The organism is Rhodococcus sp. T9N (assembly GCF_024436645.1).
GTDB lineage: Bacteria > Actinomycetota > Actinomycetes > Mycobacteriales > Mycobacteriaceae > Rhodococcus_F > Rhodococcus_F qingshengii.
In genome coordinates this window covers 55903-168544 of record NZ_JAMSKS010000006.1, presented here as the reverse complement: position 1 = coordinate 168544, position 112642 = coordinate 55903, and the positions used below count along the sequence as shown (strand labels likewise).

The window sequence follows — 112642 nt, the reverse complement described above, 5'->3', positions numbered from 1 at the left end:
GCCTGCTCGATGTCATTGGCATTGAGGTCTTCAGCCTTGGTCTTCGCGATTTCGCGCACCTGATCCATGGTCACCGAGGCAACCTTGGTCTTGTGCGGTTCGCCGGAGCCCTTGGCGACGCCGGCTGCCTTGAGGAGCAGCTTGGCGGCGGGAGGGGTCTTCAGCTTGAAATCGAAGGTCCGGTCTTCGTAGACCGAGATCTCGACCGGCACAACGTTGCCGCGCTGGGACTCAGTCGCCGCGTTGTAGGCCTTGCAGAACTCCATGATGTTCACGCCGTGCTGACCGAGTGCGGGACCCACGGGAGGTGCAGGGTTAGCCTGACCTGCCTGGATCTGCAGCTTGATGAGCCCGGCGAGCTTCTTCTTCTTTGGGGGCATCTCTAGTTCCTAGTTTCTAGCTTGGGTGTGTGTCTTGCGTCGAACAAATTGCAAGTTTTGGGGTGGTCAGATCTTCGCGACCTGGTTGAAGTTGAGCTCAACCGGGGTTTCACGACCGAAGATCGACACGAGAACCTTGAGCTTCTGCTGCTCGCCGTTGACCTCGCTGATGCTGGCCGGAAGGGTTGCGAACGGGCCGTCCATGACGGTGACCGACTCGCCGACCTCGAAGTCGACCTCGATGAGGGGCTTGCCGAAGGACTCGGACGGTGCCTCGCCTGCTGCGACGGCGGCCGCTGCAGCCTGCTGCTTCTTCTGCTCCTGCTGCGGGAGCAGGAACTTGACGACCTCGTTGAGGGTCAGCGGCGAGGGACGCGACGTGGCACCGACAAAACCGGTGACACCAGGCGTGTTGCGCACGGCGCCCCACGACTCGTCGTTGAGCTCCATGCGAACGAGGATGTATCCGGGCAGAACCTTGCGGTTGACCTGCTTGCGCTGGCCGTTCTTGATCTCGGTGACCTCTTCGGTGGGAACTTCCACCTGGAAGATGTAGTCGCCGACATCGAGGTTCTGAACGCGAGTCTCGAGGTTGGTCTTGACCTTGTTCTCGTAACCGGCGTACGAGTGGATGACGTACCAGTCACCCGGGGCGCGGCGCAGCGCAGCCTTGAGTTCGGCAACGGGATCCTCGACCTCGAGCTCGGCGGCGGGAGCGGCCTCGTCGGAGTTCTCGGCATCGTCGGAGATGACGTCCTCGGTCGCTGCAGCGTCTGCATCAGTGCCTTCGGCAACGTCTGCATCGGTGCCTTCGGCAACCACGACGTCTACTTCGGCTGCCGCCTCGGCAGAAACACGCTCTTCGGCCAAAGCCTCATTCGTGTCGTTCTCGGGGGTGCTCACTGGGGCACTCGCTTCCTCTCGTTACTCGGACCCGGGTCGGGTCTTGTCGCGCTCGCAGGCAAAGACGCCCGACTGCTACGGCGATCAGCCGAACAGCCAGGTGACACCCTTGATCACAGCGATATCGACGCCGCTGATGAAAGCGACCATGAAGACCACGAACGTCAGCACGACGCTGGTGTAGGTGATCATCTGCTTGCGGTTCGGCCAGATGACCTTACGGAGTTCTGCGATGACCTCGCGGAAGAATTTGCGCAGGCGCTTGAAGATGTTGTCCTTCTTCGCCTTGGGCTTCTTGCCGGGGTTCGTTGCAGTCGGCTTGGCCGAAGATGTCCGGGATGCCGTCCGGGCCGGAGTCTTCACGGTGGACGCGCTGACCGAGGCGCCGCGTGCAGCGCGCTTGCCGGTCGGCTTGTTGGAAACCCCACTGGATGCGGAGGGAGCCTTCTCGGCACCGTCCTTGTCCAACGAAAGATCGGAACGCGTAGTCGCGTCAGCTGCAGTGTCGTCGACACCGGTCGAATCGGCAGACGGTGAAGTCTCCGCATCCGAAGTGTCGGCGTCGCGCTTGGCGCGCTCCTCGCTCACGTCGTTCCTCTCAGTCGCTGGCATCCGGGGGCAGGGGCGACAGGACTTGAACCTGCAACCTGCGGTTTTGGAGACCGCTGCTCTGCCAGTTGAGCTACGCCCCTTTGGTTGACCTCGACAGGTAGACCCTGCCTGAATCAACCGTTCTGCGATCACACAACATACGCGCTACCCGAGGTGAATGTCTTGCAACATTCAGGGCAGCGCGCAGCGCTGAGGAATCCCAGAAATCTCAGTGTACTTCAAAGCCCCGGAACAAACACAATCCGCCCTGCGATCAGGCTAGACGGACCGTGGCAGTGGCACGACCGAAGATCTTCTTACCTTCGGACTTGGCCACAATTGCCAGTACTGCGGTCTTGCTTTCTTCGTCGATCGACTTCACCTTGGCGGTGAACTCGATCTCGGCAGCCTTGTCGGCTGCCACGATCACCGGGCTCGTGAACCGTACGTTGTACTCGGTCACTGCGCCCGGATCTCCCAGCCATTCGGTAACGTAGCCGGCACCGATGCCCATGGAGAGCATGCCGTGCGCGACGACGTCCGGCAAGCCGGCAAGTCGTGCGACCTCGTCACTGAAGTGAATCGGATTGGGATCTCCCGAAACACCCGCGTAGTTGGCGAGGTTTCCACGCGTCAGGGTGACGGACTTCTCGGGGAGAAGTTCGCCGACACTCACGTCGGAAAATTTACGAAGCGACATGCATCATCACGTCCTTGACTGCGTGGGCGATGTTCTCGTCCACTTCCCCACCCGTTCGAGCAACAAGCGTCGTCCACGTGGTGACAACTGCTTCGTCGTTCTGATCGGTGATGATGTTCTTGGTCACGATGATGTCGCTACCTGCGGCCTGCCTGAACGAATCCAGGAAGACGTCGCAGAAGAGTCGGTCACCGACCTGCATGGGCTTGTGCAGCACCAAGCGCTGATCGGTCTGAAGAATCTGACTCAGGTCGTAGCCTGTGACGATCTCTTCGAACAGACGCCGCTGAGCAATGGCACCCACGATGGCGACGAACGTGATGGGAGCGATCAGGCCGTCGTATCCGAGGCCCTTGGCTGCCGACTCGTCGTAGTGCGCGGGATGGGCGTCCTGGACGGCGCGAGCGAACTCGCGCACCTTCTCGCGTCCGACCTCGTAGAAGTCTTCGACACGATAGTGGTGACCGACCATCTGGACGGCATGAGCGGCCGGGTCCGTAGGGACCTCGGCCGCTGCCTGGTTCTCTTGCAAATCTGTCACGCGGTGAGACTCTCTTCTAGCTAGGACCCGAAGACGCAGGCCCAGAGAGGGTCTTCCGCGAAAATCGTCGTCCTGTTAAGGACTTACTACTTCGACTCGCGATGCGACTGGTGGGTTCCGCAGTTGGGGCAGAACTTCTTGAGCTCCAGGCGATCGGGGTCGTTGCGCCGATTCTTCTTGGTGATGTAGTTGCGGTGCTTGCATACCTCGCAGGCCAAGGTGATCTTGGGCCGAACGTCGGTCGAGGAGGCCACGGGATGCCTTCTTTCGGGTGTATCTGATTACGAGCAATCAGGGTGGATCATGCATATTGTGTAGCGGTGACCGGACTTGAACCGGCGACGCAACGATTATGAGTCGTTTGCTCTACCAACTGAGCTACACCGCCTCGGTGTCGAGTGTCGCGCGGAAAGCACGGCACCACAATCCAGCGAGCCCCCTAACGGAATCGAACCGTTGACCTTTTCCTTACCATGGAAACGCTCTACCGACTGAGCTAAGGGGGCGTGGCTCAGGAGCGCGTTGCCGCTCTCTTGAAGCCTCCGAAAGATTACACACGAACGAGCGCCAGCACCAAATCCGCTGGTCATCGGGGCAAAAATGGTGCCGGAGCCCATTGTTGCACCGATCGGGGCCGCTGGCGAGGGCTTTGCGGGAACCAGCTCGACCCTGCACTCCCCTGAAACCATCCCCCGGTGCCCATCCCGAGGCCCTGAGCCCCCGACACCCCTGAGCCGAAGCCGGCGCCTGCGTCGCCAACGCGCGCTCGACCTCGGTACACGCACAAAAAAGTCAGCCCCGACTCTCGCGAAAAGAATCGGGGCTGACTTGGTGTGGCAGATGTAGGATTCGAACCTACGTAGGCATAAGCCGACGGATTTACAGTCCGCTCCCATTGGCCGCTCGGGCAATCTGCCGTGCTTGCACCAGGCTTCGATCCGGCGCATTCGCAAGTATATCGCGACGTGCGGCGGCCGAAAACGGCTTCCTCGGTGCGGTGAGAAGAATACAACGAACACACCCCCATTTTGCAAACCGGGTGGTAACGGGCGGTGCCGACCCGATAACGTCGAGGTGTCCACCGGTATGGAAGGTGGGCGGAACTCGATGTTCGTGAACTACCGGAAAGCGGGAGTGTGAAGTGGCTGATTCGTCCTTCGACGTGGTGAGCAAGGTTGACCGTCAAGAGGTGGACAACGCCCTGCATCAGGCTGCCAAGGAGTTGACCACGCGTTTCGACTTCCGAAACACGGGAGCGTCGATCGAGTGGTCTGGTGAAGAGACGATCACGTTGAACGCCGACACCGAGGAGCGACTGCTGGCCGCCCTCGACGTGTTCAAGGAGAAGTTGATCCGTCGCGACATCTCGCTGAAGGCATTCGATGCCGGCGAGCCGGCGCAGTCCGGAAAGATCTACAAGTTGTCCGGAACCTTGGTCCAGGGCATCAGCAGCGAGAACGCGAAGAAGATCACCAAGAAGATTCGCGACGAGGGCCCCAAGGGCGTCAAGGCGCAGATCCAGGGTGAGGAACTTCGTGTGAGCAGCAAGAAGCGCGACGACCTCCAGGGCGTCATCTCCCTGCTCAAGGGTGAGGACTTCGGGATCGCCCTGCAGTTCGTGAACTACCGGTAGTAGGGGCTGCGCCCCTGTGCGCCTTTTTGGTAGTTCCGACGAACAGAAAGGCTCACAGGGGCCGAAGGCCCCTACATCCCCGCCATCTTCTCCAAACGCTCGATCCGGTCCGCCATGGGCGGATGCGTCGAGAACAGCTTGCTGACCTTGTCCCCCGCCCTGAAGGGGTTGGCGATCATCAGGTGGGACTGCGCCGCGAGCTTGGGCTCAGGCGGCAACGGCGCGGCTGCGACGCCAGACTCGAGCTTGCGCAGCGCCGACGCCAACGCGAGCGGGTCACCGGTGAGCTCGGCTCCTGATTGATCCGCCTGGTACTCGCGAGAGCGCGAGACGGCCAGCTTGACCACGGTTGCCGCGATCGGTCCCAGTAGGGAGACGAGCAGCAGCGCGATCGGATTGCTTCCCTGCCCGTTCCCTCGGCCGCCGAAGATGCTCGCGTACATCGCGAAGTTGGCCAGGCCAGAGATGACGCTGGCCATCGCGCCGGCCACGGACGAGATCAAAATGTCCCGGTTGTAGACGTGGGAGAGTTCGTGCCCGAGCACGGCACGCAGTTCGCGTTCGTTCAGGATCTGCATGATGCCGCTGGTCACGCACACCGCGGCATGCCGAGGGCTACGACCGGTGGCAAACGCGTTCGGGGCGTTCGTGGGGCTGACGTACAGCCTGGGCATCGGTTGGTGCGCCGTCGTGGCGAGTTCGCGCACGATCCGGTAGATCGCCGGTGCCTCGACCTCGGTGATGGGCTGGGCGCGCATCGATCGAAGCGCCAGCTTGTCGCTGTTGAAGTACACGTAGGCATTCATGCCGACGGCAAACAGAACGGATCCCCACAGAAGGAACGGGCTGTTGAACAGCGAGCCGATGAAGACGATCAGCGCCGACATCCCCACCAACAAGCCGAATGTCTTCGCACCGTTCGCGTAGCCGTGCAAACCGCTCACCTCTTGCCTCGCTGGAGCCGAAGGCTCACCCGAACTCCCCGGTGTATGCACCGGTTCTGTTCAGTCAACGAAGGACAGGGTCATCAGGGTTCCCACCCAGTGACTGTCGGGGTTTCCACCCGGTAGCCCCGATTCGCCGAGGTGTCAGCCGACTCGTTCGATCGTGTAATCGACGAGACGCACGAGCGCTTCGTTGGCCGGTCCCTGCGGGAGCTCAGCCAACTGAGCTTTCGCCGCGACGGCATACTCGCCCAGCTTTGCCTTCGCCTTGACCATGCCCGGCGAACGCTCGAGCAGTTCGAGAGCTTCTTCTACCAGGGCATCTTCGGTAACCGGGCCCGCGAGCAGCTCCCGCAGGCGATCTGCGTCGGCCCCTTCTTCGCGGAACGCGTACAGGACGGGCAGGGTGTGGACACCCTCGCGCAGGTCGGTGCCCGGAGTCTTGCCGGACTGCGCCGAGACGGACGAGATGTCGATGATGTCGTCGGAGATCTGGAACGCGGTGCCGACGGCGTCACCCAGGCGCTCGAGGCGCTCGATGTGAGCTGCGTCGGCGCCGGAGAAGGTGCCGCCGAAGCGTCCCGAAGCAGCGATCAGCGAACCGGTCTTCTCCCACACGACCTTGAGGTAGTGCTCGACCGGATCCTGCTCCTTCTTGACACCGATCGTCTCGCGCATCTGGCCGGTGACCAGTTCGGCGAATGTTTCGGCGATGATCCGAACGGCCTCGGGTCCGAGCGTCGACACCAGGCGTGATGCGTGCGCGAACAGATAGTCGCCGGCCAGGATCGCGACGCTGTTTCCCCAGCGGGCGTTGGCGCTGGGTGCTCCGCGCCGCATGGACGCCTCGTCCATGACGTCGTCGTGATAGAGCGTCGCCAGGTGAACGAGTTCGGTGACAGTCGCTGCGGTGATGATCGACGGATCGTTCGGCACCGGTCCGAGTTGCGCGGTCAGGATCGTGAACAACGGACGGAAGCGCTTTCCCCCGGCTCGCGCGAGATGCAGCGCGGCCTCGGTGAGGAAGTCTTCGCCGTCGGACAGCTCGCTGACCAACAACTCCTCGACATCGGAGAGTCCACCACGCACTACTGCGGCGAGCTGTTCGTCGCCCAGGTCGATGCCTGCAACGACGGTGCTCGATGCGGTTGCGTCGGCAGCAGTCTTTTCGGTGCTCACGATGTCAGTACCCATTCCTGTCGTCAGTGACGGCTCGGTTCCCACGGTAGTGAACCTAGCGGTTCGCACTCGGGACGGCCTCGCCACGGTGGCGATCGCGAGCCTGGGAAGATGTGAGTGTGTCCGTAGAAGAGCAGTCCCCCGTCGTCGATACGCTTCCGACCGAAACCGACATTGTGGTCATCGGCGCAGGTCCCGCGGGTTCTTCGGCCGCGGCATGGGCCGCCCGCAGCGGCCGAGACGTCGTGCTGGTGGACGCTGCCGTGTTCCCGCGAGACAAGACTTGTGGTGATGGACTCACTCCGCGCGCCGTAGCCGAACTGGATCTCCTCGGCCTCGGCGAGTGGGTTCGGTCACACACGACGAACAAGGGACTACGGTTATCCGGCTTCGGACAAGAACTCGAACTCGAGTGGCCAGGGACGTCGTTCCCGCCGATCGGCAGTGCGATCCCCCGCACCGAACTCGACGACGCCATTCGCCGGTGCGCCGTCGAATCGGGCGCGGTCATGGTCGAGGGCACCAAGGCCGTCGACGTCGAACTCGACGGTGATCGAGTAGCCGCCGTCGTACTCGCCGGCCCCTCGGGACGAAGCACTCTTCGTTGCCGGACGCTGATCATCGCCGACGGCGTTCGCTCGACGCTCGGCAAGAAGCTGGGACGGCAGTGGCACCGGGACACCGCGTACGGCGTCGCGGCACGCGCGTACGTCGCTACGCCGCGCAGCGCCGACCCGTGGATCACCTCGCATCTGGAACTGCGGGACGCGGAGGGCACGTTGCAGGCGGGGTACGGCTGGATCTTCCCGCTCGGTACCGGCGAGGTGAACATCGGCGTCGGGACACTGGCGACGTCCAGGCGCCCGGCACCAGGTGCCCTGCGACCCTTGCTGGACCTCTACACCGATCAGCGCCGAAGCGAGTGGCAGTGGAGCAGCGAAATACATTCCGTCGCTTCGGCTTTGCTACCCATGGGTGGAGCCGTTTCCAACATCGCCGGACGCAACTGGGCCGTGATCGGCGACGCCGCAGCGTGTGTGAACCCGCTCAACGGTGAGGGCATCGACTACGGCCTCGAAGGCGGACGTCTGGTGGTCGAACAGCTCGGCGCCGACGATCTGACGGAGCTGTGGCCGACCGTGCTTCGGGAGCACTACGGGCAGGCGTTCTCGGTCGCGCGCCGGCTCGCAGGCCTGCTGACGGTTCCGCAGTTCCTGCCCGCGTCGGGTCCGATCGCGATGCGCTCACGGGCACTGATGACGGTCGCCGTTCGGGTGATGGGGAACCTCGTCACCGACGCCGACGCCGATCTGACGGCGAAGGCCTGGCGGGCGTCGGGGGCCGCGTCGAGGAGGATCGACTCCCGACCGCTGTTCGGTTGAGCAAGTGCTGTGCGCCTTTATTAACCGCCGGGGGTTGATAAAGGCGCACAGCAGTTCAGGCAGTGGCGTAATGCAGCGCCACGATGCCGCCGGTGAGGTTGCGCCACTTGACGTTCTTCCAGCCGGCAGCCTCGATCTTGCGGGCCAACTCTTCCTGGGTCGGCCAGGCACGGATCGATTCGGCGAGGTAGACGTAGGCGTCGGGGTTGCTGCTGACGGTGCGTGCGACCTGCGGGAGCGCCTTCATGAGGTATTCCATGTAGACCGTGCGGAAGGGCCCGAAGACGGGCGTCGAGAACTCGCTGACGACGAGACGTCCGCCCGGCTTGGTGACGCGGGCGATCTCACGCAGTCCGGCTTCGAAGTCGGAGACGTTGCGCAGACCGAAGGAAATCGTCGCGGCGTCGAACACGTTGTCGGCGTAGGGCAGGTACATCGCGTCACCTGCGACCATCGGAACTTTGCGCGAGATTCCGGCCTTGAGCATGCCCTTGGAGAAGTCGGTGGCGACGCACCAGGCACCGGAGCGCCCCAGTTCGACGGTCGAGACTCCGGTTCCGGCGGCGAGGTCGAGCACCTTCTCGCCCGGCTTCAGATCGAGGGCTTCGCGGGTGGCCTTGCGCCAACCCTTGTCCTGGCCGAAGGACAGCACGGTGTTGGTGAGGTCGTATCGCTCCGCGACGTCGTCGAACATCGACGCGACTTCGTGCGGTTGCTTCTCGAGAGTTGCTCGGGTTCCGTGTGTAGTGGCCACACCCGAAACGCTACCAACCCTCGGGCAGCGAGGGCGTTCAGGCTGCTCTGGCACCCGTTCGCCGCCCGAGGCCCTGCACGTCCTCGTAGTGACGGAGCAACTCTTCGCAGATTGCCGGCCAGGTCCGGTGCAGCACCGAGCGCCTCGCCGCGGAGCCGAACTGCACCCGCAGATCACGCTGACGAAGTGCGTCGACGGCGCTTGGCAGGAGTTCGGTGAACCTGTCCGTCGGCAGGAGGTAGCCGTTGCGGCAATGCGAGATCAGGTCACGTGGTCCGCCGGCGTCCGGTCCGACGACAGGCACACCGCTCGCGAGGGCTTCCTGGACCGCCTGGCAGAAGGTCTCGTGCTCGCCGGGGTGAACGAATACGTCCAGGCTCGCATAGGCGTCGGCCAGCGCGGTACCGCCGAGTTGTCCGGTGAAGATCGCGTCCGGCATCAGTCGTCGTAGGTTCTCGCGGTCCGGGCCGTCTCCGACGACGACGATCTGCACACTGGGATCGCCGGCCAGGGCCGCCAATCGTTCGACGTGCTTTTCGGGCGCGAGGCGACCGACGAAGCCGACCACCAACCGGTCGCTGTCGCCGATCCAGGACTGCCGCAACACCGAGCTACGACGCGAAGGCGCGAATCGTTGTGCGTCGACGCCGCGGGCCCATCGGTGCACGCGCGGAATGCCGTGCTCTTCGAGGGCGTCGACTGCCGACGTGGAGGGCGCGAGTGTCCTGTTGCAGCTCTTGTGGATTCGACGGGTCCACGCCCACGCGGCGCGGCTGGTGACGCCGAGACCGTAGCTTTCGGCAAATCCGGCGACGTCGGTCTGGTAGACCGCGACGGTCGGGATCCCGAGCCGCTTCGCGACGGCCACTCCCCCGGCGCCGAGCAGGAACGGTGACGCCAGATGGACGACGTCGGGCGCGAAGGTCCGCACGGCCGTGGTCAATCGTGGTTGCGGCAGGCCGACGGGAAGTGAACTGACTTTGGGCACCATGACGGCTGGCACCCGAACCACCTGAACGCCTTCGTGTTCGGTGGCGGCAGAGGTGTCGGATCCGACGGTGTCCGGCGCAATGACCATGGCGTCGTGGCCAGTGCGATCGAGGTGTTCGAGCACGCGTAGTACCGAGTTGGTGACGCCGTTCATGTTGGGCAGGAATGACTCCGCAACGATGGCTACTCTCACACCGAGAACGGTGACAGGGCCAGGAAAAGTCCACGTCATGTTCGTGTGAAGTTCGGGCGAAGCGCGAACTAACTCGAGGCGACCGGCGCCGAACTTGCCGCCTGCGCTTCCCGCTTGCGCAGGTACCAGATCGACGGTCCAGCCAGGAGCCACGTCACGACGATCACCGATCCTGCCGGGATCAGCGCCACCGTCGCGTTGCGTCCCGCTACCCGGACCAAATCAGGGTCGGCTTTGGAGTACTCCACCTCGATGCGTTGTCCCACAGTCAGATTGGTGGGGTAGAGCACGCCGAGTTCAGGGTTGTGGTTGGCGCCGTCCGGTGTCACGAAGCTGATCGCCGAACGTAGCGAGCCTGCCGAGAGCACCTCGGCAGTTGCGGTCCCCATGTTCGATTCGATGGTCCGATCGTTGCGCCAGGCACCGAGAACCAGGATCACCGCGAGCACGGAAATGCCGACCGCAACCACCAGTACGCCGATGCGGAGACGACGCAGAACCGTTTGCGTCACAGCTGTGCCCGCACGGAAGCGTGGAGTTCGCGCAGCCCACTGCGATCCGTCGCGACCTCGAGCACACGAATGCCGTTGGCCGGTTGCGCCAGCGTCGTTGCCAGGGCGTCGACGGTGACCGCTGCGTGGGGCACGCGGTAGGCCGCGCACAGCGCAGCGAGGTCCATGCCGTGTGGTGTTCCGAACACTCGCTCGAAGACGCCGGCGTACTGCGGGTCGCCTTGTTCGAGGAGCTCGAAGATACCGCCGCCGTCGTCGTTGGCGACGACGATGGTGAGGTCGCTCGGCCTCGGCTCACCGGTCCCGATCAGCAGCCCGGAAGCGTCGTGCAGGAATGTCAGGTCGCCCATGAGAGCGACGGTCCGGCCGCCCTCGTACGCCAACGCGGCGCCCACCGCCGCCGAGACGGTGCCGTCGATACCTGCGACGCCGCGATTCGACAGCACCCGTACGGCGGGCTTGGGGTAGCTCACGAGTGCCGCGTCGCGAACAGGGTTGGATGCGCCGAGCAGAAGCTGGTCGCCGTCCGCGAGAGCATCCATCACAGCAGCTGCCACGTGCAGGCCGGTGGCCTTGGGGTGGGCGTCGAGTTGCTTGCGGACGGCAGTTTCGGCGTGTTCGGTCAGCGCGGCGCATCGAGCGATCCAGGCGGGATCGGGAGTCCCGGTGACCACTGCTCTGGTTCCGGTGGCGAGTACGTTGCCGGATACGTCCGGCCAGCGCGGCCCGGTAGTCAGCGCGTAGACGTCGACGCCTGGGTCGGCCAGCACCTTCGAGACCTGACGATGCAACGTCGGGCGGCCGGTGATGATCGCCTGCTTGGGCTTGAGTTGCGAGAGCGCGAGTGGATGCAGTGCTATCCCGTGCATCGGAGCCGTCGGTTCGGCCACCGTCGGCAGGCCGGCCAGCTCAGGCCGAAGTGCGCTGCCGTGTCCGGAAATGACCACCGTATCTGCGGTGAGGTCCAGATCGACCGGAACATCGAGCGTCGCGTTCTGGGTGGTGGTCCAGGCCGCACCGCCGGGACGGCCCTCCGGGACCGGTCCCTGCACGTGCACGTCCGGCACCAGCGGCTCACGAAGTGGAATGTCGAAGTGCACCGGACCCGCGTTTCCGGATCGGGTTCCGCGGGCAGCGGCGAGGACCCGGCAGACCGCCGAGCGCCACTGGCTGTTCTGCGTCGAATCGTCCTCCGCCAGGCCCAGGCTGATGGTTGCGCGGACTTGACTGCCGAAGAGCCCGAGCTGCTCGACGGTCTGGTTGGCGCCGGTGCCGAGCATCTCGTACGGCCGGTTGGCGCTCAGGACCACCAGCGGCACTCGCGCGTAGTTGGCCTCGAGGACAGCGGGTCCGAGATTCGCGACGGCGGTCCCGGAAGTCATCACGATGGGGACCGGTCGTTTCCCGGCGATTGCCAGTCCGAGTGCCAGAAAGCCTGCTGTCCGCTCGTCGATCCGCATGTGCAGACGCAACCGGCCGTCGAGATCGGCAGCCTGGAGGGCAAATGCGAGGGGCGCGTTGCGAGAGCCTGGACACAGCACGACTTCACGCACGCCACCACGAACCAGTTCGTCGACGACGGCTGTGGCTTGTGCAGTGGACGGATTCACGCCTTCAAGAGTGTCAGATGTTCGGGCGCAAGCATGCCCAGGGGCGGGGACAGCGGCATTATGTGTGGGTGCGCACACTCTTCGATCCAGCCGAGCTCGAACCCCGTCGGTTCTATCAGTTACTCACCGCTTCGGTGGTCCCCCGGCCGATTGCCTGGGTGTCCACCCTGTCGGCGGACGGCGTCGGCAATCTGGCTCCGTACAGCTTTTTCACCGTGGCAAGTTCGGCGCCGCCGATCGTGCAGTTCACGTCGGTCGGACGCAAGGACAGTCTGCGCAACATCGAAGCGACCGGCGAATTCGTGATCAACCTGGCGACTGCCAGGCTTGCCGACGTGGTGAACCAGAGTTCCGCCTTCTACGACGCCGAGGCCGACGAGTTTCTCGAGTTGAACATCCGTAGCGAGCCGAGCGAGCGGGTTCGCCCCGTCCGGGTCGCCGACTCCCCGATCGCCATCGAATGCACGCTCCACCAGGTCGTCGAGGTCGGCAATTCATTTGTCGTGATGGGAAATGTGGTGGCGGTCGCAGTACGTCCCGAGGCTGTCGCCGACGACGGCCTGCCGGACTTCGCGGCAATCGCACCGATGAGCCGACTTGGCCGAGCGCAGTGGGGTCTTCCTCCCGAAGTCGTCGAAAAGGACAGACCCACCACTCCACAGCGACCATAAATCAGGTTAGGGTTACCTGATTAGGTACGAGTAACAGATAATCAGGGAGCAACCAGTCATGGCCAAGCGCGCCAAGTTCGTGAAACCGGCCTCACGCAGCATCGTGTCGGCGCAGGTCGTGGCGAACAAACGAATCAGCCCCAGCTTCATCCGGGTGACCATTGCCGGCGAAGAGCTGTCCACCATCGCTCCGATGGGTGCCGATCAGTGGTTCCGCATGTTCATCCCGCAGGTCGGCCAGAGTGAACTCCGGTTGCCGAGCGCGGCCAGCAATCTCTGGTATGCGCAGTACCTGTTGATGTCCAAGGACACGCGACCCGTCGTGCGCAACTACACGATTCGCGCCTACCGTGCTGCCGGATCCGGTCTCTTCGGCGAGACCACGGAGATCGACATCGACTTCGCTTATCACGGCGACATCGGCCCGGCATCCGCGTGGGCGGACACCGCGTCGGCCGGCGACGAGGTCGCCCTCTTGGACGAAGGCTGCATCTACAACCCCACACCCGAGGCCAAGTGGCAACTGCTCGTCGGCGACGAGAGTGCACTTCCCGCGATCATCGGCATTCTGGAATCCGCGCCCGCAGACCTGCGTGCCGAGGTCTTCGTCGAGATTCCGAACATCGAAGACAAGCAAGACATTCCGGAGTTGGCGAACGTCAACGTGCATTGGCTCGTTCGCGAGGACGAACACGCGACGCCGGGTGTTCTGACCCTCGAGACCGTCCGCGCCGCCGAACTGCCCGAGGGGCCGTCGTACACCTTTGTCGCCGGCGAACAGGCACTCACCACCGGGCTGCGTCGGCACCTCGTGAACGACCGGAAGTTCGCCAAAACCGACATCACCTTCACCGGCTTCTGGCGCCACGGACATTCGGCTCACTGACAAACACACCGAAAACGACGAGTGGCCCGAGAGAAACTCCCGGGCCACTCGTCGTTTTACGTTCGCTTATGCAGCGTGCTTCTGGATCACATCGCCCAGACGCGGCAGAGCTGCAGTCACATGCTTCTTCGCCGAACCGCGCAGCTTCGAGTACATCGACTTGACGACGGCCTTGTCGCTGCCCTCGATACGCTCGTCCGTCACCTCGAGGAGGGAATCGGCAACCGCGTCACCGCGGGCGCTGATGAAATCGGCGAAGCTGCCTTCACCGGAAGCCGAGAATTCCTGCCAGTACGGCTCGAGCTTTGCCACGAAAGCCGGCAGAAGCGCGGTGACGGCGTCCGGCACGATGGACGGGCTCACCTTCTTGACCGCGCCGTAGCCACCCTTGAGAGCCAGCCCTGAGGCCCCCGACTTATCCGAAACCTCTGCGTCGATCAAGGTCTGCACGTCCGCGACGACCGCGGGAACCCGTGATTCCTCGAGCAGGGTTTCGTTCAGAGCTGCAACCACTTTCGATCCCTTCATTCTTCACTGATGTTCATCAGGTCGCGCCCGAGACTATACGAAATTCGGCTGGTCCCTACTGCCGAGTATCCGATGGCAGCGCCGAGCCCGCTCCAGCCACCAGTCGCGCCGGTCCGCGGGCGCGGCCAGCGTCTCGAGCAGAACCGGATCAGGCTCGACGGCACCCACCGACAAAGCACCGTCGACAGCTGCCCCGGTGACCGCGACATCCCGGACGAACAGGCCGCCGGTACCGAGTCCGCAGGCAAACGGAAGGGTGGGCAACGCTGCCGCGGCCGCCAGTCCCGCGGACATCCCCACAGCCGTGTCCAGAGCACTAGAGACCACCACCGGCACCCCGTAGTCCGCCAGCTGCGCCGACAGCGCCACCACAGCACGCATTCCGCCCAGCGGCGGCACCTTCACGACGGCGACGTCCGCTCCCCCCGCTCGTACGACGCGCAGCGGGTCCTCGGCACGGCGAATGCTCTCGTCGGCAGCGATCCGCACACCGGTCCCCGCGGCGCGGACCCTGACCAGTTCCTCGACGCTTGCACACGGCTGCTCGGCGTATTCGAGTTCACCGTCATCGGTGATCGCTCGCAAGGCCGTGATCGCCTCGTCCACGCTCCACCCGCCGTTGGCGTCGACGCGCACGTTCGGGATGTGCCGACGCACCTCGTTCACCCGGGCGACGTCCTGCGCCAGCGACTGTCCCTTCTCGGCGACCTTGACCTTGGCTGTCCGGGCGCCGGGGAAGCGCTCCAGCAATTCCGGAACGGCAGACGCGTCGATCGCCGGCACGGTCGCGTTGACGGGAACTGCGTCACGAAGCGCAGGCGGCGGACCCAGCCACGCCGCTTCGATACCCGCGAGCAGCCACTGCGACGCCTCGTCGTCGTCGTACTCGACGAAGGGTGCGAATTCTCCCCACCCGGCCGGGCCGCGAACGAGCAGGGCCTCACGAGTCGTGATGCCGCGAAAGCGAACTCGCATCGGTAGTGCGAGCACCACGGCGTCCGCGATCAGATCGTCGAACGAGGGGAACATGTCAGGGCTGTCCCGGAAGCAGTTCGATCATGAGCGCCTCACCGTCGGCGAGGAGCTTGCCGTCGAGATCGGTCAGGCGCGCGCTGACAAAAGTCTTGCGACCCTCGACCCGATCCACCTGCCCCTCGATCACCAGTTGTTGATTGAGCGGAGTGATCGCGCGGTAATTGATGTGGAGGTAGCCGGTGCGGGAGATCGGACGGCCACCCGCGTGGACCGTCATCCCGAAGACGTCGTCGAACAGCAAGGGCAGGACACCGCCGTGAGCGGCGCCGTTGCCGCCCAGGTGGTAGCGACGGAAGACGCCGGTACTGCGGACTCCTTCGGTGTCGAACTTCTCGACCATCCACGGGAGCATGAGGAGGCTGCCGCGTCCGGGCAGTTGGATGTTCGAGCCTGCGGGCGACTTGCCTTCCGGGACCTCGTACGGAGTCAACCGATCGGCAAGCTCTTCGGCTTGCGTAGCGATGTCTGCGAGTACGTCGTCGGGAACATTGGTCGAGACGGCAAGGTCCTGCAACCTGCGCATCGCTTCGACGAAGCGGCCGAAGTCCGGACCTGCGGGAGTGTGCCGGAACCGTGGAAATCCGCCCCGCTTCTCACCGTCTGTGACGATCTCCGTGCCGTCTGCGGTTTGTTCGCTCATGACCTGCACGTTAGCGCGCCCGGGAACGTGTTCTACCTCAGGTATCCGTTAGACGCGCGAGCCGTGCCTCTATCGTGGCTGAGGTGACCTTCAACCCGCAGCTCTGGCGCCCTGTCCCCGGATTCGAGAACCTCACCGACATCACGTACCACCGGCACGTCAGTCAAGGCACCGTTCGCGTCGCCTTCGACCGACCGGAAGTGCGTAATGCGTTCCGCCCGCACACCGTCGACGAGTTGTACCGCGCGCTCGATCACGCCCGGATGACCTCCGACGTGGGAGCGGTGCTCCTGACCGGCAACGGACCGAGCGAGAAGGACGGCGGTTGGGCGTTCTGCTCCGGCGGAGACCAGCGCATCCGTGGTCGCAGCGGCTACCAGTACGCCGAAGGTGAAACGGCGGACACCGTCGACAAAGCACGCGCCGGGCGCCTGCACATCCTCGAGGTCCAGCGCTTGATCCGCTTCATGCCGAAGGTCGTGATCTGCCTGGTCAACGGCTGGGCTGCGGGCGGCGGCCACAGCCTGCACGTGGTGTGCGACCTGACGCTCGCCAGCCGCGAGCACGCACGGTTCAAGCAGACCGACGCCGACGTCGGAAGCTTCGACGGCGGCTACGGCAGCGCCTATCTGGCAAAGATGGTGGGCCAGAAGTTCGCTCGCGAGATCTTCTTCCTGGGTGAGACGTACACCGCCGAGGAAATGCATCAGATGGGCGCGGTCAACAAGGTTGTCGACCACGCTGAACTCGAAAACGTCGCGATCGACTGGGCCGGCAAGATCAACGGCAAGTCGCCGCAGGCACAGCGGATGCTCAAGTACGCGTTCAACCTGCAGGACGACGGGTTGGTCGGCCAGCAGCTGTTCGCCGGTGAGGCAACACGTTTGGCGTACATGACCGACGAGGCCGTCGAGGGTCGTGACTCGTTCCTCGAAAAGCGTGATCCCGACTGGTCACCATATCCCTGGTATTTCTGACACAGTAGGTGCGAGAGGGAGGTCGGACGTGGAGATTCTGAGCAGTCGGACGATATTGCGCCCGAGCGAGTACGAACGAACGCTGAGCTTCTACCGAGACACCCTCGGTCTGGCGATCGCTCGTGAATATCCCGGCGGCACAGTCTTCTTCGCCGGCCAAGGGCTGATCGAAGTCGCTGCGCACGGCGGCACCGGCGAGGGCGGCTTTCGCGGCGCGATCTGGCTGCAGGTCCGGGACCTCACTGCCGTTCAGACCGAACTGGTTCTCGCCGGGGTCAAGATCGCGCGCGAGGCAAGACAGGAACCGTGGGGTCTACACGAGATGTGGATCGCCGACCCGGACGGGACACCGATCGTGATGGTGCAGATCCCGGAGGACCATCCCATCCGACGCGATTCCCGGCCACCGTCCGCGTAGTCGAGACACCGCGGTAGTCGAGACACCGCTGTAGCCGAGCAGTGACAGATGCCCGCCACGACTTTCGTGGCGGGCATCTGTCGGTTCTTCGCAGAGATCAGTTGCGCGTGCTCAGCGCCTGAGAGATCTGATCTGTCTGTGCCTGGCCCTCGAGCAGTTGGCGAACCAACCACAGCCGCAGCACCTTTGCCACCGATGCGGCCAGGAAGAGTGCGGCACCGACCACTGTCAGGGCGAGGAAAACCACGGTGAGGATCTGGTACGACACCAGATCCCGCAGGTCCGAGAGCGTCAGCGAAGAGATGTAGACGACGAAGGCGCCGACCACTCCGACGACCATGAGCACCAGGCCCGCGATGCGCGTCGCCGCGTCGCCGCCTGCCTGCTTCTTGTCCAGCTTCAACTCTGCGATGTTCTTCTTGAATTCCTCACGGCGATCTTCGGCGAGAGTAGTCATCGTCATCCTCCTAGATAACTGGTAGAAAGTTCGTTTTCGATGTCGTGTGGATCGCCGGTCTTGACGACGCGTCCCTGCAACATCAGTGCGGCCGAGGTCGCGATGGGCAGCACCGCTCGTGCGAACTGCTCGGCGACGAGAATGGAAATGCCTTCGGCTGCAAGCGAGCCGACGACGTCGTACATCTGCGAGACGATTCGAGGTGCGAGACCCATCGACAGCTCGTCGAGCAGGAGCACCGTCGGGTGAGTGCCGAGTGCCCGTGACAGCGCCAGCATCTGCTGCTCACCACCGGACATCGATCCGGCCAACTGTCCGCGCCGCTCCCCCAGGATCGGGAACCTGCCGTACGCAACCTCTTCGAGTTCGGCCAGCCCGACGCCCGTTCCGGTGGCGATCCACAGGTTTTCCCGCACAGTGAGGTTGGCGAAGATCCCGCGTCCTTCGGGGATGGAGCAGACCCCCAGCCGAGCCAACTCCGAAGGCTCGACTCCGTTCACGACCTGGCCCGCGAGCCGGAACTCGCCGCGGGTGACCGGAAGGACGCCCGAGCAGATCTTGAGCGTCGACGTCTTGCCGCCGCCGTTGGGTCCGAGTAGCGCCACCACGGCGCCCGGTTCGAGTACCAGATCCACCCCGTGCAGAACTTCGATGGATCCGTAACCGGCGCGGACACCGGACAGTTCGAGCAACGGTTCGGCGCGGTCGGGGCTGCGTATACCCTCGTCGATTTTCGCCTCGCCAATTTTCGCTGAAGTCATACCGCCTCCTCCTCGGTCCCGATGTAGGCCGCGATCACTTCCGGATCCGTCCGGATCTTCTCCGGATCACCCGAGGCGAGGACTGCGCCGTAGTCGAGCACGTGGATGGTCGAGCACACTTTCATCACCAGCGGAATGTCGTGCTCCACCAGACAGATTCCGAGTCCACCCGCAGCAAGTTCGGTGAGCATCTCGGCAAAGACCTCGGTTTCCTGCTCCGTCTGACCCGAGGCCGGTTCGTCGAGCAGAAGCACTCGCGGGTCGGTCATGAGGGCTCGTGCAACTTCGACGACGCGAGCCCGTCCGGTGGGGATGTCCGCGACGTCCTTGTCCGCGACATCCGTGAGCCCGGTCAGCTCCAGCAGGCGATCGGTCTCGCCGTCCACGTCGATCTTGTTGCGGCCGTTCGCCTTGTGGATGTCTCCCGCGACGCGCAGGTTGTCACGCACCGACAGCGAGACGAACAGTTCGAGCCGCTGGAAGGTACGTGCCAGCCCGCGCCCCGCCCGCTTGTGCGGCGGCAGCTTCGTCACGTCGACGCCACCGAGGAACACCTGACCGGAGGTGGGTTTCTGCAGCCCGGTGATGGTGTTGAAGAGCGTCGTCTTGCCGGCACCGTTCGGTCCGATGAGTCCTGTCACGGTGCCGGGTTGCACGGTGAGCGAAACGTCCTTGACCGCGACGTGTCCACCGAAACGAACGCTCACACCGCGCGTTTCGAGAAGTGGTGTATCAGACATGGACGGTCAACTCCTTCGGCGAGCCACCCTGGTACTGAGTAATCCCCAGTTCGCGGTCGATCTCGTCACGGATCTCGGGGCTGTACGGGACATCGATCCCGATGTCCTCGGGAACGACTGTCGCTTTGGCGGCCAGTTCCTCCGGAGTGAGAACCGCGCTGGGCATGACCATCTCACCGATCACCGGCAGCATGAACACCACCGCGATCGTGATGGACGCGAACCACCAGTTGCCGAGTACACCGGTCAGAGCAAGGACGTAGGTCAGCAGAACGACTGCGGCGCCGCCGATCAGAACAGGCTTGGCACCGGCGAGCCGTCGGTAGCCCTCGATCACGCTGTGGACCGTTCCGCTGGGGTTCGCGCCGACGCCGATGCCGATCAGTGCCGGGCTGACTGCCGCGATGTTGCCGAAGAGCAGCCACATTTCCTCCAACTCCGGTTGCGCCGAAGCCAGATTGGTGAACGAGACCATGATGACCGCAAACCCGATTCCGGCCATCAGTCCACCGAACAGGGCGCCGGTGACGTATCCGATACCCGCGACGACGGTCAGCATGAGCAGCGAGAGGCTGACCATGATGGCAAAGCTCTCGCCCGAGACGGACCCCATGGCGCTCGACATCAGAATGCCGCCGAGACCGGCGATCCCCGAAGAGATCATGAAGACGCTCAGCTTGAGCCGAACCAGGCTCTGTCCGAGCATGGCCGAACCGGCCGGGCTGTCCTTCATCGCAGCGAGTCGGCGCCCGTAGCCGCTGTTACGCAACGCGATGACGCCGACGCCGAGTATCGAGAACAGCGCGGTCACGGTCATCAGGAACACCGTCTCGTTGCTCAGATCGAGCGGACCGATCTTCAGCGGAGGGAGGGCGATGTTCCCGTCCTTGAACAGCGAGTACTTCATGCCGAACATCTCGTGTTCGGTGGTGTCACGAAGAACCATGTTGGAGAGGAACACTCCGAAGGCCATGGTTGCCAGCGCGAGATACAGCCCTCTCAGCCGCAGCGCCGGTAGGGCGACGAGGCCACCGATGACTGCGGTGACGAGGACTCCGACGACGATGCCCCACAGGTTGAGGTGCGCAGCCAACCCGGAACCGGAGATCCCGAAGTGGAAGGCCACGATGGTCGCGATGGCGCCGAAAGACACCGGCGCCAAGTTCAATTCACCCGCGTAGCCGGTGAGGAGTGTGAGCGAGAGCGCGATGATCGCGAACGTCATTCCGATGGTCAGTGTGGTGACGGCGGAGGTCACCATCAGCAGACGGATCAGGTAGACGATGACGATCAGGGCCACGCCCCAGACGACGGCCTTGCGCACGCTCGGCACGTGGTAACGCTCGCGAGTACGGGTGACCGCGCCACGCAAGCGGTCCTGTGGGAGCACGATCAGCACCACGAACAGCGCGATCATCGGTAGGGAGACACGGAAATTCGATGTCCAACTCCAACTCGTCGGGAAGTATGCCAATACGTACGTACCGGCAAGCCCGAGGACCACGGCGCCGACGAACGTGCGCGGAATGCTGCGCAACCGGCCGAACATGGCCGCGGCAAACGCGTCGATCACCAAGAGTGTCAACATGTTCGCCTCGAGTGTGCCGCCACTGATCGGGGTGATCAGGATGCCGGCCAGGACTGCGAGCGTCGAACCCATCGCCCAGGACAGTGCCGCAAGACGCTCCGGATTGTGGCCGTTGAGGCGCAACAGTTCCGGATCGTCGACGACGCCGCGCATCGCGACACCGGCGCGGGTGCGCGTGAACAGGATGCGCAGGCCGACGGCGATGGCGATCGCAACGAGGATGCAGATCAACTCGTGGTAGCGGATGCTCGCGCCGAACACCGTGATCTTGGACTGGTCGCCGAAGAACATCTGCATCGTCCGAGCGGTCTCGGGGTGCCAGAACCAGTGCGAGATCGAGAGCATTCCGAGCAGGATCGAGACCGTCACAACGATTTTGGTGACCTCGGCGGTATCGCGCAGACCCTTCATGATCAGGACGTAGAGGCCGAGGCCCATCAGTGGCCCGACCAGGACGAGTGAAATCAGCAAAGCGACGACGGTGGGAAGTTCCCAGCCGTAGCGCAACTGCCAGTAGATGAACGCACCGAGCATTGCCTGTGCACCGTGCGCGAAGTTGAAGATGCCTGACGTGTTGTACGTGAGTACCAGCCCGGAGGCGGCGATCGCGTACACCGACCCCAGGACCAGGCCCAGGATCGTGAAAGTGACAAAAGTGTTCATGGCTGAACCCTCGTTAGGGACTCGGGCGGCGGTTGGCGCTCGCCGCCCGAGTCGGAAGAATCAGGACTGCGGCTTGATGACGTTGGCGTTCTGGTACTTCGTCGACACGCGGTCAGCGCCGAGTTCGGTTCCCCAGGTGCTCTTGTCGGTCGCGACGAGGTACTTGGGGTCACACTTGAATTCGCCCGCGGTGGACGGGAACGCCTGCGCGTAGGTACTGCCCTTCAGAGAGGTCATGAGTCCGCAGGTGGCCGGCATGTTCTTGCCGGGATCGGTGACGGCGTGCAATCCGCCGCCGTCCCACTCGTGAATGTTCGAGAGTTCGTTCACCATGCACTGACGCGTCAGATCGCTACCGCACTCGTCCGCGGCGGCCGCCCACAGCAGGAACGACGACGCCGCCTGCATACCGAGGAGCGCGGTCTTGCCACCCTGCTCGGAGACCAGATCCACGTACTTCTTCACTGCGGGCACCTTGTCCGCGTTCTCGAGCATCTGGAAGGTCATGCCCGCGTTGAGGTTGTCGAGCAGTCCGGTGTCCTTGTTCCAATCGGAGACGGTCGCGCCGTACCAGGTGGCTTCACCGAAGAAGATGGGATCGATCCCGACCTGATCGAGCGCCTTCACGAAGTTCAGCTCCGACGGGCTCGCCGATCGTGACGTCCAGATCCCCTTCGCGCCGCACTCCTTGTACTTCTCGGCGAACGGCACATAGCTCGATTCCCCCTCGTAGTTGAGGGTGACGCCGCAATCCTTGAGCTTGAAACCCGCAGCCTCGGCGATCGAGCGAATCTTCGTGGTGGAGCTGATGATCGTGGGCATCGTGCTGTTGACGACGTCGAAGTCGTTTACCAGATCGGGGTGCATCTCGGCCATCTGGAACCACTGCGAACCGTTCGCGTAGTCGACCGGGAACGGGACACCCTGGAATGTCATCGGTCCGTTGGCTGCGTCGGGTGACACGGTGAAGCCTGGCACGGACACCAGGTTGCACGCGACACGCGTCTGCTCGGCGGTCTGATCCATCGCGAAGCCGTAGCCGACCATCATGAACTGGCTCGCGCACGCTTCCTGCATGACCGAGTTGGCCTGCGTCATCGCGGCGTCGTAGTCGGTACCGACAACCTTGCGGCCGTTGATGCCGCCCTGATCGTTGCACCAAGAGATGAGCGCGTTCACCGCATCGCTCATTTCCTTGTTCAGCCCAGGAGACTTCACATAACCGCGGTCGTCACCGAACCCGATCTTGATCTCGGTGTCGCTGACGCCTTGATCGGTTGCGCCGGTGGCGTCGCCTTCACCACAGGGCGAATCGAGGGTGCCGAACTTCGCGTCGGATGTGCTCGACGCAAGGTCTGCGCTGACGCCGGGTCCGCCGACAGCGACGGCGTAGGGATCGTCACCACGATTCGATGCGCAGGCTGACGCCAGAACGGCGGTCGCGGCGAGTGCCACGATCAGCTTCGTGGACTTGTTGGGCTTCACGGTCGGAGCTCTCCTTCTCACTGACAGACACCGAGAAACAGGGGTGAAACCCCTGTTCCGGTGCGCTCGGTGCCCGTAGGTAATCAGCGTTTAAAACGGTCCGAATGTGCCTTCCCGGTGAGTGAGACCAAAAAGTGAGGTCCCACACAGGGTTCCGATTTCGTGGCGCTGAACACATCGCGAACGGCAGCGCCGCAGCCCACGCGCGGGGACGTACTCCGCGGAGCCCCTGTTCGCATCCCGTTCGCTGTACTTTTACGCGTTCGATACGCACAATTCACGTTGTGACCGCAGAGCTCGTAATCCTCCTGGTGGTAGTTGTCACCGCCCTCGCGTTCGATTTCACGAATGGTTTTCACGACACCGGTAACGCAATGGCCACCTCCATCGCGACCGGAGCACTCAAGCCCAAAGTTGCGGTCACACTTTCCGCGATCCTGAACCTGGTCGGTGCGTTCCTGTCCGTCGAGGTCGCTGCGACCGTGGCCAAAGGCGTCGTCAACCTCGGCGCGGTCAGTGGGCAGGATCTGCTGCTGATCGTCTTCGCCGGTCTCGTCGGCGGAATCATCTGGAATCTGGCGACCTGGCTGCTCGGATTGCCGTCGAGCTCCTCACACGCACTGTTCGGCGGATTGATCGGCGCCGCAATCGCCTCCATCGGTATGGGCGGCGTCGAGTGGGGTGGAGTTCTGACCAAGGTCGTCGTCCCCGCGATCCTCGCGCCGGTCGTCGCGGCCCTGGTCGCAGGCGTCGGTACCAAGCTCGTGTACCGAATCACCGCATCCGTCAAGGAAGACGAGCGTGAGCGCGGTTTCCGTTTCGGCCAGATCGGCACCGCCTCATTGATCTCACTTGCGCACGGCACCAATGACGCCCAGAAGACTATGGGCGTCATCTTTTTGGCCCTGGTCGCTCACGGCACCATCACCGCCGAGACCGAGATGCCGTTCTGGGTGAAGTTCACCTGTGCCGTCGCGATCGCTCTCGGCACCTACCTGGGCGGTTGGCGCATCATCCGCACCCTGGGCAAGGGCCTTGTCGAGATCGCAGCGCCGCAGGGTCTGGCAGCCGAAGCGTCGTCCGCAGCCATCATTCTCACGTCGAGCCACCTCGGACTCCCCCTCTCGACCACCCACGTCGCCACCGGATCGATCCTCGGTACCGGCATCGGGCGCAAGGGCGCCGAGGTCCGCTGGGGCGTCGCAGGCCGGATGGCCGCCGCCTGGTTGATCACCTTGCCGTCGGCCGCAGTGGTCGGCGCCATCTGCTGGGCACTCGCGCATCTGATCGGCGGCCTGGCCGGCGTGCTCGTCGTCTTCGCTGCCCTCATCGCGTTCGCGATCTTCATGTACCTGCGTTCGCGTAAGGAACCCGTAGACGCCGCCAACGTGACCGCCGAATGGGACGAGAATCCGGATGCGACGGCTCGCGAGATTCCGACTGCTGATCCCACTCCGTCCACCGAACCCACTCGCAACTCCTGAAAGGGGCGCAAGAGAATGCATCTACTCACCGATACCCTCGATTCGCTCTGGCAGGTAGTGGCAGTCGGACTGCTCTTCGGAGCCGGACTGCCGGCGATCTTCGCCTTCGGCCTCAAGTCGCTGAGTCTGCCGAACGCCGACGGCACCGAAGGACCGTCCACCCTGGGTAAAATGGGTGCGTACCTCTGTTTTGCGGTCGTGCTCGTCACGATCTTCGCCGGAATACTGTTGTTGATGAAGAACTTCTTGGCCAGCACGTTCGGAATCCACGTCTTCTGAGTGGTCGTCGCGGCACACCACTGAAACCACCGAAACGAAAATGAGGCCGAGGATTTGAGCAAGTATTCATTGCGCAGCGTGCTCGACTGGCTGCGTGCCGGGTATCCCGAGGGCATCCCGGACAAGGATCATTTTGCGCTGCTCGCCGTTCTCCGTCGTCGTCTGACGGACGAGGAGATCGAGCAGGTCGTTTCGATGTCCATCGAGTCGGCACACGAAGTTCCGGACCGCCATGTCGACTACGACACCATCCGCGCCATCATCGAGGGAATCCTCAACGAGGAGCCGTCCGAGGACGACGTCGATCGTGTCACCGAAAGGCTGCGCGCAGGTGGGTGGCCGGTCATCGAAGACGTGGACACCGACAACGAAGTTCGAGACGTGAGCTGACGTCATGGCCCTTCCGCCCTTCCTCACGTCGATAGTCGGCTGGTTGCGGGCCGGCTATCCCAATGGCGTCCCCGAGCAGGACTACATCCCACTTTTCGCGCTCCTCACTCGCAGACTCTCCGAAACCGAGGTCGACGCCGTCGCCGACGCGTTGATCGAGGACGGCGATCTGCCCATCGAGAAGACCGACATCCAGGTCCTCATCACGAAGATCACCAACGAGATGCCACTCGAAACCGACGTCGACCGCGTACGAAGCCATCTGGCTGCCGGTGGTTGGCCGCTGGCTGGACCGGACGTCCGGTGAACGTTCTTCGCACACTGGCCGTTCCACAGGGTGAGGCGGTCTTCGAGGTACTGCCTGCCATCGCGCAGATCCTGGACGGCGTGCACGACGCCGTGCTTCCCGTCCCGGCGGCCGACGCACGCGAGACGGCCCGACTGAGCGACGCTCTGCACCCCGATCAGCCCATCGACGACGGCATCTCGCTGGTGGTCGCCACGTCGGGGACCACCGGAACCCCGAAGGGCGCGATGCTCACCGCGAGCGCACTGCGAGCCAGCGGCGACGCGACCCACGAACGCCTCGGCGGCACCGGATCCTGGTTACTGGTTCTCCCCCCGCACCACATCGCCGGGATGCAAGTTCTGTTGCGCAGTGTCCTCGCCGGAACACAACCGGTGATCGTCGACGTCAGTGCGGGTTTCGACCCTGCCGCATTGCCGGGCGCTGTCGCCGCGATGAGCGGACCGCGCCGCTACACCTCGTTGGTGCCGACGCAGTTGGTCAAGGCACTCGGTGATCGCGCCGCGGTCGAGGCTCTGGCTTCGCTCGACGCGGTTCTGCTCGGCGGCGCTGCTACTCCCGCACCGGTACTCGCGCAGGCCACCGAAGCGGGCATCACCGTCGTCCGCACCTACGGGATGAGCGAAACGTCCGGCGGTTGCGTCTACGACGGAATCCCGTTGTCCGGAGCGCAGATTCGTATCGACGACGGGCGAGTACTGCTAGGCGGTCCGATGCTCGCGTCCGGGTACCGCGGGCTTCCCGACCACCCTGCCTTCGCCGAACCCGGATGGTTCCGGACCGACGACGCCGGAGCTGTGGTCGACGGGGTCCTGCGCATCAGCGGCCGGTTGGACGAGGCAATCTCCACCGGTGGGCTGACCGTCGTACCGCAGGTGGTCGAGGCCGCGCTGGCCGATCACCCCGCCGTGCGCGAGTGCGCGGTGATCGGCATCAAGGACCCGCGGCTGGGGCAGCGGGTGGTGGCCGTCGTCGTACCCGAGGGCGAAGCTCCGACGCTCGACGAACTACGCGCACATGCTCAGCGGACACTCGACGTCACCGCGGCGCCGCGGGAACTCTTCGTCCTGGACGCGCTCCCCCTGCGCGGACCGGGCAAGCTCGACCGCGCCGCCCTGGTAGCGCGGTTCAGCTAGCAGCCGCAGCACCGACCTCGCGCGCTGTGCAAGTAACCGCAAGTTCCACGCAAGGTCCATGCAAGATCGGTCTGCCAAGCTTCATCCCATGAACCACACAGCTTCGCCTCTTGCCATCGAGGCCGACGGACTCGTCAAGAAGTTCGGCGAGCACCGCGCGGTCGACGGCGTCAGCCTCACCGTCCCCACCGGCTCGGTGTTCGGCGTCCTCGGGCCGAACGGCGCCGGCAAGACCACCACCGTCCGCATGCTCGCCACTCTCCTTCGCCCCGACGGCGGTGAGGCGCGCATCTTCGGCCACGACGTCAGCCGTGAACCCACCGCGGTCCGATCCCTGATCGGCGTCACCGGTCAGTACGCCTCCGTCGACGAGGATCTGACGGCGACCGAGAACCTCGTGATCTTCTCGCGGTTGCTCGGCCTGAGCCGCCGCGATGCGCGCACCAAGTCCCTGGAACTCCTCGAGGAGTTCGATCTGGTCGAGGCCGCGACCAAACCGCTGAAGAACTTCTCCGGCGGCATGCGTCGACGCCTGGATCTGGCGGCAAGCCTGATCGCGCGCCCGCCGCTGCTGTTTCTCGACGAGCCCACCACCGGCCTCGATCCGCGCACCCGCGCCCAGATGTGGGTGACCATCCGGCGACTCGTCGCCGAGGGTTCGACGGTGTTGCTCACCACGCAGTACCTCGACGAAGCCGATCAACTGGCCGATCGCATCGCGGTGATCGACCGCGGCCGCGTGATCGCCAACGGCACCGCCGACGAACTCAAGGCTTCGGTCGGGATCTCCTCGCTCCAACTCAAGCTGGTCGATCGTGATCGCACCGAGGAGGCTCGCTCGCTCATCGCCGCTGCGCTGAGCGTCGAGGTGGGTGTCACTCCCGAGGTCGGGCGGATCACCGCACCACTGAGCGACCCGTCGATCACGGCGGACCTGTTGATCCGTCTGCGTGAGCAAGGTATCGCCGTCGACGAGATCAACGTACAGAAACCCAGCCTGGACGAAGTGTTCCTGACCATCACCGGGCACCAGCCCGAAGACGGTGGTCGCAACGATGCCCAGTCCGACAACGACTCCGATCGGAGCGTCGCATGACAACCACCCTCACCAAACCCCGGTCGCCGATAGCCCAGCCGGATGCCGCACCCCGCCGCATCAGCCTGCAGCAGAGCTTCGCGAACACGTTCACGATGGCGTACCGCGGAATTCTCAAGATCAAGCACAACCCCGAGCAACTGTTCGACGTCGTCATCCAGCCGATCATCTTCACGTTGATGTTCACCTACATCTTCGGCGGCGCGATCGCCGGTGACGTGACGGCATATCTGCCGACGATCATCCCCGGCATCCTCGTCCAAACCGTCATCACCGGTTCCATCGTCACGGGCACGCAGCTTCGTGAGGACATGGACAAGGGCGTGTTCGACCGCTTCAAGTCCCTTCCCATCGCTCGTATCGCCCCGCTGTCCGGTGCATTGCTCGCCGACGTCGTGCGCTACGGCATCGCCACGACCATCACGTTCATCGTCGGTTTCGCGATGGGTTACCGCCCCGCAGGCGGCGTGGTCGGCATTCTGTCTGCCGCGATCCTGGTCATGGTGTGCGCCTTCTCCATCAGCTGGATCTTCGCTCTCATGGGCGTGCTGATGAACAAAGCGTCCACGGTGCAGGGTGTTTCGATGCTCGTGCTGTTCCCGCTGACGTTCCTGTCGAATGCGTTCGTCGATCCTGCCACCATGCCGAGTTGGCTTCAGAAGTTCGTGAACGTCAATCCGGTCTCACACCTGGTGACCGCGGTTCGCGAGCTGGCCAACGACGGCCACTTCGGTATCCACGTCGTGTGGTCGCTGGTGGGCGCCGCGGTGATCGTTGCCGTCATGGCACCTTTGACCGTGCGGATGTACATGCGCAAGACATAAGTCCCGCACCATCGTCCAGACCTAGTCCAGCACCGGTCCGCGAAGCGCAGCCAACACTGCTTCGCGGACCGCTCTGCGTGAGTAACCCGATACCTTCTCGGTTTCCACAGACCACCTGTCGGCTCCGACCAGACCAACCGCGAAGTCGGAGAGGCGCGCGTGATGGAGCGAGACGAAGTCTTGTCTCCCCGGCATTTTCAACGACAAAGCCATCAGTTCGACTCCGCGTTCGATGTTGCCCGTGACAAGATCGAACGACCCGATCGCCGACGCCAACGAACCCGCGAGCGGCAGGTCCGCGTAACCGTTGGGATCGAGCTTGAGAGCACTCGACTCCTTCATCTGCAGAACGCGGCCCGCCACCAGTTCGTGCCGGCCGTGAACTGCGTGAGCGCACACAGCCGCGGCACCGAGCAGAACGACGAAGGGATCACCGAAGATGTTCTCGATCGCAGAACCCAACAGCTCCAGCGCTTCTCGATACCGAGCCAAGCCCTCGTCGATACGGCCGTCCGCGAGATCCGCCTCGGCGATACTCGCTATGAGCGCCGCGCGCCGTTGATCGGTTTCGATGGCCCCGGTCCCACCCGAATGCGCCAATGCCGGACGTGCACGATCGAGAAGCACCCGACCACCAGCGGTGTCACCGGCCGCGATCATTGCTCCGGCTTGAAAGCAGATGAGCTGCATCGCCTCGTCACGCGCACCGAGGCGTTCCATCGACGCCGCCGCGATCGCGTAGAACTCGATGGCCTCGCCATAGCGGGCGGATTGGCTGTGAACCGACCCGACATGTTGGGCCGCCATCGCCAGACCCCACTCGTCACCGATGCTGGTGGCGTAGTCGAACAGAGTCTCCCCGTCCAGCAACGCACCGCGCAGATCTCCGATGTTCTCCCGCATGTTCGAACGCGCGGACAGCGCCGCCATTCGGGTCTCGGGATCGGAACTGCGAACGCCTTCGGCCACCAACCGCGCAAGTTTGTGGTTGGCGATCCCACTCGTGGTCAGCTTGATCAGAAATGCGAACAACGGACCGAGATCATCGCGCTCACGCAACAGCTTTCGAAGTCGGATCCGCGCACGGGCATGGTTTCGATCGGCCTCTCCGAAGAAGAGATGCATCGCCACCAGGATGAACGTAGCGCCCACCAGTTCTGCATTCACGTCGCGCAGATCGTTGTCCGCGGTCGCCCCGACGATCTTCGACGCCCAGTTCGAGATTTCCGAGTTCGATCCTCGTACGGCCCACAGAATCGCGAGGACGGGAAAGACGTTGGCTACGGTCACCGCGTCGCCGCGTTCCACGGCCCAGCGAAGTACAGCCAGAAGGTTGTCGTGCTCGGCATCGAGGTCGGCAATCAGACGGAGCTGATCCGTCCGTGCACGCACGACGGCATCCTCGGCGATCGCAATCGCCCAGTCGTCGAGGCGCCGAATCACTTCCGGTCCCTCCCCGGACGCGGCGAGTTGCTCCTCGCCGTATTCACGGACAGTCTCGAGCATGTAGTACCGAAGATCTCCCTGCCCGTCGCTGACGGAAAGAAGTGACTGATTCACCAGCGCTTCGACGGCACTTGCCACATCGGTCAACTCGCCCCACCCGGCAACGGCCTGCGCCGAAGAAAGGGTGAAGCCGGCCGGGAATCGGCACAATCGACGCAACGCAATCTGATCCCCGCTGCCCAACAGATTCCAGCTCCAGTCGATCACCGCGTGCAGGGTGCGATGCCGATCCGGAGACGTCGGATCATCGGAGCGCAACAACGCGAACCTGTCTCGCAGTCTCGAACCGATTTCGTCGACGCTCATGGTGCGGACCCGCGCGGCAGCGAGCTCGATCGCCAGCGGGAGTCCGTCGAGCGTCGTACACAGCTTGACTACCGCGTCGACGTCCAGATGAACGGAGGGCCGCACCGCACGGGCTCTCGCCGAGAAGAGTTCGACTGCCGAGCCGCTTCCGTCGTCGATCGCCAACGGCGGCAACGGGTACACCGCCTCGGCACTGATCATGAGCGGAGAACGACTGGTGGTCAGAACCGTCAGCTGACGACCGGCCGCGATCATCTCGGCCACGATCTCCGAACACGCGCCGATCACGTGCTCACAATTGTCGAGGATGAGCAACATCGGACCGGCGGACAGCGCCTCTTTGAGTCGCTCTCTCGCCGAATGCGTTCGGCCGACGGTCAATTTGCCTGGCGCCAGATCGGATTCGCTGATTCCGAGGGTGCCTCCGATGGCCGCGATGACATCTTCGCTGCTACGCAACGACGCCAACTCCACGAGGACCACCGAGACGCCCGGCTGGTTCACGGATCCGCGCAGGCCCAATTCGTGTGCGAGACGGGTCTTTCCGGCGCCACCAGGTCCGAGAATGGTGACGACGCGGGAGCGGGCGAGCAAGGATTCGATCTGGTCGATGTCGTTGTCGCGACCGAGCAAGGTGTTGGGGGCAGCGCGCAGACCGATCGCACGGGCGGCCCGCGGTGTAGCCGCAGGTGCCCCGAGAAGTTCCGCGTTGAGAGTCACCAGTGCGGGTGACGGATCAGCGCCCAGGCGATTGGCGAGGTGGTTGCGGAACTCCGCGAACACTTCGAGTGCCTCGTTGACTCGGCCTGCTCCGGCGAGCGCACGCATCAACGCCTCGGCCGCTGTGTCGTCGAATGGGCTCGCCAGATGGCGTCCGCGCACCAGGGGAATGGCTGCCGCGTACTCCCCCAATGTGAGCAACGCGTCGATCTGCGCCGTCTCCAGTTCGTCGTACACCCGGCCTGCGTCGAGCGCCAGACGATCTGCAACGTCGCCGACGACGTCACTCCCGGGGGTACCGCGCCACAGGCGCAATGACGCGGTCGTGACTGCGAGCGCTTCGGACGCGTCGGCGCCGACGGTGCGCAGACCACGGGCGGCGTCCGCTGCCCTGGCCAGGTCGACACGCTCCCGAGCGAGAGTGAGCCGGTATCCGGCCGCCGTGACTTCGAGGGCCCCGTCCGGGAGTGCAGATCGCAGGCGCGAGACCTGAGTGTGGAGGGCGTTCATCGGTGAGCGCGGCGGCTCCAGCCCCCAGACGTCGTCGATCAGGCTCTGCGCGGTACGTGGCTCACCCGGATTGCGAGCCAGCGCAACCAGCAGAGTTCGAGCTCGCGGACCCGGCAACGGAACCAGACGATCGCCCACTTTGGTCGAAACGGGTCCGAGCAAGGCAATGTCTGCCAGGTCTTCGCCCGACTGCGCGTACCTGGCGCGCTCACTCACGTCTCGAGTCATGTGCTGATCCACCGCGTTCGATCGTATTGCACAGTGCAAAGATCGTTGTATGGCAACAGCTGCTCAATGGATCGAAGGCGCGAGGCCGCGCACACTCCCGAACGCGATTGCGCCCGTGCTGGTCGGCACCGGAGCCGCGGCGTCCCTGGACCTCGCAGTGTGGTGGAAGGCGCTCCTGGCACTGATCGTCTCCTTGGCCTTGATCGTCGGGGTGAATTTCGCGAACGACTACTCCGACGGAATCCGCGGAACGGACGACGACCGCGTCGGGCCACTGCGCTTGGTCGGATCGAAGTTGGTCAGTCCCGGAGCCGTGAAGGCCGCGGCGATCAGCTGCTTCACCGTTGCCGCGGTAGCCGGGTTCGTTCTGGCGGCGACCACAGCCTGGTGGCTGGTTGCGGTCGGCGTGTTCTGCATCATCGGTGCCTGGTTCTACACCGGCGGCAAGAAGCCTTACGGATACAGCGGGTTCGGCGAGATCGCCGTGTTCATCTTCTTCGGACTGATTGCAGTGCTGGGAACTCAGTTCGTACAGGCCGAGCGGGTGGATCTGGCCGGGCTGGCCGGCGCGATCGCCATCGGCTCGTTCTCGAGCGCGGTGCTCGTTGCCAACAATCTTCGAGACATCCCGACCGACACCGAGTCCGGAAAGATCACTCTCGCAGTCCGGCTCGGCGACGCCAGGACACGCACGCTGCACGTGATCCTGCTGGCCGTCCCGTTCGTCGCGACCCTGCTGCTGATCCTGCGTACTCCGTGGGCATTGCTCGGATTGCTGGCGTTGCCACTGGCAATCCGAGCCAACGCCCCACTGCGTTCGGGCGGGCAGGGTATGGCCCTGATCCCCGCGTTGCGCGACACCGGACTCGCCATGCTCGTCTGGGGTGCCGCGACCGCAGTTGCGCTCAGTCTCGCCTGAAAGTCGACGGACTCAACGGTTGTCCGGGACGAACGCGCTGAGCAGGAAGTTCACGATCGAGATGATCAGCGCGCCCCAGACTGCCGTCCAGAAGCCGTCGACCGTCAAGCCGTAGGACGTTCCGGACGAGATCCACGCCGTCAGCATCAGCATGAGGGCGTTGATCACGAGCGTGAACAATCCGAGAGTCAGGATGAGCAGCGGTAGCGAGAGAAGCTGCACTACCGGCTTGATGAACGCGTTGACCACCGTGAAGATCAAAGCGATCACCGCGATCACGAGAACCGTGCCCCAGGTGCCGTTGTCGTGGTTGGCGATCGTGATGCCGGTGACCCACGCCGACGCCAGCCAGATGGCTATGCCGTTGATGATGAGACGTGCCAGAAATGTCATGTCTGAATGCTGGCACATCCCTCCCGTGCATGCGGAACCGTGCCGAATCTAGGCCGCGCGATTCATCTTCGCTTCCAACCGCTCACGGATCACCGACATCGTGACCTGCGTTTCGAGGGCCTGACGGGTAGGCCCGTCGGCGACACGCAGGATGCCGAGCAGGATGTGTTCGGCGCCGATGCGATTGTCCTTGTGCGCGAGCGCTTCACGGAGCGAGAGTTCCAACACCTTCTTGGAGTCCTTCTCGAATCGTGAACGAGGGAACCCGAATCGGCTCTTGCGAGAAGTGTCGACGCCGTCCGGCACAGGAGTCTCGTCCAGCACACCTTCGCCGAAGGACTGCTCGAGACTCTCCCGAACCGCATCGAGATCGATGCCGATCGACTTGAGTATCTCGGCGTCGTCGTCGAGATTGTTCGAGCTACCTTCGTTCGAGCCGGCGCCGGCACGGTGGATCACGTCGAGCGTGACACCAGACTCGGTGAGCACCTCGGTGGCGATGCCCCGATCAGAGGTGAGCAGCGCGGTCAGAAGTTCCATCGGCGTGACCGGACCGGATCCGGCGACAGCATCGACAACGACGCCGCGAGCCTGTGCGGAGAACCTTTCGAACATGGCAATTACCTGCCCTTCTCGCGCAGTGAACGCAGCATCGATTCCGACTGCGCGGACGCGTATTTCTTGTGGACGGCTTGACGGCTGACCTCGAGAGCTTCCGCGATCGCCTGCCAGGACCATCCGTGACGGCGCGCATTGGCGACCTGAATGGCCTCGAGTTTTTCGAGTAGACGACGCAGCGCTCGAACAGCACGCAATCCCTCGGTGGGATCCGGGCTACCAGCGGCAGCAGCGAGAGAGGTTGCTTCGGTCATGATGTCAATTTAGGTTGACAACCGGAATCTGTCAACCAAAATTGACAGGCGCGCCTAGTATCCGGCGACGGCCCCGTTCACTGCCACCTGCAAATCCGCCTGCACAGTTCGGGCGATATCCATCGGCTTGTCCGGAAGTTCGGTCACCGGCATTCCGACAAAGACACTCGCAGCCTTGACGTCGCCGGCCACCGGACCGTAGTTGATGCCGATCGACACCAGAGCCGGTGAGCATCCCAACTTCTCGGCGCGCGCGACGATGTGGCCGATTCCGCTGTTGACGTGCTGCAGCCGCGTCGGATCTTCGGTGTTGCACGTCCCTTCCGGGAAAATCGCCAGACAGTCCCCGTTGCCCAGCCGCTCGGCCGCGACGTCCATCATCACTCGGCCGGCATCCGAAACAGCCCGGAGGCCGTAGTTCTTGCTGCGAAAAACCGGGATGCTGCCCATCATGTCGACCTTCTTGCGCTGTGAAGGATCAACGAAGAGTTCGTCTTTGGCGAGGACCCGGGTCCGTCCGATCACTCGACGCAACGGAGTACGCCACGCGGTCGCGGCGAGCGTGAACTGGTCGCTCTCGGTCAGATGATTGACTGCCACGACCAACTGCGTCTTACGTTCCAGCAGAGTCTTCAGCGCAGCTTCCGCACCCGGCGCGTACCTCACTCGCGGGCGGTACTTCAGCGCCAATGCGGCATAAGCGAGCTTCGCCACAAATCGGTTCTGCTGATGACTGCGGTAGTACTCGTACACAGCCTCGTAATTGTCGAGTGAAACTTCAGGATTGCCCATGATCCGCCCTCGCTGGAGAAGTGCCCCTTGACCAAACGATACACAACCTACGGTTGCGTAGGTTTGCGTTACAGAAGGCGTAGCGCTGGGAGAAACTCCACTCTCGAGGTAAAACGGTTTCTGTGATCCGCTCGGCCATATCCACCGACCTACCCGCACTGCAACAGATCGAGATCGCCGCGGGCGAACCGTTCCGAGACATCGGGATGGACGCCATCGCAGACGATCCACCGCCGACGCTCGACGAGTTGAACGATTTTCTCGCAGCCGAGCACATCTGGGTTCAGACCGACGCGAACGACGTGCCCGTTGCGTACGCACTCGTCGAGATCGTGGACGGCGGCGCGCATATCGAACAGGTCTCCGTTCACCCCGATCATGCCCGGAAAGGCCTCGGAGCCCAGCTGATCGACGCCGTCACCGAATGGGCGGCGGACCATCACCACGATCTCGTGACTCTGACGACGTTCGTCGACGTTCCGTGGAACGCGCCGTACTACGAGCGCCTCGGGTTCGTGCGCCTGGCCGAGAACACGCTCTCCCCCGGCCTGATACGCATCAGAACGGACGAGCAGTCGTCCGGGTTGGACGCCTGGCCGCGCGTGACGATGAGCCGCCCGTCACACGGTCCGGCGCCGGCGATTCAGGAACTGGCCGTCCACGCACCCGAACGGACGAACTCGTCCAGCACTGTCGTCGGGCCGAGCAGGTCGATCCCTTCCGAAGCCACCCATTCGTCGTTGTAATACGTGCCTGAGTAACGCTCTCCGCCGTCGCACAGGAGGGTGACGACGCTGCCGCTGCGCCCGGCCGCCATCATTTCGGCAATCAACGCAAAAGCTCCCCACAGGTTCGTCCCCGTCGAGCCGCCCACTTTGCGCCCCAGGGCTGCGCTGGCATGCCGGGCAGCCGCGATCGAGCCTGCGTCCGGCACCTTGATCATTCGGTCGACCACCTGACCGACAAAAGACGGTTCGACGCGCGGACGGCCGATGCCCTCGATCCGGGAACCTCGCGTACCGACGATCGACGGATCGCTCGCTCGCCACGCGTCGAAAAACACGGAGTGCTCCGGGTCCACCACGCACAGCCCCGTGTCGAATTTCCGGTAACGAAGAAAGCGGCCGATCGTGGCACCGGTTCCGCCCGTCCCGGCTCCGACGACCACCCAGTCGGGAATCGGATGTTCCTCGTGTTCGAGCTGAGTGAAGATCGATTCGGCGATGTTGTTGTTTCCGCGCCAATCCGTCGCGCGCTCGGCGTGGGTGAACTGGTCCATGTAGTGACCGTTCAACTCACTCGCGAGCCGATGCGATTCCGAGTAGATCGACGACGGATCGCTCACGAAATGACAACGTCCCCCCTGCGCCTCGATCAACGCGATCTTGGCGGGACTCGTGCTCGCGGGCATCACCGCGACAAAATCCAGGCCCAGCAACTTCGCGAAATACGCCTCGCTGACAGCCGTCGATCCGGACGACGCTTCGATGACAGTGGTCTCTTCGGTAACCCAGCCGTTGCAGATCGCGTAGAGGAAAAGCGACCGTGCGAGTCGATGCTTGAGACTCCCCGTGATGTGGGTCGACTCGTCCTTCAGATAAAGCTGGACGGTCCAGTTACTCGGCAGCGGATAGCGCAGCAGGTGAGTGTCCGCGCTGCGTTGCGCGTCGGCTTCGATCAACCGCACCGCGTTGTCGACCCACTGGCGTGAGGTCCGACGGTCGACGTCGAGCGACCCCGTGGTCACCGCCCGTCTCCGCGCAGCTTGGAGCGAAGATCGTCACGATCGGACCGACGCTGGGCGTCGACCGCCGCAATGCCCGCATTGACACGCTTGCGCAGTTTCGCGAAGAGCAGCAACGACAGCGGCAGCGCGATCAGAACTGCGAACAGCGCCGCGACGATCAAGGGAACGTCCGTGCCGGCGAGCTTTCCGCCACCGATGATGACGGCACCGATCACGACGACAAGCAGCAGCCGAGCGACCGAGTACAGCACCACGTCGCGGGCTAGTTGACCCTTGGTCACCGGCCCGGAAGGCGACATTGCTTGCCCAGAGTTTGCGGAAGGTTTACTGGCCTTGACCGGCTCAGAAGGAACATTTTCGGGGTTTTCAGACAACTGACTCACCCTCTCAGGTTACCCATTCCGAATACAGGTGGGACCGAGCCCGCTATATCCATTTTGTCCTTTACTTAAACATTACTTTTTCTTGAAAGATCGACTACCCGGCTATATCTGTGCAAACATTGCGCTACCACTCAGAAAACGGTCGAATGTGAGCGAAGGACTTCGAAACAAACTCGACGCAGGTTTTTGGCAACTGGTCGACACACCGGTTCGGAACCAAAGTTCGGAATCACTGCTCGGTTCGGAATCACTGTTCGTCAAACGTTCGACATCAACATGGAGGACCTCACAATGAGCGCACCAACCTTCAATACCGCCGCAGACGCACTCATGACGCCCGGACAGGTAGCGGCATTGTTTCATGTCGATCCCAAGACCGTGACCCGCTGGGCACACGCAGGACGACTGGGCTCGCTTCGCACGCCAGGAGGACATCGTCGATTCCGTGAGACCGAGGTCATGCAGCTTCTGCGCTCGCTGACCACCGAAGCAGACAACAACTGAGCAACTTCAGCTCACTTCGAAGCACTTTGCGGTACCCGAGAGATCTTGCAGTACCCGACAGATACAGCACTAGCGCACTGAGCCGAAACGCTTGTCCGCACCACTTCTGGTGAAGCGGGGCGGAGACTGAGTAGGCTCGACTTCAGTTCCCTGAGGAGGTGCGCCGTGTTGTATCTGTTGGCGTTGGTGGGTTTGGTGACATTGATCGTTCTGATGTGGAAGGCATTTGGGCCCGATCCGTCGACGCGCACCCCGGTGAGCGGTGTACGCGGGCCGGATGACGATCCCGAATTCCTGTGGAATGTGAACCAGCAAACACGACGCAAGCGCACGGAAGGTCCGGACGTACCGCCGACTGACGCGTCGACGTAGCGTCCGGGCTCGCCCGGCTATCCGATTACCGCCCCGTCAACGCGAACGGGGAGGCCGGAAAGTCCTGCGCAACCACCGCAGCCAACTCCAGCACCGCTTCCCGAGTACCTGGACGCAGCCGGTCCAGATCGATTTCGGCGCCCTCTTCCAAATGCGGATCGAACGGAATCAGTTTCACCGCTCGACAGCGCTGCTCGAAGTGCTCGACGACCCGCGGCAGATCAACCTTGCCCGAGCGAGGCCGTACCGCGTTGATGACAGCTACGGACGTGGCGACCAGCCTGCTGTAACCGTGAGCGTCGAGCCAATCAAGGGTTGCGGAGGCGCTACGTGCACCGTCGACGGAACCGGAACTGACGACGATCAACGAATCTGCACCTTCGAGAATGGCCTGCATCGCCGAGTGCATCAATCCGGTGCCGCAGTCGGTCAGAACTATGCTGTAGAACTTCTCGAGCATGTCGACCGTGCGCGTGTAGTCCCCACCGCTGAAGGCCTCTGAAACTGCTGGATCGCTGTCGGAGGCAAGCACTTCGAGCCGGTGTCGATTTTGCGATGTGTAGCCACGGACGTCGCTGTACTTCTCGATGCTGTTCTCGTCGCGCAGCAGGTTTCGCACTGTTGCCGGAGTTTCGAGCGGGATCTTCTGGCTCAGCGTTCCCCGGTCGGGGTTTGCATCGACAGCGACGACGCGATCGCCGCGGATCGAGCCGAACATCGACCCCAGTGTCGCTGTGGTCGTGGTCTTTCCGACGCCGCCTTTGAGACTGAGCACCGCAACCTTGTAGCAGCCCTGCAGCGGCTGGTTGATCTGGCGCGTCAACTCGACGAGGTGCTGCTCTTTTGCACCGTTTCCGAGGTTCACCGATCGGCCGGACAACGTGTACAGCGCCTTGCGCCAGCCGCCCACCGGGGCAGGCCGGACAGGCCGCTTGACGAGGAGCGCAGCCGAGAGATCTTGCGCAGTCATCGGGAGAGCGGACTCGAAGCGACTGTCCGGAGCCGAGGTGAGTCCGGACTGCGGCATCGGAGCGCGAGTAGGTGGCGCCGTCGGCGGGGCCATCGGCACGGCCTGACCATTCTGGAGGGCGTGGCCGTTCTGCACCGGCGCAGCGCCGGGATGACCGAACTGCCGAATCGCGGGATTGGGCGGATGGACGCCGGGCGAAAAAGGTGCCTGCGGTTGCTGGAGCGGTCTCGCGGATGAATGCGCCGTCGGGCCGGGCTGCGAATTCTGGACAGGCTGCAGGTTCCGAACAGGCTGCGAATTCTGAACAGGCTGCGGAACGCCAGTTCGTGAATCCGGAAGCGACCCTCCACGATTCGTAGGTTCGTAGGTCTGCATCGGCATCGCAGGCGAGGTCGAGAACTGGCCGTTGATCGGGCCTGGCTGCGCTGCCGGATACTGGATGACCGGAGTCTTGGGACCTGTCACCGGAGCCGCTGGGGTCGTCGTCGGCGGCGGAGCGGCGGGTGCACTGGGCGCCTGGCCGGCGACTTGCTGGAGCGGCCCGGAGTCGACCGGGGCCACGAAGAGACTACGAACGTCGCTGGGAACCGAGTCCGATGACGGCTCGGGCGCGGATGCGCGCGGCTCGCGCCGCGTCGGCTCGGCAGGGCGCACCGGCTCCCACAATCCTGCTCCGGCGTCTTCAATCTTGTCGGCCATCTCGCCGCTCCCCCTCGTCGATCCCACAGCTACCAGACAGCTAGTAATTCGCCAAGCTGCATCGTAACTGTTGCCCGCCCCTGACGTACCTACCGGTAATACCTACAGACCGGTCGGCAGCCACCCACGGTACCTCGAGAGGATCAGGTGAGTCCCGCGTAGGAGTGCAAGCCGGAGACGACCATGTTGATGATGAAGAGATTGAACAGCATCGCAACAAAACCGGCGATGTTGATCCAGGCGGCCTTCGTCTCCCGCCACCCGGACGTTGCCCTCGCATGCAGGTAGGCCGCGTAGATCACCCAGGCGATGAAGGACATCGTCTCCTTCGGATCCCAACCCCAGAAGCGTCCCCACGCAGCTTCCGCCCAGATGGCACCGAGGATGACGCCGGCGCCGAACAGCGGAAACGCGATGATCGTGCTCTTGTACGCCAAGCGGTCGAGAGTCTGGGCATCCGGCAGTCGCTCTGCGATCCGGCCACCGATGCTCGTGCCTTCGTCACCGGGCGGGAACTTCAGTCGCAGCAGGAACAGAAGGCTCGCGATACCGCCGATCATGAAGATTCCGGAACCGACGCTGACGATCGTCACGTGAATCGGAAGCCAGTACGAGCGCAGCGCCGGAACCACGGGAGCCGCGTCGGCGTAAAGGACCGTGCCGGCGAGGAACATCAAGATCAGAACCGGCACCAGCAAGAAGACCCACATCGGACGGTACGCCGGCTTGATCAACAGGACGTGCCCGACCAGCAACGACGCCGCACACGCCATCGCCACGAATTCGTACATGTTGCCGAGCGGGAATCGTTCCGTCGCAAATCCGCGGAGCACGATCGACGCGATGATCAGCACCGTTCCGACGACCAGGACAGCTCGGCCCATTCCGCCGAATCGTTCCGAGAGCGACTTGCTCGGAGTCTCCGCGACCCTGCCAGGCACGGATGCGTCGACACCGCCGGCGGAGACCAGTTCCTTGTCCTGAACCGCCTTTGCTCTGGCCGACGCGTACTGCACGATGAGCAGCACAAACGCCAGCACGAGCACGGTGAAGGCGGACTTGAAGGCCCAGTCGCTGTACTGCGCGAGTGTCTCGTTCGTTGTCATCGGGCGTTCTCCTGCGCGTGCGGTTGGTTCACCGCGGTGGTCGGATTGCTTTTCAGCAAGCGGTCGGCGAGGCGGTCGAACTCGTCGCCCCAGCCTGCGTGGTCGGTGCGGGCAAGCCCACCAAGTTCTACTACAGTACGTCGTTCGTCATCTGGATAGATACGTGCCCAGACGCGGCGACGCTTGATCACGAGCGAGACGAGTAGGCCCGCCATCATGGTCAACGCCGAAACCAACACCCACACCTGAGCGGGATCGTGGGAGACCTGCAGGTTCACGAAGTCGACGGCACCATCGAATCGCACCTGGGTTCCGTCGGCAAGCGTCGCGCTCTCCCCCGGAAACAGATTGACTCGATCCTGCTTGACCAGTCGGCCCTGATTGATCAGTTCGGTGTTGAGTTCGAACAGCGATTGCGGGTTACCGGTATCGAGTCCGGTGTCGCCCTTGTAGATGTCGATGGCGACTGCCGGATCGTTCATCGCCGGGTAACTCGACGACAGCAGGTTGCCGTGGAACAGCGCGGTGGGCGCGAACAATCCTTCGATGGCAATCTGATTCTTCCGACGCTCGTCCGCATCGGGATACATGCCGCCCGGCGGGTCGAAGCGCATCGCGCCACTGCTCAGGAACGTCGTGGCGTCGTCCGGACGCCACTGGAGCGTCTCGGTGCGGGTCTCACCGTTCGGGAACGTGACGGTGAACGTCGGCGCGTATCCGTGTCCCTGCAGGTACACACGATCGCCGGCGATCCGCAGCGGGTGGTTCACCTGGATGGTCGTGTCCCGCCAGGTATCGGACTCGAGGTCGTCGCCTGCCTGGTACGAGATGTCCGAGGTGAACATCTCGGCCTGACCGGTCTCGAGGTAGTCGGCCTGGAAATTCTTCACACGTACACACAGCGGGGTCATGCCGGTGCCGTCGAGGCTCAGACCGGCGACGAAGGAGTCGAACACTGCCGGCGAGGTCGTGCAGAACCCGGGGCCGTCGTTGGCGATGACGATGCGATTGCCCTCGTAGCCGAACAACTTGCCCGCGGCGATCGCGATCAACAATCCGACCAGCGAGAGGTGGAACACGAGGTTGCCGAACTCGCGGAGGTATCCCTTCTCCGCCGAGATGGTGATCTCGCCTTCGCGTCGTGATTTCGAATCGCCGCGACGCGTTTCGACGCGCCACCCGCGCAGTTCTTTCGACACCCGGGCAGCAAGTTCGTCGGGAGTCTCGCCGTCCACGACGCTCGTGGTGTGGTGCGGCAGGCGAGCAAGATTGCGCGGCGCATTCACCGGACGGGTGCGCAGCGCCTTCGCGTGCTCCACGCAACGCGGCAGGATGCAGCCGACCAGCGAGATGAAGAGCAATGCATAGATCGCGGTGAACCAGAAACTGCTGAACACGTCGAACAATTCGAGGCGGTCCATCCACGGACCGAGCGTCGGACGCGCGGCGATGTAGTCGGTGACCTTGCCCTCGTTGAGGGTTCGCTGTGGCAGCAGGGCGCCGGGGATCGCAGCGAGCGCGAGGAGGAACAGCAGTACCAGCGCGGTCCGCATCGAGGTGAGCCCGCGCCAGGTGTTGCGCCCGAGTGCAACGACTCGACCGATCACCGACTGCTTCGGCAGCACGGGTTTCGGGTGGTCGTTATTGTCGTCAGCTGTCATATCGGCAGCGTCACCTCCGAGATAAATGCGTCGCGAACCCAGCCGACGAACTGGTCCCACGCGCCGGTGACGAGGGCGATTCCCACTGCCACCAACATGATTCCGCCGAAAATTTGAATGGTGCGTGCATTACGACGCAACCAGCCGACGCCGGTCAGCGCGCGCGCCGATCCCAGCGCCAATATGATGAACGGCAGGCCGAGTCCGATGCAGTACGCGACGATCAACGTGACACCACGCGCGGCGGTCATCCCGTCGGTTCCCGCCGCTACGGACATCACGCCTGCCAATGTCGGACCGAGGCACGGCGTCCAGCCCAGAGCGAACACTCCCCCGAGCAGCGGCGCACCCACCAGTGACGACACGCGACGCGGTTCGAAACGAACGTCCTTCTGCAGCGCCGGAATCAGCCCGATGAAGACGAGACCCATTGCGATGGTGACGACACCGCCCACTCGCATCAGGACCTCGCGGTTGACGAGCAGCGTGGAGATCACGCCGAATACCGACGCGGTCGCGAGGACGAACACAACGGTGAAGCCCGCGACGAACAGTCCGGCCGCACCGGCCACCCTCAGTCGACTGCTCCGGGTGATCGTCCGCGTCTTCGCCTCTTCGGCGGTGATCGCGGGAGCGTCGGCACCGACGACGCCGGCCAGGTAGGACAGGTAGCCGGGAACGAGCGGCACGACGCACGGTGAAGCGAACGACACCAGACCGGCGAGCACACAGGCGCCGAGGGCGAGCAGAAGCGGACCGGACGACGCCGCGTTCTGAAACGCTTCGCCCACACCGGCACTCAATGTGTCGCTGCCGGCCAGCAGCGTAGTGGTCGTGGTTGTCATCTTTACTGCGCGTCTTCCTGAGCTACTCGCTGGACGACGGGCAGTAAATCCTCGGCGAGAAGTTCTTGGAGGAACACCGCGGCGACGCGATGCTGGCGGTCCAGGACGATCGTCGTCGGAATGACCGACGTGGGGTAGCCGTCACCGAGGGCGATCAGCGAACGCATCGACGGGTCGTAGATCGACGGGTACGAGACCTTGTTGTCGACCACGAAGTCCTGCGCTTTGTTCTTGGTGTCGTCGCGGACGTTGATGCCGAGGAACTGCACGCCCGAATCCTTGGTCTGCTCGTAGACCTGTTCCAGGTCGTCGGCTTCGGCGCGGCACGGTCCGCACCACTGACCCCAGACGTTGAGAACGACGACCTTGCCCTCGAAGTCCTCGACACCGACCTTCTGACCTTCGTTCATCAGGTCGGGCCCGGAGAGCTTGCCGATGGTGCCTCGGTCGGACGGCGGATCGTAGAAGATCTTGGTTTGTCCGCCCGGTGAGACGAAGTCGAAAGTTCCGCCCTGTGCGACGGCGTCATCGCCGGTCGCGCAGGACGAGAGAAGAAGCATCGCCGACGCAGCGGCTGCGAATGCTGCGGCGATGCGGCGCGAAATCATGCTCCTGTCACTCTCGGGTCGGAGGCGCCGGCAGGTTCGGAGTAGACGATGTCGACCAGGGTGTCGCCTTCGTAGACCAGTGACGTCAACGACGCCAGTCCACACTGACGGTGACGGGGATCGTGCCACAGACGCTCACCCTGCAGGAATCGACGCAGAGTCCAGACCGGAAGCTGATGGCTGACGACGACGGCTTCGTGTCCGACTGCCGCGACGCGTGCGGCATTGACGGCTGCGAGCATGCGATGGGCGATCTGCAGGTAGGGCTCGCCCCAGGACGGGGTGAACGGGTCACGCAGTTTCCACCAGTGACGCGGACGCGAGAGCGCACCGTCCCCGACGGCAACCTTGAGACCCTCGAACTCGTTGCCTGCCTCGATCAGGTTTTCGTCCGTGACGATGTCGAGCTTGTGTGCCTCGGCGATCGGAGTCGCGGTCTCTTGTGCCCGCTGCAGCGGCGACGCGACCACGTGGGTGATGTCGTGATCGGCGAGCACCGACGCGACCGCACGAGCCTGAGCTTCGCCCGCCACCGACAACCGGAAACCCGGGAGCCGTCCGTAGAGGATCCCGCGCGGGTTGTGTACTTCGCCGTGGCGCAGGACGTGGACGATGGTGCGGGTGGACGTGTGGTCGGGGTGATCGGCGTCGGTCACAGTCGAGGGTCCTCGCTGAAGATGATGGATGTCGGAAGCGTGCGGGTGTTCTGGAACTGGAACTGCTCAGGGCTTGACGGCAGCAGCTGCGGCCTTGGCTGCGTGAGGCATGGCGTCGGCGATGATCGAGAAGGCTCGATCGTCGAGGGCTGCGGAGACGAACCACGCTTCGAACGCGCTCGGCGGCGGGTACACGCCGCGGGAGAGCAGTGCGTGGAAGAAGGCGGGGAATCGCCAGGTCTGCGCGGCTTTGGCTTCGTCGTAGTTGGTCACCGTGTTCTCGGTGAAGAACACGCTCACCAAGGTGCCTGCGTACTGCACTCGGTGTTCGACGCCTTCGGCGGTGAGTGCTTGGGTCATGAGGTCGCCGAGGGCGGTCGCGTTCCGGCCGAGCTTGGCGTACACCTCGGCGTCGGCGGCGCGCAGGCTCGCGAGTCCGGCGGCGACGGCTACGGGGTTACCCGAGAGGGTGCCTGCCTGGTAGACGGGACCGTCCGGTGCGAGGTGGCCCATGATGTCGGCGCGGCCGCCGAATGCTGCGGCGGGCAGGCCGCCGCTCATGACCTTGCCGAAGGTGTAGAGGTCGCCTGCGACGTTGTCGATGCCGTACCAACCCGAGGCACTGACGCGGAATCCGGTCATCACCTCGTCCATGATCAGGAGTGCGCCGTGCTCACGGGTGAGACGACGCAGTCCCTCGTTGAAACCGGGAAGCGGTGCGACGGCGCCCATGTTTCCGGCGGCAGCTTCGGTGATGACGCACGCGATGGCGCCGGGATTGGCCGCGAAGGCCGCGGCCACCGCGTCGAGATCGTTGTAGCGCACGACGATGGTGTCTTCGGCTTGAGCGCCGGTAACGCCGGGAGAGGTCGGCAGCCCGAACGTCGCGAGGCCGGATCCGGCGTCGGCGAGAAGGGCGTCGACGTGGCCGTGGTAGCAACCGGAGAACTTGACGATCTTGGTCCGCCCGGTGAATCCGCGGGCGAGGCGGACTGCGCTCATCGTGGCTTCGGTTCCGGAGTTGACCAGGCGAACCTTTTCCACGGGCGCGACGCGGGCGACGATTTCCTCGGCGAGGGCAACTTCGCCTTCGGTCGGCGCACCGAAGGAGAGACCTCCGAGGGCTGCTTCGCGAACGGCTTCGACGACTGCCGGGTGAGCGTGCCCGAGAATCATCGGACCCCAGGACGACACCAGGTCGACGTAATTGTTTCCGTCGACGTCGGTGAGGGTGTAGCCGGATGCTTCGCGAATGAATCGCGGTGTTCCGCCGACCGAACCGAACGCGCGGACGGGCGAGTTGACGCCACCCGGAATCACGTTGCCGGCACGTTCGAAGAGCCGAGCGGAGTTCGTTGCATGCACGTCGGGATCACCGGAAGACACAGTCACGGCTTCCAGTGTCCCAGTTCTGTCGAATCTGACAACGACAGGGTGTAGGACTTCGGTGCTCGAGGCGAGTTTTCCGGTCGAACCGGGCCCCGCGTGAGACGATTCCGGGCATGAAGCGACTGTTGACGACGCTGATGGTCTCGGCTGCGATTCTTCTCACATCGTGTGGTTCGGACGCTTCGAACGACGACAAGGCGACAGTTTCGTCGCCGCCGAGCGCCACCGACTCGGCTCGAACCACCGCAGCGACGAGCACCGACCCCGCGTTTCTCGGCGGGTGTTCGGCGGTGTCCGTCTACGTTCAGCAGCGTGTTCAGAGCGGCGACACGTCGACCCAGACGGCAGGCGCCGACTTCCTGAAGATCGTCGAGAACGACCCTTCGTACCAGGCTATGTCCGAGAGCGAGAAGGAACTCTTCCGCCAAGGAATCGAAGCGGGTGCCGCAGGCTCCTGCTGAATGTGAGGTTGGGATCGAACCGGGTTGCCCGCGGTGCGCTACGCGCTATCGTCGGTTCCATGGCCACCACAGCGGACCACCTCAGGACAACACTCGACGGACGCTGGCGGGAGGTGCGTGAGCGCGTTCGCGGCGAATTGAACGACGAACGTTTTGCTCCGCACTACACACCCAACACCGCCATTGCGCGCTCCAAGGCTCTCGAACAGATGCGGGTCCTCGCCGATCTCGGGTACGCCGCAAACGGTTTCGCCGTCTCTCACGGCGGAACGGGCGACGCGGGTGGCGCCGTCACCAGCATCGAGATGCTCGCGATGTCCGACCTCTCCCTGATGGTCAAGGCCGGCGTCCAGTGGGGTCTGTTCGGCGGCGCCATCGAAAACCTCGGCACCGAGCGTCACCACCAGGCGTACGTCAAGCCGCTGATCGATCTGGACCTGCTCGGTTGCTTTGCGATGACCGAGACCGGTCACGGCAGCGACGTCCAGGAACTCGAAACCACGGCGACCTACGACGTCGAGACGGGCGAGTTCGTCGTCAACTCCCCCACTCCGTCCTCTCGCAAGGACTACATCGGCGGCGCTGCCCAGCACGCCACCGTCGCAGCGGTGTTCGCGCAGCTGATCACCGGAGGCGAAAGTCAGGGCGTCCACTGCTTTGTCGTGCCGATTCGTGACGACGCCGGCAACGACCTCCCCGGCGTCACGACGTCCGACTGCGGGCTCAAGGGTGGACTGCCCGGAGTCGACAACGGCCGCATCGTCTTCGACCAGGTCCGCATCCCGCGTGAGAATCTACTCAACCGTTACGCCGACGTCGCCGAGGACGGCACGTACAGTTCGGCGATCGAGAACCCGAACCGTCGTTTCTTCACGATGGTCGGCACACTGGTTCGTGGACGTGTCACCGTCGGTGGTTCCGCGGCAGCGGCCGCCCGCGTCGGATTGGCCATCGCCGGTCGATACGCCCTGCAGCGCAGGCAGTTCAGTGCTCCGAAGAGTGACGACGAAGTCCTGATCATGGACTACCTCGTCCACCAGAAGCGTCTGCTGCCGTTGATCGCCCGCTCGTACGCTCTGCAGTTCGCACAGAACGAACTCGTCGCCGCGATGCACGACATCCAGAGCAGCGACGACCCGGATCCGCAGGAGCAGCGCGAACTCGAAGGTCGCGCCGCCGGACTCAAGGCCGCCAACACCTGGCATGCCACTCGGGCCATCCAGGAAGCACGCGAAGCCTGCGGCGGCGCAGGCTATCTCGCCGAGAACCGCCTCACCGCACTCAAGGCGGACACCGACGTCTTCACCACGTTCGAGGGTGACAACCACGTTCTGACGCAGTTGGTCGCAAAAGAACTCCTCACCTCCTACGCCGACGAAGTCCGCGGCATGAGCCCGGTCGACTGGATGCGCTTCGCCGCTACGACGGTCTCCGACGTGGTCAAGAAACGCACGGCAGCGCAGCAGATCCTGCAGACGATCGTCGACACTCGCCAGGACAACGAAGAGGACGGCAGCCTCTTCAATCGCGGCACCCAGATGAAGATGTTCGAAGACCGCGAAGAGTACCTACTCGCCACTGCGGCAAGGCGATTGCAGGCAGCGCAGAAGCGCGAGGAGAACCCGTTCGACGCGTTCAACTTCGTGCAGGACCACGTACTCAAAGCCGCTCAGGCGCACATCGAGCGCGTCATCCTGGAAGCATTCGTCGCCGGCATCGACTCGTGTGAGGACGAGACCGCGAAGGAACTCTTCGGCGAGGTGTGCGATCTCTACGCACTGTCCGTGATCGAAGAGGACAAGGCCTGGTTCATGGAGCACCGGCATCTGTCGGTGGAGCGTTCGAAGGCCGTGACGCGCGGAATCAACGAGCGTTGCCGCACCCTGCGCCCCCACGTCGAGACACTGATCGACGGGTTCGGCATTCCGGACATCCTGCTGGGGTCCGCGATGCTCGACGGACCGGGCACCGACGCGGTACGGCTGAAGTAAAGGGTTCGGGTGGGGTCGGCAATCGCCGGCCCCACCACACTCAGTGCGCTGCTGCCTTTTTCGACTGGCGAGAGGCGAGCAGTCCGGTCAGGCCGAGTGCCGCGACCAGCCAGATCCCCAGAACGAGCAGGTGCGGTCCGGCGCCGTTGCCACTGAAGTAGATGACGGAGCGGATGGGCTCCATGGCTGCCGATCCGAGCCAGAACGAATGGATGTGCTGCCAGAATCCGGGCAGGAACGACACCGGAATGGCACCACCCGAACTCGGGAAGTTGATGAAAACGAGCACCGTCAGCACCGCGAAGATCGCGGCTTGGCCGAGCAGTCGATTGAGCAGGATGCTCACCGTACCGACGGTGAACGTGTAAACCATCGAGATTCCCAGCAGTTGCAGGATCTGGCCGAACGACGCCCCGAAGGCGTGCATGAAGATGCTGGTGATGCCGAAGGCTATGAGCGGGGTGAGTATCGCCGCACCGGCCAGGATCGAATACTGCTCTCGCAACCGCATTCTCGGCGCAACCTGACTGAGCACCGTGATGGTCAGGTAGCCACCGAGGGTGCAGACGATCAGGAAGTAGAAGAGTCCGACGGTCGAGGAGTCTCGCGCCGTGACAGGCGCCGAGTCGATCACCGTGACCTGCTGCCCCGTCTGCTCCGCAACCGAATGCGCCAAGCTGCTCACCACGGAAACCGTCGAGGCGCCCGCGCCGGTGGCGATATGTGCGGTCACGGTGTCACCGATCTCGATGGCGCCGATCGCATCGCGGTTGTCGATCCGAGAGAGTGCGTCGGCGGCGTTGGCTGTGGCAACGATGTCGAACTTGTCACCCGACGAAGCCTGGATTCCGTCGATCAGCGGGGCCGTGACGGACGGCGACCCGACCACCACGATCGGTGCCTGATTCGGCGTCGGCGAATGGAAGGCGCTGACGTAGCACAGGCAGAACATGATGACGAAGAACAACGGAAATGCGAGTCCACTGCCCACCATCTTCCAATTGGTCGGCGGATCGACAACTTCTTCGCTGGGTACTCGGACGTCGGTATCTGTCATATTCCACGCTCTCTTCACTAACCGCATCTAGCTGTCAACACCGTTGACAGACTCAACAGTCAACACCGTTGACACGTTATAGTCAACGCCGTTGACAACGCGGTCGGCGAGCGAGCACAGAGGTCGATGTCGTGACACCCACGAGGCACACGCCAGAGCAGGAGCAACCCTCGACATCCGAGGCGATTCGCGCGGCGGCGTTCCAACTGTTCGGCGAGCACGGGTTCGGCGGCACGTCAGTTCGCGCCATCGCCAAAGTTGCCGGAATCGATCCGGCCCTGGTCATCCGGCATTTCGGGTCCAAAGAAGCACTGTTCCTGGAAACCACGCCGGTTGCGGACTACTTCGAAGGCCAGTTCGACGGCCCACTCGACACCCTCGGTGAGCGAATCGCCGCCTTCGTCCTGGGCAAGGCCGACGCCCGGATGCTGTCGGTGTACACAGCGCTCATGCGAGCGTCGGACAGTGCACGCATCCGGGAGCGACTCCGAGACATGACCGGAGTATTCGCCACCAATCTCGCCGCTCGTCTAGACGGCGAAGACGCGTACACCCGCGCACTCCTGGTCTCCGCCCAGGTGTCCGGGCTGTTGAGCGTCCTCAGCGACGAAAGTATCCCCCAGTCCGCAGATCGCGACGAGTTGGCAAAACTCTACGGCCGGGCGATGCAGACGCTGATCGATCAGTACTGAGCGATGACCTCCTCGGCAAACCGCCGAACGGAGTCGAGTCGTCCCTGACGATCACCGGCGTCAACTCCGTAGCGATACCAGGGCAACACTCTGATTTCCGTGACTCCGAGAGTCTCGAGTTCGCGATATCCGTCCAGATCACGAACATCCGTCGGCGAGACGTTGACGCCGAAAGGAACATCGGCACGACCGTACTCGACCCGCAATTCCGTGAGACGATCGATGGCGCAGGCTAATTCGGCTTTGGTCGTGTTCACCGACATCCAACCGTCAGCCAGCCTGGCTGCACGGCGCAACCCCGGTTCGCTGTGCCCACCGATGTAGATCGGAACCGGAATCTCCGGAACAGGACTGATCATCAGAGCGTCGAAATCGTAGTGCTTGCCGTGGTATTCGACCCATTCCGGCCCACGTCCCGCACACACCGCCTTGATGATCTCGATGGCTTCGTCGGTACGCGCGCCGCGGGTGCGCATCTCGGTACCGGTGAAGGTGAATTCCTCGGGAATCCAGGACAAACCGACGCCGAGAGCGACGCGGTTCCTCGACATCACGGCCATGGTCGCGACCTGCTTGGCAGTCAACAGCGGATCGCGCAGTGGAAGTTTGAACACGTTGGTGTAGAACTGAATTCGCGATGTGACGGCCGCCATCGCCGCCATGGCAATGAACGGATCAGGCATCGGCGTCTCGGGCGCCCACATCCGCTTCCCGTCTGCAGTGTACGGGTACGGCGCCGACACCTGCTCCGGATAGAACACGGAATCCGGCATCGCGATTCCGTCGAACCCCACCTCTTCGGCGACCTGCGCCAACTCGCACAGTTCCAGGGCGTCGATCATCGCACCCGCCAAGGACCACTTCATCGTTCCACCGTTTCGCCGTTGGGCGAGATCCAAGCGCCGCCCAAGAACATGATGTCGGTGATGTTGCGAACGACGCCGTGAACGTTGCCGTCCCATGCGGTCAACACCGACGCCGGCCCCCAGATCACGTAAGGCACAGTCGCGTTGGCGTACTCCTGCACCTTGCTGATCGCCTCACGGACAGCATCGTCCGTCGATGCCGTCTGCACAGCTGTGATCATCGCGTCCATCTCCGGGTCCGCGAAGCCGGACGGGTTGTTCTTCGAATCACTGGCCATACTGTTGTACAAATTGAGGTACGGCGCTTCTTCTCCGACCGGAGCGCCACCTCTGGTCATGTCGAAATCGTGGTCCTTGTATACCCGTCGAACCAGATCGGTCACATCGGTCGCGTAGTCGATGGTGACGTCGAAACCGATCGCGTTCAGCGACGCCTGAACCGTCAGTGCCGTCGCCTGTTGGCTCGGCTCCGAGGTGGTGAGGTAGCGGAGTTTCCCGTCGTACCCGTCGGACTTCGCTTGATCGAGCAGCGCCTTTGCCTTCACCTGATCGAACGGAATGCCTGCTGTGTTGTCGTACCAACGTGACGTCTGCGGGACCAGTTCGGAACTGGCGGTGCCCAATCCGTTGTTCGCCCGGGTATTGACCGCCGCCGGATCCACCCCGTAGGCGATCGCCTGACGGACGCGAACATCGGCCCCGGGCTTGCCCTCACGGTTGTTGATCGTGCCGATCCCGTTCTGTCCGGTCGGACTGAGGTAACCCGAGTATCCGTCGTCGAGAGCTTGTTCGATCACGGCCTCGTCGCGGAGAATGTACGTCATGTCGATCTGGCCGCTCTTCAACGATTCGTACTGAGACTGCGCACCCGACGTGGGAACAAACCGCACTGTGTCCAGTGGAGGTTTACCGCCCTGATAATCCGTGCGTGCGGCGAGTACCAGTTCTTCGTGCGGGGCGAACTTGGCCAAGGTGAACGGACCCGCCCCGATCGGTGTGAACGCTCCCTCCCCGGTTCCTGGAACCGACCCTGCCTCTCCCCCGGAACTTCGCGCAACGATCATTCCGGGCCCGAGCGACAACAGCGCCGGGAATTGACGCCAGGGCCGCTCGAGCACGAATTCGACTGTGGTGGCGTCGGGCGTCTCGATCCGATCCACGATGTTGAGCCAGGTCTGCGATACATCACCCTTGCCTGCCACGAATCGATCGATACTCCACTTCACCGCTTCCGCGTCGAGCGGACTTCCGTCGCTGAAGGTGAGGCCGTCAGCCAAAGTGACGGTGTACGAGGTGAAGTCGCTGTTGTTCGACAGTGTCTTCGCGAGTTGTGGCACGAAGCTCCCGTTTGTGGAGTCGCTGCGTACCAGCGTGTCGTAAATCGCGGCCATTTCGGTTCCGCCGGTCGAACCGGCGGCTTGCGTTCTCGTGGGGTCCAACGAGGAAGGGAACGAATAGGACCCGAAGGTGAGAACACCGCCGTCGATCCGCTCCCCCACATCTGGGGCGCCCACAAAACCAGCTGCGCCACTACTGCTCGGTGAAGCCGATCCCGAGTTGTCCCCACTGCTCGACGCGCAACCGGCCAACATCAATGCACCGGCAAGCCCGAGCGCGACAAAGCGAGGGCCGAACCTAATCTTCCTGGTGTACATACGTTCCCAATCTCCGTCAGCGTGTCAGATCTTGACTACCTTCGACGTCGGGATCGGGTGCGAGTCCGCCTTGATCCAGCGCAGCGCCCATGTCCCCTCGGCATGCGAATCGGTGTCGATCCAGTTGCCATAACCCGGATCCTTCGCCGCCACGACGATTGTCATGGTGCCGTCGTCGTTGAGCTTCGCGGTGTGATTGTTGATGTAGATGTTCGTGCGGTTGTAGTCGAGGGACTCGACCCAGAAGTTCTGCAGCACGAAGTTGAAGTACTCGCAGTTCGGAACCTCGGTCTCGATGACCCACGCCTCGTCCTCGGCGAGCTTCCAGTAACCGTGGAAGTAGAAGATCGTCGGATCGCCGCCGGCGTCCTGGAAGTAGTCCTGTCCCCAGTCGAAGATCTCGTTGGTGTGCGGCTGGAATTTGCGCGACCATTCCAGGAAGGTCTCCGCCATCCCCTTCACGATCCCGACGGACTTGGTGAGGCGCTCGCCGATCTCTTCCGGAGTCAACGGGACGAACTCCCCGTCCGGGTTCAGGCATTCGATGGTCAGATCACCGATGACCTCGTTGCGCCGATCCTGGTGAGTTTGCCGAACGGAGATGAGGTTGCTGTCGGGCGCCAAAGGCAGCCAAGCGCCCTCATCGGGCTTGTCGACGCTCGCGATGAACTCGAAACGGCCGTTCTCGTCGACCTCGAGGTCGTGGATATGCAGATCGCCGGTCTGCAGCATGGTGCCGTCGATGTGGTACCGATTTACGCGCGAGCCGAAGGTGATCAGCGGGACGGTGCCTCGGGTGCCGATGATCCGGTAGTTGTACTTCCCGGAAATGTTGGCGCGCATGTAGACGTTGTCCGGGTTGTCGGCACCGATCTTCGTCATCATGTTCGGGTTCGGAGCCGACGAGAACTGCGGCCACCGCGGATCGGTGTACTCGACACAGTTGATCGTGCCGTACCGAAGCAACCGACTCAGGTAGCGGACGCCCTCGGCTTGAGTCAGCGGATCCTGAGGGACGATCTCGTCTTCCAGGACCTTTCCGACCTCGAGCAGATCTGCGCAGAACTTTTCCCAAACAGCATTCATGTGAATCTCCTTGTTTCGGTTGGGGCTTCGCCCTGTGCGCCTTTTTGGTAGTCGGCACTACCAAAAAGGCGCACAGGGCCGGAGGGCTTCAGGGTGTGGTGGCGAACTTCGCTTCGACGTCGGCAGCGCTCACGCCGAAATCCTCGAGCGAATAGCGATGCGACGGACGACGGTGCTCGGCAAGGCTGGCCTGATGCGACGCCTCCACCGCGGCGCGGGCGTCGTCTGTGAAGGGCAGGGCGAACTGTGCATAGATCTTCTCGACGGTGCCGACCGCATCGGCGATGAAGTCCTTGTAGTCGACGTCGATGAACTGATCGGGGTTGTAACGGCTACGGGCATTGTTGAAGTTCGCATTCCCTCGCGCCCACAACTCCAGTTGCGTGCGCCCGATGGCCGGACGATCGAAGGCCCTCGACATGTCGTGTCCGCCCTGCTCTACGAGGCTGAAGGTGGACGCCATCGATGTCAACGGGTCTCGGAAGGTCCGAACGAACAGTGCATCCGGATAGACCGACATGATCTCGTCGATCGCGAAGACATGGCTCGGGCTTTTGAGCACCCACCGTCTGTCCTGGTCGTGCAGCCCGATCAACTGCAGGTTCTTCTTGTGCCGCGCATATGTTTCGGTCCAGTCCTGCTCCGCCAGCCACCGGGTGTAACTCGGCACGTACGCCACCGTCTCGAACGCGGTCGAGAGCATCGTCTGCTGCAGCAGCCGCCAGCATTCCTCGACCTCTTCCGCCCCCATGAAATGAACCTTCATCAGGTCTGCCTCGTTACGCTGGCGAGCACGGTAGAAGGCGTCGGAGCGAACGTAATCTTCGTTCTCCGACCACGTGTCGCGCTCGGGGCGCGGCTGCGGCGTCTCGGCGAGCCACATCTCGGCGCCCTGATGCGCCGGGTCGGCACCGAGCAAACGGTGCAGCGCGGTGCTGCCGGTGCGGGTCAACCCGACCACGAAGATCGGGCGTTCGATCGGAACATCTACGTGCTCTGGATATTTCGCGAATCCGGCCTCACTGGTCAGGCGACCCGCGAGCGCTCCGACGATCATCTTGCGAGCGATCACCTTGCCGTGAGGAGTGAGGTCGGCCTCGTTCTGGAACGACTCGAGGAGAACTCGAAGTCCTTCGAGATAGCTTTCGCTGCCGAAGTTTTCGTACCCGGCCGCCTCGCGCGCAGCCTGGTGCAGGTCATCGATGGAACCGATGCCGTCGTAATCCTGTGTCATGGCTAGTCCTTGTATGAGTTGATCAGTGGTGCGTGTGACCGCAGTTGACGTCGAGACATTGCCCTGTGATGGCCCTCGCTGAATCGGACAGGAGGAAGACGACAGCGTTTGCGATGTCATCTGGCTCCGGCAATCGGCGCAGATCGGCGCCCGCTGCGATCTCGTCGTAGATCATCTTGGGGTCGACTCCTGCCGCCGCCGCCTTCTTCTCGAACATGTTCTTGACCGAGTCCGCCCAGATATAGCCGGGAGCAACCGAATTGACTCGAACGCCCTTGGGACCGAGATCGATCGACAAACTGCGTGCCATTGCCAGGAGCCCGGATTTCATGATGCGGTAGGCCCCGAACCCGGGAAGCTGGTTGCGCAACACCATGGACGTGACCATCACGACGGACCCGTGCGACTCGATCAATGCCGGAGCAAATTCTCTGGTGACGTTCAACGCCGCGAGCAAGTTGATGTCGATGCCCGACTGGATGGACACCACGTCGGCGTCCAGGAGCGGGACCTGCGCGGGTTGAACAAATGCGTTGTTCACCAAGCAATGCACCGCACCGAACTCAGCGACAGTTGTCTCCGCCAACGAAGCGATCGAATCGACGTCGGTGAGGTTCGTCGGGACGGCCAACGCGATTCCGCCGCGGTCTCGAATCTCCCTTGCCACCGATTCCAAGCGCTCGGGTGTGCGGGCAGCCAGAACAACCTTCGCTCCGGCCGCCGCACTCTGCAGCGCAATCGAACGACCCAGCGCCGGGCCCACTCCCGAGACGACGACAACCTTGCCTGCCAGCAGGCCCTGATGGGTCAGCACAGCGCCTGCGGATCGAGAACAACACTCAGGGAGATGATCTTGCCGTTCTCGTCGAACTCGAACACATCGGTGGCAGCGAAGTCAGGGATACCGGCGCGCTGCACCCGAAGCTGCATGGCTGCGTACTTTCCCGTCACCGAAATCGGACCGAGCAGGCTGACTGTGAAATCGACCTGCGCGTTCGCGGTATCGAATTCGCGAATCTCGTCGATTCCGCGGTAGGTCTGGACCCCCAGCGGTTCGTGTTGAACTGCGTCGAGCGCAAACAGCGCAACCAGTCCGTCGACGTCGTGACGTCCGAGACACTTGACGTAATCTTCTACGGCAGAAACTATTTCAGCCCTGTCAGGCATGGATGCTCCTCGTGTTCAGGCGGATCAAGAAATGGTTCCGCGGGCGCGGAGATGGTCGACGATCGCGATCGCAGCGTCCTCGGTCGTCGTGACACTGGTGTCGATGTGAATGTCAGGGTTCTGCGGCGGTTCGTACGGCGAATCGATTCCGGTGAAGTTCACCAACTCGCCCCGTCGAGCCTTCTTGTACAGCCCCTTGGGATCTCGCTCCTCTGCGACGGCAAGAGCGGTGTCGACGAAGATTTCGACGAACTGTTCGTCGCCGATCAATTCGCGGGCGGCATGACGCTCGGCCTCGAACGGTGAAATGAAGGACGCGAGCACGATCAGACCGGCGTCCGCCATCAGTCGGGTGACCTCGGTGACGCGACGGATGTTCTCGACGCGGTCGGCTTCGGTGAATCCGAGGTCTCGATTCAGCCCGTGACGGACGTTGTCTCCGTCGAGGAGGTAGGTGTGCGCGCCGAGTGCGTGTAGTTGACGCTCGACATCGTTCGCGATGGTCGACTTTCCCGAACCGGAGAGACCGGTGAACCACAGAACTGCGGGTTGGTGTCCCTTGAGCCTGGTGTGCGCGGCCTCGTCGACGTCCACGGATTGCCAGTGAATGTTGTCCGATCGACGCAGCGAGTGCGTGATCATGCCCGCACCGACAGTGCCGTTGGTAAGGCGGTCGATGAGGATGAAGCTACCGGTGTCACGGTTGCCGACGTACGGGTCGAACGGGACCGGTCGATCGAAACTGAGGTTGCAGACACCGATTTCGTTGAGCGCGAGAGTAGTCGTTGCGGTCTTCTCGAGAGTGTTGACGTTGATCTTGTGTTTCGGTTTGGTGATGCGCGCAGTGACTGTGACGGTACCGATCTGGCACAGGAACGGCCGTTCGGGCAGCATGGGAGCCTCACCCATCCAGACGATGCAGGCCTCGAACTGATCGGCTACGGCCGGCGGATTGTCGCCGATGGACAGCACATCACCGCGACTGATGTCGATCTCGTGGGCGAGCGTGATGGTGACCGAGCGGCCCGCACCGGCAACGTCGAGGTCGCCACCCATGGTCACGATGCGCTCGACTGTGGACGTCTTTCCACTGGGGAGCACGCGGATGGGATCTCCGGGAGATACGGTGCCGGAAACGATCTGGCCGGAGAATCCGCGGAAGTCGAGGTCCGGCCGGTTGACCCACTGCACCGGCATCCGGAACGGAGCCGCGGCGGCAGCATCGTCGATGTCCACGCTTTCGAGATGCTCGATCAGGCTTGGTCCGGAGTACCACGGGGTATTCGCACTGCGCTCGGTGAGATTGTCACCCATGTATGCCGACATCGGGATGGCGACGAACCCGTCCAGACCGATCTCGTGAGCGAACTCTGCATAATCCGCGGTAATGGCATCGAAGACCTCTTGCGAGTAGTCGACGAGGTCGAGTTTGTTCACGGCAAGCACCACGTGCTTGATCCCCAGCAACGACACCAGATACGAGTGCCGGCGGGTCTGGGTCAGTATCCCCTTGCGGGAATCGACAAGGATCACAGCAAGATCGGCGGTCGACGCGCCCGTCACCATGTTTCGGGTGTACTGCTCGTGCCCCGGAGTATCGGCGACGACGAACTTGCGTCGCTCGGTCGTGAAGTAGCGATAGGCGACGTCGATCGTGATGCCCTGCTCACGTTCGGCGGCGAGACCGTCGACCAGGAGCGCGAAATCGAGCCCCTCCCCCTGGGTTCCGCTCTTGCGCGAATCGGCTTCGAGCGCCGTCAACTGGTCGTCGAAGACGAGTTTCGATTCGTAGAGCAGACGGCCGATCAAGGTGCTCTTGCCGTCGTCGACGCTGCCGCACGTGATGAATCGCAGCATGCTCTTGTTTGCATGACGTTCGAGGTACGCCTCGATGTCGTCAGCGATCAGATCCGAGGAAACAGTCATCAGAAGTACCCCTCTTGCTTCTTCTTTTCCATCGACGCGCTGGAGTCGTGGTCGATGACCCGTCCCTGGCGTTCGGAAGTGGTGGTGAGCAACATTTCCGAGATGATCTCGGTCAGGCTCGTTGCGGTCGATTCGACGGCTCCGGTCAGCGGGTAGCAGCCGAGGGTGCGGAAACGAACGCTCTTGAGTTCCGGGGTCTCTCCCGGCAGTAACGGCATCCGGTCGTCGTCGACCATGATCAGCGCACCGTCCCGCTCGACGACGGGCCGCTTGTCGGCAAAATACAGCGGAACGATCGGAATCTCCTCCTGGCGTATGTATTCCCACACATCCAGCTCGGTCCAGTTCGAGAGAGGGAAGACGCGCAGGCTCTCGCCCGGCGCTTTGCGGACGTTGTACATCCGCCACAGTTCCGGTCGCTGCTGCTTGGGATCCCAACGGTGCGCAGCTGATCGGATCGAGAAGATGCGTTCCTTGGCGCGGGATTTTTCTTCGTCACGTCGGGCGCCGCCGAATGCAGCGTCGAACTTGTAGTGATCGAGGGCTTGTTTGAGGCCTTCGGTCTTCCACATATCGGTATGGACAGCGCTGCCGTGAGTGAACGGGTTGATCCCCTGCTTCACGCAGTCCGGGTTGGTATGGACGATCAGATCGAGATCGCCTGCAGCAGCGGTACTGTCACGAAGTTTGTACATTTCACGGAACTTCCACGTGGTATCGACGTGCAGAAGCGGAAACGGCAGCTTCGACGGATAGAAGGCCTTGCGCGCCAGATGCAGCATCACGGCGGAGTCCTTGCCCACCGAGTACAACATCACCGGGTTCTCGCTCTGGGCAACAGCTTCACGCATGATGTGAATGCTCTCGGCTTCGAGTCGTTCGAGGTGCGTCAGTGTCGCGGTCATCGGCCCAGTTCCTCCAGTGCTTTCGGGGCGAGTTCGGGTCGGCAGATCAGCAGATCCGGCAACCACGGGTTTTCCTGGTTGTAGCGCAGTTCGCTGCCATCGATACGCGAAACATGCAGTCCCGCAGCATGTGCGACAGCAACGGGCGCCGCCGAATCCCACTCGTACTGTCCGCCCGCATGTGCATAGATGTCTGCCTCACCCGAGACGACAGCCATTGCTTTGGCTCCGGCGGATCCCATTTCGATCAACTCCGCGCCCATCGAGTCGGCCATGCGCATGACCGGTTCCGGACGACGCGTCCGCGATACGACGACTCGAACCGGCGTCGCGGCATCCCGTTCGGTCCGATCATCGCTGCTCGAATAGGTGACGCCAAGGGCAGGCATTGCGACCGCACCGGTTGTGAGGACACCGTTTTCGGTCAGCGCAACATGAACGGCCCAGTCCGATCGTCCGGCCTCGCCGTACTCACGGGTGCCGTCGAGAGGGTCGACGATCCACACCCGATCCGCAGCCAGCCTCGCGAGGTCGTCAGCCCCTTCCTCCGACAGCACTGCATCCGCAGGAAAGCGTCGGGCAAGTTCGGCGACGATGAATTCGTGACTTAGCCGATCGGCCGCGTTCTTGAAAGTCGCGACATCACCGTCGTTTTCGCCGAGGGATTTCCGATGGTCGAGCAGAAGTTCTCCAGCTGCAGCGGCGATGTCGATCGCCGCGCGTTCATCGTTAGTGCGTGTCATAGGTACTCCACAACTGTGTAGACCTCCCGATCGATACGGGAAGAAAGGTCAGGCCGACCGCAGAGTGTCCAGCACTTTGCACTGGCCTCGATGTGGTCTGCGCCATACCGTAACACCAGAATGAACGATGTTCATTCTATTTCGAACAATGTTCATTCTATGATCTGAGTCACATCCAATTCTGGGCGGCGTTCGACAACGAACAGTGTTCGATGTGAATTGAGGATGCCGACCACCGCGACTACGGTGATCAAATGAGCAGTACCAGCAGCAAGTCGATCTACGGCGACGCCGAAGTGCGTCGACGCCGAACTCTCGACGCGGCGATCTCGCTTCTGGACGAAGGAGGCTACTCCGCGCTCACGATCCGCGCTGTCGCCAAACGAGCCGGCACCAGCACTGGCCTGATCTACCAGTACTTCGTCGACAAGCAGGACATCTTCGCCGCCCTCCTCAGCGAAAGTCAGCTGGAAATGGCGGACTTCGTGAACTCGCTCCCCCGCGAGCAGGGACTGAGCGCCTTACTCGAGTCCATGATTTCCGAGTTTGCTCGGCACTGGGCACGGGTGGGTCGACTCACCACCACTTGGCGCGACATCGAAGGCATGGCCGGGTCCGACCGAGAAAGCATGCGGGAACTTCACGCATCCGTAGCGGTCTACAACTCGGCATTGATTCGAGCGCTCACCGAATCTGCTGCAGCCGAAGGGAGCAGGTTGATCGACGACCCCGCGTTGATCCATCTCGTGCTCTCCGGACTCAAAGGCCTGTCGGACACCATCGTCATCAACATCGCCAAAGAAGTCACACCCGAGTACTTCGTGAGCTTCTCCGCCCGGGCGCTCGCGCGGTCCATCACGGAGTGACGGACCGACACCTTACGAACGAACGAGGCGAGCGATGGCCGCCTGAGCTTCCTTGATCTTGACGTCCGCTTCCGGACCACCCTGCTTGGCAGCTTCGACGACGCAACCCGCAAGGTGGGCGTCGAGAAGCTTCAGGGACACGGACTGCAACGCGCTCGTCGCGGCGGATACCTGGGTGAGCACGTCGATGCAGTACCGGTCGTCTGCGACCATGCGTGAAATTCCGGCTACCTGACCTTCGATACGACGAAGGCGCTTGAGCAGATCGTCCTGCTCGGGGCTGTAACTACTCATACCGCAACTATACCCCCTACCCGTATGAGGGCTACTGCGATGCGACGAAGCCCACCCGGACGCGGCGCACGACATCGATGGCCATCAGCCCCGCAACCAGAATCGACAACCCGGCGCCCGAGATCCAGAGACCGTCGTAGTGCGTGCTCTCGAACGGTGGAGCGCCCTCCAGTATCGGTCCGAAGTCGGACGTCGTCGTACCCGCTCGCCAGCACACGACCGCCAGAATCGTTGCGGCGACGATACCGAGTACACCGATCCACGTCTTCACGTCGACACGCGGGGATGGCTGTGGCTCAGTCATCGGCAGACCCGTCCGGTTCGACACCAACCACAACGACCTGACTCAACGCCTCGCGCAGTGCCTGATCGTCCTTTGCCCACGCCCGCACCAATCCCCCGGTGGTCAAACGTAAGCCGATACCGTGCCGACGCCTGGGCACTCCGGACAGCTCACCGAGCGCGCGTGCCGTTTCCCACGGTTCCATTTCGTCCTCGTAGGCAGCGTCGTCGGACTCCGGGAACACCTCGGCGATCTCGGTGATCGGCACCTCTTCGGTTCCCTGACGCAACGTGGTCGCGGTCAGAAGTACGCTCGCGTGCCGCCGTGCTGCGATCACCTGCACGTAGACCAATCCGGTGAGGATCACGGCGAACATCGCCAGACCGAACCAATGCACCACCGGGCCCGTGAACAGTTCGATGACCAAGGCGATCAGGCAGAAGATCGGACCGAACGCGATGGCCCACCACCGAGAACCCGGTTCGTAGTACAGAACGTCCGGGCCGATTTCCGGCGCGCGATCAGCCACGGGCAAACCAACTTCGGGTGGTGTCGCGGTAGATCGCGACGCAGGCAAAGATCAGCATGACGGGAACAACCAGCGCGAGCACGGTACTGATCCCGGCGACGACCAGCGCGATCTGCAGCACCGCGAACACTCCGGACACGATCACCAGGATCCGTCGGCACAACGCCCTTCCGGCGCGAGTGGGACCGGCGAGGCCGCCGATCGCGAGGCCGGTCAACAGCAGAACCAGCCCTGACACCCGCACGAAGGTGACGTAGATGTCGATGTTTCCGGCAGAAACGCCTTGATCGGTGAACTGCTCACGCAACGAATACGAAGCGCTGGTGACATTGATCAGGCCGAAGAGTATGAGCAGGAACGCGCTGGCGATCCACAGCCAGAATGCTGCCTCGACAGCCGTCGGGCGCCTGACCTTCGTAGAGATACTCACGGGTTCAAGTGTGCGCTATCCGCTGACGATGCCCGGAATCATGAGCATCAGGAGTGTCACCAGAACAGAGGCTCCGAGGATCGCGAACAAGATCACTTCGGTGCGTGAACCACGTTGGCGCAGTGGCGCGTCGTGGGTGCTTTCCGTACGCAGGGCTTCCTGAGAACTCATCGCGTCCGACCTCTCCCCTACTACTTCAGTGACCCGTTTCACAGTACCCCGAGCTACCTACCGGTTCCCCGCCGGGGGGAAACGAAGAAAGTACGGATTGGACTCTTTTCGGTGCATCATCACGATCGCCCCGACAGCAGCAACTGCCTGCAGGATTTCCGCTCCGCCGAACAGCAGAGTGGCCGCGCCGCCGTCTCCGCCGAGCCCGAAGATCACCGGGATCGCGGAGACCAGCATGAAGACGCCACAGAACGTCAGCAACATTCGAGCCCAGTTCCTGCCGCGACTCATCGCGCGCACGAACAGAAGGAACACCGCGGTGACGATCACGACCAAAACCGCAGAGAACACGATGACCAGTGGGAACATGCCCTCCACGTCGGAACGCGTCAGACCGGCGTCGACAGCTGCCTGATTTCTGAGCATCTCGTCGACGAACATCGACTTCTGCCCGAGCAGCATCCAGATCATCGCGCCGCCCTGGACCAACCCCAGCGCCGTCACAGCCCACCACAACTGAATCGCAGTCACGACGTCCGTCGGCGGCTCGGGTTTCGGCGCAGGTCCCGGGTATCCGTTGTAACCGGGGCCGTATCCCGGGATCTGACCCGTCGGCATCGGTCCGAGTTCGCGGTACGGCTGATTCTCGAACGGCTGGTTCTCGTAGGGAGGTTCCCGGCGGGGCGGTTCCTGGCGCGACGGCGGCCACTGCTCGGTCATGACACCAGCGTATCGGTCGATACCGGCGCAGCCACCATGCGTGACTCCGTCACAGCCATCCGGCAACTTCCGACGCCCAGTACGTGAGGACCACGTCGGCACCGGCGCGGCGAATGCTGATGAGCGATTCGAGAATCGCCGCGTCCCGATCGATCCACCCGTTCTGCGCGGCCGCAGTGATCATCGAGTACTCCCCCGAGATCTGGTACGCAGCGACCGGAACCGGGGACCGGTCGGCGGTCTCACGCAGAATGTCCAGGTAGGACATTGCAGGCTTGACCATCACCATGTCGGCGCCCTCGGCGACGTCGAGGTCTACCTCGCGCATCGACTCGCGGCGATTGGCGCCGTCCTGCTGATACGTACGACGGTCGCCTTGCAGTGAGGATCCGACGGCTTCACGGAACGGCCCGTAGAACGCTGACGCATATTTCGCGGCATAGGCGAGCTGGCCGACATCGACATACCCCGAAGCATCGAGTGCACCACGGATCGCAGCCACCTGACCGTCCATCATGCCGCTGGGGCCGAGCAGGTGCGCACCCGATTCAGCTTGCGCGAGAGCCATTTCTACGTATCGGATCAAGGTCGCGTCGTTGTCGACAGCGCCGCCGGCAGTCAACACGCCGCAGTGGCCGTGATCGGTGAACTCGTCGAGGCAGGTATCGGCCATGATGACCGTCGAATCGCCGAGTTCGTCTGCCAGAGCGCGCAATCCGACGTTGAGGATGCCGTCGGGATCGGAGGCACCGGACCCCTGGGGATCCTTGTCCTCCGCCTTCGGGACACCGAACAGCATCAGGCCACCGACGCCGGCTTCCACCGCTTCCACCGCTGCGGACCGCAGCGAATCGAGGGTGTGCTGGAAAACGCCTGGCATGGAACTGATCTCACGCGGTGCGTCGATGCCGTCGGCGACGAACATCGGCAAAACGAGGTGCCGGGGTTCGAGCGAGGTCTCTGCCACGAGTCGCCGGAGCGCAGGAGTGCGCCGGAGCCGGCGAGGGCGATGAGTAGGAAACACGAGAAGTAGCCCTCCTTCGTCGGAACCTGTGAGCGGTTGAGGAGTCCACAGACTCCTCAACCCCTCACGGGTGCGCTAGCGCCTTCGAGACTTCTTGCGCGGGGGCGGCAAAGCACCTTCGGCGCGCAGACGAGCAGCATGCTCGGCGAGAGCCTCCACCAGCGGTCCCACCTGCGAGGTCTCGGGCTGCACGTCGACGCGCAGACCGAACTCGATAGCGGTTTCGGCCGTCTTCGGGCCGATGCACGCGACCAACGTGCGGGCGTGCGGCTTGCCGGCGATGCCGACGAGGTTGCGCACGGTCGAGGACGAGGTGAAGCAGACGGCGTCGAATCCACCGGTCTTGATCATCTCGCGGGTCTCGGCCGGCGGCGGCGCTGCCCGGACGGTGCGGTAGGCGGTGACGTCGTCGATCTCCCAACCGCGTTCGCGCAGGCCCTCTGCGAGGGTTTCGGTCGCAATGTCCGCCCGCGGCAACAGAACCCGGTTGACCGGATCGAAAACGTCGTCGTACGGGGCGAATTCGGCCAACAGGCCTTCGCTGGACTGCTCACCGGTCGGGATCAGCTCGGGGTTGATGCCGAACGAGCGCACCTTGGCTGCGGTTGCTTCACCGATGCAGGCGATCTTCACACCGGAGAAGGCGCGAGCGTCGAGGCCGAACTCTTCGAACTTCTCCCATACTGCGCGAACAGCATTGGTGGAAGTGAAGACGACCCACTGGTAGCGACCGTCGACGAGTCCCTTGACCGAACGCTCCATCTGAGCCGGGCTGCGAGGCGGCTCGACGGCGATGGTCGGAACCTCGATCGGGATCGCTCCGTGAGTGACCAGACGGTCGCTCATCTCGCCGGCCTGATCCTTGGTGCGCGGCACGAGGACGGTCCAGCCGTACAGAGCGCGCGATTCCCACCACGACATCTTGTTGCGCTGCGCGACAACCTTGCCGACGGTGACGATGAGCGAGCCCACCAGTTCGGATCCGGCTTCGTTGAGCGTCGCGAGAGTTGCCTCGACGGTTCGCTGCTGACGAGTGGTACCGCGGACGGTGATCGCAGCAGGCGTCTGCGGGGCCAAGCCGTTCTCGACCAGCGCGCTGGCGGTCTCGGCGAGATGTCCGGACGTCGCGTGCAGGACAAGCGGTCCCGGTGCAGCGGCCAGAGCAGCCCAGTCGACTTCACCGCGAACGTCGGCCTCGGTGTGACCCGAGCCGAGCGCCATGCCGGCGTAGCTCGGCACAGCCGAACCGGAAGGCAGACCCGGGAGAACCTCGAACTGAACCTGCGTACGGGCGACTGCGGTGACCTCTGCGATCACGGAATCCGTGGTCAGCGGGTCGCCGGAGACCAGACGCACGACGTCGTGGCCGTTCTTGGCCTCGTGCACCAATGTCTTTGCAACCTCGGCAGGCTCGCCGAGTGCCGGACGCACGTCCGCGATCAGCTCGCCGGTCTCCTCGTCGCGGCCCATGTCGATGCCGACGAGTGCGACGACGCCCTTGTCGACATCCGGATCGGTGAATGCCATTGCGGCGCCGGTGAGGACGTCACGTGCGCGAACGGTGAGCAGGGCGGGGTCGCCCGGTCCCGATCCCACGAACAGGATCCGTCCGGGAGTGTTCTTTCGGACTCGGGTCATCGGTGATTCTCCAGTGCGCTGTATCGAAATGGGAACTTGGTGCAAGTGCAAAGTGGGGCGTCAAACATCGGCTGCCTCGCCTGTAGTCACGTTCATCAACTCTCGGGCGCCGAGTTCGAGTAACTCGCGCGCTACCGCTCGGCCGAGTTCCTCGGCCTTGTCCGGCGCACCCACTGCGCCGGTACGGATGACGTCCGAACCGTCGATGGCGGCTGCGCAGCCGCGTACCGACAGTTCGTCGAAGATTCTGCCGTCGTCGTCGAGGGATTCGACGATCTCCGCGATCGCTCCCACCGGAGCGGTGCAGCCGGCTTCCAACTCGGCGAGCAGGGCGCGCTCGGCAGTAACTGCCGCCCGGGTACCCGCGTCGTCGTGCTCGGCTAGGATCGCCGCCAATTCCACATTGGCAGAAAGGCATTCGACGGCCAGAGCACCCTGCGCCGGAGCGGGGAGCATCTGCACGGGCTCGATGTTCTCGGTGATGAGATCGAGCAGACCGATACGAGACAGGCCGGCGCGAGCGAGGATCACGGCGTCGAGTTCACCGGATTCGACCTTGCCGAGACGGCGCTGCAGGTTGCCCCGCAACGGCACGATGTCGAGGCCGAGACCGAGTGCCTTCAGCTGCGAAACACGGCGCGGCGCCGAGGTTCCCACCTTGGAACCGGCCGGAAGCTCCCCGAGGACCAGACCGTCACGGGCGACCAGCGCGTCACGCGGATCTTCGCGTGGCGGAATCGCCGCGATGACGAAACGCGGGTCCTGCGCGGTCGGTAAGTCCTTGTAGGAATGCACCGCAACGTCGACGCGGTTGTCCAGCAAGGCTTCTCGAAGCTCTGCTGTGAACACTCCGACGCCGATCTTCTGGACGGGATCGGTGGACTGGTCGCCCTTGGTCTTGATGATGACCAACTCGGCGGGATGTCCGGCCGCAATGAGGGCATCGCGCACGGTACCGGCTTGCGTGGTCGCGAGAAGACTTCCGCGAGTGCCGATCCGCAGCGGGCTCCCCGATCGAGGGGTGGTGACGCTCATGCCTGCAGGTCCCTTCCAGTGCGGTCGCCGTCCACCAGATCGGTGGGTGTGGCCACGGCCGCGGGAGATCCGGGGCTGAGTTCGAAGAGTTCGCGCAGCGCTGCTGCGTAGGAGTCGCCGCCGGGGGCCGACGCCAGTTGCTTGACGCGCACGGTCGGGGCGTGGAGCAGCTTGTCCACGACGCGTCGCACGGTGCGTGCAACCTCGTCGCGCTGCGGATCGTCCAGGCCGGGCAGACGCGAATCGAGTCGCATCAGTTCGGCTTCGACGACGTCGGCGGCGCGCTGACGCAAAGCCGTCACGGTCGGAGTGACCTCCGCGAGGCGCTGTCCGGCAAGGTAGGTCGCAAGCTCGCCGGCGACGATGGTGCGTGCGGCATCTGCGTCAGAGGCGGCGGCGCCTGCCGCTGGATCACGCTGCAGCGTCTCCATGTCGAGAACGGTCACACCCGGCAGGCCGGCGACGGCGGGATCGATGTCGCGCGGCAGCCCGAGGTCGCAGATGACGAGGTGCTTGGTGTTGTCGCGATCGGGCTCGGCGAGTGCGCGGTGCACATCCGCCAGGGTGACCACTGCCCCGACCGCGCCGGTACAGGTGACCATGACATCTGCCTGCGCCATCGCGGCCGAAAGCTGATCGAAGGCAACACCGTCGGCGTCGACGCCGTTGGAGCGTGCCGTCTCTGCCAGGTGCTCGGCGCGTTCCTGTGTCCGGTTGACGACGACGATGCGTGCGATTCCGGCGCGGGTGAGATGCGCAACCGACAGACCGCCCATCGAGCCTGCACCGACAACCACGGCAGTGCGGCCGACCAGGCCGCCCTCACCGATGATGCCCGCTGCACGATCGAGAGCCACCGACACGACTGATGCTCCGGCGGAGTCGATTCCGGTTTCGGAATGCACTCGCTTGCCGACGCGCAGTGCCTGCTGAGCCAGTTCGTGGACGACGCGTCCGGCGGCCTGCTGCGCATCCGAAGATGCGTAGGCCGAACGGATCTGGCCGAGGATCTGCTGTTCGCCGATCACCATGGAATCGAGGCCGCTGGCCACCGCGAAGAGGTGCTCGACGGCTGCTTCGCTGTAGCGGACGTATGCGTGAGCGTGCAGCGCTGTCAGGTCGAGACCCGAATGGTCGGCCAGGATTTCACCGACCTCGGTGAGTGCACCGTGGAACGCGTCCACCACCGCGTAGACCTCCACCCGGTTACAGGTGGAGACGATCATCGCTTCGGAGATGTGCGAAGACGCCAGAAGCTTGTCGATCAGCTTCGGACGATCGGTGTCGGTGACAGCTACTCGCTCGAGCACCGGGACGGGCGCGGTTCGATGCGAGACCCCGACAAGCAGAACACTCACGGCGCGATCACTGATCCGTTTCTTGTCGAACCTGCTCCGACCGGAGCGGGTGAACTGGTGGATGGGACTGACGAAGCGGATGCGGCGTGAGCCACTCGTACTCGCGGCGCGCTGGATGCCTGATCGGCGTTGCGCGCACTGTTGAAGGAGAGAACCTGCATCTCGACGGCTAGATCTACACGTCGCAGTTCCACGTGATCGGGAACGTCGAGGGCGATCGGCGAAAAACTCATGATGCAGCGCAGCCCGGCGCTGACGAACTGGTCGCACACGCCCTGAGCTGCCTCGTCCGGTGTGGAGATGACGCCGATGGTCGCATTCAGTTCACGGCAGGCGACGGTCAGTTCCTCGGTGCTGCGCACGACGAGATCCCCGACTCTGCTTCCGATTCGATCTGCGTCACTGTCGAAGAGTCCGACCATCTCGAAACCGCGGCGGCTGAATCCGCCGTAGCCGACCAGTGCCTTGCCGAGGTTTCCGACTCCGACGAGAACGACCTTGTGCCCACGATCGAGTCCGAGTGCACGCTCGATGCGGATGCGGAGCCTGTTGACGTCGTACCCGACGCCGCGGACGCCGTTGGGTCCGAGGAACGACAGATCCTTACGCAACTTCGCTGATCCGACACCTGACGCCTGCGCGAGTTCCTCGCTCGAGACGATGGAGGTACCCCGGTCGGACATCACTCCGAGGACCCGCAGGTATGCGGCCAAGCGCGTCACCGTAGCCTGGGGGATGACGCGATCCTGAGCGATCGGGTCGGTAACCGAGGCGCTGGCAGCGTCGGTGACGGAAGAGCCCGCAGCGCCGGTGACGCGCTGAGCCACAGGCTCATGCGTCTGGTGCGGTTCGGTCACGTCGCTGGCTCCTCGTCCGGTCGACACGACTGTCGACCTCCACGATGCTCCGGGGGAATGTTCACACCACGGTAACCGCTTGTGAACCCATGCACAAAGTTGCTCGAGACGGGTTCGATGTGCCGTTCACCTGCAAAGCGGCTCCGCGGACAACTTTGAGGGTTGCCTTACTTGCGTAAATCGTCACGAAGGCGCTCCTCGTCGACTTCCCAGTAACCGTGCTCGCGTCCGTCGAGAAGAATGACGGGCAATCTGTCTCCGTACTCCGCTCTCAGCTCTGGATCCGTCGCGGCAGCTTCGTCCACGTCGATGCACGTCAATTCCAGCTCGAACTCGGAACAGACCCGTCGCAGGACCTCCGCCGCGCCGACGCAGGACGCGCATCCTGCGCGTGTCAACAGGGTCACTTCATGCGTAGCTGCAGTCATCGACGCATACCTTTCTTCTACGGGGACGCCATCTACTTGATCGGTCGAGTGTGCCTCCGGAGCCCCACTCGGTGCCAAATCGGCGGAGAGGAACGTCACACACCACAGGGAAGGTCACCATCCAACCCATCGGGCCTCATCGCGGAGGATAGGCTGACTCGAAGAGTTCTCTGCTCGAGAATGCAACACGGGAGGTGCGGGTGCCTGCGCGATCACTACCGAACGGCTCCGGATTCGGATCAGGGCTTGCCGGGGTCATTCTCCCCGGACGTCGCCATGTGAAGAATCCGCTGGGCCCGAGTGAGTCGGAAGTTCGAGCCAATCTCGCCGGCGAGGCGAGCGCTGACGCAGCTCTGGCATTGCACGAAGCTGCCAACCCCACAGAACCGGAAACCGGCGAAGAGCCCCCGGCCGTTCCGCGCGACCTCACGGCCGCCGCATTCTTCGACGTCGACAACACCATGGTGCAGGGTGCGTCGATCATCCACTTCGCCCGTGGTCTCGCTGCACGAAAGTATCTCAAGACCTCGGATCTGGTGGATTTCGCGTGGAAGCAGATCAAGTTCCGAGTCACCGGCCGAGAAAGTAGCGACGACGTCGCCGAAGGCCGCGAGAAAGCACTGTCCTTCGTGGCCGGTCGATCCACCGCCGAACTCGCCCGCCTCGGCGAGGAGATCTACGACGAGGTCATCGCCGACAAGATCTGGCCAGGCACGAGGGCGTTGGCCCAGATGCACCTCGACGCCGGACAACAGGTGTGGTTGGTGACGGCAACTCCGGTCGAACTGGCTCAGGTCATCGCCGAGAAACTGGGATTGACCGGCGCCTTGGGCACTGTCGCCGAGAGTGAGGACGGCGTCTTCACCGGCCGACTCGTCGGCGACATCCTGCACGGCATGGGCAAGGCGCACGCCGTACGGACGTTGGCGGTGCGTGAAGGACTCAATCTCAAGCGCTGTTCCGCCTACTCCGACAGCCACAACGACGTTCCGATGCTCTCGTTGGTGGGGACACCGGTGGCGATCAATCCCGACGCAGATCTTCGTGAACTCGCGAAGAACCGCGGGTGGGAAGTTCGCGATTTCCGCACCGGACGAAAGGCCGCCAAGATCGGCGTACCGACGGCGCTGGTGCTCGGAGCGGTCGGCGGGGCGCTCGCGGCAATTCTCGCCAGGCGCAAAGAACAGAACGTCTGAGCGGGTTCGGTCCGGATCGAGCAGCGATCCGGACCGAACTCAGCCAAGAAAGACGTTGCGACGCTTGGCCAACAGTCGATACAGCGTCTGCTGAATGGTTTCCCGGACGTGGTCCGTGACCTCGAACAGGACCATCGGATCGTCGGCGGCACCGCTCTCGAAGGTGTCGGTGACGATGGGCTTTCCGAACTCGATGTACCACTTCGACGGCAACGGAACCAGGCCGAGCGGCCCGAAGTGTGGAAACAGCGGTGTCACCGGGAAATACGGAAGACCGAGAACGCGTGCGAGTGTGGTGAGATCACCGATTTTGGGATAGATCTCCTCCGAACCCACGATCGAGCACGGAATGATCGGAACACCGGTTCGCATTGCGGCCGACACGAAGCCACCGCGCCCGAACCGCTGCAACTTGTACCGCTCACTGAACGGTTTCCCGATGCCCTTGAATCCTTCCGGGAACACGGCCGCGACTTCACCGTCGTTGAGCAGACGCTCGGCGTCGGGGTTGCAGGCCAACGTATGACCGGCTTTGCGCGCCAGTCCACCCACCACCGGCATCTCGAATGCCATGTCCGCAGCCAACATTCGCAGTGGACGATGCGCTGGATGGTGATCGTGCACGGCAACCGACGTCATCAGTCCGTCGATCGGGATCACACCGGCGTGGTTGGCGACCACAAGCGCTCCCCCGGTGAGGGGAATGTTCTCGATCCCACTGACCTCGACGCGAAACCACTTCTCGAACAACGGGCGCAACATCGGCATGACGACGTTGTCCGCGAAATGCGGGTCGAATCCGAACTCGTCGACCTCGTAGTCGCCCGACACCCGACGTCGGAAGAATTCTGCTGCCGAGGCGATCTGGTCGACGATCGCCGACCTGGCCGAATCGACGAACGTGCTCTCACCGCCGTGGTCGGCCGCCGAGGACACTCCGGACGGATGCCGACGTTCACTTTGTTCACGGATGTCACGCTCCGCACCGGTGACGGACTCACGCGAACGGGAAGTTGCCGACTTTCCGGTGTGAGTTGCGCTGGGCCGCAGGGGAATTACCTTCGCCACGTCAGTCACCCCTTCACCGCACTTCGTCCCGACAGCGGCATGTGCATCACGTCTGCACTTGTTGCCGCCGCGGCGGTGTCACCGCCGAGGATGGTGGTCAACGCATTCTCCGCCCGATCGATCCACTCGGACTTGATGATCCGGCGCGTCTGCATCGCACGCATGAAATCGTCGAGTGCTTGCATGGTGGTCCATCGCGGCTCGAACCCCAGCTCGCTGCGCATGCGAGTGGTGTCGAGTCCGCAGCCGAACCGGAAGTACTCGAGTTGCTCGTCGGTGTACAGCCTCATGGACGACCCCACCAACGCGCTCCCGACGCTGCGGAACAGAGCGAGCGGCATGGGAACTTCCACCCTGCCTGCCCGGCGGATCGCCTGCGACATCATGACCACTCCGTCGCCGGCGATGTTGTACGTACCCGAAGCGTGTCCGATGGTCGCCTTCTCCAGCGCCGCGAGGGCATCCTCGACGTGGAGCAATTGCAGGCGCGCGTTGCGCCCGACGATGGTGGGCACGAGTGGGGCGGTGACGTAGTGCCCGACGGTTGCAGTCAGCTGAGGTCCGATCAACGGCGCCAACCGCAGAATCCCGACCGAGATGTCCGGGCGCCGACGCCCCATTCCGCGGAGGTATCCCTCGATCTCGAGGCTGTCGCGGGCATATCCGCCCGGCGGCCGGCGGCGCGCACTCATTTCTTCGGTGAACTGAGCGGGATCCTTGGCACTGCACCCGTAGACGACCGAAGCCGAGCGCAGGATCACCTTGCGAACCGTCGGCGCTTTCTGGCAGACCGCGAACAGTTGCATGGCGCCGATGACGTTCATGTCCTTCATCGCGGCGCGGCTGCCGGCTTTGGGGGCTTTCTGAAGCGTCGACGCGTGCACGACGGTGTCGACCTCGGCGTTTCGGATCACTTTGCCGATCAGCGGATTGCGGATGTCTGCTCGCACGAATTCCGCGCGGCCCATTCTGCGCATCATGTCCTTGCTCGGACTGACGGCGTCGACGGCGATGACACGCTCGATCGACGGATTCTGCGCAAGCCTGGTCACCAGGTAGCCGCCGAGAAATCTGCTCGCCCCGGTCACCAGTACGACGCGAGGCGTCGTGCCCCCTGAAGTGTTGTCACCTTCAACCACCAAGTACCCCCATATCCAGTAGAAACGCGCTCTGCCGAAGCGTCCCTCCCGCGATTTTCCCCCACTTTACGGGCAGAGGGGGTCCCGCGCTGACTACCCAAATTTCGGCCATTCAAGACAAACCGCCCAGCCAATGAGACGTGGCACACATCGCTTCCCCCCGAATATGCTGATGCCCGCCACCCCGGAAGGGGTGGCGGGCATCAACAGGTACTGCTTATTTACCGAGTTTCCTGCGCTGTACTCGGGTACGACGAAGCAGCTTGCGGTGCTTCTTCTTCGACATGCGCTTGCGACGCTTCTTGATCACTGAACCCATAGCGGGTGTCCCTCACGTTCTTCTCTAGCGTTCCTGCGCACGCCGGTCACGTACGCCTGCGCCAAGCAATTGGCGCCTGGCCCTCGTTTTAACTAGCTCAGCGCCTTACGACACCAGCTTGCTGGTACGACAGTGACTCATCGTACCGGTGTGGAGTCACTCGGCATAAACCGAGCCTCCGGCACAGCAACCGCTGTGCCCGCGACTCGGCTCACGCCGAGGTCATCCTCTTCGAACCGGCTGGTCAGCCGGCATCGAAGTACGAGGTTTCGAGGTAATCGTGTACTGCCTTCGCATGTACACGGAACGAACGGCCCACTCGTACAGCAGGCAATTCGCCACTGTGTACCAACCGGTACACAGTCATTTTCGACACCCTCATCAAAGTTGCTACCTCAGCAACAGTGAGGAATTGCGTGCCGGCCACTGCCGGCTTTCCGTCGTGGGACGAACCCATGGACGGCTTGTTTGCAGACACCATTAATCCACATACCTCCAGCACGACTCGCGCCGCCGGCTTCCCCTCCGGCGGAACAGACACGTACGTACTAAGTCGAGCTTAGCTGTACTGGTGGGGTTAAAGCGACGGGTGTGGCTAAACGGACGACTAATCCGCAGCTGCACCCATCGCGGCCGAGCGCGACTTGGCGGCATCCAAGGCATCGAAGAACGCCGTCCGCAGGCCGCCCGCTTCGAGCTGACGCAGTGCCGCAGCCGTCGTTCCGCCCGGTGACGTCACCGCGGCGCGAAGATCCGTCGCGCTGTCGCCGGTGCGATCGAGCATCGCTGCGGAACCGACCATCGTCTGCACCACCAATTCGGTAGCGACCGGGCGCGTCAGGCCGAGACCGACTCCCGCGTCGATCATCGCTTCGGCGACCAGAAAGAAGTAGGCCGGGCCGGAACCGGAGACAGCCGTGACCGCGTCGATCTGCGATTCGGGAACCGTGACCACCTTGCCGACGCTGCCGAGGATGCCGCGTACGAGCTCGAGATGCTCGGCCTTGACGTGCCGTCCGGGCGAGAGCACGCTCACGCCCTCCCCGACCAACATGGGGGTGTTCGGCATGACGCGGATGACCGGGAACCCTGCGGGCAGACGCGTTTCGAAGAATCCCGTGGGGATTCCCGCCGCAAGGGAAACGATCAATTGTTCGAGGTCGCCGTCCAGATCGACCTTCGTCAACGCCGTGAGCGCTGACTCGACGTCGTTCGGCTTCACCGCGATGACGATGACGTCCGCACCCTCGGCGGCATCGGCGACCGTGCTGACGCGGATGGAGTATTCGGCGATCAATTCGTCTGCGCGAGGCTGATATTGCTCGGCGACGACCAGATCCTTGATGGCGTGGCCGGCCTGCAACAGCCCGGAGATCAGCGCCTCGCCGATCTTGCCGCCACCGATAATCGCAATTCTTGTCATGGCGAACAGCCTGCCACGACCGCAGCGATCGACCCTAGCGGGGCATCATCGCCAATTGACGACTCTGGACGACGACTGCGCCCGTCGAATCGAGAACAGCATGATCCTCTTCGAACCACGTGCTGCCCAGAACATCCGAGCTCGCCCGCACGCGAAGCCATCCCGGCGTCGGCAGTCGGCGCAGGTACGTCGTCAACTGCACGGTCGGCGCCCACCCGAACAGGCCGCGGTTCATCGTCACCGGCGCGCTGATGTCACCCGCCATGATCGCGAACAGCACAGCGGTGTCGAGGTCGTTTTCGTCCTCGGGTCGAGGACGGACCCACATCCTGACCTCGGCCTCGCCTTGGCTGCCGGTCAGGAAGTGCGCCGAGGTGGTGTCGATTCGCATGTCGCAACCCTGACCGACATGCACGACCTGCGCCATCGGGTGATCGCCGATGACTGCCACCGCACTCTCCGGCGGTTCCGGTGACATGTCGTCGATCGACGAGGCCGTGACGAAGGTGGGGTCGCCGTCATCGGGGAATCCGAGCGTGACCGCCGCGCGAACAGCGCTGCGGCCCGCCTGGCTCAACTCGACGTCTAATAACGCGACCTGGCGTCCCTGCTTTCGGACGATCACCTCCAGTTCGACTTCACCCGGATCTGGGGCCGACAGATAGTTGGCGCTCACTGCGAGTGGCTGCATCTTCAGAAGCGAGTCGTTCTCACCTGCGCCGTCTCGCAGACATTGACGCGCTGCAGCGGCGCACACAGCCATCATGGAGCCGCCGTGCACTTTCGGCCCGATGGTCCAGATCGAATCGATCGTTGCGGTGTATCGCCCGTCGCCGAGCGAGGTGAGGCGATTGAGATCTTGAAAGGGACTGGTGCTCATCGATTTTCCTGTTCGGTGCTTTCTCGGTGTTGCGGGAAATGTCGTGCGGCCAAATCTTGGTGCGCCAGGCGTCGCAAAGCTGTCAGGACGGGTTCGTACATGGCGGTTCCGAGGACCGCATAGCGAATGCCGTCCTCGGTCGAACTGGTAGGCATCAGCTCGATTTCCACTTCGGCAATCCCTCGGATGTGGTCGCCGTAGGCGCGCAGGCGCGCGTCCGAGAGACTCAGTCCGGCATCCTCGAGGCCGATCAGTGCCCGCTCGAGGTGCGCGACCGCCACGTACCTCGGCTCGAAGACCTGACCGAGAAACTCCAGAACCTTGCGAGCTCTGGGGAACTCTGGATCCGGTTCAGGTTCGACGTACGGGGGTAGTTGCGCGATTGCGCGGCCGAAAGTCTCGAATTCGGATCGCTCGTCACTGTCCACCAGTTCGAGCACCGCGCGAATCCGTGGAATCGCGAGTCCCGCCCCGGCCAGGGCCCTGATCAACGCGAGTCGCCGGACGTGCTGTTCGCCGTACCTTGCTCCCGTTGCGCTGGTCGGCTCACCAGGCATCAGCAGACCTTCACGGAGGTAGTACTTGATAGTGGCCAGTGCAACGCCGGACTGTGCGGCCAGTTCGGAAACCTTCACCGCTCCTCCGTCCAACTCGCTCGACCCATTACTGGATAGTGATGCTATCCAATGGTGGCCGAGCATCGGTAAGGAGGACACGCCTTGCGCTAGGGTTGAACCTTCTTTAGTCACACCACCAGAAATTTCCGAACGGAGCGAACAGGCGGAATGGCGGATTTGCAGTCGGAGGCTCAGCCCGACGAACAGTGGCGCATCGTGGAACCACTGACGCTGACTCCCCTGCTCACCGCCGCACTCGAGGTGTTCCACGAACTCGGTTACCACGGAGCGTCGGTTCGTGACATCGCAAAACGTGCCGGTGTCACCGTGCCGACGCTGTATTACCACCACGGCAACAAACAGGGCATCCTCGTCGCGCTGATGGAACCGGGCATCGAGAACGTCACCGCACGCGCGAGCGCTGCGGTCGACGCTGCCGGACCGTCGCCGACGGCACAGTTCGGCAATCTCGTCGAGGCGTGTGTTCTGCACATGACCAGTCGCTCCGACATAGCCTTCCTCGATTCCGAACTGCGATACCTCGAGGACGCGGAACGAAAGAGCTACGCCGCCAAGCGAAAGAAGCTCGAGAACCTACTCGTCGACGTACTGACGGCAGGCGTCGAGAGCGGTGAGTTCACGGTCCCGGACATCACCGGAACGGGCCGTGCGCTACTGGGAATGTGTCAGTCTGTCGTCCTCTGGTATCGACTCGACGGACCGCAGACTCCGCGCGAAGTCAGTGTTCTCTACCGCGAGATAGCCCTGAAAGCCGTCGGCGTCACTTCTTGAGCACTGAACTTCCCGGCATGTCCGATTAGCCCTTAACTGACGAACGTCACACCTGTCGGCTGACACCGAAACCGGGACGCGCCCACGGTCGCGGGTCCACACTTAGAAGCAGAGATGCGCGGGGTGGATCCGCAGACCGAGGGAGTTCTTGACGTATGGCCAACAGCAATCCATTTGTTCCTCCTAGCGCGGTCGACGTCGACCTTTCCGCGGTCGCCTGGGGGGCGAACCGCACGATGTCCGACTTCGAGACTGGAATGTGGCGGATGGAAGAGGCGCAGCCGCAACTGCGCTCACCGATCGTTGCGGTGGAGGTTCTCGATCGTGCCCCGGACTGGGATCGACTTCTCGACGCAGTCGAGTGGGCATCGCACGTGGTTCCGCGTATTCGTATGCGAGCAGTGGAACCGGCAATGCAGCTGGGCAATCCGGTGTGGTCCGTCGATCCCGAGTTCGACATCGGCTACCACCTACGACGCGTCCGCTTACCTGCACCGGCGGACTTCGATCACGCACTGCGCATGTGTCGTCACCTTGCGACGGAACCTTTCGACAAGGCTCGACCGCCGTGGAGCGCGCTGCTCATCGAAGGTCTCGACGACGGTCGCGCCGTGTTCGTGGTCAAGACTCACCACTCCATCACCGACGGCATGGGCGGCATCCAGATGATGACGCTCCTGCACAGCAGACGCCCGGACCCCACTCCGAACAAGCCCGACCGCACACCGCCTGCTCCTGAGCATCTGTCATCGGTGGGCGCCTTCGGCGAGGAGGTCGTCAGCGAGATCCGGCGTGCGCCCTCGCGTATCGCCAAGCTGGTCCGCGGTGCCACCAATGTTGCGACCACGGCGATCTCGAGTCCGATCACGACAGCTTCCGAGGTCCTCGGTTACGCCAATTCACTCCGCAAGATCGTCACTCCCCCAGCTCGTTCCGGTTCCCCTCTGCTCCACGATCGTGGTCTCGGACGGTGGTTCGGAACTCTCGAAGTGGGTGTTCCCGAGCTCAAGGCCGGAGCAAAAGCTGCCGGCGGCTCACTCAACGACGCGTACGTCGCCGCTTTGCTCGGCGGCTTCCATCGCTACCACGAAGCCTTCGGACAATCCGTCGAGAGCATCCCGATGGGTATGCCGATCAGCATGCGCACGGGCGCAGACGCCAACGGCGGCAACCGGTTTGCAGCCGTTCGCTTCAACGGCCCGGTCGCCGAAACGGATCCGGCCAAACGCATCAGGCAGGTGCGAGAGATCGTTCTGAGTCTGCGTGAGGAACCGGCGTTGGACGCTATCGACGTCGCCGCCCCGATCCTCGCTCGCCTGCCGAACTATCTACTCGCGAACTGGTATCTGTCCCAGTCGACAGGACTGGACCTGCAGGCGAGCAACGTCGCCGGCGTACCGGTACCGGTCTATCTCGCCGGAGCGAAGATCGAGCGGATGTTCCCGTTCGGCCCGGCGCCCGGTTGCGCGGCAATGGCGACACTGGTCTCCCACGTCGGGGTGTGCTGTATCGGAATCAATCTCGACACCGCTGCGATCACAAAACCCGCGCTGCTGATGCAGTGTTTGCAGGAGAGCCTGGACGAGATCGTCGCTCTCGGCGTCACAACGGAAGGTGCGTGAGTCATGAGCGAGAACACGACCAACCCGCGCGTGTACCTCACCGAAACCATGACAGAGGCCGAAGCCGGCGTGCTGCGAAAGTGGCTTGCCGACAAGGCAAGCTCATCCGAAACTCGGCCGGTCACCGTCAACATCACCGACAAGACCCTGGCAGAACTGGCGGCACGGACCGACGACCCGATGCTCGCACCGCTTCGCGTGGTGTGGATTCCGGACACCCATACCAAGCACAACGTCGCGGTGCGACTACGTGATGCGCTGGCACCACGCGATCCTCTCCACCCCGGACGCGGTGCACAACGCAGAACCCTGCGCACCGACCCCTCTCGGTGCCAGGTCATCGAAGGTGAACCCGCACCACTGAGCGATCTCGAGCGTCGCCTCGAAAAGAGCGGTGGCGGTTCGCTACCGGAGTTCATCCGACGGCAGGCCGCTCTGGCACTCGAACGCGCCGAATTGGGCCTACTGGGTGGCCAGTACAAGGTGTCACGGTTCGTCGTCGACGAGATCACCGACACCCGCCGATTCGCCACCGAGGTCATGGCTTTGGCCGACCGGTTGAACATCGCCGTCGCCGAAGTCGATCGCCGCGCACGTGAAGCTCTCGAAGAAATGGTTGCCACCCAGAGTCGCCAAGCCATCGCGGTGTGGGATCGCCTGGGCCGCTACTTCGCTCGCGCCTACAAGCTGGACGTGGACACGAGCCGCTTCGAGGAACTCCGTGAGCTGAACAAAGAACACTCACTGGTCTTCCTCCCCAGTCACCGTTCGTACCTCGATCCCCTCGTCCTGCGTCCGGCGTTGATCGCGAACGGCTTGCCGCTCAATCACGTCATGGGCGGCCTCAACATCAGTTTCTGGCCCATGGGCTCGATCCTCAAGCGCAGCGGCACCGTCTTCATTCGTCGAAGCATCGGCAACGACGAGGTCTACAAATGGTCGATGCACGAGTACATGCGCTATCTGCTGACCAAGCGCTTCAATCTGGAGTGGTACATCGAAGGTGGACGCGGACGTACCGGGAAACTACGCCCGCCGCGCTTCGGTCTCCTGACCTACCTGACCAAGGCATTTCAGGTCAGCGGAGCGTCCGACGTGTACCTCGTCCCGGTTGCGCTGAGCTACGACCAACTCTACGAGGTCGGGGCCATGGCTGCCGAGGCGCTCGGCGCCGAGAAGACACCGGAAGGCCTGCGCTGGATGGTGGGTTACGTACGCGCCCAGGGAAAACGCAACGGTGTCGCGCACGTGACCATCGGCCGGCCGCTCTCACTCGCGGACGCACTCAGCCAGGAAACCGATCAGCGCCTCGCCATTCAGAAGGCCGGCATCGAGGTGTGTCACCGCATCAACGAGGTCACCCCGGTGACCGTGTCTTCACTGGCGATGTTGGCGTTCCTCGGAATCGAAGACCGGGCGTTGACAGTTCGTGAACTCACCGCGATTCTCACGCCGCTGTTCGGCTACATCACCGCGCGAAATCTTCCGATCGCCGGCGACGTCGAACTGTCCGATCCGCGTGTCATCGAGAAGGCATTGCAGACACACGTCGATTCCGGGGTGCTCGAGCGCTTCGATCGGGGCGGCGAGCAGGTCTTCTACCTCGGCAAGGACCAGCATCTTGTCGCTGCCTTCTACCGCAACAACACGATTCACTTTCTTGTCGTGCGTGCCATCACCGAACTCGTACTTCAGGCAGCCGTCGAAGAGCGGTTCGAGGACCCCATCGGGGACGGGTGGGCAGAGGCCAAGCGCATCCGAGATTTGTTGAAATTCGAGTTCTTCTTCAGTGACCGGGACACGTTCGAGCAGGAGATGCGGACCGAGCTGACGCTGATCGACCCCGAGTGGGAAACCGTCATGGCCGACGACAAACGAACCGAGCACATGATCGAGACGGTTCGCCCGTACCTCGCGCACCGCGTGCTCCAACCGTTCCTCGAGGCGTACCAGGTTGTCGCCGATCAGCTTGTGCTCGCGCCGATTTCGACATCGTTCGACGAAAAGTCGTTCATCAGCAACTGCATCGACGTCGCACATCAGCGTCGACTGCGGCAGCAGATCGCCAGCAACGAATCCGTCTCCGGCGAGTTGTTCGCCACCGCACTGAATTTGGCGCGCAACCGTAACTTGATCGAAGTCGACGACGACGGAGTCCGGGCCAGGCGCCTGGCATTCGCTGCCGAGATCAAGGTTCAGGTCGAGCGCCTGCGTCACCTTCGCGCACTCGCGCATGCACGACTCGATCAGGTGGCGATGCCGGTACCGGACGCCGCCGCGGTAGTGACCATTCCAGAAGCAAACCGAGCGCCCGCCGCGAACGAGGAAGTAGGACTGTGACCGGACTCGAGCGTCTGCACTCCGCCATCGAAGCCGCCCCGCCCGGGCCCGGAACGATCGCCGCCTTCGACCTCGACGGCACCTTGATCAGCGGGTACTCGGCCAGCGTTGTGTACCGAGACCGCCTGCGACGCTTGGATATCAGCGTCGGCGAACTCTTGCGCACCACCGGTGCCGCGATCGACACCCAATTCCGCGGTGCTGACGTCGGAGCACTCATGGACATCGGCGTTCGAGCCTTGGGCGGCCGTACCGTCGAGGAACTGAACGACTGGGGCCGACGGCTGTTCAAGCAGGAAATCGCCGCGATGATCTACCCGGAAGCCCGCGGGCTACTGGCGGCACACCGGCGAGCCGGCCACACGATCGTGATGGCTACGTCGGCGACTCCGTTCCAGGCCAAGTACGTCGCCGAAGATCTCGACATCGAAGACGTGCTGTGCACCGAACCCGAAGTCGTCGACGGCATGCTCACCGGCGAACTGTCTTCGCCCGCACTGTGGGGGCCGGCCAAGGCCAATGCCCTTGCAGGCTATGCCGAGAAGATGGGCGCCGATCTGAAGAACGCGTTTGCGTACTCCAACGGTGTCGAAGACGTCTTCATGCTCGAGGCCGTCGGGCGACCTGTCGCGTTGAATCCCGATCGTGGTCTGGCCAAGATCGCGTTGCGCAATCACTGGCCTTCGGTCAGCCTGCGTAAACCGCAACGAGGCGCAACACCGATCTCCACGATCCGAACGGCGACGGCCATGGGCGCGCTTGCTGCCACCGCCGCCCTCGGTGCGTCGGCAGGCATTGTCACCGGGAACCGTCAACTGGGTGCGAACCTGGTCGGCACGTACGGCCCCGACATCTCGCTCTCACTGCTGGGCATCGACGTCGAGATCGACGGCGAGCACAACGTGTGGGATCACCGCCCGGCGGTGTTCATGTTCAACCATCAGAGTTCCCTGGACATGTTGGTCCTGGGCACCGTGATCAAGCGTGACGTGACCGGCGTCGCGAAGAAGGAAGCGGCAAGCGATCCGCGGTTCATGCCCGTCGGTGCACTGCTCGACGTCGCCTACATCGACCGCACCGACACCACGAAGGCGAAGGCTGCACTGCAACCGGCAGTCGACAAGCTGAAGAATGGTGTCTCGATAGTCATAGCTCCGGAGGGCACCCGTTCTCCGACGCCACGTCTGGGCCCTTTCAAGAAGGGTGGATTCCACTTGGCGATCCAAGCCGGTGTGCCGATCGTGCCCGTGGTGATTCACAACGCGGGTGAACGGATGTGGCGCAATTCGCTTGTCGCCCATCCAGGCCCGGTCTATGTCTCGGTGCTCGATCCCATCTCGACCGAAGGCTGGGAGACCAAAGACCTCGACGCACACGTCGAGAAGGTGCGCGCGCAGTTCGAAGCTGCGCTACTTGCCGGCCACCGCTGAGCGTGCCAGGTGCTCGCGTGCAAACGCGAGCGCCTGCGCCAGCATCGACGACCGCTCCCGCCGGGTGCGCGCGTTCTGCGTGTTGATCTCGATGACTGCCTGGCCGCTGAATTCGCTCGCAGCCAATTGCTGACACAACTCCGCGCACGGCTGTGAGCCATGCCCCGGAATCAGGTGCTCGTCCATCGACGCCCCGCGACCGTCGGCCAGGTGCAGGTGCTCGAGCCCCTTGCCCATACGGGAGGCCAACTCCAGGGCATCCATGCCCGCCGTCGCGGTGTGCGACAGGTCGAGTGTGTAGTGAGCATGATCGGAATCGGTCGGGTCGTACGACGGACTGAACGCGGACAACGCTGCCCCTGGACCGCCACGTTTACGCAGACGCTCCGCGGACTTGTCCTTGCCGCCGAAGAAGCTGTCGGCGCGCATGGGGAACATGTTCTCCACCGCCACCACGACGCTGCTCTTCGATTCGAGTTCGACAACCTGTTCCGCGAAGCCTTCGGCGTACTTGCGCTGCCACCGGAACGGCGGGTGGACGACCACCGTCGTCGCTCCCAAGGTTTCGGCGGTGCGCACCGAACGCTCGAGCTTCTCGACCGGATCGGAACCCCACACGCGCTGCGAAATCAGCAGACACGGCGCATGCACCGCCTGCACCGGAATGGCGTACTTGCGAACGAGGGCGGCAACAGCACCGATGTCCTGACTCACGGATTCGGCCCACACCATCAGTTCGACACCGTCGTATCCGAGATCAGCGGCGTAGCGAAATGCTGCTTCCGTGTTCTCCGGATATACCGAAGCCGTCGACAGGCCGACGGCTATCGGCCGACGAACCATGCGCTGCGATCCCCCGATCATCGTCCGATCAACCCGAGGTCAACAAGAACGCCAGTGGACCGAGCGTCACGATCATGCCGACGACCACCGCGATCACGAAACTCGTGATGTCGTCCGTCTTCCGCAGAACCCGCACGACAGCAACCAGGCCGACGATCACGATCAGCGCGAGCACCAACGCCACCCACGGCAGCATGTCCCACAGCTTCTCGAAGCCCTTGAACATCGCGCCGCCGACGATCAGTGCAACAACCACCTGACCGGCAAGCACTGCCCATTCACGGATCGAGTTACGCTCGCCTGCCTCTTCCGCTGCCGGTTCGGCTTCGACATCGGACTCCGCGGCGGCACTGGTCTTTTTTGCACCGTCATCGACAGCCGGCGCCTTGACCAGATCGACCACGGCGGTGGATTCGGCCTCGCCGGCATCCGCGTCTGCGATCTTGTCGATCAGTTCGGTGCTCTCTTCCGGCGCGGCCGGAGCGGGAGCGGTCTGTGCAGGTGCCTTGGCGACGGGAGTGGGGACACGCGGCGGCAGGATCGGCGGACGCAACGACGGCGACTGCGTTGCGGCGCGCTCCTGACGCATCAGGTCGCCCGCCAGGGTCTGACCCGACAGCAGGGCTGGTTCCTGCGTTACCTGCGTCGGTGACGAGGAGTTGAGCGGTGCCCGGCTCACCCACTGCCCGGGCGAGGACTTCGAGGTCTGTCCCGGCGAAGGTGTGGAAGTCGGCTTCGGAGTGGTGACCGGCGGCGCAGCAACCGGCTTCGACTCACCCTTGGGTGCCTGCGGCTCGTCATCGTCATCGTCGTCGTCGAACGAGACGGCGAAGGCTGCGGTGCGATCGGCGGGAACCTTCGGTGCCGGTTCGACTGACTTGGCGGTTTCCGCGACGGCCTCGGCCGGCGCTGAAGGTGCAGAGTTTTCCGGCGCAGCGGTTTCCGGCGCAGCGGCTTCAGGCTGGGCTGCTGGTTCGTCGGACTCGGGCTCGGCGGCCGCGCGCGATCCCGATTGGCGAACGATCGGGATCTCACCCGTCAGTTCGGCGACGGAGATGCCACCGGCTACGCCGCGCCGGCGTCGTCCACCTCGGGATTCGACGCTCTGACCGTTCCGCTTGAGCAGTTCCGCTACGGAAATCTGCTGACTGTCCTCGGTCATCAAGCACTCACCACCAATTCACCGCCCATTTCTGTGTCGAGCTTTCGCAGAATCAGACCCTCACGCAGTGCCCAGGGACAAATTTCCAGTTCGTCCACTCCGAGCGCCCGCATGGTTGCCTCTGCGATGAGCGCGCCGGCCACAATCTGCTGTGACCGATCCGAGCTCACTCCTTCCAATTCTGCACGGTCCGCTGCCGTCATCCTGGATATGAAGGCTATGAGTTGCCTGAGTCCGCTGGAAGTCAGGGTCCGTTTTGCCCGGGGGCCTGCGGCAGAAGGGGCCGCGCCGGTGAGCCGAGCCAACGATCGGAAGGTCTTCGAAGTCCCGACCGTGCGGTCCCAGTCGCCGGCGGCGCGCAGTTCCTTGGCTGGTCCGACCAACTCCGCGTCCAGCCAGTCGCGCAATACAGCGACCCGGCGCTTGCCCGGCGGATCGGCCTGTAGCCAGTCGCGCGTCAACCGTCCGGCACCGAGTTGCAGTGAGAAGGCGACGTCCGGATCCTCGTCACCACCTGCTGTGAGTTCGAGCGAGCCGCCGCCGATGTCCAGGTTCAGGATGCGTCCGGCGCTCCAGCCGTACCAGCGGCGCACGGCCAGAAAGGTCAAGCGGGCTTCGTCGACCCCGGACAGAACCTCGAGGTTGACTCCGGTCTCGGCGCGGACGCGGGCGAGTACGGCTTCGGAATTGTTGGCGTCACGGACCGCGGAAGTGGCAAAAGCCATCATTTCCTCGCACCCGGACGTCTTGGCGATACCGGCGAATTCGGAAACCGTCGACACCAACCGATCGGCTCCTGACGTGGTGATATCGCCGCGGTCGTCAGTGTTTTCTGCCAGCCTCAACGTGGACTTGGTCGAGCTCATGGGTGTTGGGTGGCCGCCCCGATGGGCGTCCACAACCAATAGATGGACGGTATTGCTTCCGACGTCGAGTACCCCTAGTCGCACATCGCCACGTTACTGGGTCTACGGTCGGCCCTTGTGACAGCAGGTAACCCAGACCGGTCCCACAAGATGACTCCGAGCCCCGAGGTCGATCTCGATTTCCCGCGCGAATGGGTCGAATTTGTCGATCCGGATAACTCCGAACACCTCATTTCCGCTGATATGACGTGGTTGCTCTCGCATTGGACCTGCGTGTTCGGCACGCCGGCGTGTCAGGGCATCATCGGAGACCGCCCGGACGACGGTTGCTGCTCGCACGGCGCTTTCCTCTCCGATCAGGAAGATCAGGACAAGCTCGATGCGTCAGTGAAAATGCTCACAGCCGAAGACTGGCAGTTCATGGAAAAGGGTCTCGGCAAGAAGGGCTACGTCGAAGAAGACGACCTCGAGGACGAGCCCGCGCTGCGCACCCGCCGCTACAAAGGAGCGTGCATCTTCCTCAACCGGCCGGGTTTTGCCGGAGGCGAGGGCTGCGCTCTGCATTCCATGGCGCTCAAGAAGGGCATCGAGCCGCTCGAGGTGAAACCGGACGTGTGCTGGCAGCTACCGATCCGCCGCACCCAGGACTGGGTCGACCGGCCGGACGGCGTCCAGATCCTCAAGACCACGATCACCGAGTACGACCGCCGCGGCTGGGGTGAGGGCGGCGACGACCTCGCCTGGTACTGCTCCGGCTCCCCCGACGCTCATGTCGGGGAGCGGCAGGTCTGGCAGTCCTACGGGCCCGAGTTGACGGAACTTCTCGGAAAGCGCGCGTACGACGAGCTGGCTCGCCTCTGCAGGCGTCGCGCGGGCCTCGGCCTCATCGCAGTCCATCCGGCGACCACGATCGCTCAGAACAAAGCTCAGGGCTGACTCCGCCTGAACAAAAAGAATTCAGCCGCTCACACGATCGTGTGAGCGGCTGAATTCTTCTCGACATTTCTTCTCGACATTTCTTCTCGACGAGGTTCGATCACGCTTCGAGCTTGTAACCCAATCCACGGACCGTGACCAGATGTTCCGGCTTGGCCGGATCCGATTCGATCTTCGAACGCAACCGCTTCACGTGTACGTCAAGGGTTTTGGTGTCACCGACGTAGTCGGCGCCCCAGACGCGGTCGATCAACTGTCCGCGGGTCAGCACCCGACCGGAGTTGCGGAGCAGGTACTCGAGGAGATCGAACTCCTTGAGCGGCAACGTCACCGGGTTACCCGCGACCTGCACGACGTGGCGCTCGACGTCCATCCGTACCGGTCCGGCCTCGAGCACCCCGTTGTCGGAGGCGAGGTCCGCCTCGTTCTCCACCCCGCGGCGCAGCACCGCACGGATGCGAGCGATCAGCTCACGCGCCGAATACGGTTTGGTCACATAGTCGTCCGCACCGAGTTCCAGTCCGACGACCTTGTCGATCTCACTGTCACGCGCCGTCACCATGATGACGGGGACGCCGGAGCGCGACCGCAGCGCCTTGCAGACGTCCGTGCCACTCATGCCGGGCAGCATGAGGTCGAGCAGGACGATGTCCGCTCCGGAGCGATCGAATTCCGCCAACGCCGACGGTCCGTCGTTGACGATGGTGGTCTCGAAGCCTTCCTTGCGGAGCAGGAACGCCAGCGGGTCCGCCAAGGACTCCTCGTCCTCCACGATCAGCACACTCGTCATCGTTTGGCCTCCATGCCGTTTTCTCTACTGCCTTGTTCTCGTCTGCCGATCCGCGTGGAACCGGCGGTTCCCGCGTCGTCAGAGTCGATGTCGTCGTCCGACTCCACGTGTGCCGGTATCTGCAACGTGAAGGTAGACCCTGTACCCGGTTTGCTCCACAGTTCGATGGAGCCGTTGTGATTGGCCGCGACGTGTTTGACGATCGCCAGCCCCAGACCGGTTCCACCGGTCTGCCGTGACCGCGCCTTGTCCACGCGGAAGAATCTCTCGAACACTCGCTCCTGGTCCGCTTTCGCGATGCCTTCTCCTCGGTCGGTGACTGCGATCGCGACATTGTCGCCGCGTACCGACCGACTGACGGAAACCGGAGAACCCTTGGGCGAGTACGCAATAGCGTTCTCGATGAGGTTGGACAATGCCGTGACGAGGAGAGTCTGATCCCCGAGTACTTCCAGCCCACTCGGATGGTCGGTGGTGACCGTGATCCCGGCGGCCTCGGCCGACAGATTCGACCTCGACAGTGCTTCGGACACCACGGTGTCGACGTCGACCACGTCGAGATCCGGCAGCTTCTCGGCACCTTGCAGACGCGAGAGTGCGATCAACTCGGTGACCATCTTGCCCAGACGAATCGACTCACCGAGCACCCGTTCGCCGAAGTGGCGCACCGATTCCGGGTCGTCAGCGGACTCGAGCAGTGCCTCGGCAAGCAAACTCATCGCACCGACCGGCGTCTTGAGTTCGTGGCTGACGTTCGCGACGAAATCGCGTCGGGTCGCCTCCATGCGGACCTGCTCGGAATCGTCGTCGGCGAACAGGACCACGAAGTTGCGATCGTCCTTGCTGAGCAACCGGGCCGTGCCACGTACCGCGATCTTGTCGCGGCCCCGCTGAGCGGTCTGCGCCGTCAGATCGACCTCGACAGGTTGACCCGTCCGCAGAACTTCCTGAGCAGCCCGCCAAGCTCGCTCGTCGACCAGACGATTCTTGACGAGACCGAGTTCCTCGGCGCGAGGATTGAAGAGCACGACGTCGTGAAAACCGTCGACGACGGCGATACCGCTTTCCGAAGCCAACACGATGAGGTCGAGAACCTGGGACATCGTGAGCCCGGTCTGTTCGTCCGAGCGCTGACTCTGGCGCGACGACAGCCTGGGTACCAGCACCCCGCCGACGAGGTAGCCGACCAAGCCGGCGACCACGACCAGCAGCACTGCAATCACGACACTCACGGCGCAATCGTACGTTCGCGCGAAGAGTCGGTTACGGCGGGTTCGGACGTTCCCACCCGCGTAATCCGCCAGGTGGACGGCGTTGGTTCGTCGTTCATCTGTTGTTGGCCGAGGCCCCCCGAAATCACTGTTCGGGGGGCCTCGACGCACATCATCGGGTTGCTACTTTCCGCCCTGATTCGCCACCGCGGCGGCGCCGGCAGCTGCGGCCTCCGGATCCAGGTAGGTGCCGCCGGGATTGAGCGGCTTCAGGTTCTCGTCGAGGTCGTAACGCAGCGGGATTCCGGTCGGGATGTTCAGGCCCGCGATGTCCTCGTCCGAGATGCCGTCGAGGTGCTTGACCAACGCACGCAGCGAGTTGCCGTGCGCGGTGACCAGCACGTTCCGACCGGCGAGCAGCTCCTGGGAGATGGTGTCCTCCCAGTACGGGATCAGACGCTTGACGACGTCGAGCAGGCACTCGGTCAAGGGAACCTCGTCGAGGTTCGCGTACCGGGGATCGGTGTCCTGGCTGTACTCGCTGCCGGCTTCGATGGCGGGCGGCGGGGTGTCGTAGCTACGACGCCAGAGCATGAACTGCTCGTTTCCGTACTCTTCCTTGGTCTGAGCCTTGTTCTTGCCCTGCAGAGCGCCGTAGTGACGCTCGTTGAGGCGCCAGTCGCGGACCACGGGGATCCAGTGGCGATCGGCGGCGTCGAGCGCGAGGTTTGCGGTGCTGATCGCGCGGCGCAGCAGAGACGTGTAGAGAACGTCGGGCAACAGGTTGTGCTCGGCGAGCAGTTCGCCGGCGCGCTTGCCCTCGGCCATGCCCTTGTCTGTCAGGTGTACGTCCACCCAGCCGGTGAACAGATTGAGTGCATTCCATTCGCTCTCGCCGTGGCGGAGCAGGACCAGGGTTCCGATACTCATGGCGTTCATCCTGGCACGAGTACCGGAACCCTTCTTGATCAACCCTGTCCGGAAATCAGCTCGGGGCAACTTCCGCAGTTCGCAGATCCTTGCGGAGGATCTTTCCGGCCGCGGATTTCGGCACGGTACTGATGAACGAAACCTGGCGAACCTTCTTGTGCGGCGAGACTCGCTCGGCGACGAACGAGATCACGTCGGCTTCGGTCAACTCGGCGCCGTCCTGGAGCACCACGAATGCCTTCGGGACCTCTTCGCCCTCGGCGTCGAGCACGCCGATCACGGCGGCGTCGGCGATCTGCGGGTGGGTCAGCAGCAAGGCCTCGAGTTCCGCCGGGGGAACCTGGTAGCCCTTGTACTTGATCAGTTCCTTGAGGCGGTCGACGATCTTGACGACGCCGTCGCCGTCGACGGTCGCGATGTCACCGGTGTGCAGGTAACCGTCGTCGTCGAGGGTGTCCTTGGTGGCCTGGTCGTTGCCGAGGTAGCCGAGCATGATGTTCGGGCCCTTGCACCACAGTTCGCCGGGCTCGCTGACGCCGTCCGAGCCGAGAGGCGGGTACGCGACCTCTTCGCCCGTTCCGGGGTCGACGAGCTTGCATTCCATGTTGGCGATGGTCGGACCGCACGTGTCGAGGGCGATGTCGTCACGATCGAACGGGATCGCGTGCGAGACCGGGCTCATCTCGGACATGCCGTAGCCCTGGCGGACGTGGCAGTTCAACCGGTCGGCGACGGCCTTGCCGAGCGCCGCGTCGAGCGGGGCCGCACCGGAGAAGATGGTGTGCACGCTCGAGAGGTCGTACTGATCGACGAGCGGATGCTTGGCCAGCGCGACGGCAACGGGCGGTGCGACGAAGATGTACGTCGACTTCTGCTCGGCGACGATCCGCAGGAACTCGACGAGATCGAACTTCGGCATCGTGATGAGGCTCGCGCGGCGATAGAGCGCAGCGTTGAGCAGGACCGTCATGCCGTAGATGTGGAAGAACGGCAGGACCGCGAGAATCTTGTCGTCGGTCTCGATACCCATCCGCGGAATGATCTGGCAGACGTTGGCCACGAGGTTGCGATGAGTGAGCATGACCCCCTTGGGTCGGCCGGTGGTGCCCGAGGAGTACGGCAGCACCGCGAGTTGGGTGGCCGGATCGAAGGAGACCTCGGGCGCCGCTGCACCCTCGCCGAGCAGATCACGCAGCGAGAGGTGGCCTTCGGCCCCGTCGAGCACGAACACGTTCTCGGCCGGGATACCGACCAGGTCAGCAGCGGCCTTTGCCTGCGGCAGGAGCGGCGAGACGGTGAAGAGGAACTTGGCCTTGGAATCGGTGAGCTGCTTGGCGATGTCCTCGGCGGTGTAGAGCGCGTTGATCGTGGTCGCGACGCCACCGGCACGAAGGATGCCGTGGAAGACGGAACCGAAGGCCGGGACGTTGGGCGAATGCAGCCCGACCACGTCGCCGACGCTGAGTCCGCGCGCTGCGAGAGCGCCTGCAACGCCGTTGATCTGTGCGATCAGCGAAGCGTATGTGGTGACTGCGCCCGAACTGCCCTCGACGAATGCCGTCTTGTCGAGGTCTGCGGGGTCGGTGTTTCCGAACAGGAAGTCGTAGACGCTGAGGTTGGGGATTTCAACGTCGGGGAACGGACTCTTGAAGCTCACTGTGCTCCTCGAAAAGTTGCGCGGCGGGGTGGTGTGACCAACTTACTGTGACTCACGGGAACAGTATTATTCCGTGACGACAGTCACAAGTAAAGGTCACTTTACGTGACACATCCGCGATGTGTCTCACCCCGCTCGATCAGCTCTGCGCGGGCTCCTCCTCGATGAGGTGCTTGAACGGTTCGAGATTCGCCAGCGACTCGCCTCGCGACACCCGCCACGCCCACTCACGCTTGATGGACGAGGAGAAGCCGAGTTCGAGGATGACGTTGAAATCGCCGTCGGCGGCTTCGAGAACCTGACCGAGCACTCGGTCGAGTTCATCGCCGGTCACGGCATGCTCCGCGATCTTGCCGACCAGGTAGATGTCCCCGACCTTGTCGAGTGTGTACGCCACCCCGTACAGACGGCGGTTGCGCTTGAGCAGGAACTTGTAGACGCCTTCGAAGTTCTCGTCCACCTTGCGGCACACGAAGGCCTCGACCCGCACACCGTGATTGCCGACGGTGAGCAGAGTCGACGTCTTGAGTTTGTGTTCACCGGGAAGTTCGACGATGAAATGCGCGTCGTCTTTTCTGGTGAATTCGAGTTCGCGCTCGGTGAGAGCCTGCTCGATGGTGTCCGAAATGCTGCTCATGTACGCACTCCCCCGGTCCGGCGCAGACGCCACAGACCCCGCGCACGGCGGGGCGAGAAGTCGCTGGGACCGGTTCCGTTGTTGTAGTTGACTGCGGCTTTGCGATAGCTCTCGAGCAAACCGTCCGCGGTGTGTTCCCACGAGAAATTCTCGGCGTGACGCGGCGCCTGCGCGGCGAGTTCGGCCAAGCGCGTCGGTGCTGTCACCAAGGATTCGAGGGCGCCGGCCCAATCTTCGGTGCGGTGTCCTTGAACCAGCAGGCCGGTCTCACCGTTGCGTACGGCCACTCCCAGTCCGCCGACGTCGGCGGCGATCACGGGAGTTCCGCAGGCTTGAGCTTCGATGGCGACCAATCCGAAGGACTCCGAATAGCTCGGCACCGCAACCAGATCCGAGGCACGGTAGACATCGGCGAGACGCTCAGGAGCCTGCGGCGGCAAGAACGTCACCTGCGCGGTGATGCCGAGTGAGCGTGCAAGTTCGATCAGCACGTCCGGCCGCGCGAGGCCAGTTCCGGACGGCCCGCCGACGACGAGGATGCGCAACGGCAACTCGGGGCGACGGCTGATCACTTCGGCGGCAGCACGCAGCAGAACGTCCGGTGCTTTCAGAGGTTGGATCCGGCCGACGAAAGTCACGACGACCTCGCCCGGGTCCAACCCCAACGACGCGCGGGCGGAATCGCGATCGCCCGGTCGGTAGCGGGTGAGATCGGCGCCGGGAGCCACGACGTCGATACGCGTGGGGTCTGCGCCGTACAACTCGTGCAGCGCCTTGGCTTCGTCGGTGGTGTTGGCGACCAGGCGATCGGACTCGGCGACTACTTGCTGCTCGCCGATCTGACGTGCTGCCGGCTCCGGGGTGTCTCCCTCGGCAAGCGAAAGATTCTTCACCGCCGCGAGGGTGTGGGCGGTGTGTACGAGGGGCACGCCCCAGCGGTCGCGGGCCAGCCAGCCGACCTGACCGGACAACCAGTAGTGCGAGTGAATCAGGCTGTAGTACCCGGGCTCGTGGCGCGCTTCCTCCCGTAGAACTCCTGCGACGAAGGCACACAGTTGAGTCGGCAGATCCGCCTTGTCCAGCCCTTCGAAGGGACCAGCAGCAATGTTCCGAACCCGCACTCCGGGAGCGGCGTCCACCACAGGTGCGTCGGCCGAGGACGTCGCGCGGGTGAATATCTCCACCTCGACGCCACGTTTGGCGAGCTGAATGGCGGATTGCAGAACGTAGACGTTCATCCCACCCGCGTCACCGGTGCCGGGTTGCGCCAATGGCGAGGTGTGGACCGAGAGAACGGCCACCCGGCGAGGGCGCGAAATGTGCATGGGCGTCACGACTCCATACTGCCCCCTCACCGGGCGCGAACTCTAACCGAGGCTCGAGATGAACGTTCGCACTTCGGACACGAATCGTGTCGGATCCTCCACGAACGGGCCGTGATTGCAGCCTTCCCAGTACGACGCCTGGGACTTGGGAATCAGTTCCTCGGCGTGCTTACCTGCACTCACGTCGACGACGGAGTCCTCGGTTCCGTGCAGAACGAGAACGGGGATATCCAGGTTGCGGAGCAAGTCGTCGTGACCGACAGCACGGTTGAACAGTGCTGCGCGCACCCGCGGACGCGTCGAGAGGCTGTTCCCGAACAAGGCCTGCGACGCTGCACCCTTGCCCTCGGGTGGGCCGGTGAGAGCATTGCCGAAAGCGCCGAGTGCACGGATCGCCTCGCGGGGATCTTCGGACATCGCGCCGGGAACTGCGCTACGCATCGCCGAGCCGACCTTGCCACCTTTTTCGCCGCGCCCGATGCTGGTGATCGCCCCGACCAGAACCGCACCCGCCACCGCGCCGGTGCCGTGCACTGCCAGGTAATCGCAGATCACCAGACCGCCGTACGACCAGCCGAGCAGGATCGCGTTCTCGGTGACGCCTTCGGCCGCAAGAACAGCCGCGACGTCGCCGGCCCAGTTCGCGGAGTCGTCGTATCCGGATTCGGGCGCATCGGAGTAACCGTGGCCGCGCAGATCGACGGCGATCAGCCGATAGTCCGCGGCCAGGTCCGCGAGGACCTGCTCGCCCCAGCACTGCGAGGACTGAGCCCAGCCGTGCAGCAACACCAGCGGGGTCCCCGCCGAATTTCCGGTTACTCGATAGACGATGGACGTGCCGTCGACGCTGACGGCTTCACGAATAGACATGCCGTCACGATAGAGGCTGCGACTGCGGCGCCGACGGCGAGCATGTAGGCCGACGGGACGCCGTAGCGATCGATCAGCTGTCCGGCCAGCGCAGACCCGAGCGCCACGCCGACGCCGAGGCCGGTAACCGTCAGGGTCATTCCCTCGGTGAGCTTTTCCGGCGGGACGATCTGTTCGACCAGGGCTGTCGCGATGATGAGCGTCGGTGCGATGGTCGCGCCCGCCAGCACGTAGGCACCCGCAAGTGCGGCCACGTTTCCGACCAACAGAAGCGGGACGCTGAGAACGGCGACCGCCGAGGACGCGATCATCAACTGCCCGCGCAGCGATCGCGCCGGGTGCATCGACCCGAAGATCAGTCCCGCGATTCCCGAACCGCCGGCGAACAGCGCGAGGACCAGCGTCGCCGACCCCGGCGAATTCTGTTCCTTGGTGAACGCGATGGCGCCGACGTCGATGACGCCGAAGATCGTTCCGAGCATCACCATGATCACGATGACGATCCACATCACGTGGTTACCGAGAACCGATCGTCCGCGGCCGGGTCGACGCGGATGCACCTTCGGTTCGGTTCCGCGCTGTATGACCAGCAGCAGGGTTCCGGTGACCAGCAGGATCAACCCTGCCAGTGGTCCAGCCTCGGGGAAGAGCCCGATGCTCAGACCTACCGATATGACCGGGCCCGCCACGAAGCAGAGCTCGTCCACCACCGATTCGAAGGCGAAGGCGGTGCGCAGCTGAGGTTTTCCGACATAGATCGCCACCCACCTGGCGCGAATCATCGCGCCGATCGTCGGAGTGGCGCCGCCGGGGACGACCAGAACGAACAGCAGCCAGTCGGGAGCTTCCATCCGGACTGCGAGCAGGAGCGCCCCGATCGCGGTGACGCTCACGGCTGCGGCAATCGGCAGGACCGCTCGCTGTCCGAAGCGGTCGACCGCACGCGAGACCGCGGGCGCGATGATCGCCGACGAGAGCGCAAAAACCGCGGCGAGCGCGCCGGCGAGCGCGTAGTCACCACGAAGTTGCGAGATCATCGTCACGATTCCGATACCGATCATGGCGATCGGCAGCCTTGCGACAAATCCGGCGGCCGAGAAGGCGACCGATCCGGGGGCGGCAAAGATCTCGCGGTAGGCGCTCAGCAGGCCTTTGTTGGTGGATTCGCTCATGTCAGCTTCTCGTGCACTGAACAAGGTTCACAGAGCCGAGGCCGACTCGACAAATCGTTTTCACTGTGCGCTCGGGTTGACCTGTCGGTAACTTGCCTTACGATTGCGCGAATGAGTGTCCTGGTGTGTTTCCACGCCCATCCCGATGACGAAGTTTTCACTACGGGCGGCGTGATGAGAATGGCCGCCGACGCAGGTCACCGCGTCGTAGTCGTCACCGCTACCGACGGTGCTCTCGGTGAATTCCCCGACGGACTGTTGGACGAATACGAGACGTTGGCTCAGCGCCGCAGCCGTGAGCTCGAGGCGTCCACCGACGCGTTGGGTGCCAGTCGCGTCGTGTCCCTGCACTACCCGGATTCGGGGATGGTGGGTACGCCCGAGAACGAGAATCCGGAAGCGTTCTGCAACGTCGACGTCGAGAAGGCCGCCGAGCGTCTGGCCGAGGTTCTTCGTGAAGAGAACGCCGATGTCCTGACCATCTACGACCCCAACGGCGGATACGGCCACCCGGATCACATCCAGGTCCACCACGTCGGCGTTCGTGCTGCAGAACTCGCGGGCACGCCGTTCGTCTACGAGGCGTCCACCAACCGCGATCACATGAAGATGCTGATGCAGGCCAACCCCGAGTGGACCGAGGAGGCGCAGCCGCCGGACATCGAATCGTTCGGGCTTCCGGCTGACCAACTCACCACCGCGGTCGATGTCAGTTCGGTGATCTCGTCCAAGCGCGCGGCCATGTACGCGCACGCAACGCAGGTCGGCGATTTCGGCCCGTTCCTCGAAATGCCGACGGAGCAACTCGCCGCGGCATTCGGCACCGAGTGGTTCCGTCGTCGCAACGCGCCGGAAGGGCTGTCGGAAACCGCCCTGCCCCTGTGAGTCACCGCCCTCGATAAACCGAAGTCCCGACGGAGGTTTCGGCGGCTCGTTACCATCGGTAGGCATGGACCTCGAACAACTTGTCGCGAGCATGCCTTTTGCAGTTCACACCGGTATTCAGTTGGACAGCGCGGCACCCGAACAGGTTGTCGGCCATCTGGATTGGGACAGCCACCGCACCACCGCCGGCAACGGAATGCACGGCGGCGCCTTGATGACGCTGGCAGACAGCGTCGGCGCCGTCTGTGCATTCCTCAATCTGCCGCCCGGCGCAAGTACGTCCACCACCAGTTCGTCGACCGTCTTCACTCGCGGCGTGCGCAAGGGCACGGTCACCGCAACCGCCCGGCCACTGCATGCGGGGCGCAGCACCGTCGCGGTGGTGACCGAGATCCGCGACGACGAGGGCCGCCTCGTCGCTCAGGTCACCGCATCACAGGCAGTACTGGGACCGTGAAGCTTCCCGCGTACCGCGCTTCGGGTGCCACCCTGCCGTACGGCAATCTGCTTGCCTCCCATGACGTTGCGATGGAGGGTTACTTCTGGCGATTCACGATGCCAGACAGCGGACGGGTGGTGATCGCGCTCGCCGGAATCAACAAGGCCGACGGCGACAGCTGGTCGACGCTCGGTCTCGCGGCACACCCAGGCGGATTCCTCCGCACTGCTGAGCATCCGAATGGATCGGCCGATCCCCGTATCCTGGGGGCCTACGCCGACAACGCTTTCCGCGGCAATGCCGATCGACTCCAGGTCGATTTCGGCGACAGTCATCTCGACGTGCGCATCAGTAGTCAGCGATTCTGGCCGCACCGCCGCTTCGGGGGATCGAGTTACTTCCAATCAGTTCCCGCACTCAATCAGTACTGGCATCCGTGGCTGCTCGGCGGCCGGGTCGAGGGAAGCGCCGTCATCGACGGACAGAGCTGGGATCTCACCGGAGCGCAGGTGTACGGCGAGAAGAACTGGGGAAAGGGAGGATTCCCGGAATCCTGGTGGTGGGGACAGGCACAGGGGTTCACCGATCCTCGAGCCTGCGTGGCGTTTGCCGGCGGACAGGTCAGCGCCGGACCTCTGCGCACCGAAGTCACCGCCGTCGTTGCCGCGCTACCGGACGGAACGGTGTTGCGGCTGGGTAATCCTCTGACGTCACAGGTGGAGACGACGGTGTCCGACGATCGCTGGACGCTTCGGGGTTACAGCCGGAAGTGGAGCGTCGACATCGACGGGACCGCACCCATCGCCGACGCACACATACTTCCTGTTCCGATACCTGCCGAGCGTCGAAACGTACCAGGAGCGCTCGAGCATCTCGGTGGAACGATGTCGGTCATCGTCCGGCGACGCGGCACCATCGTCTGGAAGGACAGGTCGAGGTTGGCTGCTCTCGAGCACGGCGGATTGGATCGGGCGCAGGCCGAACTCACTCGGCGGGAACAGCTCTCGCAAGATCGATGAGAGCGGAGGCCGCAGGATTCTTGCCGCCCGACGAACGCCAGACCAATACCAGCCGAGATCGCGCCTCCGGTTCGAGATCGATCCGATGCAACTCCCCCACTGCCGACTCGGGAAGCACGGCCATTCCCAGCCCCTGCGCGGCCAATGAAACGATGATGCCGAGGTTGCTTGCCTCGAGCGCAACCGTCGGCGTGGTGCCGGCCGCGGCGCATGCGAAGTTCAGACACGTCCTGATACCGGTTCCCTCCGGCAGACAGATGACCGATCGCGTGGCGAGCTCGGCAAACGGTAGAGACGACACCTCGGCCAGCGGATGATCCGTTGCCACTCCGGCCACCAGTCGTTCGTCGGTGATCACCCTCGATTCGAGCCCTTCCGGCAGCTCTCCCGCCACCCCGATGACGGCTATGTCGAAGGTTCCGTCCAACACTCCGGCAAGCAGACTGCGCGAATCGTCCTCGGCCAGCGAAATGTCCAGTCCGGGGTGTTTGTTGTGCAACCGACTCAGCAGATCTGTGAGGTCGGCGGAAGCGCAGGCGGTAACCATCCCGACCGAAACGGAACCCCGAACCAGTCCGTTCAAGGCATCGACAGCGTCGCGGGTGCTCTGAACGGCAGCAAGTGCAGCGTAGGCGTGCGGGAGGACAGCTCGCCCGGCGTCGGTCAGACAAACGGTTCGACCACTACGATCGAGCAATTCCTGCCCCAACTCACGTTCCAGCCGTTTGACCTGGGCACTCACACCCGGTTGGGCTACGTGAAGCCGCTCGGCGGCGCGAGTGAAGTTGGCTTCCTCCACTACCGTGACAAAGTATTCGAGCTGCCGAAGTTCCATAACTGCTGATTCTAGCTGCGAGACAAACTAGATCTTGGACTTATCGCCGGAGTACTAGAACGATGGAAGCATGACAACAACAGATGACGTTCAGAAGGCCGGAACCCCGGAAGACATCGCGAAGCTTTTTGTGCAGTTCGCCAACGCTGGTGACGCAGACGCCGTCGCCGCACTTTACGAGGAGGATGCGGTGATGGCCTTCCCTCCCGGATCCCTCACCGTGGGCCGCCAAGCCATCCGCGAGGTGATCTCTCAGATGCTGGCAGCTGCACCGAGATTCACCGTCGAGGAATCTCTACCGACGGTGATCAGCGGCGACCTGGCCATGACCTCGACCAAACCTTCCGACGGAACCGGCGGGCGCACGCAGGTCGCGCGCCGCCAGCCCGACGGATCATGGTTGCGAGTCTTGGATCGACCGGAACTCTGACTGCCCTCTTCGCAGTCAGACGGCCGACGCGCGGCGCATAGCCGCAGCGGGATCAGCAAACAGTGAGCTCAGTGACACGACCGTGGAAGCGTATTCCTGAACCCGATTGCCGAAACCGGTAATTCGAATGTCCTTACGCTCCAAGGAGGATGCCGTCGAGAAAGCCTCGGCGACATGGGGCACCCCGGCCGGATAGTCGGTGAATGCCTGACCACCCAGAATCACACGATCCGGGTTGAACAGGTCACGCAGCATCGCCACTGTCCGGCCGAGGACGCGTGCTCGATCAACCAGAAGCTCGTGTGCCGGAATGGAACCCGACGACGCGGCCCGGTAGACGTCCGCGATCGTGACACGCTCGCTGCCCTGGATCACGGCGCCCGAAGACAAAGCCTGCGCGACTACGGCGCGGTCACTGATCGTCGCTTCAAGGCAACCCACGGCTCCGCAGGTGCACCGTGCGGACGAACCGGTGGGGAGGTGCGCGATCGAACCGGGTCCGCTGGACGGCGTGTGCACTCGCCCTTCGAAAGTGATTGCGATGCCGGCAGTTTCACGAGCGTAGAAGTACAGGCCGGTAGTGCCCGGCGTCGGGGCTTCGGCACGGTCGGTGCTGAGCAGTAGTTCCGACGCGGCCATCGCCTCGACGTGGGCGGCTACCGATACAGGGAGATCCAAGCCGGCTCCGATGATGGACCCGACCTTGGCGCCCTTCCATCCCAGACGCGGGTGATCGACGACTCCGGTCGCTGAATCGACGCGACCGCCGATGGCCACGCCGACGGCGAGCGGACGACGCTTGTGCCACCGCGAGGCAAAGGATTTGGCCGAGCGCGCAATGGTGGCAAGCGCGACAGCAGAATTGGTGGCAGGCGTCGGAATCTCGACGGCGCCGAGCACCTTTCCACGAATGTCGCTGGCGATGATGCTGGTGACGACGGCACCGATGTGGATGCCGACTGTCAGATAAGGCTCGTGGTTGACCTCGAACGGAACTCGCGGACGCCCGATTGCTCCGGAGGCCGTCAGGTCCGCGCGTTCGCGCAGGATCCCGAGGTCCAGCAGGCTCGTGACCTGCCGGTTCACGGTGGCGATGCTCAGCCCTGATGCCTTTGCCGCAGTGTCACGTGAGAGCGGCCCACGGGATCGAGCAATGCGCAACACAGTCGCGGACGGACCGTCGGCGATGCGTAGTTCGGGCGCAACTATCTGGGTACGGGTCCGGGTTCCCGAGAGCGCGGTTCGCGATCGGATGTTCGGAATGGCGGAGATTGTGGGTGTCGACATGGCTGTCCCTTGCAGAAGGAGGAGAAGGCGCATATCTCTGTCGACCGAGAAATCAGCGTTTCCACTGGTCACACGAAGAAATAGACAGAAAAGGCGCAGAAATTAGCTGCAGAAAGAACGGCGGCGACAACACAGCTCTCGCGCCAGAGGCAGACGCGAACCAAGCGCAGCGGTCACATAGGTGACCCGCAAAGCGGCAGGCTGGTCGGTCGACATGGCTCCAAAAGTAGCAGCTTCACCGAGATTCACAAATCAGGTGCGGTAACGATCACACTGAACGCAACCCTGTCGGGGCGAAATCTCGCGTGTTTGGGTGGGCACACTCCCCACGAAAGGTGCACCATGTCTACAGCTTTCGCCAAGCCGACCCTCACGAATTCGGCATCAACGAACGGAGCGGCCGTTGACGCCGCTCGCGGCACTGTCACCACCCTCGGCGCGCATATCGGCGCCCGAATCGACGGAATCACTCTCGGCGGGCATCTCGACCCGGCGACGATTTCCCTCATCCGGCAAGCACTTCTCGAACACAAGGTGATCTTCTTTCGCGGGCAAGACCACCTCGACAACGATTCGCAGTACGAGTTCGCCCAGCTGCTGGGTACCCCGACCACTGCCCACCCCACCGTGAAGTCGCACGGCGCAAAAGTTCTGCCCATCGACTCGGACCTGGGCAAGGCCAACAGCTGGCACACCGACGTCACCTTCGTCGACCGCATCCCCAAGGCTTCGATCCTGCGCGCGGTGCAGCTACCCGAATACGGCGGTTCCACGACGTGGGCGTCGGGGGTAGCCGCCTACAACGGACTGCCGGATCCGCTCAAGGCGCTCGCGGAGAACCTCTGGGCTCGCCACACGAACGTCTACGACTATGCGGCAACCAGCGCCGAGCGGCTCACCGAAGATCGCACGGCCGCCTACCGCGAGGAGTTCCAGTCCACGTACTTCGAGACGGAACACCCGGTGGTGCGGGTCCACCCCGAAACCGGAGAACGCACGCTCGTCCTCGGACATTTTGTCAAGAACTTCGTCGGGTTGAGCACCGAACAGTCGAACGGTGTATTCAAGCTCTTGCAGGATCACGCCATCAAGCTCGAGTACACGACGCGGTGGAACTGGGAAGCGGGTGACGTCGCGATCTGGGACAACCGCGCCACCCAGCACTACGCGATCGCCGACTACGACGATCAGTACCGGCGTCTGGAGCGCATCACCCTTGCCGGCGACATCCCGGTCAACATCCACGGGGAACGAAGCCGCAGCATCGCCGGCGACGCTTCCGAATACTCGATCATCGAAGGCGCCTCGACTCTCCCATGACTTCACCGGATTCCGCCCCTCCTCCGCACGCCCGCGGATACGAAGGCTTCGAGGGTCGAATCGGCCGCACCGCAGCCGATTCGACCCCGTCGTGGCCCACCTCCACGACCCCGATTCCCGGATCACCCAACATCGTCGTGGTTCTGATCGACGACATGGGGTACAGCGACATCGGGCCGTTCGGCTCCGAGATCGAGACTCCCACCCTCGACCGCCTTGCCGCGCAGGGCATTCGGATGACCAACTACCACACGACGCCCCTCTGCTCGCCGTCGCGCGCAGCTCTTCTCACCGGCCTGAATCCGCACCGCGCCGGGTACGGTTTTGTCGCCAACGCCGATCCGGGCTACCCCGGACTGCGTCTGGAATTGGCCGACGACGTCCAGACACTCCCCGAAATCCTCCGCGGCGCGGGCTATGCGACCTATGCCGTCGGCAAGTGGCACCTCGTACGCGACGCCAACCTGGCCCCGGGACGAAGTCGTGACTCCTGGCCGACGCAGCGCGGTTTCGATCGCTACTACGGCTCACTCGAAGGCCTCAACTCCTTCTACTATCCCAATCAACTGATCTCCGACAATTCTGTGGTCGACGTGGACGAGTACCCCGAGGGGTACTACCTCACCGACGATCTGACCGACAAAGCGGTCGGGTACATCAAGGACCTCCGCGCCCACGATCAGGACAAGCCGTTCTTCCTCTACTTCGCACACGTCGCCATGCACGGACCGTTGCAGGCCAAGCCTGCCGACCAGGAAAAGTACCGCGGCCGCTACGACGAAGGGTGGGATCGAATCCGCGAGTCGCGGTTCGCCTCTCAGCTCGTGCAAGGCCTCTTTCCGGAAGGTACGCAACAAGCACCGCGAAACTCCGAACCCGGCTTCGACGTCCCCGAATGGGAATCACTCACGCCGGAAGTGCAGTCCAGGTTCGCCCGCTACATGGAGGTGTACGCGGCGATGGTCGACTCGATCGATCAGAGCGTCGGACGCATCGTCGACACCCTGGACGAACTCGGCGAGCTCGACAACACGATCATCGTCTTCACCTCCGACAACGGCGGCACCGCCGAGGGCGGTTCGGACGGGACCCGAAGCTACTTCGCACAGTTCGCGCATATTCAGGATCCGGACTGGGTGGGCGATGTCCCCCACGACGAATCCCTCATCGGCGGACCTGAATTGGGCGTCCACTATCCACGTGGATGGGGACAGACGTCCAACACCCCGTTCCGGTTCTACAAAGGGCAATCCTTTGCCGGCGGGATCCGTGTTCCTTTTCTCCTGTCCTGGCCCGCTGGATTGAAACCCGGAGCAGACGACAACGGGATTCGCGACCAGTTCGCGTACGTCACCGACCTGACCCCTACGCTGCTCGAACTGGCCGGAATCGACGCACCCAGTGTGCGAAACGGGCTCCCGGTGAAAGAGTTCGACGGGGTGTCTTCCGCGTCCGTTCTGCGTTCGTCTGCCGCTCCGAGCACTCACACCGAGCAGTACACCGAGATGACCGGCAACCGTGGCTACTACAAGGACGGCTGGAAACTGCTGGCTCTCACCCCGGCGGACATCGACAAACCGCACTGGCAGTTGTTCGACGTCCGCACCGACCCGACCGAGCTCGACGACCTGGCATCACGGTTTCCCGACAAGGTTCGCGAACTCGCCGAGGCCTGGGACCACTCGGCGTGGGCGAACACCGTGTTTCCTCTACTCGGCAATACCGTCGGCGCGGTTCGCCGTCCGGAGGAAGGAGCACTCTCACGCCCGGTGCGACTACTTGCCGGAACGCCCCCGCTGGAGCGCTACCGCTCATCCAAGCTGATCGGGTTCCGCGACTTCGACATCACGGTCGAACTCGACGGTTACCGCGAAGGTGACGCCGGTGTCCTTGTCGCCCATGGCGATCCGCAGGGTGGGTACCTTCTCTACGTCGAGGACGGGCACCTGCATCTCGGGTACAACGCGTTCGGTTCCTACTCCGTTGTCGACGCCGGACCGCTGGCGCTCGGCACCGAACGCATCGAGCTGTCGGTGACGGTGGTACCGCGGTTGCGTTGGGATCTCCACGTCAGCGTCGACGGCATTCACGCGGGCCAGCTGCTCGGGCAAGTACAACTGGTGGGAATGGCGCCGTGGACCGGTATCTCGGTCGGTGTCGACGCCAGGGGACCTGTGTCGTGGGAGGTACGACGACGCCATGGTCCCTTCCGGTACAGCGGCGCGCTGCGCGCCGTCACCTACACACCCGGTCGGATACAAGTACCGCGTCGTCACATCGAATCCATCGAACGGGAAGCAGAGTATGCCGCCGACTAGCCCTACGATTGCATCATGACCATTTCTTCCGATGCCCGCATCGCCGTAGTCACCGGAGCCAGCTCCGGAATCGGTGAGGCCACCGCCCGCACCCTGGCAGCTCAGGGATTCCACGTCGTGATCGGTGCTCGCCGCGTCGATCGTCTCGAGAAGATCGCCGAGGAAATCGGTGGTACCGCTCTCGAACTCGACGTCACCGACGAGGATTCCGTCGACGCGTTCGCGGCCGTGGTCCCACGTGTCGACGTGTTGGTCAACAACGCGGGTGGTGCAAAGGGTCTGGCAACAGTCCTGGACGCCGATCTGGACGACTGGCGGTGGATGTGGGAGACCAATGTTCTGGGCACGTTGCGTGTGACGAAGGCACTGCTGCCCAAGCTGATCGATTCGGGTGACGGTCTGGTCGTGACCATCACCTCGGTGGCCGCGCTGGAGGCATACGACAACGGCTCGGGCTACACCACCGCCAAGCACGCTCAAGCCGTCCTTCATCGGACATTGCGTGGTGAACTGTTGGGCAAGCCCGTTCGACTGACCGAAATCGCGCCGGGAGCCGTCGAGACGGAGTTCTCACTCGTCCGGTTCGAGGGCGATCAGGACAAGGCCGACAAGGTGTACGAGGGAATCACACCGTTGGTGGCGCAGGACATCGCCGAGATCATCGGTTTTGTCGCGTCGCGGCCGTCACATGTGAACCTCGATCAGATCATCGTCAAGCCGAGGGATCAGGCAAGCCCCGGTCGGTTCCACCGCACCACCAGCTAGTTCGAATCGTTCTGACTAACCAGTGCGAATCACCCGGTGCAGGACGAGGCCGAGATTGCGTGCAATCTCGGCCTCCGTCATTTCCGTGGAAGCGCTACGGGCACTTACGGTTTCATCAGCGGTGACGATGTACCGACCATCTCCGGCATAGTCGTACCAGTGGAACGTTATGCCGTCGTCTGTCGGTCTGCTGTCCACTGCTCCTCCCGGGTATGTGGTGACTTCACCGATCGAGGTCCGCTCTCGGCCGAAGAATCTGCTCACTTCCTCGCTCCCGCGCGCACCGGCGGCACTGCTCAGGAAGCTCGCTCTACCGGAAGTTTTCGGCCTTTCGATGCTCACACCACGCTCCGATCCAGCGGGGCAGGTCGGCAGGTGATCGACGAGCATCCGTGGAATTGCCGATGGGCGTACCACGGTGAAAACCACGTCGGAGCCACAGTCGACAGTCCTGCCGGGCAGTTGAGTCAGGAGCACCCCCAGGTCGCCGGCAACAACGCCGTGCAATCGCGTCACCGTACTCATGTTCTGCCCGTGAAAACCGGAAACCTCAACGCGAGCATCAGGATTCGCAAGAGCACCGAGAACGTGATGCAGCCGATCGTCGAGCAACCAAGCCAGGTGTGCTCCCGCTCGACGTCGCTCTTCTGTCAGCTCGTTCATGGTTTCGGCCGTCGGACGAAACCGCAGCGGGTACGGGAGTCGGTCACGTCCGACCGCTTCCCAGAGAATCTGGAATTCGAGGCCGGTGAACTGCCACTGCATGGTGGTCATTCGCCCAGCACCGCCGGGGAGACCATCGGTAGGTCGCCGACCAGGGCGTTGCCGTTCTCGACTGTGACGAGGTAGCCGGGGGTGTCGTGAACGTTGTCTTCGTCTTGCCCTTGCCCTCGTCCCGGTGCCATGCCGCCGACGCCACCCATCGCGCCCCGACCGCTCTGCGCGCCCGTCGCCGAGGTACCGCCAGCTCCGTTGACGCCCCCACGCCCGCCATTGGCGAGGCCGCCCACGCCGCCAGGGCCGAGAGCGCCACCTCCGGTTCCACCTGGCCCGAAGCCTCCGGTACCGATTCCACCAGCAGGACCACCACCCGAACCGCTACCTACCAGGCCTGACGGCGTTCCGGAACCAAGCTGAGCGCCATTCGGAGTTGCACGAGCTAGGCCATCTGGCGCTGCACCGGCGGACAGTGGACCGGCATGTGCCGCCGTGGTCCCGGCCGGGTCGGAACCGGTTCCGGATCGAACTGCATCGACGTTCGGATTCCCTTGGGCATCAACGCCGCTACGGTTGTCACCATTTCCGGTATCGGTGCCGGACGGATTCTGACCGGAACCGTGTCCGGGCGGGTTTGCCCCGCCGGAGTTTCCACCGTCCGCTCCCCCACCGACTCCGCCACCCGATGTAGATGGCGTGCCGAGCCCGTTTCCTGAACCCGAAAAGTTCCCGCCGTCGGCACCACCACCACCGAATGCGCCGCCACTTCCAGCCCCGCCACTTCCAGCCCCTCCATCGCCGGTGACCGGATTGAATGCGGCCGGGAGGATCGGCACCTGATCGTCCGCACGCTTCATGGACGGCAGATACACGTCCTTCATCACCTGGCGCGCTTGACGTTCGGCTTCTTCGGCTTCGTATTGGGCCTGCTTCCATGTAGCCCCGGGAACCATGCTGAGAAACCTCTCGACCGTCGAGGCGCCGTCGGGGGCCGGAATCGAGCGTTTGGCCTCGTCGAGTGCGATCTTCGCCTCCTCGATCTTGTTCGAGATCAGATCGACCCGCACCTTCAGCTCACCCGCATCAGCCGAGTAGGCCAGCACTGCTTCCAGCGCAGCCGAGCCGCCGCGCCCCTGCCAGCCTTCGGTGATCGCACCGTTCACGTCGTTCTGGAACTTCCCGATGCCGGCTTCGACCCGGCCTGCAATGGCCTTCCAAGCCTCACCGATCGCACTCAGGGTTGCCGGATTCATCTCGTTGACGTGGTCGAAGATTTCGGAGTGCGACATCGCATCGAACGGATCGTCGTCCACGATTGCGTGTTCGCTGTACTCGAGCGACGACGTCTGGGCGGTGAGGGCATCGCGCTCACCCCAGGCTCGTGCGCGCTCCACATCGGCGTCGACGGTCGCAGCAGCCATCTCGTCGTCGAACGCGCCGCGGTCGTCGGTTATGGATTGCACCAGAGCAGATGTAGCGATTGCGCTCGCGATGGGAGTGCCGACAACTGGCAATGCCGCCACGCCAGGAGGCACGGCCTGCGTCGCTTCGGAGATTCTTCCCAGCACGTCTTCCAGAAATGGAATGCCCACCGCTGTCCCCCTGAAGTCGAAAACCCCCGTCGGACTCCCCCGAGCCGACAGCACTTACCTGTACAGACGCAAGCAGAGCCCGGACGGTTCCCTCATCCACGGATTTACCGCAGTACAGAGTTACGGCAGTGCCGACATCGACTTCCAGGTCGGCAGATCGATTGCCCAGTCGTAGATGTCGCCGTCCGCAGGAGACAGGTCGATCGACGTGCCGGTCACCTCTACGGGGTCACCGTAGAGGGCGGTTCCGAAGTATTCCTGCGCGTCGGATGTCGACAGGTTGATGCAACCGTTCGTGACGTTCGACGAGCCCTGCACCCCGGTGGTCTCAGGATTGGCGTGGATGAATTCGCCGTTGTTGGAGATGCGCACGGCCCAACGCTCACGCACGTTCTCGTAGAACGGCGGATTGGACATCATGAAGTCTTCGTACTTCTCCGTCACCATGTGAATGCCGCTGCGCGTGACGTTGCGAGGTTCGTTTCCCTCGCCGTAGCTGACGGGAATGTCCATGATCGTCTGACCGTCGCGCACCACCTGCATGCGGTGGCTGGGCGCATTCGCCTTCCTGGCTACGACCGATCGTGAAGTCGAGCGTGAGATCCTGGTCGCCGAAGGCGCCACCGCCGTAGTTCAAGCCGTAGAGCTTGGCGTCCAGATGGACAGTCGTGCCCGGCACCCAGTAATCGGCCGGACGCCAATGGGCCCGCGATCCGCCGTTGTCGTCGGCCAGCCAAGCCCACGATCCGGCGGTGGGCGGCACGGTGGTCACGACAAGCGCCTTCTCGACGGCCGCCTTGTCGACGACGGAGTTGTCGAACTGCAACGTGATCGGTGCCGCGATACCAACTTCTTGGCCGTCGGCGATGTTGAGGGTGGCGCCGGTGGTCGACTCCGGGGCAACCGTCGTAAAGCTCCCTTGGACTGGCACGGATTTACCGTCGGTCCCGGTTGCCGAGCCCGACCACGAATACGTGGTGCCGTAGCCGAGTGCCTCACTGACGGTGAACGATGTCTTGTCAGGCGACAATTGTCCTGCAACGGCTTTACCGGCCGCATTGCTGAGGCTGACGTCGGACAGCGTTCCCTGGGTCACCGCCACCGAGACGGGGGCGACCGGGCTGACATCTTTGGTGCCGGGCGCCGGCGTCGACACCACGGTCGCCACCGGTGCTGGCTCGGCGGCCGCCGCGCCGCCCTGTCCGTCCTTGCCACCGATCGTGCAGCCGACGACGGCCACCATCACAGCGAGCAATACAGCTACCAACGCAACAAGACGCGAACGACTTCTCCTACCACCCAGCTCATGCACTTCAACAGGCTACCTGCGGGCTCCGTCAGGAATCAGATGGTGCAGCCCACAGTTACCGGTTCCGGTTCCAGGTGGACACCGAACGCGGCTTCGACGCCGTCGCGCACTGTCCGCGCGAGCGAGACCACATCCGCGCTCGTTGCCGACCCTCTGTTGGTCAACGCCAAGGTGTGTTTCGTCGACAGCCTGGCCGGTGCATCTTCACCGGGATAACCCTTCGAGAATCCGGCCCGTTCGATCAACCATCCGGCCGAGAGCTTGGTTCCACCACTGCCCGGGAACTGCGGCACGGTGACGTCTCCGAGCTGTTCGGTTATTGCTCCGAGCACAGCGGGCAGCTTGTCGTCCGGCACCACGGGGTTGGTGAAGAAGGAACCCGCGCTCCAAGTGTCGTGGTCGTACGGATCGAGCACCATCGCCTTACCCGTCCGAAGACCCAGAACTGCCTCGCGGACCTGCGACGCAGGTAACCGCTCGCCTTCTTCGGCCCCGAGTGCGGTGAACAGTTCGCGGTACGCGAGCGGGGCACTCAGTCCGTCGGTCGACGCATCGAATTCGACGGCGAGAACCACTGCTGCATCGGAATGCTTGAGAACGCTCGACCGGTAACCCAATTCGAGTTTCGACGGTTCGACCCACGACACTTCGCCACTGCGTCGGTCGAGCAATTGAACCTGCCGGAGCCGCGAGCCCACCTCGACGCCGTACGCGCCGACATTCTGCACCGGCGTCGCACCGGTCGAGCCCGGAATCCCGGACAGGCACTCGAGGCCACCCAGTTCCGCGGCGACCGATTGACCGACTACTTCGTCCCACACCGCGCCCGCTTCGGCGACGACGCGGTCCGTGTCGAGGCTCACGGTGGTGTTGGCCACACGAACGACAACTCCGTCGAATCCCGAGTCGGAGATCACGAGATTGGATCCGCCGGCGAGAATCAGCGTCGGGATCTGCTCGCGATCGAGCAGCGTCACGACGTCGATCAACGACTGCGTCGTCGGACATTCGGCGAGCAGCCGCGCCGGTCCCCCGATTCGGAGCGTCGTCAATCCCGACAAGTCAACGTTCTCGGACACGAAAGCGCCTGATTCCACGACGCGTCTGCCAATGGTTACGTCCCACACATCGATAAACGGTAGCCTCCACAATCGTGAGCCGTCGCATCGAGCATTCGTCGAAGTACACAGTCCCCGCCGAGAAGGTCCATGAGGCGGTGACCTCCGAGCAGTACTGGCGCGACCGAATCGTCGCTGTCGGTGGTCCCGGCGCAACGATCGAAGAGCTGACCGTTCGCGACGAGACCGTCGCGGTCACGATGTCGCAGATCATTGCCGCAGAGCATCTCCCCAGCATGGTGTCGAAAGTCGTCAACGGCGACATCGTCATCAAGCGCAGTGAAACGATGGCGCCTTTCAAGGACGGCAAGGCCACCGGCACCTTCTCCGCCCACGTCGACGGCGTTCCCGCCCGTGTCGAGGGCACGCAGGTGCTGACAGGTGACGAGAACTCCGCCACTCTCGAGATCGACGGTGAGGTCGAGGTCAAGATCCCGTTCCTCGGCGGAAAGATCGAAAGTGCGATTGTCGACGAGGTTGTCCGGCTCATCCAGGCCGAACAGGACTTCACCCGGGAGTGGATCGCGAAGTAAAACCCTGCGGGCGGCGGCAGTTGTGGATACAGCCGATTTGGCTTGTCACAGCGTGTAACCGGTATTCTTTTCGATCATGGCTCGCCGCATCGACTACTCCGCCCGCTATCAGCACTCCCCCGAGCAGGTCTATGCGGCGCTGGCGGACCGCTCGTACTGGGAGGCCCGTGTCGAGGAGATGCGCAAGCATTCCGAGAACCATGTGGAACATTTCGAGGTCACCGATTCCGGAATCGATCTCGTGCTCCACCACATTCTTCCGCGCACGGATTTGCCCGACATCGCTCAGACAGTGATGAAGAAGGATCTTGTCATCACTCGTAAGGAGTCGTACGGCGCCTTCGGTGACACCGTGACCGGAACGTACGAAGCGTCCATCCCGGCCGGGCCGGGGAGTTTGTCCGGCACCATGGAGTTGTTCGCGACCGATACCGGGTCCACGCTGCGAACCACGTCCGAGGCCAAGGTCTTCATACCGTTCATCGGCGCGAAGTTGGAGCAACTGATGCTCATCAACCTCGTAGATCTGTTCCGCACCGAAGCCCAGGTCACCGCGACCTGGCTCGCCGCACGCTGAACCCGGCGTGAAGAAAGCTCCACCCCCGAAGATCGAGGGGGTCATCACCCGTGGCACGACGGGAATCAACAGACTGCGACGTAGTGACCGGTGGATCGTGCACAACCGCACTATCGCGCACGCCCTGAACAACGCGACCGATCCGTTGATCGTCGACCTCGGGTACGGGGCGAGGCCGGACACCACCTTCGAGATGGCAAGCCGCCTCACCGCTGTCCGGCGGGATCGACGCGTCATCGGGCTCGAGATCGACCCCGCCCGCGTGGTCGAGAGTCGTGACGGTGTCAGCTTCGCCCGTGGTGGATTCGAACTTGCCGGTCTCACACCCGTCTTCGTACGCGCCTTCAACGTGCTCCGGCAGTATCCGGAGGAGGCTGTGGACTCTGCGTGGGCACACATTCAGTCCGGTCTCGCGCCGGGCGGGCTGCTACTCGACGGAACCTGCGACGAACTCGGGAGACGTTGCGCCTGGGTGCTTCTCGACGCTGATCGTCCATTGACCCTGACACTGGCCTGGGATCCCTTCGACATCGAGCGCCCTTCCGACATCGCGGAACGTCTCCCGAAGGCTCTCATCCACCGCAACGTTCCCGGTGAGCCGATCCACGCGTTGCTCAGCGCGGCCGATCGAGCCTGGGCCACCGCCGCGCCGCACGCCTCGTTCGGACCTCGCCATCGTTGGGCTGCCGCATTGGAAATACTTCGGGCGCAAGGAATTCCCGTGCAACCCGCGCGGCGACGTCTTCGTGACTGCATCCTGACCGTGCCCTGGCACGTCGTAGCGCCGAATCCCTGAACTCACAGACGGGAAACGCCCCGCCGCGGAGGTGTTCTCCGCAGCGAGGCGTCCGTGTGCAGGCGTCGGGCTAGGACCCGAAGATGTTTTCCAGGCTTCCCAGTGAACCGGTCGAACTGCCGCCGTTGCCCGGATCGCCGCCGTCGGACGCTGCCGTCACCTTGACGGTGACTGCGGCCTGGGTCTCGGAACCGAGATAGCCGTCAGTTCCACTGAACACCGCGGTGATTCGGCGATCTCCGAGTTCAGTGAAGGTGTGCGAGAGCGTGGCCTTACCGTTCACCACCGCAACTGGTCCACCGATCGGGGTGGTTCCGTCCATGAACTGAACCGTTCCTGCGCTGAGCGTAGGTACCACTGCCGCAACAAGATCGACCTTCGCGCCCTTGACCGCTGACGCCGGAGCGCTCACGGTGATGGACGTTTCCTGATCCTCCGCGGCCGGAGCCGTGACCGAAACCGACTGAGCAGCCGAGGTAGAGGTGAGGAATCCCGCGGCACCCGAGTACACGGCCGTGATGTCATGCGTGCCGACGCTCGCGAACTCGTGCATGATCGACGCCTTGCCCTCGACGACCGGCACCGGCGAGCCGAGATTGCCCGAGCCGTCCTTGAACTGCACTGTGCCGCCCACCGGCGTCGGCGTGACGGTTACCGACAGACCAACTGCCGTACCGGTTTTTGCATCCGCCGGAACGGTCAAGACCGTCTGGGTCTGCTGGTCGGTGGGAGCCGGCGCCTTGACGTTCACGGTCTGGGCGTTCGATGTCGAGCCCAGGTAGTTACCCGAACCCGAGAACACTGCGGTGATGCTGTACTCACCCGCCACGTTGAAGGTCGGCGTGGTTGTTGCCTTACCCGAGGCGTCCACGGGAACCGGGGATCCCAGATCCCTGCCACCTTCCTTGAACTGCACGGTTCCGCCTGCAGCACCGGTCGAGACGGAGGCAGTGAACGACAAGGCCTCCCCTGTCGAACCTGTCGACGGGCCGACGAGGGTAGTCGTTGTGTTCTCCTCGACCACCACCGGAGCGACTGTCAACGCATGTGGCGCCGACGTCGAAGTCTGGTAGACACCGGAACCGGAGTACACCGCCACGATCGAATGCGCTCCGACTGCATAGGAATTCGTCAGCGAAGCCTTGCCGTTGGCATCGACGGGAACGGCGCCGCCGAGGTCGGTTGCACCGTCCTTGAACTGCACCGTGCCACCCGCCGGAGTGGGCGACACCGTAGCCTCGACGGTCACGGACTCACCTGCAACTGCACTTGCGGGACCGGTGATCGCGGTTGCAGTGCTCTTGTCCGCTTCGGACACTACGACGTCGACAGCCGACGACGTGGAGGTCGCCACCTTTGCATTACCGAGATACTTGGCCGTCACGCTGTGGGTTCGGACGTCAGCCGGTGTCCAGGCAAGCGTTGCAACACCATTGGCGAGCGCGCCCGCACCGATCTTGGTGGCACCGTCGAAGAACTCCACCGAATCACCGTCGGCACCACCGGTCACCGTCGCGCTCAGCGGAACAAGTTGTCCCAACTTCACGCCACTGGTCGGTGACAGCGTCGTCGTCGAGACGTTCTTCTGAACGTTGATCGACGGACCACGACCATTCGTCGTGTCGTCAACGAACACCGTCCCGTCGAAATGCACCGTCGTCGACAAATCAGTACCACGAGCACAATCCGCACCGACGCGATACTGGAATTCGAACGTCTTGACGTCACCACCCCACATCGGCCATTCCGTAGCACCCGCACTCAAACGAACAGAATCAGTAGCCACCTCGTTGACACGGAACGCACTACCGTTCACCGTCGCCGAACCATCGACATACGTCATACACGCCGGATGAAAATCGCGCACCGCATACAGATTGTGAACCGCGGCAGTTCGCTTGAACACCGTCTTCGACGTGATCACATCACCCTCGGACGGCGTCCCGTTACTGATCGTCCGAGTCACCTTGTACCCGTCGGAATTGAACTCCGCCGTCACCGGAGCCGCACCAGCAACCCCGACACCCGCAACCACCGCGAAACCCGCAGCAACAGCAAACACACTCAAACCTGCAACTGCACGGCGTGCAGAACCTACAGACATAGCTTTTCCTTCTCGAGAAGTGAGCGAAATGGGTGATGCCCCACCGCCGAACGCGGGCGGGGCATCACCAGGTGTCGGCGGCTAGGAGCCGAAG

At 63.5% G+C, this 112642-nt stretch carries 118 protein-coding genes, 4 tRNA genes and 1 pseudogene (2 of these 123 running past the window's edge); 37 read left to right on the top strand and 86 right to left on the bottom strand.

Annotation, left to right across the window (positions count from 1 at the left end; all coding sequences use genetic code 11):
* From rplK to M1L53_RS13060, 10 genes are all read right to left on the bottom strand, one after another.
* Nucleotides 1–380 carry the 5' portion of a 50S ribosomal protein L11 gene (gene rplK, locus M1L53_RS13105; RefSeq protein WP_003941896.1) on the bottom strand. 55 nt of this gene lie to the left of the window's left edge, so 380 of the gene's 435 nt are visible here — the first part of the coding sequence; it begins with the start codon at nt 378–380; its stop codon lies beyond the left edge, outside the window.
* A 66-nt stretch (nt 381–446) separates the two neighbouring features.
* The gene (gene nusG, locus M1L53_RS13100; protein WP_003942049.1) at nt 447–1283 is read right to left on the bottom strand and encodes a transcription termination/antitermination protein NusG; all 837 of its coding nucleotides are present in this window, start codon (nt 1281–1283) and stop codon (nt 447–449) included.
* Between the two features lie 84 nt (nt 1284–1367).
* Nucleotides 1368–1871, bottom strand: coding sequence for a preprotein translocase subunit SecE (secE, locus tag M1L53_RS13095; protein WP_003942030.1), 504 nt, complete (start codon nt 1869–1871; stop codon nt 1368–1370).
* Between the two features lie 31 nt (nt 1872–1902).
* Nucleotides 1903–1975: transfer RNA gene (locus M1L53_RS13090), tRNA-Trp, on the bottom strand.
* Between the two features lie 173 nt (nt 1976–2148).
* Nucleotides 2149–2574 carry a (3R)-hydroxyacyl-ACP dehydratase subunit HadB gene (gene hadB, locus M1L53_RS13085; protein WP_003941909.1) on the bottom strand — a complete coding sequence of 142 codons (426 nt, stop codon included), beginning with the start codon at nt 2572–2574 and terminating at the stop codon, nt 2149–2151.
* On the bottom strand, nt 2561–3115 hold the full coding sequence (gene hadA, locus M1L53_RS13080) for a (3R)-hydroxyacyl-ACP dehydratase subunit HadA (RefSeq protein WP_019744315.1): 555 nt from the start codon (nt 3113–3115) through the stop codon (nt 2561–2563). The genes hadB and hadA overlap by 14 nt, the downstream gene beginning before the upstream one ends.
* Nucleotides 3116–3201: 86 nt before the next feature.
* Complete coding sequence (rpmG, locus tag M1L53_RS13075; protein WP_003941903.1) at nt 3202–3369, bottom strand: 50S ribosomal protein L33; 168 nt, start codon at nt 3367–3369, stop codon at nt 3202–3204.
* 61 nt (nt 3370–3430) lie between these two features.
* Nucleotides 3431–3503, bottom strand: a tRNA-Met gene (locus tag M1L53_RS13070).
* Nucleotides 3504–3548: 45 nt separating this feature from the next.
* Nucleotides 3549–3621: transfer RNA gene (locus M1L53_RS13065), tRNA-Thr, on the bottom strand.
* Nucleotides 3622–3949: 328 nt separating this feature from the next.
* Nucleotides 3950–4032: transfer RNA gene (locus tag M1L53_RS13060), tRNA-Tyr, on the bottom strand.
* Between the two features lie 224 nt (nt 4033–4256).
* Between M1L53_RS13060 and M1L53_RS13055 the strand changes: the two genes are divergently transcribed.
* Nucleotides 4257–4748 carry a YajQ family cyclic di-GMP-binding protein gene (locus M1L53_RS13055; RefSeq protein ID WP_003941854.1) on the top strand — a complete coding sequence of 164 codons (492 nt, stop codon included), beginning with the start codon at nt 4257–4259 and terminating at the stop codon, nt 4746–4748.
* Nucleotides 4749–4819: 71 nt separating this feature from the next.
* Here the strand turns inward: M1L53_RS13055 and htpX are convergent, their stop codons facing one another.
* Together htpX and M1L53_RS13045 are read right to left on the bottom strand one after the other, a co-directional pair.
* Nucleotides 4820–5683: a zinc metalloprotease HtpX gene (gene htpX / locus M1L53_RS13050; RefSeq protein ID WP_007728460.1), complete on the bottom strand. Its 864-nt coding sequence runs from the start codon at nt 5681–5683 to the stop codon at nt 4820–4822.
* Nucleotides 5684–5836: 153 nt separating this feature from the next.
* Nucleotides 5837–6886 carry a polyprenyl synthetase family protein gene (locus tag M1L53_RS13045; protein WP_037129929.1) on the bottom strand — a complete coding sequence of 350 codons (1050 nt, stop codon included), beginning with the start codon at nt 6884–6886 and terminating at the stop codon, nt 5837–5839.
* A 104-nt stretch (nt 6887–6990) separates the two neighbouring features.
* Here M1L53_RS13045 and M1L53_RS13040 point away from each other — a divergent pair, with 104 nt between their 5' ends.
* The gene (locus M1L53_RS13040) at nt 6991–8253 is read left to right on the top strand and encodes a geranylgeranyl reductase family protein (protein ID WP_370852755.1); all 1263 of its coding nucleotides are present in this window, start codon (nt 6991–6993) and stop codon (nt 8251–8253) included.
* Between the two features lie 55 nt (nt 8254–8308).
* Here M1L53_RS13040 and M1L53_RS13035 read toward each other — a convergent pair whose 3' ends face one another.
* The 4 genes from M1L53_RS13035 to menD form a co-directional block, all read right to left on the bottom strand.
* The gene (locus M1L53_RS13035; RefSeq protein ID WP_003941879.1) at nt 8309–9007 is read right to left on the bottom strand and encodes a demethylmenaquinone methyltransferase; all 699 of its coding nucleotides are present in this window, start codon (nt 9005–9007) and stop codon (nt 8309–8311) included.
* A 37-nt stretch (nt 9008–9044) separates the two neighbouring features.
* Nucleotides 9045–10190 carry a glycosyltransferase family 1 protein gene (locus M1L53_RS13030; RefSeq protein WP_197523597.1) on the bottom strand — a complete coding sequence of 382 codons (1146 nt, stop codon included), beginning with the start codon at nt 10188–10190 and terminating at the stop codon, nt 9045–9047.
* Nucleotides 10191–10258: 68 nt separating this feature from the next.
* Nucleotides 10259–10702 carry a DUF3592 domain-containing protein gene (locus M1L53_RS13025; protein WP_007728471.1) on the bottom strand — a complete coding sequence of 148 codons (444 nt, stop codon included), beginning with the start codon at nt 10700–10702 and terminating at the stop codon, nt 10259–10261.
* Nucleotides 10699–12312, bottom strand: coding sequence for a 2-succinyl-5-enolpyruvyl-6-hydroxy-3-cyclohexene-1-carboxylic-acid synthase (gene menD / locus M1L53_RS13020; protein WP_003942063.1), 1614 nt, complete (start codon nt 12310–12312; stop codon nt 10699–10701). The genes M1L53_RS13025 and menD overlap by 4 nt, the downstream gene beginning before the upstream one ends.
* A 68-nt stretch (nt 12313–12380) precedes the next feature.
* Between menD and M1L53_RS13015 the strand changes: the two genes are divergently transcribed.
* A complete protein-coding gene (locus M1L53_RS13015; protein WP_054187848.1) occupies nt 12381–12983 on the top strand; it encodes a flavin reductase family protein in 603 nt (200 codons plus the stop codon).
* A gap of 58 nt (nt 12984–13041) precedes the next feature.
* Nucleotides 13042–13869: a siderophore-interacting protein gene (locus M1L53_RS13010; RefSeq protein WP_042453072.1), complete on the top strand. Its 828-nt coding sequence runs from the start codon at nt 13042–13044 to the stop codon at nt 13867–13869.
* Between the two features lie 66 nt (nt 13870–13935).
* Here the strand turns inward: M1L53_RS13010 and M1L53_RS13005 are convergent, their stop codons facing one another.
* From M1L53_RS13005 to M1L53_RS12995, 3 genes are read right to left on the bottom strand one after another with little or no spacing between them, the layout of a single operon-like run.
* Nucleotides 13936–14382 (bottom strand): DUF6918 family protein, encoded by a 447-nt coding sequence (locus tag M1L53_RS13005; protein WP_003941973.1) that lies wholly within the window; start codon nt 14380–14382, stop codon nt 13936–13938.
* A gap of 48 nt (nt 14383–14430) precedes the next feature.
* Nucleotides 14431–15426, bottom strand: a complete 996-nt coding sequence (locus tag M1L53_RS13000; protein WP_054187820.1) for an o-succinylbenzoate synthase — start codon at nt 15424–15426, stop codon at nt 14431–14433.
* Nucleotide 15427: 1 nt separating this feature from the next.
* The gene (locus M1L53_RS12995) at nt 15428–16072 is read right to left on the bottom strand and encodes a PaaI family thioesterase (protein ID WP_037129937.1); all 645 of its coding nucleotides are present in this window, start codon (nt 16070–16072) and stop codon (nt 15428–15430) included.
* Nucleotides 16073–16155: 83 nt separating this feature from the next.
* On the opposite strand from M1L53_RS12995, the gene M1L53_RS12990 reads away from it, so the two are divergent.
* Together M1L53_RS12990 and M1L53_RS12985 are read left to right on the top strand one after the other, a co-directional pair.
* On the top strand, nt 16156–17049 hold the full coding sequence (locus M1L53_RS12990) for a 1,4-dihydroxy-2-naphthoyl-CoA synthase (protein WP_024487301.1): 894 nt from the start codon (nt 16156–16158) through the stop codon (nt 17047–17049).
* A gap of 28 nt (nt 17050–17077) precedes the next feature.
* Complete coding sequence (locus tag M1L53_RS12985) at nt 17078–17467, top strand: VOC family protein (protein ID WP_003941917.1); 390 nt, start codon at nt 17078–17080, stop codon at nt 17465–17467.
* A 97-nt stretch (nt 17468–17564) separates the two neighbouring features.
* Here the strand turns inward: M1L53_RS12985 and M1L53_RS12980 are convergent, their stop codons facing one another.
* Genes M1L53_RS12980 through M1L53_RS12960 form a run of 5 tightly spaced genes read right to left on the bottom strand, consistent with a single transcriptional unit; the run spans nt 17565 to nt 23161 of the window.
* A complete protein-coding gene (locus M1L53_RS12980; RefSeq protein WP_003942018.1) occupies nt 17565–17924 on the bottom strand; it encodes a hypothetical protein in 360 nt (119 codons plus the stop codon).
* Nucleotides 17925–17926: 2 nt separating this feature from the next.
* Entirely contained in the window at nt 17927–18685 is a 759-nt protein-coding gene (locus M1L53_RS12975) for an ABC transporter ATP-binding protein (RefSeq protein WP_054187821.1), read from the bottom strand.
* Nucleotides 18682–19425, bottom strand: a complete 744-nt coding sequence (locus M1L53_RS12970) for an ABC transporter ATP-binding protein (RefSeq protein WP_003942056.1) — start codon at nt 19423–19425, stop codon at nt 18682–18684. Before M1L53_RS12970 ends, M1L53_RS12975 begins: the two co-directional genes overlap by 4 nt.
* Entirely contained in the window at nt 19418–21676 is a 2259-nt protein-coding gene (locus M1L53_RS12965) for an ABC transporter permease (protein WP_054187822.1), read from the bottom strand. The genes M1L53_RS12970 and M1L53_RS12965 overlap by 8 nt, the downstream gene beginning before the upstream one ends.
* Nucleotides 21677–21736: 60 nt before the next feature.
* Entirely contained in the window at nt 21737–23161 is a 1425-nt protein-coding gene (locus M1L53_RS12960) for an ABC transporter substrate-binding protein (protein WP_003942040.1), read from the bottom strand.
* A 284-nt stretch (nt 23162–23445) separates the two neighbouring features.
* On the opposite strand from M1L53_RS12960, the gene M1L53_RS12955 reads away from it, so the two are divergent.
* The 7 genes from M1L53_RS12955 to M1L53_RS12925 all read left to right on the top strand — a co-directional run bounded on the left by M1L53_RS12955 (nt 23446) and on the right by M1L53_RS12925 (nt 28677).
* The gene (locus tag M1L53_RS12955) at nt 23446–24645 is read left to right on the top strand and encodes an inorganic phosphate transporter (protein WP_007728486.1); all 1200 of its coding nucleotides are present in this window, start codon (nt 23446–23448) and stop codon (nt 24643–24645) included.
* Nucleotides 24646–24660: 15 nt separating this feature from the next.
* Nucleotides 24661–24924: a hypothetical protein gene (locus M1L53_RS12950; RefSeq protein ID WP_003942079.1), complete on the top strand. Its 264-nt coding sequence runs from the start codon at nt 24661–24663 to the stop codon at nt 24922–24924.
* A 54-nt stretch (nt 24925–24978) separates the two neighbouring features.
* Nucleotides 24979–25314, top strand: coding sequence for a DUF3349 domain-containing protein (locus tag M1L53_RS12945; RefSeq protein ID WP_003941853.1), 336 nt, complete (start codon nt 24979–24981; stop codon nt 25312–25314).
* A gap of 4 nt (nt 25315–25318) precedes the next feature.
* Complete coding sequence (locus tag M1L53_RS12940) at nt 25319–25621, top strand: DUF3349 domain-containing protein (protein ID WP_003941976.1); 303 nt, start codon at nt 25319–25321, stop codon at nt 25619–25621.
* The gene (menE, locus tag M1L53_RS12935; RefSeq protein WP_054187849.1) at nt 25618–26757 is read left to right on the top strand and encodes an o-succinylbenzoate--CoA ligase; all 1140 of its coding nucleotides are present in this window, start codon (nt 25618–25620) and stop codon (nt 26755–26757) included. The genes M1L53_RS12940 and menE overlap by 4 nt, the downstream gene beginning before the upstream one ends.
* Before the next feature lie 88 nt (nt 26758–26845).
* Nucleotides 26846–27853: a daunorubicin resistance protein DrrA family ABC transporter ATP-binding protein gene (locus M1L53_RS12930; protein WP_003941960.1), complete on the top strand. Its 1008-nt coding sequence runs from the start codon at nt 26846–26848 to the stop codon at nt 27851–27853.
* Nucleotides 27850–28677 (top strand): ABC transporter permease, encoded by an 828-nt coding sequence (locus M1L53_RS12925; RefSeq protein ID WP_003941848.1) that lies wholly within the window; start codon nt 27850–27852, stop codon nt 28675–28677. The genes M1L53_RS12930 and M1L53_RS12925 overlap by 4 nt, the downstream gene beginning before the upstream one ends.
* 21 nt (nt 28678–28698) lie before the next feature.
* Here the strand turns inward: M1L53_RS12925 and M1L53_RS12920 are convergent, their stop codons facing one another.
* Complete coding sequence (locus tag M1L53_RS12920; RefSeq protein ID WP_054187823.1) at nt 28699–31947, bottom strand: BTAD domain-containing putative transcriptional regulator; 3249 nt, start codon at nt 31945–31947, stop codon at nt 28699–28701.
* A 49-nt stretch (nt 31948–31996) separates the two neighbouring features.
* On the opposite strand from M1L53_RS12920, the gene M1L53_RS12915 reads away from it, so the two are divergent.
* A complete protein-coding gene (locus tag M1L53_RS12915) occupies nt 31997–32866 on the top strand; it encodes a 1,4-dihydroxy-2-naphthoate polyprenyltransferase (RefSeq protein WP_007728497.1) in 870 nt (289 codons plus the stop codon).
* A gap of 12 nt (nt 32867–32878) precedes the next feature.
* On the opposite strand, the gene M1L53_RS12910 is transcribed toward M1L53_RS12915, so the two are convergent.
* From M1L53_RS12910 to M1L53_RS12895, 4 genes are read right to left on the bottom strand one after another with little or no spacing between them, the layout of a single operon-like run.
* On the bottom strand, nt 32879–33259 hold the full coding sequence (locus M1L53_RS12910) for a phage holin family protein (RefSeq protein ID WP_003941998.1): 381 nt from the start codon (nt 33257–33259) through the stop codon (nt 32879–32881).
* 48 nt (nt 33260–33307) lie between these two features.
* Nucleotides 33308–33874 (bottom strand): Clp protease N-terminal domain-containing protein, encoded by a 567-nt coding sequence (locus M1L53_RS12905; RefSeq protein ID WP_054187824.1) that lies wholly within the window; start codon nt 33872–33874, stop codon nt 33308–33310.
* A gap of 5 nt (nt 33875–33879) precedes the next feature.
* The gene (locus tag M1L53_RS12900) at nt 33880–34131 is read right to left on the bottom strand and encodes an HTH domain-containing protein (RefSeq protein ID WP_003941869.1); all 252 of its coding nucleotides are present in this window, start codon (nt 34129–34131) and stop codon (nt 33880–33882) included.
* 54 nt (nt 34132–34185) lie between these two features.
* On the bottom strand, nt 34186–34923 hold the full coding sequence (locus M1L53_RS12895) for a 1-acyl-sn-glycerol-3-phosphate acyltransferase (protein ID WP_003941959.1): 738 nt from the start codon (nt 34921–34923) through the stop codon (nt 34186–34188).
* Nucleotides 34924–35045: 122 nt separating this feature from the next.
* Here M1L53_RS12895 and M1L53_RS12890 point away from each other — a divergent pair, with 122 nt between their 5' ends.
* Nucleotides 35046–35669 carry a GNAT family N-acetyltransferase gene (locus M1L53_RS12890; RefSeq protein ID WP_054187825.1) on the top strand — a complete coding sequence of 208 codons (624 nt, stop codon included), beginning with the start codon at nt 35046–35048 and terminating at the stop codon, nt 35667–35669.
* Here the strand turns inward: M1L53_RS12890 and M1L53_RS12885 are convergent.
* Nucleotides 35567–36670, bottom strand: coding sequence for a PLP-dependent cysteine synthase family protein (locus M1L53_RS12885; protein WP_003941980.1), 1104 nt, complete (start codon nt 36668–36670; stop codon nt 35567–35569). The genes M1L53_RS12890 and M1L53_RS12885 overlap by 103 nt on opposite strands.
* A complete protein-coding gene (locus M1L53_RS12880; RefSeq protein ID WP_232319040.1) occupies nt 36667–36969 on the bottom strand; it encodes a DUF4229 domain-containing protein in 303 nt (100 codons plus the stop codon). The genes M1L53_RS12885 and M1L53_RS12880 overlap by 4 nt, the downstream gene beginning before the upstream one ends.
* Before the next feature lie 375 nt (nt 36970–37344).
* On the opposite strand from M1L53_RS12880, the gene M1L53_RS12875 reads away from it, so the two are divergent.
* Complete coding sequence (locus tag M1L53_RS12875; protein WP_003942029.1) at nt 37345–37557, top strand: BldC family transcriptional regulator; 213 nt, start codon at nt 37345–37347, stop codon at nt 37555–37557.
* A gap of 165 nt (nt 37558–37722) precedes the next feature.
* Nucleotides 37723–37929: a hypothetical protein gene (locus M1L53_RS12870; RefSeq protein ID WP_003941996.1), complete on the top strand. Its 207-nt coding sequence runs from the start codon at nt 37723–37725 to the stop codon at nt 37927–37929.
* A gap of 25 nt (nt 37930–37954) precedes the next feature.
* Here the strand turns inward: M1L53_RS12870 and M1L53_RS12865 are convergent, their stop codons facing one another.
* The 7 genes from M1L53_RS12865 to hemL all read right to left on the bottom strand — a co-directional run bounded on the left by M1L53_RS12865 (nt 37955) and on the right by hemL (nt 45866).
* The gene (locus tag M1L53_RS12865; protein ID WP_083471193.1) at nt 37955–39598 is read right to left on the bottom strand and encodes a MinD/ParA family protein; all 1644 of its coding nucleotides are present in this window, start codon (nt 39596–39598) and stop codon (nt 37955–37957) included.
* A 143-nt stretch (nt 39599–39741) separates the two neighbouring features.
* Complete coding sequence (ccsB, locus tag M1L53_RS12860) at nt 39742–40704, bottom strand: c-type cytochrome biogenesis protein CcsB (protein ID WP_003941951.1); 963 nt, start codon at nt 40702–40704, stop codon at nt 39742–39744.
* Nucleotides 40701–42365 carry a cytochrome c biogenesis protein ResB gene (locus tag M1L53_RS12855; RefSeq protein ID WP_042453041.1) on the bottom strand — a complete coding sequence of 555 codons (1665 nt, stop codon included), beginning with the start codon at nt 42363–42365 and terminating at the stop codon, nt 40701–40703. The genes ccsB and M1L53_RS12855 overlap by 4 nt, the downstream gene beginning before the upstream one ends.
* Nucleotides 42362–43210 (bottom strand): cytochrome c biogenesis CcdA family protein, encoded by an 849-nt coding sequence (locus M1L53_RS12850; protein WP_007735278.1) that lies wholly within the window; start codon nt 43208–43210, stop codon nt 42362–42364. Before M1L53_RS12850 ends, M1L53_RS12855 begins: the two co-directional genes overlap by 4 nt.
* 2 nt (nt 43211–43212) lie before the next feature.
* On the bottom strand, nt 43213–43818 hold the full coding sequence (locus tag M1L53_RS12845) for a TlpA disulfide reductase family protein (protein WP_007735280.1): 606 nt from the start codon (nt 43816–43818) through the stop codon (nt 43213–43215).
* Complete coding sequence (locus tag M1L53_RS12840; protein ID WP_003941868.1) at nt 43815–44474, bottom strand: histidine phosphatase family protein; 660 nt, start codon at nt 44472–44474, stop codon at nt 43815–43817. The genes M1L53_RS12845 and M1L53_RS12840 overlap by 4 nt, the downstream gene beginning before the upstream one ends.
* Before the next feature lie 66 nt (nt 44475–44540).
* Nucleotides 44541–45866 (bottom strand): glutamate-1-semialdehyde 2,1-aminomutase, encoded by a 1326-nt coding sequence (gene hemL / locus M1L53_RS12835; RefSeq protein WP_037129903.1) that lies wholly within the window; start codon nt 45864–45866, stop codon nt 44541–44543.
* 110 nt (nt 45867–45976) lie between these two features.
* Between hemL and M1L53_RS12830 the strand changes: the two genes are divergently transcribed.
* Nucleotides 45977–46324: a hypothetical protein gene (locus tag M1L53_RS12830; protein WP_007735283.1), complete on the top strand. Its 348-nt coding sequence runs from the start codon at nt 45977–45979 to the stop codon at nt 46322–46324.
* A gap of 59 nt (nt 46325–46383) precedes the next feature.
* The gene (locus M1L53_RS12825) at nt 46384–48315 is read left to right on the top strand and encodes an acyl-CoA dehydrogenase (RefSeq protein ID WP_024487810.1); all 1932 of its coding nucleotides are present in this window, start codon (nt 46384–46386) and stop codon (nt 48313–48315) included.
* A gap of 40 nt (nt 48316–48355) precedes the next feature.
* Here the strand turns inward: M1L53_RS12825 and M1L53_RS12820 are convergent, their stop codons facing one another.
* The gene (locus M1L53_RS12820; RefSeq protein ID WP_054187827.1) at nt 48356–49372 is read right to left on the bottom strand and encodes an ABC transporter permease; all 1017 of its coding nucleotides are present in this window, start codon (nt 49370–49372) and stop codon (nt 48356–48358) included.
* Nucleotides 49373–49503: 131 nt separating this feature from the next.
* Here M1L53_RS12820 and M1L53_RS12815 point away from each other — a divergent pair, with 131 nt between their 5' ends.
* Complete coding sequence (locus M1L53_RS12815) at nt 49504–50064, top strand: TetR family transcriptional regulator (protein WP_054187828.1); 561 nt, start codon at nt 49504–49506, stop codon at nt 50062–50064.
* On the opposite strand, the gene M1L53_RS12810 is transcribed toward M1L53_RS12815, so the two are convergent.
* The 9 genes from M1L53_RS12810 to M1L53_RS12770 all read right to left on the bottom strand — a co-directional run bounded on the left by M1L53_RS12810 (nt 50055) and on the right by M1L53_RS12770 (nt 59646).
* Complete coding sequence (locus M1L53_RS12810) at nt 50055–50930, bottom strand: TIGR03619 family F420-dependent LLM class oxidoreductase (RefSeq protein WP_054187829.1); 876 nt, start codon at nt 50928–50930, stop codon at nt 50055–50057. The two genes, M1L53_RS12815 and M1L53_RS12810, sit on opposite strands and share 10 nt — an antisense overlap.
* Nucleotides 50927–52585 (bottom strand): ABC transporter substrate-binding protein, encoded by a 1659-nt coding sequence (locus tag M1L53_RS12805; RefSeq protein ID WP_054187830.1) that lies wholly within the window; start codon nt 52583–52585, stop codon nt 50927–50929. Before M1L53_RS12805 ends, M1L53_RS12810 begins: the two co-directional genes overlap by 4 nt.
* Before the next feature lie 24 nt (nt 52586–52609).
* Nucleotides 52610–53671, bottom strand: coding sequence for a DUF1214 domain-containing protein (locus M1L53_RS12800; protein ID WP_003941882.1), 1062 nt, complete (start codon nt 53669–53671; stop codon nt 52610–52612).
* Nucleotides 53672–53759: 88 nt separating this feature from the next.
* Nucleotides 53760–54905 (bottom strand): sulfotransferase, encoded by a 1146-nt coding sequence (locus M1L53_RS12795; RefSeq protein WP_047268892.1) that lies wholly within the window; start codon nt 54903–54905, stop codon nt 53760–53762.
* Between the two features lie 22 nt (nt 54906–54927).
* Complete coding sequence (locus M1L53_RS12790) at nt 54928–55719, bottom strand: SDR family oxidoreductase (RefSeq protein WP_054187831.1); 792 nt, start codon at nt 55717–55719, stop codon at nt 54928–54930.
* Nucleotides 55713–56072, bottom strand: coding sequence for a nuclear transport factor 2 family protein (locus M1L53_RS12785; RefSeq protein WP_042925649.1), 360 nt, complete (start codon nt 56070–56072; stop codon nt 55713–55715). The genes M1L53_RS12790 and M1L53_RS12785 overlap by 7 nt, the downstream gene beginning before the upstream one ends.
* A gap of 24 nt (nt 56073–56096) precedes the next feature.
* The gene (gene cysN / locus M1L53_RS12780) at nt 56097–57998 is read right to left on the bottom strand and encodes a sulfate adenylyltransferase subunit CysN (RefSeq protein WP_054187832.1); all 1902 of its coding nucleotides are present in this window, start codon (nt 57996–57998) and stop codon (nt 56097–56099) included.
* Nucleotides 57998–58903 carry a sulfate adenylyltransferase subunit CysD gene (gene cysD, locus M1L53_RS12775; RefSeq protein WP_019744365.1) on the bottom strand — a complete coding sequence of 302 codons (906 nt, stop codon included), beginning with the start codon at nt 58901–58903 and terminating at the stop codon, nt 57998–58000. The genes cysN and cysD overlap by 1 nt, the downstream gene beginning before the upstream one ends.
* Nucleotides 58900–59646 carry a 3'(2'),5'-bisphosphate nucleotidase CysQ gene (locus tag M1L53_RS12770; protein WP_042453014.1) on the bottom strand — a complete coding sequence of 249 codons (747 nt, stop codon included), beginning with the start codon at nt 59644–59646 and terminating at the stop codon, nt 58900–58902. Before M1L53_RS12770 ends, cysD begins: the two co-directional genes overlap by 4 nt.
* 254 nt (nt 59647–59900) lie before the next feature.
* On the opposite strand from M1L53_RS12770, the gene M1L53_RS12765 reads away from it, so the two are divergent.
* A complete protein-coding gene (locus M1L53_RS12765) occupies nt 59901–60512 on the top strand; it encodes a TetR/AcrR family transcriptional regulator (RefSeq protein WP_003942004.1) in 612 nt (203 codons plus the stop codon).
* A gap of 12 nt (nt 60513–60524) precedes the next feature.
* On the opposite strand, the gene M1L53_RS12760 is transcribed toward M1L53_RS12765, so the two are convergent.
* From M1L53_RS12760 to M1L53_RS12705, 12 genes are all read right to left on the bottom strand, one after another.
* Nucleotides 60525–60806 (bottom strand): metal-sensitive transcriptional regulator, encoded by a 282-nt coding sequence (locus M1L53_RS12760; RefSeq protein WP_003942012.1) that lies wholly within the window; start codon nt 60804–60806, stop codon nt 60525–60527.
* A 31-nt stretch (nt 60807–60837) separates the two neighbouring features.
* Entirely contained in the window at nt 60838–61110 is a 273-nt protein-coding gene (locus tag M1L53_RS12755; RefSeq protein WP_007735305.1) for a hypothetical protein, read from the bottom strand.
* Nucleotides 61103–61618 carry a hypothetical protein gene (locus M1L53_RS12750; RefSeq protein WP_003941872.1) on the bottom strand — a complete coding sequence of 172 codons (516 nt, stop codon included), beginning with the start codon at nt 61616–61618 and terminating at the stop codon, nt 61103–61105. Before M1L53_RS12750 ends, M1L53_RS12755 begins: the two co-directional genes overlap by 8 nt.
* A complete protein-coding gene (locus M1L53_RS12745; RefSeq protein WP_054187833.1) occupies nt 61611–62048 on the bottom strand; it encodes a hypothetical protein in 438 nt (145 codons plus the stop codon). Before M1L53_RS12745 ends, M1L53_RS12750 begins: the two co-directional genes overlap by 8 nt.
* A 15-nt stretch (nt 62049–62063) precedes the next feature.
* Entirely contained in the window at nt 62064–62219 is a 156-nt protein-coding gene (locus M1L53_RS12740) for a hypothetical protein (protein WP_003941930.1), read from the bottom strand.
* A 57-nt stretch (nt 62220–62276) separates the two neighbouring features.
* Nucleotides 62277–62939: a hypothetical protein gene (locus tag M1L53_RS12735; RefSeq protein WP_007735307.1), complete on the bottom strand. Its 663-nt coding sequence runs from the start codon at nt 62937–62939 to the stop codon at nt 62277–62279.
* Nucleotides 62940–62988: 49 nt separating this feature from the next.
* Nucleotides 62989–63963, bottom strand: a complete 975-nt coding sequence (gene hemB / locus M1L53_RS12730; protein WP_007735309.1) for a porphobilinogen synthase — start codon at nt 63961–63963, stop codon at nt 62989–62991.
* A 75-nt stretch (nt 63964–64038) separates the two neighbouring features.
* Nucleotides 64039–65601: a bifunctional uroporphyrinogen-III C-methyltransferase/uroporphyrinogen-III synthase gene (locus M1L53_RS12725; protein WP_003941969.1), complete on the bottom strand. Its 1563-nt coding sequence runs from the start codon at nt 65599–65601 to the stop codon at nt 64039–64041.
* 60 nt (nt 65602–65661) lie between these two features.
* The gene (gene hemC, locus M1L53_RS12720) at nt 65662–66636 is read right to left on the bottom strand and encodes a hydroxymethylbilane synthase (protein WP_007735311.1); all 975 of its coding nucleotides are present in this window, start codon (nt 66634–66636) and stop codon (nt 65662–65664) included.
* A complete protein-coding gene (locus M1L53_RS12715) occupies nt 66633–67994 on the bottom strand; it encodes a glutamyl-tRNA reductase (RefSeq protein ID WP_003941867.1) in 1362 nt (453 codons plus the stop codon). The genes hemC and M1L53_RS12715 overlap by 4 nt, the downstream gene beginning before the upstream one ends.
* Nucleotides 67991–68878 (bottom strand): redox-sensing transcriptional repressor Rex, encoded by an 888-nt coding sequence (locus M1L53_RS12710; RefSeq protein ID WP_042923244.1) that lies wholly within the window; start codon nt 68876–68878, stop codon nt 67991–67993. Before M1L53_RS12710 ends, M1L53_RS12715 begins: the two co-directional genes overlap by 4 nt.
* Nucleotides 68879–69018: 140 nt before the next feature.
* Nucleotides 69019–69279 carry a glutaredoxin family protein gene (locus M1L53_RS12705; protein ID WP_003941953.1) on the bottom strand — a complete coding sequence of 87 codons (261 nt, stop codon included), beginning with the start codon at nt 69277–69279 and terminating at the stop codon, nt 69019–69021.
* Between the two features lie 200 nt (nt 69280–69479).
* Here M1L53_RS12705 and M1L53_RS12700 point away from each other — a divergent pair, with 200 nt between their 5' ends.
* Nucleotides 69480–70475 (top strand): HAD family phosphatase, encoded by a 996-nt coding sequence (locus M1L53_RS12700; protein WP_003941873.1) that lies wholly within the window; start codon nt 69480–69482, stop codon nt 70473–70475.
* Between the two features lie 39 nt (nt 70476–70514).
* On the opposite strand, the gene M1L53_RS12695 is transcribed toward M1L53_RS12700, so the two are convergent.
* The 7 genes from M1L53_RS12695 to M1L53_RS12665 all read right to left on the bottom strand — a co-directional run bounded on the left by M1L53_RS12695 (nt 70515) and on the right by M1L53_RS12665 (nt 75939).
* Entirely contained in the window at nt 70515–71552 is a 1038-nt protein-coding gene (locus M1L53_RS12695; RefSeq protein WP_042923247.1) for a lysophospholipid acyltransferase family protein, read from the bottom strand.
* Nucleotides 71549–72682: an NAD-dependent epimerase/dehydratase family protein gene (locus tag M1L53_RS12690; protein ID WP_007735316.1), complete on the bottom strand. Its 1134-nt coding sequence runs from the start codon at nt 72680–72682 to the stop codon at nt 71549–71551. Before M1L53_RS12690 ends, M1L53_RS12695 begins: the two co-directional genes overlap by 4 nt.
* A 217-nt stretch (nt 72683–72899) precedes the next feature.
* Complete coding sequence (locus M1L53_RS12685) at nt 72900–73001, bottom strand: 30S ribosomal protein bS22 (RefSeq protein WP_003402602.1); 102 nt, start codon at nt 72999–73001, stop codon at nt 72900–72902.
* Nucleotides 73002–73245: 244 nt separating this feature from the next.
* Nucleotides 73246–73482, bottom strand: a complete 237-nt coding sequence (locus M1L53_RS12680) for a helix-turn-helix domain-containing protein (protein WP_003941845.1) — start codon at nt 73480–73482, stop codon at nt 73246–73248.
* A 126-nt stretch (nt 73483–73608) separates the two neighbouring features.
* Complete coding sequence (gene proC / locus M1L53_RS12675) at nt 73609–74424, bottom strand: pyrroline-5-carboxylate reductase (RefSeq protein WP_003941923.1); 816 nt, start codon at nt 74422–74424, stop codon at nt 73609–73611.
* A gap of 34 nt (nt 74425–74458) precedes the next feature.
* Entirely contained in the window at nt 74459–75304 is an 846-nt protein-coding gene (locus tag M1L53_RS12670; protein ID WP_007735317.1) for a thioesterase family protein, read from the bottom strand.
* The gene (locus M1L53_RS12665) at nt 75301–75939 is read right to left on the bottom strand and encodes a MerR family transcriptional regulator (RefSeq protein ID WP_007735320.1); all 639 of its coding nucleotides are present in this window, start codon (nt 75937–75939) and stop codon (nt 75301–75303) included. Before M1L53_RS12665 ends, M1L53_RS12670 begins: the two co-directional genes overlap by 4 nt.
* 150 nt (nt 75940–76089) lie before the next feature.
* Between M1L53_RS12665 and M1L53_RS12660 the strand changes: the two genes are divergently transcribed.
* The 4 genes from M1L53_RS12660 (at nt 76090) to M1L53_RS12645 (ending at nt 82105) form a co-directional block, all read left to right on the top strand.
* Nucleotides 76090–76713 carry a TetR/AcrR family transcriptional regulator gene (locus M1L53_RS12660; protein WP_054187835.1) on the top strand — a complete coding sequence of 208 codons (624 nt, stop codon included), beginning with the start codon at nt 76090–76092 and terminating at the stop codon, nt 76711–76713.
* Between the two features lie 155 nt (nt 76714–76868).
* Nucleotides 76869–78335: a wax ester/triacylglycerol synthase domain-containing protein gene (locus tag M1L53_RS12655; RefSeq protein WP_003941881.1), complete on the top strand. Its 1467-nt coding sequence runs from the start codon at nt 76869–76871 to the stop codon at nt 78333–78335.
* Between the two features lie 3 nt (nt 78336–78338).
* Nucleotides 78339–80675 (top strand): glycerol-3-phosphate 1-O-acyltransferase, encoded by a 2337-nt coding sequence (locus tag M1L53_RS12650; RefSeq protein WP_007735324.1) that lies wholly within the window; start codon nt 78339–78341, stop codon nt 80673–80675.
* Nucleotides 80672–82105 (top strand): HAD-IB family hydrolase, encoded by a 1434-nt coding sequence (locus M1L53_RS12645; RefSeq protein WP_003941905.1) that lies wholly within the window; start codon nt 80672–80674, stop codon nt 82103–82105. Before M1L53_RS12650 ends, M1L53_RS12645 begins: the two co-directional genes overlap by 4 nt.
* Here the strand turns inward: M1L53_RS12645 and M1L53_RS12640 are convergent.
* Genes M1L53_RS12640 through M1L53_RS12630 form a run of 3 tightly spaced genes read right to left on the bottom strand, consistent with a single transcriptional unit; the run spans nt 82085 to nt 85060 of the window.
* Nucleotides 82085–82969 carry a sugar phosphate isomerase/epimerase gene (locus M1L53_RS12640; protein ID WP_042923251.1) on the bottom strand — a complete coding sequence of 295 codons (885 nt, stop codon included), beginning with the start codon at nt 82967–82969 and terminating at the stop codon, nt 82085–82087. The genes M1L53_RS12645 and M1L53_RS12640 overlap by 21 nt on opposite strands.
* 7 nt (nt 82970–82976) lie before the next feature.
* Nucleotides 82977–84110 carry a hypothetical protein gene (locus tag M1L53_RS12635; RefSeq protein WP_054187836.1) on the bottom strand — a complete coding sequence of 378 codons (1134 nt, stop codon included), beginning with the start codon at nt 84108–84110 and terminating at the stop codon, nt 82977–82979.
* Nucleotides 84110–85060 (bottom strand): Ppx/GppA phosphatase family protein, encoded by a 951-nt coding sequence (locus M1L53_RS12630; RefSeq protein WP_003941975.1) that lies wholly within the window; start codon nt 85058–85060, stop codon nt 84110–84112. Before M1L53_RS12630 ends, M1L53_RS12635 begins: the two co-directional genes overlap by 1 nt.
* Before the next feature lie 66 nt (nt 85061–85126).
* Between M1L53_RS12630 and M1L53_RS12625 the strand changes: the two genes are divergently transcribed.
* The gene (locus tag M1L53_RS12625; protein WP_003941928.1) at nt 85127–85912 is read left to right on the top strand and encodes a hypothetical protein; all 786 of its coding nucleotides are present in this window, start codon (nt 85127–85129) and stop codon (nt 85910–85912) included.
* Between the two features lie 100 nt (nt 85913–86012).
* On the opposite strand, the gene M1L53_RS12620 is transcribed toward M1L53_RS12625, so the two are convergent.
* The 8 genes from M1L53_RS12620 to M1L53_RS12585 all read right to left on the bottom strand — a co-directional run bounded on the left by M1L53_RS12620 (nt 86013) and on the right by M1L53_RS12585 (nt 94504).
* Nucleotides 86013–86702, bottom strand: a complete 690-nt coding sequence (locus tag M1L53_RS12620) for a response regulator transcription factor (protein ID WP_003942020.1) — start codon at nt 86700–86702, stop codon at nt 86013–86015.
* Nucleotides 86699–87934, bottom strand: a complete 1236-nt coding sequence (locus M1L53_RS12615) for a cell wall metabolism sensor histidine kinase WalK (RefSeq protein WP_003941938.1) — start codon at nt 87932–87934, stop codon at nt 86699–86701. The genes M1L53_RS12620 and M1L53_RS12615 overlap by 4 nt, the downstream gene beginning before the upstream one ends.
* A gap of 162 nt (nt 87935–88096) precedes the next feature.
* The gene (locus tag M1L53_RS12610) at nt 88097–88852 is read right to left on the bottom strand and encodes a phosphoglyceromutase (RefSeq protein ID WP_003941992.1); all 756 of its coding nucleotides are present in this window, start codon (nt 88850–88852) and stop codon (nt 88097–88099) included.
* Nucleotides 88853–88898: 46 nt separating this feature from the next.
* On the bottom strand, nt 88899–90500 hold the full coding sequence (locus tag M1L53_RS12605; RefSeq protein WP_054187837.1) for an AMP-binding protein: 1602 nt from the start codon (nt 90498–90500) through the stop codon (nt 88899–88901).
* Between the two features lie 139 nt (nt 90501–90639).
* The gene (locus M1L53_RS12600) at nt 90640–91137 is read right to left on the bottom strand and encodes a YbjN domain-containing protein (RefSeq protein ID WP_003941943.1); all 498 of its coding nucleotides are present in this window, start codon (nt 91135–91137) and stop codon (nt 90640–90642) included.
* Nucleotides 91134–92462 (bottom strand): D-inositol-3-phosphate glycosyltransferase, encoded by a 1329-nt coding sequence (gene mshA / locus M1L53_RS12595; RefSeq protein WP_003941843.1) that lies wholly within the window; start codon nt 92460–92462, stop codon nt 91134–91136. Before mshA ends, M1L53_RS12600 begins: the two co-directional genes overlap by 4 nt.
* Before the next feature lie 42 nt (nt 92463–92504).
* Nucleotides 92505–93332, bottom strand: a complete 828-nt coding sequence (locus M1L53_RS12590) for an alpha/beta fold hydrolase (protein WP_054187838.1) — start codon at nt 93330–93332, stop codon at nt 92505–92507.
* Entirely contained in the window at nt 93278–94504 is a 1227-nt protein-coding gene (locus tag M1L53_RS12585; RefSeq protein ID WP_003942019.1) for an MFS transporter, read from the bottom strand. The genes M1L53_RS12590 and M1L53_RS12585 overlap by 55 nt, the downstream gene beginning before the upstream one ends.
* 111 nt (nt 94505–94615) lie before the next feature.
* On the opposite strand from M1L53_RS12585, the gene M1L53_RS12580 reads away from it, so the two are divergent.
* The 3 genes from M1L53_RS12580 (at nt 94616) to M1L53_RS12570 (ending at nt 96847) form a co-directional block, all read left to right on the top strand.
* Entirely contained in the window at nt 94616–95389 is a 774-nt protein-coding gene (locus M1L53_RS12580) for a PIG-L family deacetylase (protein ID WP_003942001.1), read from the top strand.
* Between the two features lie 64 nt (nt 95390–95453).
* A complete protein-coding gene (locus M1L53_RS12575; RefSeq protein WP_003942017.1) occupies nt 95454–95846 on the top strand; it encodes a PaaI family thioesterase in 393 nt (130 codons plus the stop codon).
* A complete protein-coding gene (locus tag M1L53_RS12570) occupies nt 95843–96847 on the top strand; it encodes a tocopherol cyclase family protein (protein ID WP_054187839.1) in 1005 nt (334 codons plus the stop codon). The genes M1L53_RS12575 and M1L53_RS12570 overlap by 4 nt, the downstream gene beginning before the upstream one ends.
* Here the strand turns inward: M1L53_RS12570 and M1L53_RS12565 are convergent.
* Entirely contained in the window at nt 96813–97682 is an 870-nt protein-coding gene (locus M1L53_RS12565) for a LysR family transcriptional regulator (RefSeq protein WP_054187840.1), read from the bottom strand. The two genes, M1L53_RS12570 and M1L53_RS12565, sit on opposite strands and share 35 nt — an antisense overlap.
* Nucleotides 97683–97752: 70 nt before the next feature.
* Between M1L53_RS12565 and M1L53_RS12560 the strand changes: the two genes are divergently transcribed.
* Nucleotides 97753–98112: a nuclear transport factor 2 family protein gene (locus M1L53_RS12560; protein WP_054187841.1), complete on the top strand. Its 360-nt coding sequence runs from the start codon at nt 97753–97755 to the stop codon at nt 98110–98112.
* Between the two features lie 15 nt (nt 98113–98127).
* On the opposite strand, the gene M1L53_RS12555 is transcribed toward M1L53_RS12560, so the two are convergent.
* Entirely contained in the window at nt 98128–99399 is a 1272-nt protein-coding gene (locus M1L53_RS12555) for an ROK family transcriptional regulator (protein WP_074447122.1), read from the bottom strand.
* Between the two features lie 342 nt (nt 99400–99741).
* Between M1L53_RS12555 and M1L53_RS12550 the strand changes: the two genes are divergently transcribed.
* From M1L53_RS12550 to M1L53_RS12540, 3 genes are read left to right on the top strand one after another with little or no spacing between them, the layout of a single operon-like run.
* On the top strand, nt 99742–100719 hold the full coding sequence (locus M1L53_RS12550; protein WP_042452972.1) for a TauD/TfdA family dioxygenase: 978 nt from the start codon (nt 99742–99744) through the stop codon (nt 100717–100719).
* Entirely contained in the window at nt 100716–103037 is a 2322-nt protein-coding gene (locus M1L53_RS12545; RefSeq protein ID WP_054187842.1) for an arylsulfatase, read from the top strand. The genes M1L53_RS12550 and M1L53_RS12545 overlap by 4 nt, the downstream gene beginning before the upstream one ends.
* 15 nt (nt 103038–103052) lie before the next feature.
* Nucleotides 103053–103802 carry an SDR family NAD(P)-dependent oxidoreductase gene (locus M1L53_RS12540; RefSeq protein WP_003942076.1) on the top strand — a complete coding sequence of 250 codons (750 nt, stop codon included), beginning with the start codon at nt 103053–103055 and terminating at the stop codon, nt 103800–103802.
* Nucleotides 103803–103817: 15 nt separating this feature from the next.
* Here the strand turns inward: M1L53_RS12540 and M1L53_RS12535 are convergent, their stop codons facing one another.
* The 4 genes and pseudogenes from M1L53_RS12535 to M1L53_RS12520 all read right to left on the bottom strand — a co-directional run bounded on the left by M1L53_RS12535 (nt 103818) and on the right by M1L53_RS12520 (nt 108499).
* Complete coding sequence (locus M1L53_RS12535) at nt 103818–104576, bottom strand: ESX secretion-associated protein EspG (protein ID WP_054187843.1); 759 nt, start codon at nt 104574–104576, stop codon at nt 103818–103820.
* Complete coding sequence (locus tag M1L53_RS12530) at nt 104573–106111, bottom strand: hypothetical protein (RefSeq protein WP_054187844.1); 1539 nt, start codon at nt 106109–106111, stop codon at nt 104573–104575. Before M1L53_RS12530 ends, M1L53_RS12535 begins: the two co-directional genes overlap by 4 nt.
* A gap of 120 nt (nt 106112–106231) precedes the next feature.
* A pseudogene (locus M1L53_RS12525) lies at nt 106232–107423 on the bottom strand (Ig-like domain-containing protein).
* Nucleotides 107424–107455: 32 nt separating this feature from the next.
* Complete coding sequence (locus tag M1L53_RS12520; RefSeq protein ID WP_047268936.1) at nt 107456–108499, bottom strand: UDP-N-acetylmuramate dehydrogenase; 1044 nt, start codon at nt 108497–108499, stop codon at nt 107456–107458.
* Between the two features lie 74 nt (nt 108500–108573).
* On the opposite strand from M1L53_RS12520, the gene M1L53_RS12515 reads away from it, so the two are divergent.
* From M1L53_RS12515 to M1L53_RS12505, 3 genes are all read left to right on the top strand, one after another.
* Nucleotides 108574–109071, top strand: a complete 498-nt coding sequence (locus tag M1L53_RS12515) for a DUF2505 domain-containing protein (RefSeq protein ID WP_003942023.1) — start codon at nt 108574–108576, stop codon at nt 109069–109071.
* Between the two features lie 76 nt (nt 109072–109147).
* Nucleotides 109148–109648, top strand: a complete 501-nt coding sequence (locus M1L53_RS12510) for a DUF2505 domain-containing protein (protein ID WP_007735352.1) — start codon at nt 109148–109150, stop codon at nt 109646–109648.
* A 7-nt stretch (nt 109649–109655) separates the two neighbouring features.
* Nucleotides 109656–110444 (top strand): hypothetical protein, encoded by a 789-nt coding sequence (locus M1L53_RS12505; protein ID WP_007735354.1) that lies wholly within the window; start codon nt 109656–109658, stop codon nt 110442–110444.
* 70 nt (nt 110445–110514) lie between these two features.
* Here the strand turns inward: M1L53_RS12505 and M1L53_RS12500 are convergent, their stop codons facing one another.
* Both M1L53_RS12500 and M1L53_RS12495 read right to left on the bottom strand, forming a co-directional pair.
* Nucleotides 110515–112548 (bottom strand): Ig-like domain-containing protein, encoded by a 2034-nt coding sequence (locus M1L53_RS12500; protein ID WP_102999329.1) that lies wholly within the window; start codon nt 112546–112548, stop codon nt 110515–110517.
* An 81-nt stretch (nt 112549–112629) separates the two neighbouring features.
* Nucleotides 112630–112642, bottom strand: the final stretch of a protein-coding gene (locus tag M1L53_RS12495) for an Ig-like domain-containing protein (RefSeq protein WP_228232514.1). 1418 nt of this gene lie beyond the right edge of the window; 13 of the gene's 1431 nt are visible here — the last part of the coding sequence; its start codon lies beyond the right edge, outside the window — the gene reads right to left on this strand; it ends in the stop codon at nt 112630–112632.

What these genes read in the sequence shown, in the direction of transcription:
- proC (WP_003941923.1), bottom strand. Translation starts at nt 74,424, where the DNA reads ATGACAAGAATTGCGATTATCGGTGGCGGCAAGATCGGCGAGGCGCTG.
- M1L53_RS12550 (WP_042452972.1), top strand. Translation starts at nt 99,742, where the DNA reads ATGTCTACAGCTTTCGCCAAGCCGACCCTCACGAATTCGGCATCAACG.
- M1L53_RS13045 (WP_037129929.1), bottom strand. Translation starts at nt 6,886, where the DNA reads ATGGGTACTGACATCGTGAGCACCGAAAAGACTGCTGCCGACGCAACC.
- M1L53_RS12855 (WP_042453041.1), bottom strand. Translation starts at nt 42,365, where the DNA reads ATGACAGCTGACGACAATAACGACCACCCGAAACCCGTGCTGCCGAAG.
- M1L53_RS12650 (WP_007735324.1), top strand. Translation starts at nt 78,339, where the DNA reads ATGAGCGAGAACACGACCAACCCGCGCGTGTACCTCACCGAAACCATG.
- hadB (WP_003941909.1), bottom strand. Translation starts at nt 2,574, where the DNA reads ATGTCGCTTCGTAAATTTTCCGACGTGAGTGTCGGCGAACTTCTCCCC.
- M1L53_RS12680 (WP_003941845.1), bottom strand. Translation starts at nt 73,482, where the DNA reads ATGGTGTCTGCAAACAAGCCGTCCATGGGTTCGTCCCACGACGGAAAG.
- M1L53_RS12560 (WP_054187841.1), top strand. Translation starts at nt 97,753, where the DNA reads ATGACAACAACAGATGACGTTCAGAAGGCCGGAACCCCGGAAGACATC.
- M1L53_RS12760 (WP_003942012.1), bottom strand. Translation starts at nt 60,806, where the DNA reads ATGAGTAGTTACAGCCCCGAGCAGGACGATCTGCTCAAGCGCCTTCGT.
- mshA (WP_003941843.1), bottom strand. Translation starts at nt 92,462, where the DNA reads ATGCACATTTCGCGCCCTCGCCGGGTGGCCGTTCTCTCGGTCCACACC.
- M1L53_RS12850 (WP_007735278.1), bottom strand. Translation starts at nt 43,210, where the DNA reads ATGACAACCACGACCACTACGCTGCTGGCCGGCAGCGACACATTGAGT.
- M1L53_RS12875 (WP_003942029.1), top strand. Translation starts at nt 37,345, where the DNA reads ATGAGCGCACCAACCTTCAATACCGCCGCAGACGCACTCATGACGCCC.
- M1L53_RS12925 (WP_003941848.1), top strand. Translation starts at nt 27,850, where the DNA reads ATGACAACCACCCTCACCAAACCCCGGTCGCCGATAGCCCAGCCGGAT.
- hemC (WP_007735311.1), bottom strand. Translation starts at nt 66,636, where the DNA reads ATGAGCGTCACCACCCCTCGATCGGGGAGCCCGCTGCGGATCGGCACT.
- M1L53_RS13000 (WP_054187820.1), bottom strand. Translation starts at nt 15,426, where the DNA reads ATGTTCCCCTCGTTCGACGATCTGATCGCGGACGCCGTGGTGCTCGCA.
- M1L53_RS12915 (WP_007728497.1), top strand. Translation starts at nt 31,997, where the DNA reads ATGGCAACAGCTGCTCAATGGATCGAAGGCGCGAGGCCGCGCACACTC.
- M1L53_RS12940 (WP_003941976.1), top strand. Translation starts at nt 25,319, where the DNA reads ATGGCCCTTCCGCCCTTCCTCACGTCGATAGTCGGCTGGTTGCGGGCC.
- M1L53_RS12895 (WP_003941959.1), bottom strand. Translation starts at nt 34,923, where the DNA reads ATGGGCAATCCTGAAGTTTCACTCGACAATTACGAGGCTGTGTACGAG.
- M1L53_RS12825 (WP_024487810.1), top strand. Translation starts at nt 46,384, where the DNA reads ATGGCCACCACAGCGGACCACCTCAGGACAACACTCGACGGACGCTGG.
- M1L53_RS12755 (WP_007735305.1), bottom strand. Translation starts at nt 61,110, where the DNA reads ATGACTGAGCCACAGCCATCCCCGCGTGTCGACGTGAAGACGTGGATC.
- M1L53_RS12545 (WP_054187842.1), top strand. Translation starts at nt 100,716, where the DNA reads ATGACTTCACCGGATTCCGCCCCTCCTCCGCACGCCCGCGGATACGAA.
- M1L53_RS12795 (WP_047268892.1), bottom strand. Translation starts at nt 54,905, where the DNA reads ATGACACAGGATTACGACGGCATCGGTTCCATCGATGACCTGCACCAG.
- M1L53_RS12580 (WP_003942001.1), top strand. Translation starts at nt 94,616, where the DNA reads ATGAGTGTCCTGGTGTGTTTCCACGCCCATCCCGATGACGAAGTTTTC.
- M1L53_RS12670 (WP_007735317.1), bottom strand. Translation starts at nt 75,304, where the DNA reads ATGAGCACCAGTCCCTTTCAAGATCTCAATCGCCTCACCTCGCTCGGC.
- M1L53_RS12975 (WP_054187821.1), bottom strand. Translation starts at nt 18,685, where the DNA reads ATGACTTCAGCGAAAATTGGCGAGGCGAAAATCGACGAGGGTATACGC.
- M1L53_RS12620 (WP_003942020.1), bottom strand. Translation starts at nt 86,702, where the DNA reads ATGACGAGTGTGCTGATCGTGGAGGACGAGGAGTCCTTGGCGGACCCG.
- M1L53_RS12805 (WP_054187830.1), bottom strand. Translation starts at nt 52,585, where the DNA reads ATGTACACCAGGAAGATTAGGTTCGGCCCTCGCTTTGTCGCGCTCGGG.
- M1L53_RS12500 (WP_102999329.1), bottom strand. Translation starts at nt 112,548, where the DNA reads ATGTCTGTAGGTTCTGCACGCCGTGCAGTTGCAGGTTTGAGTGTGTTT.
- M1L53_RS12685 (WP_003402602.1), bottom strand. Translation starts at nt 73,001, where the DNA reads ATGGGTTCAGTGATCAAGAAGCGTCGCAAGCGCATGTCGAAGAAGAAG.
- M1L53_RS12610 (WP_003941992.1), bottom strand. Translation starts at nt 88,852, where the DNA reads ATGAACGCCATGAGTATCGGAACCCTGGTCCTGCTCCGCCACGGCGAG.
- M1L53_RS12865 (WP_083471193.1), bottom strand. Translation starts at nt 39,598, where the DNA reads ATGGCCGACAAGATTGAAGACGCCGGAGCAGGATTGTGGGAGCCGGTG.
- M1L53_RS12880 (WP_232319040.1), bottom strand. Translation starts at nt 36,969, where the DNA reads ATGTCGCCTTCCGGGCCGGTGACCAAGGGTCAACTAGCCCGCGACGTG.
- M1L53_RS12575 (WP_003942017.1), top strand. Translation starts at nt 95,454, where the DNA reads ATGGACCTCGAACAACTTGTCGCGAGCATGCCTTTTGCAGTTCACACC.
- M1L53_RS12635 (WP_054187836.1), bottom strand. Translation starts at nt 84,110, where the DNA reads ATGACCGAGGACAGTCAGCAGATTTCCGTAGCGGAACTGCTCAAGCGG.
- M1L53_RS12980 (WP_003942018.1), bottom strand. Translation starts at nt 17,924, where the DNA reads ATGACTACTCTCGCCGAAGATCGCCGTGAGGAATTCAAGAAGAACATC.
- M1L53_RS12735 (WP_007735307.1), bottom strand. Translation starts at nt 62,939, where the DNA reads ATGACCGAGCAGTGGCCGCCGTCGCGCCAGGAACCGCCCCGCCGGGAA.
- M1L53_RS12535 (WP_054187843.1), bottom strand. Translation starts at nt 104,576, where the DNA reads ATGACCACCATGCAGTGGCAGTTCACCGGCCTCGAATTCCAGATTCTC.
- M1L53_RS12705 (WP_003941953.1), bottom strand. Translation starts at nt 69,279, where the DNA reads ATGACTGCAGCTACGCATGAAGTGACCCTGTTGACACGCGCAGGATGC.
- M1L53_RS12600 (WP_003941943.1), bottom strand. Translation starts at nt 91,137, where the DNA reads ATGAGCAGCATTTCGGACACCATCGAGCAGGCTCTCACCGAGCGCGAA.
- M1L53_RS12660 (WP_054187835.1), top strand. Translation starts at nt 76,090, where the DNA reads ATGGCGGATTTGCAGTCGGAGGCTCAGCCCGACGAACAGTGGCGCATC.
- M1L53_RS13010 (WP_042453072.1), top strand. Translation starts at nt 13,042, where the DNA reads ATGGCCAAGCGCGCCAAGTTCGTGAAACCGGCCTCACGCAGCATCGTG.
- M1L53_RS12995 (WP_037129937.1), bottom strand. Translation starts at nt 16,072, where the DNA reads ATGAGCGAACAAACCGCAGACGGCACGGAGATCGTCACAGACGGTGAG.
- M1L53_RS12740 (WP_003941930.1), bottom strand. Translation starts at nt 62,219, where the DNA reads ATGAGTTCTCAGGAAGCCCTGCGTACGGAAAGCACCCACGACGCGCCA.
- M1L53_RS12920 (WP_054187823.1), bottom strand. Translation starts at nt 31,947, where the DNA reads ATGACTCGAGACGTGAGTGAGCGCGCCAGGTACGCGCAGTCGGGCGAA.
- M1L53_RS12830 (WP_007735283.1), top strand. Translation starts at nt 45,977, where the DNA reads ATGAAGCGACTGTTGACGACGCTGATGGTCTCGGCTGCGATTCTTCTC.
- M1L53_RS12625 (WP_003941928.1), top strand. Translation starts at nt 85,127, where the DNA reads ATGACTCCGAGCCCCGAGGTCGATCTCGATTTCCCGCGCGAATGGGTC.
- M1L53_RS12950 (WP_003942079.1), top strand. Translation starts at nt 24,661, where the DNA reads ATGCATCTACTCACCGATACCCTCGATTCGCTCTGGCAGGTAGTGGCA.
- M1L53_RS12510 (WP_007735352.1), top strand. Translation starts at nt 109,148, where the DNA reads ATGGCTCGCCGCATCGACTACTCCGCCCGCTATCAGCACTCCCCCGAG.
- M1L53_RS12785 (WP_042925649.1), bottom strand. Translation starts at nt 56,072, where the DNA reads ATGCCTGACAGGGCTGAAATAGTTTCTGCCGTAGAAGATTACGTCAAG.
- M1L53_RS12540 (WP_003942076.1), top strand. Translation starts at nt 103,053, where the DNA reads ATGACCATTTCTTCCGATGCCCGCATCGCCGTAGTCACCGGAGCCAGC.
- M1L53_RS12820 (WP_054187827.1), bottom strand. Translation starts at nt 49,372, where the DNA reads ATGACAGATACCGACGTCCGAGTACCCAGCGAAGAAGTTGTCGATCCG.
- M1L53_RS12565 (WP_054187840.1), bottom strand. Translation starts at nt 97,682, where the DNA reads ATGGAACTTCGGCAGCTCGAATACTTTGTCACGGTAGTGGAGGAAGCC.
- cysD (WP_019744365.1), bottom strand. Translation starts at nt 58,903, where the DNA reads ATGACCGCGACACTGACGCACCTCGAACGACTCGAAGCCGAGAGCATT.
- M1L53_RS12900 (WP_003941869.1), bottom strand. Translation starts at nt 34,131, where the DNA reads ATGACCGAAGCAACCTCTCTCGCTGCTGCCGCTGGTAGCCCGGATCCC.
- M1L53_RS12765 (WP_003942004.1), top strand. Translation starts at nt 59,901, where the DNA reads ATGAGCAGTACCAGCAGCAAGTCGATCTACGGCGACGCCGAAGTGCGT.
- M1L53_RS12970 (WP_003942056.1), bottom strand. Translation starts at nt 19,425, where the DNA reads ATGTCTGATACACCACTTCTCGAAACGCGCGGTGTGAGCGTTCGTTTC.
- ccsB (WP_003941951.1), bottom strand. Translation starts at nt 40,704, where the DNA reads ATGACAACGAACGAGACACTCGCGCAGTACAGCGACTGGGCCTTCAAG.
- M1L53_RS12845 (WP_007735280.1), bottom strand. Translation starts at nt 43,818, where the DNA reads ATGATTTCGCGCCGCATCGCCGCAGCATTCGCAGCCGCTGCGTCGGCG.
- M1L53_RS12725 (WP_003941969.1), bottom strand. Translation starts at nt 65,601, where the DNA reads ATGACCCGAGTCCGAAAGAACACTCCCGGACGGATCCTGTTCGTGGGA.
- M1L53_RS12555 (WP_074447122.1), bottom strand. Translation starts at nt 99,399, where the DNA reads ATGTCGACACCCACAATCTCCGCCATTCCGAACATCCGATCGCGAACC.
- M1L53_RS12640 (WP_042923251.1), bottom strand. Translation starts at nt 82,969, where the DNA reads ATGATCGGGGGATCGCAGCGCATGGTTCGTCGGCCGATAGCCGTCGGC.
- M1L53_RS12910 (WP_003941998.1), bottom strand. Translation starts at nt 33,259, where the DNA reads ATGACATTTCTGGCACGTCTCATCATCAACGGCATAGCCATCTGGCTG.
- M1L53_RS12770 (WP_042453014.1), bottom strand. Translation starts at nt 59,646, where the DNA reads ATGACACGCACTAACGATGAACGCGCGGCGATCGACATCGCCGCTGCA.
- M1L53_RS12585 (WP_003942019.1), bottom strand. Translation starts at nt 94,504, where the DNA reads ATGAGCGAATCCACCAACAAAGGCCTGCTGAGCGCCTACCGCGAGATC.
- M1L53_RS12905 (WP_054187824.1), bottom strand. Translation starts at nt 33,874, where the DNA reads ATGTTCGAAAGGTTCTCCGCACAGGCTCGCGGCGTCGTTGTCGATGCT.
- M1L53_RS12800 (WP_003941882.1), bottom strand. Translation starts at nt 53,671, where the DNA reads ATGAATGCTGTTTGGGAAAAGTTCTGCGCAGATCTGCTCGAGGTCGGA.
- M1L53_RS12930 (WP_003941960.1), top strand. Translation starts at nt 26,846, where the DNA reads ATGAACCACACAGCTTCGCCTCTTGCCATCGAGGCCGACGGACTCGTC.
- cysN (WP_054187832.1), bottom strand. Translation starts at nt 57,998, where the DNA reads ATGACTGTTTCCTCGGATCTGATCGCTGACGACATCGAGGCGTACCTC.
- M1L53_RS12655 (WP_003941881.1), top strand. Translation starts at nt 76,869, where the DNA reads ATGGCCAACAGCAATCCATTTGTTCCTCCTAGCGCGGTCGACGTCGAC.
- M1L53_RS12810 (WP_054187829.1), bottom strand. Translation starts at nt 50,930, where the DNA reads ATGAAGTGGTCCTTGGCGGGTGCGATGATCGACGCCCTGGAACTGTGC.
- M1L53_RS12590 (WP_054187838.1), bottom strand. Translation starts at nt 93,332, where the DNA reads ATGTCTATTCGTGAAGCCGTCAGCGTCGACGGCACGTCCATCGTCTAT.
- M1L53_RS12965 (WP_054187822.1), bottom strand. Translation starts at nt 21,676, where the DNA reads ATGAACACTTTTGTCACTTTCACGATCCTGGGCCTGGTCCTGGGGTCG.